At 73.6% G+C, this 115,343-nt stretch carries 83 protein-coding genes, 1 tRNA gene, 1 pseudogene and 1 riboswitch (2 of these 86 cut by a window edge); of the genes and pseudogenes, 20 read left to right on the top strand and 65 right to left on the bottom strand.

The annotated features are described in order from the left end of the window. Together ACTVZO_RS33215 and ACTVZO_RS33210 are read right to left on the bottom strand one after the other, a co-directional pair. On the bottom strand, nt 1-362 hold the 5' portion of the coding sequence (locus ACTVZO_RS33215; protein ID WP_443301838.1) for an endo-1,3-alpha-glucanase family glycosylhydrolase. The gene continues 1,258 nt to the left of window position 1, outside the view; only the first 362 of its 1,620 coding nucleotides appear in the window; its start codon is at nt 360-362; its stop codon lies beyond the left edge, outside the window. Nucleotides 363-550: 188 nt separating this feature from the next. Further along, nucleotides 551-1,594, bottom strand: a complete 1,044-nt coding sequence (locus ACTVZO_RS33210; RefSeq protein ID WP_443301837.1) for a family 2B encapsulin nanocompartment shell protein — start codon at nt 1,592-1,594, stop codon at nt 551-553. A gap of 317 nt (nt 1,595-1,911) precedes the next feature. Between ACTVZO_RS33210 and ACTVZO_RS33205 the strand changes: the two genes are divergently transcribed. The 3 genes from ACTVZO_RS33205 to ACTVZO_RS33195 all read left to right on the top strand — a co-directional run bounded on the left by ACTVZO_RS33205 (nt 1,912) and on the right by ACTVZO_RS33195 (nt 6,191). Then, nucleotides 1,912-3,321, top strand: a complete 1,410-nt coding sequence (locus ACTVZO_RS33205; protein WP_443301836.1) for a family 2B encapsulin nanocompartment shell protein — start codon at nt 1,912-1,914, stop codon at nt 3,319-3,321. 62 nt (nt 3,322-3,383) lie between these two features. After that, a complete protein-coding gene (locus ACTVZO_RS33200) occupies nt 3,384-5,597 on the top strand; it encodes a terpene synthase family protein (protein WP_443301835.1) in 2,214 nt (737 codons plus the stop codon). 141 nt (nt 5,598-5,738) lie between these two features. Beyond that, nucleotides 5,739-6,191 carry a hypothetical protein gene (locus ACTVZO_RS33195; protein ID WP_443301834.1) on the top strand — a complete coding sequence of 151 codons (453 nt, stop codon included), beginning with the start codon at nt 5,739-5,741 and terminating at the stop codon, nt 6,189-6,191. Between the two features lie 92 nt (nt 6,192-6,283). Here the strand turns inward: ACTVZO_RS33195 and ACTVZO_RS33190 are convergent, their stop codons facing one another. The 6 genes from ACTVZO_RS33190 to ACTVZO_RS33165 all read right to left on the bottom strand — a co-directional run bounded on the left by ACTVZO_RS33190 (nt 6,284) and on the right by ACTVZO_RS33165 (nt 12,869). Continuing rightward, nucleotides 6,284-8,503, bottom strand: coding sequence for an NADP-dependent isocitrate dehydrogenase (locus ACTVZO_RS33190; RefSeq protein ID WP_443301833.1), 2,220 nt, complete (start codon nt 8,501-8,503; stop codon nt 6,284-6,286). Nucleotides 8,504-8,706: 203 nt separating this feature from the next. Continuing rightward, nucleotides 8,707-9,060 carry a DUF805 domain-containing protein gene (locus ACTVZO_RS33185; RefSeq protein ID WP_443301832.1) on the bottom strand — a complete coding sequence of 118 codons (354 nt, stop codon included), beginning with the start codon at nt 9,058-9,060 and terminating at the stop codon, nt 8,707-8,709. 324 nt (nt 9,061-9,384) lie between these two features. After that, complete coding sequence (locus ACTVZO_RS33180; protein WP_443301831.1) at nt 9,385-10,236, bottom strand: chitosanase; 852 nt, start codon at nt 10,234-10,236, stop codon at nt 9,385-9,387. A 139-nt stretch (nt 10,237-10,375) separates the two neighbouring features. Beyond that, nucleotides 10,376-11,458, bottom strand: a complete 1,083-nt coding sequence (gene corA, locus ACTVZO_RS33175; protein WP_443301830.1) for a magnesium/cobalt transporter CorA — start codon at nt 11,456-11,458, stop codon at nt 10,376-10,378. A gap of 66 nt (nt 11,459-11,524) precedes the next feature. Continuing rightward, complete coding sequence (locus tag ACTVZO_RS33170; protein WP_443301829.1) at nt 11,525-11,917, bottom strand: TOBE domain-containing protein; 393 nt, start codon at nt 11,915-11,917, stop codon at nt 11,525-11,527. Between the two features lie 10 nt (nt 11,918-11,927). Further along, nucleotides 11,928-12,869: a LysR family transcriptional regulator ArgP gene (locus ACTVZO_RS33165; protein WP_443303348.1), complete on the bottom strand. Its 942-nt coding sequence runs from the start codon at nt 12,867-12,869 to the stop codon at nt 11,928-11,930. A 69-nt stretch (nt 12,870-12,938) separates the two neighbouring features. Between ACTVZO_RS33165 and ACTVZO_RS33160 the strand changes: the two genes are divergently transcribed. Both ACTVZO_RS33160 and ACTVZO_RS33155 read left to right on the top strand, forming a co-directional pair. After that, complete coding sequence (locus tag ACTVZO_RS33160; protein WP_443301828.1) at nt 12,939-13,562, top strand: LysE/ArgO family amino acid transporter; 624 nt, start codon at nt 12,939-12,941, stop codon at nt 13,560-13,562. A gap of 78 nt (nt 13,563-13,640) precedes the next feature. Further along, on the top strand, nt 13,641-14,708 hold the full coding sequence (locus ACTVZO_RS33155; RefSeq protein ID WP_443301827.1) for an NUDIX domain-containing protein: 1,068 nt from the start codon (nt 13,641-13,643) through the stop codon (nt 14,706-14,708). A 55-nt stretch (nt 14,709-14,763) separates the two neighbouring features. On the opposite strand, the gene ACTVZO_RS33150 is transcribed toward ACTVZO_RS33155, so the two are convergent. Continuing rightward, nucleotides 14,764-16,578, bottom strand: coding sequence for an ABC transporter ATP-binding protein (locus tag ACTVZO_RS33150; RefSeq protein ID WP_443301826.1), 1,815 nt, complete (start codon nt 16,576-16,578; stop codon nt 14,764-14,766). A gap of 244 nt (nt 16,579-16,822) precedes the next feature. Next, entirely contained in the window at nt 16,823-18,142 is a 1,320-nt protein-coding gene (locus ACTVZO_RS33145; RefSeq protein ID WP_443301825.1) for a cytochrome P450, read from the bottom strand. A 260-nt stretch (nt 18,143-18,402) separates the two neighbouring features. On the opposite strand from ACTVZO_RS33145, the gene ACTVZO_RS33140 reads away from it, so the two are divergent. Continuing rightward, nucleotides 18,403-20,469 (top strand): phosphocholine-specific phospholipase C, encoded by a 2,067-nt coding sequence (locus ACTVZO_RS33140; RefSeq protein WP_443301824.1) that lies wholly within the window; start codon nt 18,403-18,405, stop codon nt 20,467-20,469. 85 nt (nt 20,470-20,554) lie between these two features. Here the strand turns inward: ACTVZO_RS33140 and ACTVZO_RS33135 are convergent, their stop codons facing one another. Beyond that, nucleotides 20,555-21,595 carry a hypothetical protein gene (locus ACTVZO_RS33135; protein WP_443301823.1) on the bottom strand — a complete coding sequence of 347 codons (1,041 nt, stop codon included), beginning with the start codon at nt 21,593-21,595 and terminating at the stop codon, nt 20,555-20,557. A gap of 283 nt (nt 21,596-21,878) precedes the next feature. Here ACTVZO_RS33135 and ACTVZO_RS33130 point away from each other — a divergent pair, with 283 nt between their 5' ends. Further along, nucleotides 21,879-25,031: an AfsR/SARP family transcriptional regulator gene (locus ACTVZO_RS33130; protein WP_443301822.1), complete on the top strand. Its 3,153-nt coding sequence runs from the start codon at nt 21,879-21,881 to the stop codon at nt 25,029-25,031. 67 nt (nt 25,032-25,098) lie between these two features. On the opposite strand, the gene ACTVZO_RS33125 is transcribed toward ACTVZO_RS33130, so the two are convergent. From ACTVZO_RS33125 to ACTVZO_RS33045, 17 genes are all read right to left on the bottom strand, one after another. Continuing rightward, on the bottom strand, nt 25,099-25,320 hold the full coding sequence (locus tag ACTVZO_RS33125) for a hypothetical protein (protein ID WP_443301821.1): 222 nt from the start codon (nt 25,318-25,320) through the stop codon (nt 25,099-25,101). A gap of 224 nt (nt 25,321-25,544) precedes the next feature. Continuing rightward, complete coding sequence (gene ddaH / locus ACTVZO_RS33120; RefSeq protein WP_443301820.1) at nt 25,545-26,357, bottom strand: dimethylargininase; 813 nt, start codon at nt 26,355-26,357, stop codon at nt 25,545-25,547. Nucleotides 26,358-26,441: 84 nt separating this feature from the next. Next, nucleotides 26,442-27,734, bottom strand: coding sequence for an MFS transporter (locus tag ACTVZO_RS33115; protein WP_443301819.1), 1,293 nt, complete (start codon nt 27,732-27,734; stop codon nt 26,442-26,444). 6 nt (nt 27,735-27,740) lie between these two features. Beyond that, nucleotides 27,741-36,647: an amino acid adenylation domain-containing protein gene (locus ACTVZO_RS33110; protein WP_443301818.1), complete on the bottom strand. Its 8,907-nt coding sequence runs from the start codon at nt 36,645-36,647 to the stop codon at nt 27,741-27,743. Then, the gene (locus ACTVZO_RS33105) at nt 36,596-41,293 is read right to left on the bottom strand and encodes an amino acid adenylation domain-containing protein (protein WP_443301817.1); all 4,698 of its coding nucleotides are present in this window, start codon (nt 41,291-41,293) and stop codon (nt 36,596-36,598) included. Before ACTVZO_RS33105 ends, ACTVZO_RS33110 begins: the two co-directional genes overlap by 52 nt. A 29-nt stretch (nt 41,294-41,322) precedes the next feature. Next, entirely contained in the window at nt 41,323-42,321 is a 999-nt protein-coding gene (locus tag ACTVZO_RS33100) for a TauD/TfdA family dioxygenase (protein ID WP_443303347.1), read from the bottom strand. A gap of 8 nt (nt 42,322-42,329) precedes the next feature. Continuing rightward, nucleotides 42,330-42,542: an MbtH family protein gene (locus ACTVZO_RS33095; protein WP_384226461.1), complete on the bottom strand. Its 213-nt coding sequence runs from the start codon at nt 42,540-42,542 to the stop codon at nt 42,330-42,332. A 159-nt stretch (nt 42,543-42,701) separates the two neighbouring features. Beyond that, on the bottom strand, nt 42,702-43,943 hold the full coding sequence (locus ACTVZO_RS33090) for a cytochrome P450 (protein ID WP_443301816.1): 1,242 nt from the start codon (nt 43,941-43,943) through the stop codon (nt 42,702-42,704). Further along, complete coding sequence (locus ACTVZO_RS33085) at nt 43,943-44,785, bottom strand: thioesterase II family protein (protein ID WP_443301815.1); 843 nt, start codon at nt 44,783-44,785, stop codon at nt 43,943-43,945. Before ACTVZO_RS33085 ends, ACTVZO_RS33090 begins: the two co-directional genes overlap by 1 nt. Beyond that, a complete protein-coding gene (locus ACTVZO_RS33080) occupies nt 44,782-46,605 on the bottom strand; it encodes a non-ribosomal peptide synthetase (protein WP_443301814.1) in 1,824 nt (607 codons plus the stop codon). The genes ACTVZO_RS33085 and ACTVZO_RS33080 overlap by 4 nt, the downstream gene beginning before the upstream one ends. Nucleotides 46,606-47,088: 483 nt before the next feature. Further along, the gene (locus ACTVZO_RS33075) at nt 47,089-51,624 is read right to left on the bottom strand and encodes an amino acid adenylation domain-containing protein (protein ID WP_443301813.1); all 4,536 of its coding nucleotides are present in this window, start codon (nt 51,622-51,624) and stop codon (nt 47,089-47,091) included. Nucleotides 51,625-51,685: 61 nt separating this feature from the next. Beyond that, on the bottom strand, nt 51,686-56,476 hold the full coding sequence (locus ACTVZO_RS33070) for an amino acid adenylation domain-containing protein (RefSeq protein ID WP_443301812.1): 4,791 nt from the start codon (nt 56,474-56,476) through the stop codon (nt 51,686-51,688). 208 nt (nt 56,477-56,684) lie between these two features. Continuing rightward, entirely contained in the window at nt 56,685-57,959 is a 1,275-nt protein-coding gene (locus tag ACTVZO_RS33065) for a glutamate synthase-related protein (RefSeq protein WP_443301811.1), read from the bottom strand. Next, a complete protein-coding gene (locus ACTVZO_RS33060; protein ID WP_443301810.1) occupies nt 57,956-58,957 on the bottom strand; it encodes an asparagine synthetase A in 1,002 nt (333 codons plus the stop codon). The genes ACTVZO_RS33065 and ACTVZO_RS33060 overlap by 4 nt, the downstream gene beginning before the upstream one ends. After that, nucleotides 58,947-60,374 carry a methylaspartate mutase gene (locus ACTVZO_RS33055; protein WP_443301809.1) on the bottom strand — a complete coding sequence of 476 codons (1,428 nt, stop codon included), beginning with the start codon at nt 60,372-60,374 and terminating at the stop codon, nt 58,947-58,949. Before ACTVZO_RS33055 ends, ACTVZO_RS33060 begins: the two co-directional genes overlap by 11 nt. Continuing rightward, complete coding sequence (locus ACTVZO_RS33050; protein WP_443303346.1) at nt 60,371-60,856, bottom strand: cobalamin B12-binding domain-containing protein; 486 nt, start codon at nt 60,854-60,856, stop codon at nt 60,371-60,373. The genes ACTVZO_RS33055 and ACTVZO_RS33050 overlap by 4 nt, the downstream gene beginning before the upstream one ends. 223 nt (nt 60,857-61,079) lie before the next feature. Further along, the gene (locus ACTVZO_RS33045) at nt 61,080-62,336 is read right to left on the bottom strand and encodes a helix-turn-helix domain-containing protein (RefSeq protein WP_443301808.1); all 1,257 of its coding nucleotides are present in this window, start codon (nt 62,334-62,336) and stop codon (nt 61,080-61,082) included. 334 nt (nt 62,337-62,670) lie between these two features. Between ACTVZO_RS33045 and ACTVZO_RS33040 the strand changes: the two genes are divergently transcribed. Beyond that, a complete protein-coding gene (locus ACTVZO_RS33040; RefSeq protein WP_443301807.1) occupies nt 62,671-64,215 on the top strand; it encodes a fused MFS/spermidine synthase in 1,545 nt (514 codons plus the stop codon). Between the two features lie 66 nt (nt 64,216-64,281). On the opposite strand, the gene ACTVZO_RS33035 is transcribed toward ACTVZO_RS33040, so the two are convergent. Continuing rightward, a tRNA-Pro gene (locus ACTVZO_RS33035) sits at nt 64,282-64,355 on the bottom strand. A 147-nt stretch (nt 64,356-64,502) separates the two neighbouring features. Between ACTVZO_RS33035 and ACTVZO_RS33030 the strand changes: the two genes are divergently transcribed. After that, on the top strand, nt 64,503-65,204 hold the full coding sequence (locus ACTVZO_RS33030) for a transketolase (RefSeq protein WP_443301806.1): 702 nt from the start codon (nt 64,503-64,505) through the stop codon (nt 65,202-65,204). Nucleotides 65,205-65,229: 25 nt separating this feature from the next. Further along, the gene (locus tag ACTVZO_RS33025) at nt 65,230-66,144 is read left to right on the top strand and encodes a transketolase family protein (protein ID WP_443301805.1); all 915 of its coding nucleotides are present in this window, start codon (nt 65,230-65,232) and stop codon (nt 66,142-66,144) included. Nucleotides 66,145-66,224: 80 nt separating this feature from the next. On the opposite strand, the gene ACTVZO_RS33020 is transcribed toward ACTVZO_RS33025, so the two are convergent. From ACTVZO_RS33020 to ACTVZO_RS32980, 9 genes are all read right to left on the bottom strand, one after another. Next, entirely contained in the window at nt 66,225-66,608 is a 384-nt protein-coding gene (locus tag ACTVZO_RS33020) for an MmcQ/YjbR family DNA-binding protein (protein WP_443301804.1), read from the bottom strand. Between the two features lie 37 nt (nt 66,609-66,645). Continuing rightward, complete coding sequence (locus ACTVZO_RS33015; protein ID WP_443301803.1) at nt 66,646-67,197, bottom strand: GAF domain-containing protein; 552 nt, start codon at nt 67,195-67,197, stop codon at nt 66,646-66,648. Continuing rightward, a complete protein-coding gene (locus ACTVZO_RS33010; protein WP_443301802.1) occupies nt 67,194-67,823 on the bottom strand; it encodes a GTP-binding protein in 630 nt (209 codons plus the stop codon). The genes ACTVZO_RS33015 and ACTVZO_RS33010 overlap by 4 nt, the downstream gene beginning before the upstream one ends. Next, nucleotides 67,801-68,214, bottom strand: a complete 414-nt coding sequence (locus ACTVZO_RS33005; RefSeq protein WP_443301801.1) for a DUF742 domain-containing protein — start codon at nt 68,212-68,214, stop codon at nt 67,801-67,803. The genes ACTVZO_RS33010 and ACTVZO_RS33005 overlap by 23 nt, the downstream gene beginning before the upstream one ends. After that, nucleotides 68,211-68,645 carry a roadblock/LC7 domain-containing protein gene (locus ACTVZO_RS33000; protein WP_384226463.1) on the bottom strand — a complete coding sequence of 145 codons (435 nt, stop codon included), beginning with the start codon at nt 68,643-68,645 and terminating at the stop codon, nt 68,211-68,213. The genes ACTVZO_RS33005 and ACTVZO_RS33000 overlap by 4 nt, the downstream gene beginning before the upstream one ends. A 35-nt stretch (nt 68,646-68,680) precedes the next feature. Continuing rightward, nucleotides 68,681-70,564: an ATP-binding protein gene (locus tag ACTVZO_RS32995; RefSeq protein WP_443301800.1), complete on the bottom strand. Its 1,884-nt coding sequence runs from the start codon at nt 70,562-70,564 to the stop codon at nt 68,681-68,683. 347 nt (nt 70,565-70,911) lie between these two features. After that, complete coding sequence (locus tag ACTVZO_RS32990; RefSeq protein WP_443301799.1) at nt 70,912-72,120, bottom strand: MBL fold metallo-hydrolase; 1,209 nt, start codon at nt 72,118-72,120, stop codon at nt 70,912-70,914. A gap of 110 nt (nt 72,121-72,230) precedes the next feature. Further along, nucleotides 72,231-73,016, bottom strand: a complete 786-nt coding sequence (locus ACTVZO_RS32985; protein WP_443301798.1) for an SGNH/GDSL hydrolase family protein — start codon at nt 73,014-73,016, stop codon at nt 72,231-72,233. A 163-nt stretch (nt 73,017-73,179) separates the two neighbouring features. Beyond that, entirely contained in the window at nt 73,180-74,139 is a 960-nt protein-coding gene (locus tag ACTVZO_RS32980) for a LysM peptidoglycan-binding domain-containing M23 family metallopeptidase (RefSeq protein WP_443301797.1), read from the bottom strand. Between the two features lie 2 nt (nt 74,140-74,141). Next, nucleotides 74,142-74,317, bottom strand: a riboswitch (cyclic di-AMP (ydaO/yuaA leader). 315 nt (nt 74,318-74,632) lie between these two features. Here ACTVZO_RS32980 and ACTVZO_RS32975 point away from each other — a divergent pair. Beyond that, nucleotides 74,633-75,424: a tyrosine-protein phosphatase gene (locus ACTVZO_RS32975; protein ID WP_443301796.1), complete on the top strand. Its 792-nt coding sequence runs from the start codon at nt 74,633-74,635 to the stop codon at nt 75,422-75,424. 36 nt (nt 75,425-75,460) lie between these two features. On the opposite strand, the gene ACTVZO_RS32970 is transcribed toward ACTVZO_RS32975, so the two are convergent. The 15 genes from ACTVZO_RS32970 to ACTVZO_RS32900 form a co-directional block, all read right to left on the bottom strand. Then, complete coding sequence (locus ACTVZO_RS32970) at nt 75,461-76,882, bottom strand: aspartate aminotransferase family protein (RefSeq protein ID WP_443301795.1); 1,422 nt, start codon at nt 76,880-76,882, stop codon at nt 75,461-75,463. After that, nucleotides 76,879-77,910 (bottom strand): adenosyl-hopene transferase HpnH, encoded by a 1,032-nt coding sequence (gene hpnH, locus ACTVZO_RS32965; RefSeq protein WP_384226452.1) that lies wholly within the window; start codon nt 77,908-77,910, stop codon nt 76,879-76,881. Before hpnH ends, ACTVZO_RS32970 begins: the two co-directional genes overlap by 4 nt. A 5-nt stretch (nt 77,911-77,915) precedes the next feature. Next, the gene (locus tag ACTVZO_RS32960) at nt 77,916-78,578 is read right to left on the bottom strand and encodes a phosphorylase family protein (RefSeq protein ID WP_443301794.1); all 663 of its coding nucleotides are present in this window, start codon (nt 78,576-78,578) and stop codon (nt 77,916-77,918) included. Then, nucleotides 78,578-80,653, bottom strand: coding sequence for a squalene--hopene cyclase (gene shc / locus ACTVZO_RS32955; protein ID WP_443301793.1), 2,076 nt, complete (start codon nt 80,651-80,653; stop codon nt 78,578-78,580). The genes ACTVZO_RS32960 and shc overlap by 1 nt, the downstream gene beginning before the upstream one ends. A gap of 128 nt (nt 80,654-80,781) precedes the next feature. Beyond that, a complete protein-coding gene (locus ACTVZO_RS32950; protein ID WP_443303345.1) occupies nt 80,782-81,882 on the bottom strand; it encodes a polyprenyl synthetase family protein in 1,101 nt (366 codons plus the stop codon). A gap of 59 nt (nt 81,883-81,941) precedes the next feature. Next, nucleotides 81,942-83,321, bottom strand: a complete 1,380-nt coding sequence (gene hpnE, locus ACTVZO_RS32945) for a hydroxysqualene dehydroxylase HpnE (RefSeq protein ID WP_443301792.1) — start codon at nt 83,319-83,321, stop codon at nt 81,942-81,944. Nucleotides 83,322-83,502: 181 nt separating this feature from the next. After that, nucleotides 83,503-84,453 carry a presqualene diphosphate synthase HpnD gene (gene hpnD / locus ACTVZO_RS32940; protein ID WP_443301791.1) on the bottom strand — a complete coding sequence of 317 codons (951 nt, stop codon included), beginning with the start codon at nt 84,451-84,453 and terminating at the stop codon, nt 83,503-83,505. Next, the gene (gene hpnC, locus ACTVZO_RS32935) at nt 84,450-85,379 is read right to left on the bottom strand and encodes a squalene synthase HpnC (RefSeq protein ID WP_443301790.1); all 930 of its coding nucleotides are present in this window, start codon (nt 85,377-85,379) and stop codon (nt 84,450-84,452) included. Before hpnC ends, hpnD begins: the two co-directional genes overlap by 4 nt. A gap of 371 nt (nt 85,380-85,750) precedes the next feature. After that, entirely contained in the window at nt 85,751-86,533 is a 783-nt protein-coding gene (locus ACTVZO_RS32930; RefSeq protein WP_443301789.1) for an ABC transporter ATP-binding protein, read from the bottom strand. After that, nucleotides 86,526-87,455 (bottom strand): ABC transporter permease, encoded by a 930-nt coding sequence (locus ACTVZO_RS32925; RefSeq protein ID WP_443301788.1) that lies wholly within the window; start codon nt 87,453-87,455, stop codon nt 86,526-86,528. Before ACTVZO_RS32925 ends, ACTVZO_RS32930 begins: the two co-directional genes overlap by 8 nt. 94 nt (nt 87,456-87,549) lie before the next feature. After that, complete coding sequence (locus ACTVZO_RS32920) at nt 87,550-88,431, bottom strand: glycosyltransferase family 2 protein (RefSeq protein WP_443303344.1); 882 nt, start codon at nt 88,429-88,431, stop codon at nt 87,550-87,552. An 8-nt stretch (nt 88,432-88,439) separates the two neighbouring features. Further along, nucleotides 88,440-89,219: a CDP-alcohol phosphatidyltransferase family protein gene (locus ACTVZO_RS32915; protein ID WP_384228545.1), complete on the bottom strand. Its 780-nt coding sequence runs from the start codon at nt 89,217-89,219 to the stop codon at nt 88,440-88,442. Continuing rightward, nucleotides 89,197-90,258: an iron-containing alcohol dehydrogenase family protein gene (locus ACTVZO_RS32910; protein WP_443301787.1), complete on the bottom strand. Its 1,062-nt coding sequence runs from the start codon at nt 90,256-90,258 to the stop codon at nt 89,197-89,199. Before ACTVZO_RS32910 ends, ACTVZO_RS32915 begins: the two co-directional genes overlap by 23 nt. After that, the gene (locus ACTVZO_RS32905) at nt 90,246-90,998 is read right to left on the bottom strand and encodes a phosphocholine cytidylyltransferase family protein (protein ID WP_443301786.1); all 753 of its coding nucleotides are present in this window, start codon (nt 90,996-90,998) and stop codon (nt 90,246-90,248) included. The genes ACTVZO_RS32910 and ACTVZO_RS32905 overlap by 13 nt, the downstream gene beginning before the upstream one ends. Continuing rightward, a complete protein-coding gene (locus ACTVZO_RS32900; protein WP_443303343.1) occupies nt 90,995-92,779 on the bottom strand; it encodes a DUF5941 domain-containing protein in 1,785 nt (594 codons plus the stop codon). Before ACTVZO_RS32900 ends, ACTVZO_RS32905 begins: the two co-directional genes overlap by 4 nt. 386 nt (nt 92,780-93,165) lie before the next feature. Here ACTVZO_RS32900 and ACTVZO_RS32895 point away from each other — a divergent pair, with 386 nt between their 5' ends. Both ACTVZO_RS32895 and idi read left to right on the top strand, forming a co-directional pair. Continuing rightward, complete coding sequence (locus ACTVZO_RS32895) at nt 93,166-94,458, top strand: GNAT family N-acetyltransferase (RefSeq protein WP_443301785.1); 1,293 nt, start codon at nt 93,166-93,168, stop codon at nt 94,456-94,458. 142 nt (nt 94,459-94,600) lie between these two features. Beyond that, entirely contained in the window at nt 94,601-95,200 is a 600-nt protein-coding gene (gene idi, locus ACTVZO_RS32890; RefSeq protein WP_443301784.1) for an isopentenyl-diphosphate Delta-isomerase, read from the top strand. A 15-nt stretch (nt 95,201-95,215) separates the two neighbouring features. Here idi and ACTVZO_RS32885 read toward each other — a convergent pair whose 3' ends face one another. Together ACTVZO_RS32885 and ACTVZO_RS32880 are read right to left on the bottom strand one after the other, a co-directional pair. Continuing rightward, entirely contained in the window at nt 95,216-95,722 is a 507-nt protein-coding gene (locus ACTVZO_RS32885; RefSeq protein WP_443301783.1) for an ATP-binding protein, read from the bottom strand. A 130-nt stretch (nt 95,723-95,852) separates the two neighbouring features. Continuing rightward, entirely contained in the window at nt 95,853-96,530 is a 678-nt protein-coding gene (locus ACTVZO_RS32880; protein WP_443301782.1) for an HdeD family acid-resistance protein, read from the bottom strand. 77 nt (nt 96,531-96,607) lie between these two features. Here ACTVZO_RS32880 and ACTVZO_RS32875 point away from each other — a divergent pair, with 77 nt between their 5' ends. Further along, nucleotides 96,608-97,372 (top strand): enoyl-CoA hydratase/isomerase family protein, encoded by a 765-nt coding sequence (locus ACTVZO_RS32875; protein ID WP_443301781.1) that lies wholly within the window; start codon nt 96,608-96,610, stop codon nt 97,370-97,372. Here ACTVZO_RS32875 and ACTVZO_RS32870 read toward each other — a convergent pair. Further along, complete coding sequence (locus tag ACTVZO_RS32870; RefSeq protein WP_443301780.1) at nt 97,359-97,985, bottom strand: DJ-1/PfpI family protein; 627 nt, start codon at nt 97,983-97,985, stop codon at nt 97,359-97,361. The genes ACTVZO_RS32875 and ACTVZO_RS32870 overlap by 14 nt on opposite strands. 79 nt (nt 97,986-98,064) lie before the next feature. Next, nucleotides 98,065-98,169, bottom strand: a pseudogene (locus ACTVZO_RS32865) (GlxA family transcriptional regulator); the annotation flags it as partial. A gap of 159 nt (nt 98,170-98,328) precedes the next feature. Between ACTVZO_RS32865 and ACTVZO_RS32860 the strand changes: the two are divergent. Together ACTVZO_RS32860 and ACTVZO_RS32855 are read left to right on the top strand one after the other, a co-directional pair. Next, nucleotides 98,329-99,966: an ABC-F family ATP-binding cassette domain-containing protein gene (locus tag ACTVZO_RS32860; RefSeq protein WP_443301779.1), complete on the top strand. Its 1,638-nt coding sequence runs from the start codon at nt 98,329-98,331 to the stop codon at nt 99,964-99,966. Nucleotides 99,967-100,285: 319 nt separating this feature from the next. Next, complete coding sequence (locus ACTVZO_RS32855; RefSeq protein WP_443301778.1) at nt 100,286-100,537, top strand: hypothetical protein; 252 nt, start codon at nt 100,286-100,288, stop codon at nt 100,535-100,537. 69 nt (nt 100,538-100,606) lie between these two features. Here ACTVZO_RS32855 and ACTVZO_RS32850 read toward each other — a convergent pair whose 3' ends face one another. From ACTVZO_RS32850 to ACTVZO_RS32830, 5 genes are all read right to left on the bottom strand, one after another. Next, nucleotides 100,607-101,380 carry an SDR family NAD(P)-dependent oxidoreductase gene (locus ACTVZO_RS32850; RefSeq protein WP_443301777.1) on the bottom strand — a complete coding sequence of 258 codons (774 nt, stop codon included), beginning with the start codon at nt 101,378-101,380 and terminating at the stop codon, nt 100,607-100,609. Next, nucleotides 101,377-102,549 (bottom strand): MAB_1171c family putative transporter, encoded by a 1,173-nt coding sequence (locus ACTVZO_RS32845; protein ID WP_443301776.1) that lies wholly within the window; start codon nt 102,547-102,549, stop codon nt 101,377-101,379. The genes ACTVZO_RS32850 and ACTVZO_RS32845 overlap by 4 nt, the downstream gene beginning before the upstream one ends. Next, nucleotides 102,539-103,039, bottom strand: coding sequence for a hypothetical protein (locus tag ACTVZO_RS32840; RefSeq protein WP_443301775.1), 501 nt, complete (start codon nt 103,037-103,039; stop codon nt 102,539-102,541). Before ACTVZO_RS32840 ends, ACTVZO_RS32845 begins: the two co-directional genes overlap by 11 nt. Nucleotides 103,040-103,300: 261 nt before the next feature. Beyond that, nucleotides 103,301-105,766: a Tex family protein gene (locus ACTVZO_RS32835; RefSeq protein WP_443301774.1), complete on the bottom strand. Its 2,466-nt coding sequence runs from the start codon at nt 105,764-105,766 to the stop codon at nt 103,301-103,303. An 84-nt stretch (nt 105,767-105,850) separates the two neighbouring features. Next, entirely contained in the window at nt 105,851-106,714 is an 864-nt protein-coding gene (locus ACTVZO_RS32830; RefSeq protein ID WP_443301773.1) for an SCO6745 family protein, read from the bottom strand. A 262-nt stretch (nt 106,715-106,976) separates the two neighbouring features. Here ACTVZO_RS32830 and ACTVZO_RS32825 point away from each other — a divergent pair, with 262 nt between their 5' ends. Further along, nucleotides 106,977-108,518: a M1 family metallopeptidase gene (locus ACTVZO_RS32825; RefSeq protein WP_443301772.1), complete on the top strand. Its 1,542-nt coding sequence runs from the start codon at nt 106,977-106,979 to the stop codon at nt 108,516-108,518. A gap of 7 nt (nt 108,519-108,525) precedes the next feature. On the opposite strand, the gene ACTVZO_RS32820 is transcribed toward ACTVZO_RS32825, so the two are convergent. Next, nucleotides 108,526-109,413 (bottom strand): oxygenase MpaB family protein, encoded by an 888-nt coding sequence (locus ACTVZO_RS32820; protein WP_443301771.1) that lies wholly within the window; start codon nt 109,411-109,413, stop codon nt 108,526-108,528. A gap of 186 nt (nt 109,414-109,599) precedes the next feature. Here ACTVZO_RS32820 and sph point away from each other — a divergent pair, with 186 nt between their 5' ends. Beyond that, entirely contained in the window at nt 109,600-110,589 is a 990-nt protein-coding gene (gene sph, locus ACTVZO_RS32815) for a sphingomyelin phosphodiesterase (protein WP_443301770.1), read from the top strand. A gap of 64 nt (nt 110,590-110,653) precedes the next feature. On the opposite strand, the gene ACTVZO_RS32810 is transcribed toward sph, so the two are convergent. Both ACTVZO_RS32810 and ACTVZO_RS32805 read right to left on the bottom strand, forming a co-directional pair. Next, nucleotides 110,654-112,303 (bottom strand): bifunctional aspartate transaminase/aspartate 4-decarboxylase, encoded by a 1,650-nt coding sequence (locus tag ACTVZO_RS32810; protein WP_443301769.1) that lies wholly within the window; start codon nt 112,301-112,303, stop codon nt 110,654-110,656. Between the two features lie 134 nt (nt 112,304-112,437). Further along, on the bottom strand, nt 112,438-114,267 hold the full coding sequence (locus ACTVZO_RS32805; protein ID WP_443301768.1) for an AMP-dependent synthetase/ligase: 1,830 nt from the start codon (nt 114,265-114,267) through the stop codon (nt 112,438-112,440). Nucleotides 114,268-114,352: 85 nt separating this feature from the next. Between ACTVZO_RS32805 and ACTVZO_RS32800 the strand changes: the two genes are divergently transcribed. Together ACTVZO_RS32800 and ACTVZO_RS32795 are read left to right on the top strand one after the other, a co-directional pair. Next, nucleotides 114,353-115,147: a MerR family transcriptional regulator gene (locus tag ACTVZO_RS32800; protein WP_443301767.1), complete on the top strand. Its 795-nt coding sequence runs from the start codon at nt 114,353-114,355 to the stop codon at nt 115,145-115,147. 106 nt (nt 115,148-115,253) lie between these two features. Further along, nucleotides 115,254-115,343, top strand: partial view of an FAD binding domain-containing protein gene (locus ACTVZO_RS32795; RefSeq protein WP_443301766.1) — the 5' end (the start) only. The gene runs 738 nt beyond the window's last position; only the first 90 of its 828 coding nucleotides appear in the window; it begins with the start codon at nt 115,254-115,256; its stop codon lies off the right edge, out of view.

Here is a 115,343-nt window from a genome sequence, read left to right as displayed (position 1 = left end):
AGCGGGTACGGGGTGAAGTAGTGGGCGAACACCAGCTTGCGGCCCGCCGCGCCGGAGCGCAGGGCGGCGGGCTGGGGCATGTCGAAGGGCAGGGCGCCGGCGGGGCGGGGAGCCCCGGTGTCGCTCGCACCCCCCAGGTTGCCCTTGGCGGCCGCGCCCTTGGTGGGCGGCGGGCTCTCGGCGGACGGCGCGGTGGCCGGCGCGGGATCTCCGGGCGCGGGGGTGCCGGCCGGGCCGGCGGTCCACGGGGCGCCTATCGCGGGGGCCGAACCGCCTTTCGGCGAGGTCGCGTCGAAGGGGTCCCAGGCTATGCCGGTGGCCGCGCACACCCCGACGAGGAGGAACGCCGAGACCAGCAGCATCAGCGGCCCGCGGCCACGGAACCCCTTCCGGCGCCGGTGCGACACCGGCCGGAACGCCCGTCTCGGCCGCCGTCCTGTCCGCCGGTCCGCTCTCATCCTGGCCCCTCCCGCGCACGGTCCCCCCGGTGGGGGCTGCACAGCAGTAGAGCCCATGACCGGCTCGCGGACAACCGTTCCAGGCCACGGCGCTAGGCACGGGTGGCGGCGATGTCGGCGTTCTCCAGGATGCCGATCGCGTCGGGCACGAGGATCGCCGCCGAGTAGTAGGAGCTGACCAGGTAGGACATGACCGACTTCTGGTCGATGCCCATGCAGCGGACGTTGAGGCCGGGTTCCACCTGCTCGGGGATCGCGGCCGGGCGCAGCCCGACGACGCCTCCGTCGTCCTCTCCGGTGCGCAGGGCCAGGACCGAGCTGGTGTGGCCGCCGACGACGGGGATCTTGCCGCAGGGCAGGACCGGGACGCCCCGCCAGGAGGGCACGTGTTTGCCGTGGACCTCCACGGTGGCCGGGGCGAGGCCGCGCTTGTTGCACTCGCGGAGGAAGGCGGCGATGGTCTTGGGGTGCGCGAGGAAGAACTTCGTGCCGCGGCGCATGCTGAGCAGGTCGTCCATGTCGTCGGGGGTGGGCGGGCCGGACCAGGTGCTGATGCGCTGCCCGTAGTCGGCGTTGTGCAGCAGGCCGAAGTCGCGGTTGTTGAGGAGCTCGGACTCCTGGCGTTCGCGCATCGCCTCCACGGTCAGGCGCAGTTGCTGCTCGAACTGGTTCATCGGGTCGTTGTAGAGGTCGGCGACCCGGGTGTGGATCTGCAGCACGGTCTGGGCGAGGCTCAGTTCGTATTCGCGCGGGTGCAGCTCGTAGTCGACGAAGGTGGCGGGCAGCCGCGCTTCGCCCGCGTGGCCGGAGGCGAGCTCGATGTCGGCCTCGCCGCGCCGGTTGACGGGCCGGCGGCCGTTCTCGACGTACTGCTCCAGGTGCGTGCGCAGGCTCGCCGCGCGGCCGAGCACCTCCTGGAAGGAGCTCCACCGCAGCACCATCACGGTCCCGGCGGTCGCGGCCCGTACGCCGTACCCCCACCGCGGGTCGGTCCGGCCGAGGGCGTCGTCGCCGAGCTGGTCGCCGTCGGCCACCACGCCGAGGAGTTCGGCGCCGACGTGCGCGAAGTCCTGCCCGCTCCAGCGGGCGTCGGTGAGGAGGGTGCGGAGTCGTCCGTTGGGTTCACGCTTGGCCATCAGAAACCGCCCAGCTCGTACACGTGTCCATCCATTCAACGCGGTCGGACATTCAACACGGCGGGGCGGGGACGGATGTACCGGGTGAGGCCGTCCTGCCCCTAACACAGACGTGTGCGCTCGGCGGCCCACGGTCACACCGCGTGGCCGTGGCGTACGGGAGCACGGCAGATCACTCGGAGCGGGACCGTGCGTTCCGCTCACGCCCGCACGCCGCCCCGCACCCGGCCCCGTGCAAGGAGGTGCGCACCCCGCCCGGCCCCGGTCCGGGGCGTCCGCCCCGCTCTCCGGAAGACCGACCGAGAGGAAGGCCCGCCATGTCCGTCGAACCGAGCGCCGAAGTGGGCGCCGAGCACCTGACCGCCGCGGTCCGGCAGAGCCTGAGCACGGAGGCCGCCCGGAACCTGGCCACGACGACCAAGTCCGCGCCGCAGATGCAGGGGATCAGCTCGCGCTGGCTGCTGCGGATCCTGCCGTGGGTGCAGACGGGCGGCGGCAGGTACCGGGTGAACCGGACGGTCAGCTACACCCTCGGCGACGGGCGCATCACCTTCGTGAAGACGGGCTCCGAGCTGCGGGTCATCCCGGCCATGCTGCGCGAGCTCGGCATGCTCCGGTACTTCCCCGACGACCGGGTGGTCAAGGCGATCGCCGACCGGTTCGTCAAGGAGGAGTTCCGCAGGGGCGACGTCATCGTGCGGCGCGGCGAGCCCGTCGACAAGATCTTCCTGGTCGCCCACGGCCGCATCGAGCGGCTGAGCGCCGGCGCGTACGGGGACGAGGCCAGCCTGGGCGTGCTCAGCGACGGCGACCACTTCGGCCATCATCCGCTGCCCGACGCCCGCTGGGAGTTCACCGCCCGCGCCCAGACCGACGTGGTGACGATGACCTTCAACCGCGGGGACTGGGACGCGGCCCTGAACAGCTCCGCCGCGCTGCGCCGGCACGCGGAGGCCTATCTGGAGGCGGAGCGCGTCGGCCGCCGGGGCAGCGACGCCGTGGACCTGTCGGCCGGTCACACCGGGGAGGTGATGCTGCCCGGCACGTACGTCGACTACGACCTCAGCCCGCGCGAGTACGAGCTGAGCGTCGCGCAGACGGTCCTGCGCGTGCACTCCCGGGTCGCCGACCTCTACAACCAGCCGATGAACCAGTCCGAACAGCAACTGCGCCTGACCGTGGAGGCGTTGAAGGAGCGCCAGGAGAGCGAGCTGGTCAACAACGCGGAGTTCGGGCTGCTGCACAACGCCGACTACGAGCAGCGGATCTACGCCCGCACCGGCCCGCCGACCCCCGACGACATGGACGAACTGCTCAGCCGCCGGCGCGGGTCGCAGTACTTCCTGGCCCATCCGCGGGCCATCGCCGCCTTCGGCCGCGAGTGCAGCAGGCGCGGCCTGTACCCGGACAGCGTGGACTTCCGGGGCCAACAGGTCCCGTCCTGGCGCGGGGTGCCGCTGCTGCCCTGCAACAAGATCCCGGTGACGCCGGAGCGGACCAGCTCGATCCTGGTCCTGCGCACCGGCGAGGACAACGACGGGGTCGTCGGGCTGCACCCGGCGGCGCTGCCCGACGAGTACGAGCCGGGCCTGTCCGTCCGCTTCATGAACATCAGCGAGCAGGCGATCATCTCCTACCTGGTGACGGCCTACTACTCGGCGGCGGTCCTCGTGCCCGACGCCGTCGGGGTGCTGGAGAACGTGGAGATCTCCCGCTTCGACGAATGAGCACCGCGCACCGAGCACCCAGTGCCGAGAACCCAGTGCCGAGGAGTGAGGGAGTCCAGGACATGACCGCTCGGCAGCAGGACGTCTCGCGGCAGCCCTTCGAACTGCCGGAGTTCTACCTCCCGCATCCCGCCCGTCTCAACCCCCACCTGGAGGAGGCCCGCACGCACACCCGCGCGTGGGCCGCGGAGCGGGGGATGCTGGAAGGCTCGGGCGTGTGGGGCCCGGCCGACCTGGAGGCGCACGACTACGCGCTGCTGTGCGCCTACACCCACCCCGAGTGCGACGGGCCGATGCTCTCGCTCGTCACCGACTGGTACGTGTGGGTGTTCTTCTTCGACGACTGGTTCCTGGAGCGGTTCAAGCGCTCCGGCGACCGGAGGGCCGGGCGGGACGCCCTGGAGCGGCTGGCGCCGTTCATGCCAGCCGACCCGTGCGCGCCGGTGCCCGAGCCGGCCAGTCCGGTGGAGGCCGGTCTGGCCGACCTGTGGCGGCGTACGGTGCCCGGCCACTCGGCGGACTGGATCGAACGCTTCACGGTCAGCACCCGCGATCTGCTCCACGAGTCGCTGTGGGAGCTCGACAACATCAGCATCGGCCGGGTGTCCAACCCGGTGGAGTACGTCGAACAGCGCCGCAAGGTGGGCGGCGCGCCCTGGTCGGCGGGGATCGTCGAGCACGCGGTGGGCGTGGAGGTGCCCGCGTCCGTCTCCGGGGAGCGGGCGCTGCGCGTGCTGCGCGACTGCTTCGCCGACTCGGTGCACTTCCGCAACGACCTGTTCTCCTACGAGCGGGAGACCGGGAAGGAGGGCGAGCTCAGCAACGGGGTGCTGGTCCTGGAGCGGTTCTTCGGCTGCACCGCGCAGCAGGCCGCCGACCGGCTGAACGACATGATCACCTCGCGCCTCCAGCAGTTCGAGAGCACCTTCTTCACCGAACTGCCGGTGCTGTTCGCGGAGAAGGGCCTGGACCCGGGCGGGATCCTCGCCGTCCTCACCTACGCCCGCGGGCTCCAGGACTGGCAGTCCGGCGGCCACGAGTGGCACATGCGCTCCGGCCGGTACATGAACTCCCGCCCCGGCCCGGCCGGGCTGGGGACCGCCGGGGCCAACGTCAGGGCGCTGCTGGGCCTGACCGGCGGCGCGCGGCGGGTCCGCCGGCACGGCAACGTCCCCCGGCGGGTGGGTCCTTCGGTGATCCCCGAGTTCTTCATGCCGTACCGCAACGTCCTCAATCCGCACCTGGCCGGCGCCCGGGAGCGGCTCGTCGAGTGGAACCGCGCGACGGGGATGCTGGACGAGGGCGTCTGGTGGGAGGACAAGGCCCGCGGGTACGACTTCGCGCTGTGCTCGGCGGGCATCGACCCGGAGGCCTCGGCGGAGGCACTGGACATCAGCGCGGGCTGGCTGAGCTGGGGCACGTACGCGGACGACGTCTATCCGCTGGTCTTCGGCACCGGGCGGCAGCTGGCCGCCGCCCGGGCTCAGACCGAGCGGCTGCGCGCCTGCATGCCGCTGGACCTGTCGGCGCCGCCTCCTCCGGCCAACGCCATGGAGCGGGGGCTGGCGGACCTGTGGCGGCGCACGGCCGCGCCGCTGGGGGCACGCGGCCGGGAGACCTTCAGGGGGGCGATGGACCGGGTGCTCGACAGCTGGCACTGGGAGCTGGAGAACCAGGCCGCCAACCGGGTGCCGGACCCGGTCGACTACCTGGAGATGCGCCGGGTGACCTTCGGTTCGCCGATGACGATCGCGCTGGCGCGCATGGCGCACCTGGACCTCGTCCCGGAGGAGGTGTACGCGAGCTCGGCCATGCGGTCGCTGGAGGCCGCGGCCTTCGACTACTCGGCACTGATGAACGATGTGTTCTCGTACCAGAAGGAGGCACAGTACGAGGGCGAGCTGCACAACTGCCTGATCGTCGTGGAGAACTTCTTCGACTGCGACCCTCCGGCGGCGCTGCGGATCGTGAACGGCCTGATGACCGCGCGGATGAAGCAGTTCCAGCACGTGGTGACGCACGAACTGCCCGTCATGTACGCGGACTACGGGCTGGACGCGGCGGCCCGCGCGGCCCTGGACCGCAGCGCCGTGGAGCTGACGCGGTGGATGGCGGCCATCCACGTCTGGCACGTCGCGACGAAGCGCTACCGGGAGGAGGACCTCGAGCGCCATCGCGCGCACCGCCGGGCCGCGGCGCCGGGCGCGCCCGCCGTGGACCCGCCGGGCCGCGGCCGCCGGCTCCCCCCGGCTCCGCACCGGGCCGCGTGGGCCTGACCTGCGGGGCGAAAGGTACCTCCGCAGGAATACGACGTTCCCCTGGTCTTACGGCGCAAGCGGCGCATAATCGTCGACATGCGGCCTGAAACAACCCTCTGGCCGCACGTGGTCACGCATGCAATGGGGGGCATCGTGCCGATGGGGGATTCCAGGGCGTCCGGCACGCTGCCGGCCACGTCCGTGGAGATGTCGCGGCTGCTGACCGCCGTCCGGCGGGGGCGCGTACTGACCGTGACGGGCGGGTTCCGCGAGCCGCGGAGCCTGCTGGTGCGGGAGATCGCACGGCGGCTCGCGTCCAACTTCTACGACGGGGTGGCCGTCGTCGGTCTGGACCGCGCCTGCGGCGTGCGGGATCTGACGGCCGCCCTGGGCTGCGTGCCGGGCATGCCCTTCCTGCCGTACGGGACGGCCGATGCGGCGTCCTGGCTCGCCGAGCGCGACCTGCTGCTCGTCCTCGACGGCAGCGAGCTGCTCACCCCGGCGGCCGTGGACTGGCTGCGGGACCTGCTCCGCCGCGCGCCGGGTCTGCGGCTGCTGGCCGCCGGCCGCCATCCGCTGGCCTTCGGGGAGGAGCGGGTGCACCGGCTCTGAGCCGGTCCGGCCACCGGCCCCGGACACGGGTCCGCCCCGGCCGGGCGCAGGGGCCGGCCGGGGCGGAGCACGTCACGCGGCGGTCACGGGTGTCAGCCGAGGATGGCCAGCGCCTCGTTCAGGGTCGCGGAGGGGCGCATGATCGCGGCGGCCTTGGCCGCGTCGGGCTGGTAGTAACCGCCGATGTCGGCCGGGGAGCCCTGGACCGCGATCAGCTCGGCGACGATCTTCTGCTCGGACTCGGCCAGCGTCTTGGCCAGCGGGTCGAAGGCGGCCGCGAGCTTCGGGTCGTCGGTCTGACGGGCCAGCTCCTGCGCCCAGTACAGGGCGAGGTAGAAGTGGCTGCCGCGGTTGTCGATGCCGCCCAGCTTGCGGCTCGGCGACTTGTCCTCGTTGAGGAAGCTGCCGGTCGCCCGGTCCAGGGTGTCGGCCAGCACCTGGGCGCGGGCGTTGCCGGTGGTGGTGGCGAGGTGCTCGAAGGAGACGGCCAGCGCGAGGAACTCGCCGAGCGAGTCCCAGCGCAGGTAGTTCTCCTTGACCAGCTGCTGGACGTGCTTCGGGGCGGAGCCGCCGGCGCCCGTCTCGAAGAGGCCGCCGCCGTTCATGAGCGGGACCACCGACAGCATCTTGGCGCTGGTGCCCAGCTCCAGGATCGGGAAGAGGTCGGTCAGGTAGTCGCGCAGCACGTTGCCGGTCACCGAGATGGTGTCCTCGCCGCGGCGGATGCGCTCCAGGGAGAAGGCGGTGGCCTCGACCGGGGAGAGGATCTTGATGGTCAGACCCTCGGTGTCGTGGTCGGCCAGGTACGCGTTGACCTTGGCGATCAGCTGCGCGTCGTGGGCGCGGGTCTCGTCGAGCCAGAAGACGGCCGGGACGCCGGTGGCGCGGGCGCGGGTGACGGCGAGCTTGACCCAGTCCTGGATCGGCGCGTCCTTGGTCTGGCAGGCGCGGAAGATGTCACCGGCGGCGACCTCCTGCTCCAGGACCGTGTTGCCCGAAGCGTCGACCAGGCGGACGGTGCCCGCGGCGGCGATCTCGAAGGTCTTGTCGTGGCTGCCGTACTCTTCGGCCTTCTGCGCCATGAGGCCGACGTTCGGCACCGAGCCCATGGTGGAGGGGTCGAAGGCGCCGTGCGCGCGGCAGTCGTCGACGACGACCTGGTAGACGCCGGCGTAGCTGCTGTCCGGCAGGACCGCGAGGGTGTCGGCCTCGTTGCCGTCCGGGCCCCACATGTGGCCGGAGGTGCGGATCATGGCCGGCATCGAGGCGTCGACGATGACGTCGGACGGCACGTGCAGGTTGGTGATGCCCTTGTCCGAGTCGACCATGGCGAGGGCCGGGCCCTCGGCGATCTCGGCGTCGATCGAGGCCTTGACCGCGTCGCCGTCGGGCAGCGCGCCCAGGCCGTTCAGGATCGCGCCGAGGCCGTCGTTGGGCGACAGGCCGGCGGCGGCGAGGGTCTCGCCGTAGCGGGCGAAGGTCTTCGGGAGGAAGGCGCGGACCACGTGGCCGAAGACGATCGGGTCGGAGACCTTCATCATCGTGGCCTTGAGGTGCACGGAGAACAGGACGCCCTCGGCCTTGGCACGCTCGATCTGGTCGTTCAGGAAGGTGCGCAGCGCGTCGACGTGCAGGACGGACGCGTCCACGACCTCACCGGCCAGGACCGGTACGGACTCGCGCAGCACGGTGGTGGCGCCGTCGGCGTCGACGTGCTCGATGCGCAGGGTGCCGGCCTCGGCGATCACCGCGGACTTCTCGGTGGAGCGGAAGTCGTTCGCGCCCATGGTGGCGACGTTCGTCTTCGAGTCGGCGCTCCAGGCACCCATGCGGTGCGGGTGGGCCTTGGCGTAGTTCTTGACCGAGGCGGGGGCGCGGCGGTCGGAGTTGCCCTCGCGCAGGACCGGGTTGACGGCGCTGCCCTTGACCTTGTCGTAGCGGGCGCGGATCTCGCGCTCCTCGTCGGTCTTCGGGTCGTCCGGGTAGTCCGGGAGGGCGTAGCCCTGGCCCTGGAGCTCGGCGACCGCGGCCTTGAGCTGCGGGATCGAAGCCGAGATGTTGGGAAGCTTGATGATGTTGGCTTCGGGGGTCTTCGCCAGCTCGCCGAGCTCGGCGAGGGCGTCCGCGATCCGCTGGCTCTCCTCGAGGTGCTCGGGGAAGCTGGCGATGATCCGACCGGCCAGGGAGATGTCACGGGTCTCGACATTCACACCGGCCGTCGACGCGTATGCCTGGATCACAGGCAGGAACGAATACGTCGCGAGGGCCGGGGCCTCGTCAGTGTGCGTGTAGATGATGGTCGAGTCAGTCACCGGATGCTCCGCTCCACAGTCTGCGTCTCTCGTCTGCAACATTGCTCGACATCAAGATATCTCGTGATCGGGCCGGTCTGGACAGCCCCCTGCCACGAGCCGAGGGAGACACGAGTCACGTCGGACCCCGGAGACGGCGAAAGCGCCGCCCCCGGCTGTCTCCGGCCGGGGCGGCGCTCAGGCTTTACGGGCGAAAGCCCAGGTCAGGCGTGGTAGCCCTTGGGGTCCGGGCCGTACTCGTTCGGCGTCTGCTGACCCGCGGTGGCCGTCAGGACGAGCAGCCAGATGCCGCCGACGAACGGGACGAGGGTGATGAAGTACCACCAGCCGGACTTGCCGATGTCGTGCAGACGGCGGACGAGGACCGCGATGCTCGGGACGGCGGTGCCGAGCGTGTAGACGAGGGTGAGGATCGGGAGGGTCCCCAGCACGAAGTCGAGGATCACCAGGGCTATGACGATGACCGACTGGATGAGCGAGAACATCCAGTACTCCTGGCGGCGCGCGCGGCCGGAGAAGTCCGCGTACTTCTTCAGGACGTCGGTGTAGTGGTTCACGGGGTCCCCCCAGAGGACGGAAGTGCGGCCCGTCCTGCTGGATCAAGCCGGGGCAGAACTTATGCCCCCCTTACACCGGGGTCAAGCCAGTTATCCGGGGCCCTTATTCGGCCACACGGCACGATATCCGGCACCTGCCGACCGGTGACCGGGGTGCGGAGAGGCGCCGTGTCCGGCGACGTCCGAATCGTCCCCGCCGGGCGCCTGCTCCGCACCACGGAACCCGCGTTGATCGGTGTCCACATCGTTACCGCACGGCGACCGCGCGGGCCAGGCGGGCCGGGCCGGGCACGCCGCCCCGGACGCGCCGGGCCGCGGCTCGCGTCAGCCGATGTGGAAGGAGTCCCCGTACACCTTCCAGTCCAGGGGGGTGTTGAGGCCCAGGTTCCCCTTCTTCAGGAACACCCGCTGCCCGGTGTCGACGCGGCTGGTGTCGCTGTGCGCCTCCTCCTGCTTCATCGCCCAGACGCGGGCGTCGAGGAAGGCGTTCAGCCACGCGGTCTCGCTGCCGCCCTGGGACGGGGGCTTGGCCTTGGACAGCGCGCGCTTTCGGATGTTGCGGAAGCTCGTGGAGTCCGCGCCGTCGCCGTGCATGACGATCGCGTCGTAGTAGATGAACTGGCCGAGGACGCCGACCCGGTCCGACTTGCCCTGGCTGACCGCCGGGTTGAAGTAGACCCGGTCGCGCTCGCGGTCCTGGGCCTTCTTGAACTCCGCGTCCTGGGCCGCCTTCGCCCAGTCCCGGGTGAAGTTCGGGTCGAGGCCGGAGTGGGAGTCGGTGCCGTCGACCCGGCGCAGGGCGGGGAGGTACTTGGCGAGCACGTTGCCCGGCTTGACCTGCGTGTAGTACTCGACGAGGTCGAGCATGTCGCCGGTGCCGGAACAGAAGCCGATGATGCCCGCCGTGTAGCCGCGGCCGTCGCCTATGTCCTCGATGTACTTGTACTGCGCCTTCCAGTCCAGCGAGGAGTTCTCCGCACTGGAGACGATCTTCATGGCGATCTCCTTCTTCGCCGGATCGTCGAGCCCGACGGCCGCGGCCGCCTGCGCCTTCGCCTGCGCCGCGGTGGCGGCGCCGGTGTCGACGGCGGTCGCCTGGGCGGTTACCGGTACGGCGATGAGCACACTGCCGAGCACGGCGCCGATCACCAGGGTCCTGCGGTGGGGGGTGAACACAAGGCCTCCATGGGGGAGTTGAGGCTTCCCGGTTTCGTTAAGAAACTTTACTACCAGACTTCGCGGCATCCCAAAAGGCCCGGGAGTCCCCGTCCCGGGCCTTCAACTCCCTCACAGTCCCCGAGGGTTGAGAACGGGTTCAGAGCCAGCCGTTGCGCCGGAAGCCGCGGTGGATGACGAAGCAGGCGACCGCCATGACCCCGAGGACGAGCGGATAGCCGTACGTCCAGCGCAGCTCGGGCATGTGGTCGAAGTTCATCCCGTAGACCCCGCACACCATGGTCGGCACGGCGACGATGGCCGCCCACGCCGTGATCTTGCGCATGTCCTCGTTCTGCGCGACGGTCACCTGCGCCAGGTGCGCCTGGAGGATGGAATCCAGCAGGTTGTCGTAGGCGCCGATCTGCTCGGTGGCCCGGGTCAGGTGGTCGGCCACGTCCCGGAAGTACGCGCGGAAGTCGGCCGGGATCACCGGTATCGGCTGGGTCGCCAGCTGCTCCAGCGGGCGGCTCAGCGGCGCCACCGCCCGCCGCAGCTCCAGGAGTTCCCGCTTGAGCTGGTAGATCCGGCCCGCGTCGCCGCGCCCGCCCGCCTCGCTGAACACCGCCGTCTCGACGGCGTCTATGTCGCTCTGCACCGCGTCCGTGACGGCCACGTAGTCGTCGACCACGTGGTCGACCATGGCGTGCAGCACGGCCGCCGGCCCCAGGGCCAGCTGCTCGGGGGACGCCTCCAGTTCCTCGCGGACCGGGCCGAGCGTGCCGCGGCCGCCGTGCCGGATGGTGATGACGAAGTCCTCACCCGTGAAGGCCATCAGCTCGCCGGTCTCCACGACCTCGCTGGTCGCGGTCAGTTCCTCGTGCTCGACGTAGCGCACGGTCTTGAACACGGAGAACAGCGTGTCGTCGTACCGCTCCACCTTGGGGCGCTGGTGCGCGTTCACGGCGTCCTCGACGGCGAGCGGGTGCAGGCCGAACAGCCCGGCGAGCCCGGCGAGCTCCGACTCGGCCGGTTCGTGCAGGCCGATCCAGACGAAGCCGCGGCCCGCCTTGCGGACCCGGCGCAGCGCCTCCTCGACCTCGGCGCAGCCCTCCTGGCGCACCCCGTCCTGGTAGACCACGCAGTTGACCACGGCGCTGCCGAGCGGGGAGCGGGACGGGTGGCTGAGGTCGACGGCCCGCCGGTACCCGCGGCGCACGACCCGGCGGAAGGTGCTGAACATGGACAACGACGTGCTCCTCTTTCGGCTGATCAGCGGCCAGTGTGCCATCGCCCCGGGTGACGGGCCTCAGGCCCGGTCGACGAACACGCTGGTCGACTTCACCCGGGCCGTGGCCCGCGCACCCACCTCCAGACCGAGCTCCTCCACGGCCTCCCGCGTGAGCAGCGACACGATGCGGTGCGGTCCGGACTGGATCTCCACCTGCGCCTCGACCGCGCCCAGCCGCACCCCGGTGACGATCCCCGGGAAGGCGTTGCGCACCGAGGTGTACGGGGTCTCGTCGCCGTCGCCGCTCTCCTGGGCGACGGCGACGCAGAACGCGGCCAGGTCCGGCCCGTCGACCATGCGCCGCGTGCCGTCCCGGCGCGTGGGGAACCGGTCCGCGTCCGCCCAGCGCCGCGCCGTGTCGACGCTCACGCCGAGCAGCCGCGCCGCCTGGCCGATCGTGTAGGACTCCATGCCCCGCAGCCTAGGGCGTGGCCGCCGGAGGCTTGCGCAGCGCCTTGCCCGCCGCGTCCGCGACCAACCGCGCGACCAGCGAAAGCGCCGGCGAGTCCAGCTTCCACTGCTGCCAGTACAGGGGTACGTCCATCGGCCGCCGCGGCGCGAGCAGCACCAGCCCGCCCGTGCGCAGCAGCGGCCTCGCCTGCTGCTCCGGGACCATCCCCCACCCCAGCCCCGCGACCACCGCGTCCCGGAACCCCTCCGATGTGGGTACGTGGTGGCGCACCGGCCCGGCGCCCACCGCCTGCGGGTCCGCCCGTACCCCTGACCGCGTTCCCGCCAGCGACCGCACGAAGGCGTCCTGGAGCTCGTCCTTGCGGTCGAAGACGATCGTCGGCGCCCGCCGCAGGTCGCGCTCCAGCTCCCCGGTGAGGTGCCGGGCGGCGAAGTCCGGGGCGGCCACCGGCAGGTACCGCGCCAGCCCCAGCATCCGTACGGTGCACCCGGCCACCGGGTCCGGCGAGGAGGTCACCGCCGCCATCACCTGGCCCTCCCGCAGCAGCGCGGTCGTGTGCGACTCGTCCTCGCGGTGCAGCTCGACGCAGACCGGCGGGTCCTGGGGCACCCGGCTCAGCACCGGCAGGAACCAGGTCGCCAGCGAGTCCGCGTTCACCGCGATCGGCAGCCGCACCGGGCCCATCCCCTCGGCCATCCCCAGCTCGGCCCGGGCGTCCCGCTCGAGCCGGGCCAGCTGCCGGGCGAAGCGGACCACCACCTCCCCCGAGTCCGTCGCGCGCACCGGCTTCGTCCGCATCAGCAGCACCCGCCCGGTCCGCTGCTCCAGGGCCTTGACCCGCTGGCTGACGGCGGACGGGGTCACGTGCAGGGCGGCCGCCGCCGCGTCGAAGGTGCCCTCGTCCACCACGGCCAGCAGTGTCCGTACCTGGTCGAGCGGCAGTTCATCCATCATGGGCGCTAATGGTACGTAAAAATCTTTAGCTGTACTGAAGCGCCGCCGCTGCCTACGGTCGAGGACATGAACCACGGCATCATCACGGCGGCCCTCGCCGGTTTCGGCACCGGACTCTCCCTCATCGTCGCCATCGGCGCGCAGAACGCCTTCGTCCTGCGCCAGGGCGCGCGCCGCCACGCGGTCCTGGCCGTCGTCGCCATCTGCGCGCTGTCGGACGCGCTCCTGATCGCCCTGGGCGTCGCCGGCGTCGGGGCCTTCGTCACCGCCTGGCCCGCCGCCCTGACGGTGGTCGGGCTGGCCGGGGGCACCTTCCTGATCTGCTACGGAGTCCTGGCGGCCCGCCGGGTGCTGCGGCCCGTGCCGGGCGCGGCGCTCAGCACGGAGGGCGCGTCCTCCGGGTCCGCCCGCCGGGCCGTGCTGACCTGCCTGGCCATGACCTGGCTCAACCCGCACGTCTACCTGGACACCGTCCTGCTCCTCGGTTCTCTCGCGGCCGACCGGGGAGACCTGCGCTGGGCCTTCGGCATCGGGGCGGTCCTGGCCAGCCTGACCTGGTTCGGGACCCTGGGCTACGGCGCCCGGCTGCTCAGCGGACTGCTGGCCCGCCCCTCCGCGTGGCGGGTGCTGGACGGCCTGGTCGCGGCGACCATGGTGACCATGGGCGGCATGCTGCTGGCCCGCGCCTGAGCCTGCCGCGCGGACCGGCGGACCGCCCGCCCGGCCGGCCTCGCACCCGGCCGGCCCACCGACGACCGGAGTCCGCCCGTGCCCGACCGCCCCTCCCCCGACACGGTGCGGGCGTACACCGCCGCCCAGCCCTCCCCGCTGGTGGCCGCCACCGGGATCGTGCTGGACACGTCCGGGCGGATCCTCGTCCTGACCACCTCCTGCAAGGAGGACCTGGAACTGCCGGGCGGCACGGTCGAGGGCACCGAGACCCCGGAGGAGGGGCTCGCGCGCGAGCTCAAGGAGGAGCTGGACCTGAGCCTGCCGGTGGGCCGGCTGCTCGCCGTGGACTCCCGCCCGTCCGGCGCGCTCGCCCGCTCCCTCGTCGTACACGTCCACCTCGTCGGCCCGCTGCGCCCGGAGGAGGCCGCCTCCCTCTCCTTCCCGGACGGCGAGATCAGCGCGGCGCGCTGGCTCCGGCCGGACGAGGCCTGTGCGGCCCTGCCCGCCCGGATCGCACCCCGGCTGCGCGCCGCTCTGGCCGCCCTGCACACCGGATCCCTGGCCCACCTGGTCGACGGCGTGCCCCAGCCCGGCTCCCCCGCGGGCCTCGACCCGGCCGACCGCAGCGCCCTGGAGCACGCGGGCGCCCTCGGCGCCGCCGGGCACCGCGCCAGCCGTCCCAAGGCCACGACCTCGGCGAGCGTGCTGTTCACCGACGCCGGCGGCCGGATCCTGCTGGTGCGGCCCGCGTACGGGAACACCCGGTGCTGGCAGCTGCCCGGCGGCGGCATCGACAGCGACCTCGGCGAGACCCCGCGCGGCGCGGCCCGCAGGGAGGTCCGGGAGGAGATCGGCCTCGACCTCGCCCCCGGTCGCCTGCTGGCCGTCGACTGGTCCCACAAACCGGGCCGGCTGGCCCGGGTCCGCTTCCTCTACGACGGGGGCGTCCTCGACGCGCCCGCCCTCGCCCGCGTCCGCGTGGACCCCGCGGAGCTCCTCGCCTGGCGCACGGCCACCCCCGGGGAACTCCGCGACCTGGTCAAACCCTCCCTCCGCCGCCGGATCAAGGCCGCCCTCACCGTCCGCGACACGGGACGGGGCCCGCTGGAACTCCACGCGGGCCGCCGGGTCGAAGGCGACGGCGACGGCGACGGCGAGGGGTAGAGCCGTACGGCGGCTGGGGAGGTACGGCCGCAGCGCCCTACCGCCGCACCGCCGTTCAGTGCCGGTCGGCCCCCGCCGGGGTGTCGTCCAGGAAGCCGCCCGACTGGTGCCGCCAGAGCTTCGCGTAGGCGCCCTCCGAGGCGAGCAGCTCCTGGTGGGAGCCCTGTTCGACGATCCTTCCGCGGTCGAGGACGACGAGCCGGTCCATGGTGGCGACGGTGCTCAGCCGGTGGGCCACCACGAGCGCGGTCCGCCCCTCCATCAGCCGCCACAGCGCGTCCTGGACGAGCACCTCGCTCTCGGAGTCCAGGGCGCTGGTGGCCTCGTCGAGCAGCAGGATCGGCGCGTCGCGCAGGATCGCCCGGGCGAGCGCGACGCGCTGGCGCTGTCCGCCGGACAGTTTCACCCCGCGCTCGCCCACCATGGTGTCGAAGCCGTCCGGGAGCGCGTCGGCGAACTCCGTGACGTGCGCGGCCTCGGCCGCGCGCCGGATCTCCGCGTCGGTGGCGTCGGGCCGGGCGAACGCGATGTTCTCCCGCAGGGTGCGGTGGAACATGGCGGGGTCCTGCGGGACGTAGGCGATCAGGCCGCGCAGGTCGGCCTGGCGCAGCCTGCTGATGTCCTGGCCGCCGATCAGGATCCGGCCGGCGTCGATGTCCGTCATCCGCAGCAGCAGCCGGGTGAGCGTGGTCTTGCCCCCGCCGGACCGGCCGACGAGGCCGATCTTCGTCCCGCCGGGCACGGCCAGGTCGAGGTCCTCGAAGAGCGGCTTCCCGCCCCCGTGGGCGAAGGTGACCCGTTCGAAGCGCACGTCGCAGGCCCGGGCCGGCAGCGGCTTCGGCACGGCGGGGTCGAGCACGGTCGGCGGGTCCAGGAGCAGTTCGGTGAACTGGGCGGCCTCGGTCATCGAGCTTTCCAGGCGCCGGTAGATCTGGTTGAACTCGAACATGATCCGGGTCGCGGCCGCGTAGTAGGTGAAGGCGACGATGACGCCCTCCACCCCGTGCTCCCCCGCGCCGAGCGCGACGGCGAGCAGCAGGCCCAGCACGTTGGTCAGTACGGACATGGGCGCGACGAGCGTGTCGATGCGCAGGTTGCCGTAGTCCCAGGAACGCAGCATGAGCCGCCGCGACTCCGCGACCCGGGAGCGGTGCTCGGCGGCCTCGCGCTCCTCGGCGGCGAAGGCCCGGACGGTGTCCATGTTCATCAGGCTGTCGGCGACGTGGCCGGACACCCGGGCGATCGCCTGTTCGCGCTGGGCCACGAGCACCTGGCGGCGGCGGATCAGGGGGGCGGCGCACAGGCCCGTGAACGTGATCATCGTCAGCAGACCGGCCACGAGGAGCGGGTCGTACTGCCACAGCACCACCGAGGCGAACAGGAGCGGTACGAAGTTGCCCATGACGGAGAAGGTCAGGGTGTCGACGAACTCCTCGAAGCGGGAGGCGAAGCTGAGGACCCGTTTGGTCAGGGAGCCGGCGAAGTTGTCGTGGAAGAAGGCGGCGTCCTTGGCGTAGAGCTCCTCCATGCCGAGGACGTACAGGTGCTCGATGCCGCGGGCGTCGAGGCGGTTCAGGCAGTGGTAGCCGATGCGCCACACGGTCTCCCCGGCGAGCAGGGAGCAGGCGAAGGCCAGGACGTAGGGCAGCATCGCGCCGGTGCCGGTGCCGGTGTCACCCGCGATGCGGCCGACGAGTTTCGCGACGATCAGCGGTGCGATGTAGGTGATGCCGATGTTGCCGAGCGCGGGGAGCAGCATCGCGGGAGCGGCCACTTTCCGCAGCCGGACCAGCTCCCGTCCGTAGTGGCGGAGTGCGAGGAGTACCGGGCCCCGGCCCGGCGAACCTTCGTGTGACTCGGACGATCCCATCCCAACCCTGCTTTGTCGGACCAGAAGGACAAGGTCCGCAGTGTCCCGCGCCCCCGCCCGGGCCGTCCAAGTGTTTTCCGCTAGGGGGTGTCTGACGGGTGTCCGTGGGGAAGGAGCGGCGTCCGGTGCGTGCTCTCGGCGTGCCGGCCGGAAGTCTGCGTACTGGGCGTACTCGGGCTTTCGGCCGGTGCGGCGAGAGTGCGTGCCGGGCGTCGCGACGCCGCGGACATCCGTCAGACACCCCCTAGCCCAGCGTTGCCGGGGCGGGTCCGTCGGGGCGGACCGTGATGCCGTAGGCGGCCCTGGCCGGGACGGACCGGAAGTGCGGGACGTGGGCGGGCAGCAGGTGCTCGAGGAGGACGGTCGACTCCCGGAGCGCGAACTGAAGGCCCAGGCAGGCCCGGGGCCCGACACCGAACGGGTAGTAGCTCCCCGGGTGGGTCGGGCGCCGGCCGGGGGTGGTGAAGCGCTCCGGGTCGAACCGCCCGGGGTCGTCCCAGAGTCCGGGGTCGCGGTGCGTGAGGTAGGGGCAGACCAGTACGTCGGTGCCGGCCTCGATCCGGTGGCCGGCGAGGAGGTCGTCCTCGGACGCACAGCGCGGCAGGATCCAGGCGGACGGGTAGAGGCGCAGCGTTTCGTGGACGAGGGCCTGGAGGGCCTGCCGGCGCTCGGGCGAGCCCTCGCCGCCCGCGGCCAGGGCCCGCTCGCGCGCCTGCGGGTTGCGGTCCAGCAGGAGGTGGAGCCAGGTAAGAGTGGAGGCGGTGGTCTCGTGCCCGGCGACCAGCAGGGTGACGAGCTCGTCGCGGATCAGCCGGTCGGTGTACTCGGGGCGGGTTCCGGCCGCGTCGAGCAGGACGTGCAGCAGGCCCGGCCCGTCCGGTCCGGCGCCCCCGTCGCGGGCGGCGGCGATGGCCAGGCCCGCCACGGCGTCGATCCTGGCCAGGTCGTCGGCGACTGGCCCGTGGGCGGCGGCGCCGTCGGCGGGCAGGCTGGGCAGCGCGGCCACCACGGCGGGCACGGCGGCCAGTTCACGCTCCGTACCGGCGTCGAGGGGGTGGCCGGTCAGGGAGCGCCAGATGGTGTCCAGGGCGAAGCGGCGCATCTCTTCCCCGACGTCGAGGACCTGCCCGTCGCGGGCGTACGAGGCCCAGCGCGCGGCGGTGGTCCGGGCGGCCCCGTCGATCCGCTGCTCGTAGCGGCGCATGCCCGGGCCGGTGAACTGGGACTGGAGCAGCCGCCGTTGCCGCTGCCAGGCCTCGCCCGTCGCGGCCAGGACCCCGTCGCCGATCAGCAGGCGCGCCCGGTGCGAGCGCTTCACGTACCGGCCGGGGTGGAGCGCGAGCACGTGCCGCACCGCCCGGGGGTCGGTGACCAGGACGGTCGGGTCCGGGCCGAGCCGGAACGCGGCGACGCCGCCGAGCCGTTCGCGGGCCCGGGCGAACAGCTCGACGAGTTCCCCTCCCCCGGCCCGCCACTCCCGTACGAGGGCGGGTTCCAGCTCGGGGACCGGGCGGCCCGCCGGGAACGGGCCCGGGAGGGAGCCGGGGCGGGCGGGGGTGGCCACGGGTCTGCTCCTGTCCGACGGCTGCGCACCGCACGGACCGGTGCGGGGCATCACGCACTGTAGGGGAGCGGGCGCGGCGGGCGACAGTCCGGGCGGGCCGGCGGGCCGTCCCGGCCGGACTTTGGCCGAACTCCTCCCCCATCCGACCGCCGTTCGACTGGTGTACCCGGAATGGTCACGTCAGGCTCCCCATCCGGCCCCCCGGGCGCGTTGTCCTGGGGGCGCTCCAACACCCTCAACCCGCAGAGGTCGATCCCGCCATGGCAGAACTGAACCGCCGTCGCTTCCTGCAGCTCGCCGGTGGCGCCACCGCCCTGACCATGCTCAACGAGAGCATCGCGCGCGCCGCCGCCATCCCCGCGCAGGGGACCACCGGCACCATCGCCGACGTCGAGCACGTCGTCGTGCTGATGCAGGAGAACCGGTCCTTCGACCACTACTACGGCGCGCTCCGCGGCGTCCGCGGCTTCGGCGACCCCCGCCCGGTGACCCTGCCGAGCGGCAAGTCCGTATGGCACCAGTCCGACGGCACGAAGGAGACGCTGCCCTTCCGGCCGCCGTCGGACGACCTCGGCATGGAGTTCCTCCAGGGTCTCAACCACGACTGGGCGGGCGGCCAGAGCGCCTTCAACAAGGGCAAGTACGACAACTGGGTGCCCGCCAAGACGCCCACCACCATGGCCTACCTGACGCGGGACGACATCCCGTTCCACTACGCCCTCGCCGACGCCTTCACCATCTGCGACGCGTACCACTGCTCGTTCATCGGCTCCACCGACCCGAACCGCTACTACCTCTGGTCGGGCCACACCGGCAACGACGGCAAGGGCGGCGGCCCGGTCCTCAACAACGCCGAACTCGGCTACGGCTGGACCACCTACCCCGAGCGCCTGGAGGCGGCCGGGATCTCCTGGAAGGTCTACCAGGACATCGGCGACGGCCTGGACGCCGCCGGCCACTGGGGCTGGATCAACGACGCCTACCGCGGCAACTACGGGGACAACTCGCTCCTCTACTTCAACAACTACCGCAACGCTCAGCCCGGCAACCCGCTCCGCGACAAGGCCCGCACCGGCACCGACGCCAAGGCCGGCGAGGGCTACTTCGACCGGCTGCGCGCCGACGTCGCCGCCGGCACCCTCCCCCAGGTCTCCTGGATCGCCGCGCCCGAGGCGTTCAGCGAGCACTCCAACTGGCCGTCGAACTACGGCGCCTGGTACATCTCGCAGGTGCTGGACGCCCTCACCTCCAACCCCGACGTGTGGGCCCGTACCGCGCTGTTCATCACCTACGACGAGAACGACGGCTTCTTCGACCACGTCGTGCCGCCGTACGCCCCGGCCGACGCCAACCAGGGCCTGTCGACCACGCCGACCGCCCTGGACGTCTTCCCCGGCAAGTCGGGCTACGTCGCCGGGCCGTACGGCCTGGGCCCGCGCGTGCCCATGCTCGTGGTCTCCCCGTGGAGCACCGGCGGCTACTCCTGCTCGGAGACCTTCGACCACACCTCCGTCATCCGCTTCATGGAGCAGCGGTTCGGGGTGCACGAGCCCAACATCTCGCCCTGGCGCCGCGCCGTCTGCGGCGACCTCACCGCCGCCTTCGACTTCGGTCGCAAGGACACCGGCGCGGTCGAGCTGCCGGACACCGGGGCCTGGGAGCCGCAGGACCGCGAGCGCCACCCCGACTTCCGGGCGCCCGCCCCGGCCGTCGGCTCCATGCCCCGCCAGGAGAAGGGCCTGCGCCCCACCCGTGCGCTGAAGTACGCCCCGTACGTGGACGGTACGGCGCTGACCGCCGAGGGCAGGTTCCGGCTGGCCTTCAGCGGCGGCCCGGATCTGGGCGCGCAGTTCTACGTCACCTCCGGAAACCGCACCGACGCCCCGTGGACCTACACGACCGAGGCCGGCAAGTCGATCGCGGACACCTGGAACACGCAGTACTCGGCCGGGGTCACCGACCTGACCGTGCACGGCCCCAACGGCTTCCTGCGCGGCTTCCGCAACCCGGGCACCACCCCGGGCCCCGAGGTCACCGCCCGGCACAACGCGGCCACCGGGAACCTGGACCTCACGCTCACCAACGCCGGAGGGTCGACGGCCACGCTCACCGTCACCAACTCCTACGGCGGCGGCCCCAAGCGGCTCACCGTCGCCAAGGGAGCCACCGTCACGCACAGCGTCTCGCTGAAGAACACGCGGCGCTGGTACGACGTGACGGTCACCGCGTCCGGGGCCCCGGACTTCCTGCGCCGCTTCGCCGGCAAGGTCGAAACGGGCGCGGCGGGCCTCTCCGACCCGGCGATCCTCACGGACCAGTCCTCCTGACGCCGGCCTCCGGGGCGGGACGGGCTCCGGCCGGTCCCGCCCCGGAGCCGTGCACCGGCCCCTGCCGCCCCTTTCCCGGGCCGCGTCAGCAGAGGTTGTCCCAGTGGTGGAGGGCCTGGAGGGCGACGGTGCGCGCGGTGGAGGTCGGGGGCGCCGGGGCGAGGAGGTAGTCGGCGACGGGGGTCAGCAGCAGCAGCGGGGTACCGGAGGAGGGGACGAGGAAGCGGGCCTCGTCCCAGGCGTGCCGGATGACGGTACGGCGCAGGAGGGTGCCGTGGCGCGTGGGGAGGCGCCGGGCGGCGGTGGCGGCTTCGGCGCGACGGCGGCGTTCGGGGGCGAGCTCGGGGTCGAGTTCGGCGCGCACGGCGGCGAGGGGCCCGAGCGGGACGTGGCCGGCGGCGTGGTCGAGGAGGGTGGCGGCCTCCGGGGCCAGGCGGTACGCGGCGAGGACGGCGGCGGTCTCGGCGGGCTCGGAGAAGGGCCGGCCGGTGAGGGCCGCGATGTCGAGGAGGGTGACGGGACAGGGGGGCTGGGACGGCCGGCGCAGACAGGACTCGGCGAGGGCGATGAGGCACTCGACGTGCTCGTCGGCGGCCAGGTACGGCCGGACGGGCACGCCCGAGCCGTCGCCGGGCAGCGCGGCGGTGGTGAGGTGGACCCGGTACCAGGGGTCGACCAGGGGGTCCTCGGCGGGCCAGTGGAGCGTGACGGCGGTGTGGTGGGGGCGCTCGCCCAGCAGCGAGACGTCGATGCGCTCCACCGGGTGGTCGGTGACCAGGCGGATGACGGCCTGCCACAGGGCCGCCTCGTCCGGGGCGACGAGGTCGAGGCCGTCCAGCGGCCGGAGCAGGCCGTCCGGGTAGTAGCCGGCGAGCGGCAGGCCGCGGATGGCGCGGACGCCGGTGGAGCGGGCGAGGCCGGCGGCCAGCCGGGCGTACTGGGCGACGCGGTCGCGGGCGCGGCGCAGTTCGGCGCGGGCGGGCTCGCCCATCCGGACGCCGTCGCGGACCAGGGCGGAGAGCACCAGGTGCGGCAGGTCGCGGCCGGCCCGGGCGCGGTGGAGCAGTTCGGCCGGGCCGGCGGCCGGGTCGGCGTCGAGCAGCCGGTACAGCAGTGCGGTGTTCACGGAATCCGCCTCCGAATGTATGGTCAGGCCCGGCGCCACCGGCGGCCGAGGGGGCGGGCGGGCGGTACCGGACCATCTCCGGCGTGCCCGCGGCACGGCGATTCTGTACGGCAGGGTTCAACACCTGATCACCACAGGCTCAACAGGCTCTCGACACCGGGTGCGACGCTGTGGTTAAAAAGGTGACACAAAATTTGACATGGGCGCCGAGCGGGGGCGGGCACCGTGTTCTGGGGGCTGGGGGCAGAACTTGGGCGATCTGCGTTTCTCGTTACTCGGTCTGATGCGGGCTCACCGGGGCGCTGCCGCGCTCAAGATCGGGAGCCCTCAGCAGCAGGCGATGCTGGCCGTGCTCCTGCTCCGGCCGGGGCATTCGGCGAGCGCCACCGATCTGATCGCCGCCTTGTGGGGCGAGGACCCGCCGAGCGCTGCCATGACCACCGTGCGCACGTACGCGTGGCGGTGGCGCAAGGTGCTGGACTCGGGGGGAAGGAACGAAGAGGGGGACGGGACCGGCGCCGGGGCCGAACGGCCCGCGTCGAGCGTGCTGGTGTCGATCGGGGACGGCTACCGGCTGGTCCTGCCCAAGCTCGCCGTGGACGCGGCGGAGGCGGAGGCACTGGGCTCCGAGGCGGAGCGCACCGCGCGGACCGATCCGCTGCGCGCGCGTGACCTGCTCAACCAGGCGCTGGAGCTGTGGCAGGGCGAACCGCTGGCCGGCATCCCGGGGCCGTTCGCGGAGCGGCACCGGCAGCGGCTGGAGGAACTGCGGCTGACCCTGCTGGAGGAGCGGATCGGGCTGGACCTGACGCTCGGCCGCCACTCGCGCTGCATCCCCGAGCTGACCTCGCTCACCACCGAACACCCCCTGCACGAGAGGGCGTACGGACTGCTGATGCGGGCGCTGTACCAGGCCGGGCGGCAGGCGGACGCGCTGGCGGTGTACCGAGGGGTGCGCCAGCTGTTCCTCGCGGAGCTCGGTGTCGCGCCGGGGACGGAGCTGGAGCAGCTGCACCGCAGGATCCTGGAGGGCGACCAGGCACTGGCCGCCCCGGAACCGGGAAGGGAGGCGGACCCGGACCGGGTCGGCGCCGAGGACCGCGCGGACGGCGCCGGTTCCCGGGCGGCCGAACCGGGACGGCAAGAGGAGCGGGACGGGCGGGACGCGCGGGAGACCGCCGAGCGGCCGGCCCCCGCACCGCCGCGGCCCGCCCAGCTGCCGCCGGACGCGGCCGACTTCACCGGACGGACGGCGCCGGTCCGGGTGCTGGACGAGGCGCTCGGCACACCCTCGCCGCAGGGGCTGGTGATCGCCACCGTGGTCGGCATGGGCGGGGTCGGCAAGACGGCGCTCGCCCTGCACGTGGCGCACCGCGTCCGGGAGGCCTACCCGGACGGCCAGCTGTACGTGGACCTGCGCGGCTCCGACCCGGTGCCGGCCGATCCGGAGGCCGTGCTCAGCGGCTTCCTGGTGGCGCTCGGGGTGCCCGGTGACGCGGTGCCGGACGGACTGGACGCCCGCTCGGCGCTGTTCCGGTCCGTCGTCGACGGCCGGCGGCTGCTGCTGGTGCTCGACAACGCCAAGGACGCGGCGCAGATCCGGCCGCTGCTCCCGGGGGCGGTCGGCTGCGCGGTCCTCACCACCGGGCGCACCCGGCCCTCCGGGCTGCCGGCCGCCGTCCAGGTCGACCTGGACGTGTTCCAGCCGTCCGAGGCGCTGGACCTGCTGGGCCGCACCATCGGCACCGCGCGCCTGGACGCGGAACGGGAGGCGGCACTGGAGCTGGTGGTGGCCTGCGGGTACCTGCCGCTCGCGGTCCGGATCGTGGCCGCCCGGCTCGCGGCCCGGCCGGGCTGGACGGTGGAGACGCTCAGCCGCCGGCTCCAGGTGGAACGGCGGCGGATCGACGAGCTGCGGATCGGCGACCTCGCGGTCGCGGCGGCCTTCGAACTGAGCTACCGCCAGCTGACCGCCGACCAGGCCCGGGCGTTCCGGCTGGTCGCCTCGGTGGACGGGCCGGACATCGGGCTGCCGGCGGCCGCCGCGCTGCTCGACCTCGACGAGTACGACGCCGAGGACCTGCTGGAGGCGCTGGTGGACGTGGCGATGGTGGAGTCGCCGTTCCCCGGGCGCTACCGGTACCACGACCTGCTGCGCGCGTTCGCCCGGCGGCGGCCCGCCGAGACGGGGGGCTCGGCCTCCGCGGCCGGCGGTACGGCGGAGAGCATGGAGGCGCTGGCGGCCCGGGACCGGCTGCTGGACCACCTGCTGGCCACGGCCTGCACCGCGTTCCAGCACGCGGTGCCGGGCGATCCGGCGGCGGGCGCACTGGGTCCGGCCCGCTCCCCCGGTGTGGCGCTGGCCGGGTGGGACGCGGCCCGGGAGTGGACGGCGGCGGAGCGTACGGGCGCGGTGGCACTGGCGGCCCAGGTCGCCGCGGGAGCGGGAGCAGGAGCAGGAGCAGGAGCGGCAGCGGCAGCGGGAGCGGGCGGGGACGGCGGGGCGGCCTCGCCGGACGGCGCGCCGGGGACGGCGCTGCGGGCCGCGATCGACCTGCTGATCGCCCTCACCCCGTTCGTGCTCACCCCGCCGAGCCGCCGGCTCGCGGCCACCGCCGACGCGCTGGCCGAGGCGGCGGAGCGGCACGGGGACGTGCGGGCCGCGGGGCGTGCGCACTTCCTGCGCGGGAACGTCGCCCTGGCGGCGACCCGGCTGGACGACGCCGAGGCGGCGGCCCGCCGGGCGGTGGACGCGGCACGGACGGCCGGTGACACGGTGATCCTCCGTCAGGCGCTCAACGACCTCGGTCTGATCTGCCAGTTCCTCAGCCGCTTCGACGAGGCGGTGGACCACTACGACGAGGCGCTGCTGCTGGCCAACGAGCTGGGGCACCGCTCCGGCGCGCTGGTGACGACCGTGAACGCCGCACTGGCACGCGTGCGCAGCGGACGGGCGGACGAGGCGGTGGAGATCTGCCATGCGGCGCTCGCCGAACTGCGGAGCCGGCAGGACGATCCCGGGCGTGCGTACACCCTGTACGTCCTGGGTCTGGCCCTGCACGCGCTGGGGCGTCACGAGGAGGCGGTGACCTGGTTCCGGGAGTGTCTGACGGTGGCCACGCAAGCCGGTCTGCGGGACCGGGCCGCGCACGCGCGCTACCGGATGGCGGACAGTCTGCGCTCGCTCGGCCGGGCCGTCGAGGCGCTCGACCACGCCGGGCTGGCGCTGGCGCTCTGCGAGGAGCTGGGGGCGGAGCGGGACCAGGCTCAGGCTCTGGTCGTGCTGGGCGCCTCGCTCGCGGACCTGGGGCGCGGGGCGGAAGCGGGGGCGCGGTTGCGTCAGGCGTACGAGATCTTCCGCCGCCTGGGGCTTCCGGAGGCCGCCGATGTGGCCCTCCTGCTGGAGGAGCCGGCGCCGGCGCTGGTCGATCCCTGAGGGACGGGGCCGGGGTGCGGTGGCCGCAGGGAAACGGTTCTTCTCACCGTGCGGCTGCCGGTACGGCTCAGGAGCCGGTGCTGTTCCAGTCCTTGTCGTCGGTGGGGGTGGGGCTCGGGGCCGGCACCGTGGCCTGAGTGGTGCCGACGCCCCCGCCCTGCCCGGTGCCGCTGGCGCCGTCGGCCATGGCCGCACCGGCCGCACCGAGAGCGATCAGCGCGCCGAGGGCGAGGCCGGCGGCGGCCAGGCGGATCCGAGCGGCACCGAGGGTGTTCGAACGCTTCGCCATGACTGCTCCCTGAGACGTCTTCCCTGGTGGGAAGGGTTTTTTGGGGGACTTCCCGGAGTGCTCCGGGCTGATGGGATGAGCATGGCAAGGCACGTTCAACAGCCGATCGACGTAGGAGCACCGGCGTCGATCGGCTGCGTTGATCGGGCGTCGAGGGCGGTGTTGAGGACGGTGTTGAGGACGGTGTTGAGGACGGTGTTGGGGGGCGTGGAGGGGGGTGACGGTCAGGCCGCTCCGCGGATCTCCAGGGTGCAGCACTTCACGCTGCCGCCGCCCTTGAACAGTTCGGAGAGGTCCATCCCGACCGGCCGGAAGCCGCGTTCGCGCAGCATGGCCGCGACCCCGGTCGCCGCCTCCGGCAGCACCACGTTCAGGCCGTCGCTCATCGCGTTGAGCCCGAACACCTCCGCGTCCGCCTCCGCCACCAGCAGCGCGTCCGGGAAGAGCCGGCGCAGCACCGCCCGGCTGCCCGCCGAGAACGCGCCCGGATAGTACATGACCTGGTCGGCGTCGAGCACGCTGAGCGCGGTGTCCAGGTGGTAGAAGCGCGGGTCGACGAGGTCCAGGCCGACGACCGGGCGGCCGAGGAACTCCTGCGCCTCCGCGTGCCCGTCGGAGGCGCTGCGGAAGCCCCGCCCGGCGAGCAGGTGGCTGCCCGTCAGCAGCAGGTCGCCCTCGCCCTCGTTGACGTGGAGCGGGTCGTGGGTGGTGAAGCCGTTGGCCCGGAACCACTCCAGGTAGGCGGGGCCCTCGGCGGCGCGCTCGGCGTTGCGGAACCGGGCGCCGAGCACCTTGCCGTCGACGACGGTGGCGCCGTTCGCCGCGTAGACCATGTCGGGCAGGCCGGGCAGCGGGTCGATCAGGTCCACCCGGTGTCCGAGGGCGAGGTACTGCTCGTACAGCCGCTGCCACTGCGCGACCGCGAGGTCCGTGTCGACCGGCTTGGCCGGGTCCATCCAGGGGTTGATCGCGTAGCTGACCTCGAAGTGGGTCGGACGGCACATCAGGAAGCGGCGCGGGCGGGCGGTGCGGGTCATGGGAGGCTCCGGAAGGACTGAAGGACTGAAGGACTGAAGGACTGAAGGGACTGAATGGCTGACGGGCTGACGGGCTGAGGGCGGTCAGGGCGTCGTCGGGCGCTCGGGGAAGTTCCGCAGACCGCGGAGCGGGCTGGCCAGCAGGACCGCGCCGGCCGAGAGCAGCACGCTCGCCATGATCCAGAGGGTGGTACGGGCGCCCAGCACCTCGCCCAGCCAGCCGCCGAGGAGGGCTCCCACCGGGATGGCGCTGAAGTTGACCGTCGAGGCGCTGGCCCGGATCCGGCCGATCATCGCGGGCGGGCAGTACGCCTGGTAGAAGCTGCCGGCGATGACGTTCCCGGCGATCACACCGCAGACCGCGACCGACCAGGCGACCGCGCTCACCGGCAGCGGCAGCCGCTCGCCGGCCATCGGGAGCAGGAGGATGAACGGCGCGCCGACCAGCTCGCAGAGCAGCAGCCCGCGGGCCGTGCCGAACCGGCGGGCGATCCGCCCGGCGAGCGCCGCCCCCGCCAGGCCGCCGACCGAAACCGCCGCGAACACGAGCCCGATGCCGCCGGGCGAGACGCCCACGGTGCGGACCAGGAAGACGGTCTGCACCGCCTGGATGCCGTTGAGCCCGAGGTTGCCGACCGCCGCGAAACTGGCCAGCGTGCGCAGGTACGGGTCGTGTGCCAGGAAGCGGACCCCCTCGCCGATCTCGCGCAGGATCCCGCGCCGTTCGGAGACCGGCGGCGGCTTCTCCTCCACCTTGATCGAGCCGACGCACAGCGCCGCCACCAGATAGGTCACCGCGTCGGCGAGCAGACCGCTGACCGCGCCGAACGCCTGGGAGAGCAGGCCGGCCAGGCCGGGGCCGGCGATCTCCGCGGCCGCGTCGCCGGAGCGCAGTTTGACGTTGGCCTCGAGGAGGTCGGGCTTGGCGACCAGTACCGGCAGGACGGCGCTGTTCGCGGTGGACAGGAACACCTTGACCGCGCCGGCCAGCAGCGCGACGACCACCAGCTGGGCCATGGTCAGCAGGCCCAGCCAGCCGGCCACCGGCACACTGCCGAACAGCAGCAGCAGCAGGAGGTCGCAGACCAGCATCACCTTCAGCCGGGGCCAGCGGTCCACCCAGGCCCCGGCCAGCAGGCCGAGGAACAGCCACGGCACCCAGGCGGAGGCGGTCAGGAGGCCCACCATGAACGGCGAGGCCTCCAGGGTGACGACGGCCACCAGGGCGAGGGCGACGTTGCCCACGGCCGTGCCGAGGCCGCTGGTCGTCTCACCGATCCAGAGCTTGCGGAAGTTGCCCTGCGCCCAGAGGCCCCAGCGGCTCCTGCGCGGCGCGTCCGCCGCGGGGGACGGCGGCTTGACGGAGGCTGTGGTCATGGCGGGTCACACTCCAAGCTTCTCGGCGAGCACGGCGGCGATCCGTGCGACGGGCTCCGGCTGCGTCATGGCGCCGTGCGTGCAGGTGATGCGGTGTTCCTCGACGCGCCCGTCGACGTACGGACGCCAGGCCGCTCCGTACGGCCAGTCGGCGGGCTTGTCGAGGGTGGCGCCGAAGAAGACGGCGTCGCCGCGGTAGCGGTCCGGTACGTGTTCGGCCATCAGCTTGCGGTGCTGCTCGAACACGTCCGGCAGCACGCCGGCGGCCTCGCCCAGGAGTTCGGTGAGGTCGGCCTGGCCGCGTCCGTCGGCCGGGTCGTAGCCGAGCGAGGCGAGCAGTTCGGCGAGGGTGTCGACCGGGTCGTCGGAGGGCGGGGGGCCGTCGGCGGTGTACCGGGCGGGGTCGGCGGGGAGGCCGTCGAGGAGGGCGAGGAGGGCGACTTCCCTTCCCTCCGCCTGGAGGGCGACGGCCATCGCCTGGGCGACCACCCCGCCGAAGGACCAGCCGAGGAGGTGGTAGGGCCCCTCGGGCTGGACCGAGCGGATCTGCCGTACGTAGTCCTCGGCGATCTCGGTGACGGAGGACGGGGAGCCGCCGCGCAGGCCGCGCGCCTGGAGGCCGTGGACCGGCAGGTCCGGGCCGAGGTGGCGCAGCAGCCCGGAGTAGACCCAGCTGATGCCCGCGGCGGGGTGGACGCAGAACAGCGGGGCACGGGTGCCTCCGGCGCGCAGCGGGAGGAGGACGTCCAGGGCGCCGCGGGCCGCTCCGGCGTCGGCGGCGGGTGCACCGGACCGGTCGTCGGGGTCCGGGTCGAGGCGGCGGGCCAGGGCGGCCGGGGTGGGGGCTTCGAAGAGCGCCCGCATGCCGAGGTCGGCGCCGAGCGTGGTGCGGATCCGGCCGAGCAGCTTCATCGCGAGGAGGGAGTGGCCGCCGAGGCCGAAGAAGCCGTCGTCGATGGAGACCGGGTCGGGGAGGCCGAGGACCTCGGCGAAGAGGCCGCAGAGCAGCTCTTCGTGCGGTGTCCGGGGTGTGCGGCCGGTGGGCGAGGAGAGGAAGTCGGGGGCGGGCAGGGCGCGCCGGTCTACCTTGCCGCTGGCGGTCAGCGGCAGTGCGCCGATCGGGACGAGGGCGGCCGGCAGCATGTAGCCGGGCAGCGACCTGGCGGCGAAGGCGCGCAGTTCGGCCCGGTCGAGCGGGCCGTCCGCGACGACATGGGCGACCAGCCGGGGGCCGGAGGAGCCGTCGTCGTGGACCGTCACGGTGGCGGCGTGGACCAGGGGGTGGCGGGTCAGCACGTGCTCGATCTCGCCGGGTTCGATCCGGAAGCCGCGGATCTTGACCTGGTGGTCGGTGCGGCCCAGGTAGTCGAGCTCGCCCTGCCGGGTGCGGCGGACCAGGTCGCCGGTGCGGTACATCCGCTCCCCCGGAGCGAACGGGTCGGCGACGAAGCGCTCGGCGGTCAGGGCCGGGCGGCCCAGGTAGCCGCGGGCCAGGCCCGCGCCGGACAGGTACAGCTCGCCGGGGACGCCCGCCGGGACGGGGCCCAGGTGCTCGTCCAGGACGTAGGCGCGGGTACCGAGGACGGTACGGCCGAGGGCGGGGCGATCGGTGGCGGCGAAGGGCTGGGTGAGCGCGTCGACGGTGCACTCGGTGGGGCCGTAGAGGTTGTGGGCGGTGGTGGCGGGCGCCTCCCGCAGGCGGGTCCACAGCGCCTGGCCGACCGCCTCCCCGCCGAGCAGCACCACGCGGGGCGCGGGCTCCTCCAGCAGGCCCTCGTCGAGGAGCCGCTCGGCGTAGGAGGGGGTGACCTCCAGGACGTCGACGGACTCGGTGCGCAGGTGCCGGACGAGCGCGGCGGCGTCGCGGCGGACCTCGTCGCCGGTCAGGTGCAGTTCATGGCCGGCGACGAGCCAGAGCAGGCCGTCCCAGGAGGCGTCGAAGCAGAGCGAGGCGGTGAGCGCGACCCGCTGCCGGCCGTACAGGCGCTCGGTGGCGCCGATCGGGCCGGTGGCGGAGCGGTGCGAGGCGAGGAGTGCGGCGATGGAACCGTGGCTCACCACCACGCCCTTGGGGCGGCCGGTGGAGCCGGAGGTGTAGATCACGTAGGCGGCGTCGGAGGCGGTGGCGCGCGGCGGCGGGTTGCCGGCGGCGGGCCGGTTCGGGCCGCGGGCGCCGTACGTCTCCTCCGCCGGGTCCGCCGGGTCCGCCGGGTCCGCCGCCAGGACGGGCAGTCCGGCGAGCAGTTCGGGCAGGGGCCAGCCCTCGCCGGTCACGGCCAGTGCGGGCGCGGCGTCGGCCAGCATGGCGGCGGTCCGGTCGGCCGGGTACTCGGCGTCCAGCGGGAGCGAGACGGCACCCGCCTTGAGGACGGCGAGCAGGGCGATCACGCTTTCCGCGGAGCGCGGCAGGGCCAGGGCCACCACCGCGTCCGGGCCTGCGCCCGCGGCCGTGAGCCGGTGGGCGAGGTGGTTGGCACGGGCGTTCAGCTCGGCCCAGCTGAGCCGGGTGTCCCCGGCGACCAGGGCGGTCGCGTCCGGGGTGCGGGCCGCCTGGGCTTCGAAGGCGGCGGGCAGCAGCGGGACGTCCTGCGGCAACGCGTCGCCAAGGCACAGCAGTTCGGCACGTTCGTCGGCGGAGAGGAGGTCGATCCGGCCGATGGGACGGTCGGGCCGGGCCGCGACCGCCGTCAGCAGGCGGCCCAGCCGGACCGCCAGGGACTCGACGGTCTCCCGGTCGAACAGGTCGGTGGCGAAGTCGATCGCGCACTCCAGCCCGGCGGGCGCGCCGTCGGCGTCGAAGGACTCGCCCATGGCGACGGACAGGTCGAACTTGGCCGCGTACCCGCCGACCGGTTCGACGGCGGCCGTCAGTCCGGCCAGGCCGAACGGCGCCTCGGCGGGGCCGCCCGGTGAGCCGGTCCCGCCCCCGCCCTGGAGCAGCAGCATCACCTGGAAGAGCGGGTGGCGGGCCAGCGAGCGGGCCGGGTTGAGCTCCTCGACCAGCCGCTCGAAGGGCACGTCCTGGTGGGCGTGGGCGTCGAGTTGGGTCTCCCGTACGCGATGGAGCAGATCGGTGAAGTCCGGGTCGCCGGAGGTGTCGGTGCGCAGCACCAGCGTGTTGACGAAGAAGCCGACCAGGTCGTCGAGCGCCTCGTCCGAACGGCCCGCGACCACCGAGCCGATCGGCACGTCGGTGCCGGCCCCGAGCCGGGTCAGCAGCGCGGCCAGCCCCGCCTGCAGGGTCATGAACATCGTGACCCGGTGCTCGCGGGACAAGGCGGCCAGCGCCCGGTGCAGTTCGGCGCCGAGCGGGAGGACGACGCGGTCGCCGCGGTGTCCGCTGTCCGCCCGCCGGGGGCGGTCCACGGGGAGCGACAGCTCCTCGGGCAGCCCTGTCAGGGTGTCGCGCCAGTAGGCGAGTTGGCGGGCGGCGAGGCTCTCGGGGTCGTCCTCGTCGCCGAGCAGCTCCCGCTGCCACAGCGCGTAGTCCGCGTACTGGACGGGCAGCGGCTGCCAGTCGGGCGCCGAACCCTCGCAGCGGGCGGCGTAGGCGTCGGTGAGGTCGTGCAGCAGCGGGTCCATGGACCAGCCGTCGCCGGCGATGTGGTGCAGGACGAGGACGAGCAGGTGCTCGTCGGCGGCGAGCGGGAACAGGTGTGCGCGTACGGGGAGCCGGGCGGCGAGGTCGAAGGGGATCGCGGTGCATTCGGTCAGGGCGGCCGCCGGGTCGGCGGGCGGGGTGGTGCGGCGGTCGAAGGAGACCCGGGCCTCGGCGGCCGGGACGATCCGCTGGCGGGGCTCGCCGTCCTGCTCGGTGATCAGCGTGCGCAGGATCTCGTGGCGGGCGACCAGGTCACCGAGGGCGCGTTCGAGTGCGGCCGGGTCGAGCGGACCGGTGAGGCGCAGGGCGAGCGGCAGGTTGTAGAGGGCGCTGGGGCCTTCCATGCGGTCGATCAGCCAGAGCCGCTGCTGGGCGAAGGAGAGCGGCAGCCACCCGGGGCGCTCGCCGGCGCTCAGCGCGAGCCGGGCCCCGGCGCCGTCCAGCCGCTGGGCCAGGCCGGCCACCGTCGGCGCCTCGAAGACGTCGCGGACGTCGATCTCGGCCGCGAACACCGACCGGACCCGGCTGACCAGCCTCATCGCGAGCAGCGAGTGACCGCCGAGGGCGAAGAAGTCATCGTCGACGGAGAGGGGTCCCGGCACACCGAGCACCTCGGCGAGGAGGCCGCAGAGCAGTTCCTCGCGCGCCGTGCGGGCGGCCCGGCCGCCGGCGAAGAGCAGGAAGTCGGGGACGGGGAGGGCGCGCCGGTCGACCTTGCCGCTGCCGGTCAGCGGCAGCGCGTCGAGGGTGACGACCGCCGCCGGGACCATGTGCGCGGGCAGGGTCTGCGCCACGAACCGGCGGAGCTCGACGGAGAGTTCGGGGCTGGGTGCGGTGACCGCGCAGTGGGCGACCAGCCGGCGGTCTCCGTCCGGGCCGTCGTGCGGGGCGACCACGGCCTGGCGGACGGCCGGGTGGCGGGTCAGCTCGTGCTCGATCTCGCCGGGTTCGATCCGGAAGCCGCGGATCTTGACCTGGTGGTCGGTGCGGCCCAGGTAGTCGATCTTGCCGTCGCGGTTGCGCCGTACCAGGTCGCCGGTGCGGTACATCCGCTCCCCCGGCGCGAACGGGTCGGCGACGAAACGCTCGGCGGTCAGGGCCGGGCGGCCCAGGTAGCCGCGGGCCAGACCGGCGCCGGACAGGTACAGCTCGCCCGGGACGCCCGCCGGGACGGGGCCCAGGTGCTCGTCCAGGACGTGGGCGCGGGTGCCGAGGACGGTACGGCCCATGGTGGGGCGCTCCGAGTCGGCGTACGCCTGGAGCAGGGTGTCGACGGTGCACTCGGTGGGGCCGTAGAGGTTGTGCCCGGTGGTGGCGGGCGCCTCGCGCAGGCGGGTCCACAGCGCCTGGCCGACCGCCTCCCCGCCGAGCAGCACCACGCGGGGCGCGGGCTCCTCCAGCAGGCCTTCGGCGATGAGCTGTTCGGCGTAGGTGGGGGTGAACTGGACGGCGTCCACGCCCGCCGTACGGAAGTGCCGTACCAGGGCGGCCGGGTCGCGGCGCAGCTCCTCGCCGATCAGGTGCAGTTCGTGGCCGGCGACCATCCACAGCAGGCTGTTCCAGGAGGCGTCGAAGCAGAGGGAGGCGGTCAGCGCGGCGCGCAGCCGTCCGTGGGCCTTCGCGGGCTCGCCGAAGGTCTCCGCCTGGTGGGCGGCCAGCAGTCCGGCGATGGAACCGTGGCTCACCACCACGCCCTTGGGGCGGCCGGTGGAGCCGGAGGTGTAGATCACGTAGGCGGCGTTCGAGGGGTGGAGGGCGACGGTCGGCGCGTCCGCGGGCCGGTCCGCCCAGGTCCGCTCACCGGCGTCGAGGACGGCGAGGCCCTCCAGCACCTCGGGCAGCGGCCAGCCCGGGTGGGTGAGGACGGCCGCCGGGCGGGCGTCGGCCAGCATGTGGGCGGTGCGCTCCGGCGGGTACTCGGCGTCCAGCGGGAGGAAGGCGGCACCGGCCTTGAGCACGGCGAGCTGGGAGACGACCGTGTCCGCCGAGCGGCGCAGGGCGAGCGCGACCACGTCCTCGGGCCCGATGCCGGCGGCCCGCAGTCCGTGGGCGAGCCGGTTGGCCCGGGCGTCCAGTTCGGCGTAGGTCAGCCGGGTCTCCTCGAAGACCAGGGCGGTGTCGTCGGGTGTGGCCGCCGCCTGGGCCGCGAAGGCGGCCGGGACGAGGGGCGGTTCGGCGGGAAGCGGCCGGTGGCCGCCGAGGAGCGCGGCGCGCTCGCCCTCGGCGAGCAGGTCGGCGCGGCCGATCCGGCCGTCGGGGCGGGCCGTCATCGCCGTCAGCAGCCGGCCGAAGCGGGCGGCGACGGACTCGACCGTCTCCCGGTCGAAGAGGTCGGTGGCGAAGTCGATCGCGCAGTCCAGTCCGGCGGGCTCTCCGTCCGGTCCGAAGAACTCCTCCAGGGTCACGTTGAGGTCGAACTTGGCGACTCCGGTGTCCGCGGGCAGCGCCTCGGCGCGCAGGCCGGCGGGCTCCAGCTCGGCCCCGGCGTTGGACTGGAGGACCATCGCCACCTGGAAGAGCGGGTGGCGGGCCAGCGAGCGGACCGGGTTGAGCTCCTCGACCAGCCGCTCGAAGGGCACGTCCTGGTGGGCGTAGGCGCCGAGACCCGTCTCCCGGACGCGGCCCAGGAGTTCGGCGAAGGTCGGGTCGCCGGAGGTGTCGGTGCGCAGCACCAGTGTGTTGACGAAGAAGCCGACCAGGTCGTCGAGCGCCTCGTCCGAACGGCCCGCGACCACCGAGCCGATCGGCACGTCGGTACCGGCGCCGAGCCGGGTCAGCAGCGCGGCCAGAGCGGCCTGGAAGGTCATGAACAGGGTGACCCGGTGCTCGCGGCTCACCTCGACCAGCGCCCGGTGCAGTGCGGCGTCGATCGGCAGGGCGACCCGGTCGCCGCGGTGGTCGGCGCGGGCGCCGCGCGGCCGGTCGACGGGGAGCGTGAGCTCCTCGGGGAGGCCGGCCAGGGTGTCGCACCAGTAGGCGAGTTGGCGGGCGGCGAGGCTCTCGGGGTCGTCCTCGTCGCCGAGCAGCTCCCGCTGCCACAGCGCGTAGTCCGCGTACTGGACGGGCAGCGGCTGCCAGTCGGGCGCCGAACCCTCGCAGCGGGCGGCGTAGGCGTCGGTGAGGTCGCGCAGCAGCGGGCCCATCGACCAGCCGTCGCCGACGATGTGGTGCAGCGCGACGACCAGCACGTGCTCCTCGGCGGCGACCCGGAGCAGGGTGACCCGCACGGGCGGTTCGGCGGCCAGGTCGAAGGGGCGGCGGGCGGCCCGGTCGACCTCGGCTTCCACCGACTCCGGCGCGCAGTCCAGCTGTTCGACCGGCAGCGCGGCGTCGGCGGGGGCGAGGATCACCTGGTGGGGCTCGCCGTCGTGCTCGGCGATGACGGTACGCAGGATCTCGTGCCGGGCGGTCAGGTCGCCGAGGGCGCGTTCGAGTGCGGCCGGGTCGAGCGGACCGGTGAGGCGCAGGGCGAGCGGCATGTTGTAGAGCGCGCTGGGCCCCTCCATCCGGTCGATCAGCCAGAGCCGCTGCTGGGCGGAGGAGAGCGGCGGCCGATCGGGGCGTTCTCCGGCGCTCAGCGCGAGCCGGGCCCCGGCGCCGCCGTCCAGCCGCCGGGCCAGGCCGGCCACCGTCGGCGCCTCGAAGACGTCCCGGATGCCGAGTTCGGCGCCGAGCACCGCACGGACCCGGCTGAGCAGCCTGGTCGCGAGCAGCGAGTGACCGCCGAGGGCGAAGAAGTCGTCGTCGGCCGAGACCGGTCCCGTCACCCCGAGCACTTCGCCGAACAGACCGCAGAGGATCTCCTCGCGCGCGGTCCGGGCCGCCCGGCCGCCGGTGGCCGCCGCGAAGTCGGGGGCGGGCAGCGCGGACCGGTCGAGCTTGCCGTTGACGTTGAGCGGCAGCGCGTCGAGCAGGACGAAGGCCGCGGGGACCATGTAGTCCGGCAGCGCGGCGGCCGCGTGGGCGCGCAGTGCGGCGGGGTCGAGCGGGGTGTGCGCGACGACGTAGGCGGCCAGCCGGGTGCCGGCCGCGGCGTCCGCGGCGTCCCGGTGCGGCAGCACCGCGGCCTGCAGGACGTCGGGGTGGGCGGCCAGGACGGTCTCGATCTCGCCGGGTTCGATCCGGAAGCCGCGCACCTTGACCTGGTGGTCGGTGCGGCCCAGGTACTCGATGCGGCCGTCGGGGCGGCGCCGGGCGAGGTCGCCGGTGCGGTACATCCGCTCCCCCGGCGCGAACGGGTCGGCGACGAAACGCTCGGCGGTCAGGGCCGGGCGGCCCAGGTAGCCGCGGGCCAGGCCCGCGCCGGACAGGTACAGCTCGCCCGGGACGCCGGGCGGGACGGGCCGCAGCCCGGTGTCCAGGACGTGCGCGCGCAGGTTGGGCAGCGGGCGGCCGATGAGCGGGCGCGGGTCCGCGGAGAGCCGGTGGTGCAACGCGTCGACGGTGCACTCGGTGGGACCGTACATGTTGAGGACGACGGTGTCGGGCGCCGCCGCAAGCGAAGCCCAGAGGGTCTGGCCGAGGGCCTCTCCGCCGACCATCAGGAGGGCGGGCCGGCAGCGGTCGAGCAGGCCCTCCTCGACCAGCCGCTCGGCCTGGCCGGGGGTGACGTCGAGGACGTCTGCGCCGGTGTGCTCGGCGTAGCGCACGATCGCGGCGGCGTCGCGGCGCAGGTCGTCGTCGAGCAGGTGGAGTTCGTGGCCGGCGACCATCCAGAGGAACGCCTCCAGGGCCGTGTCGAAGGACAGCGAGGCCGTCTGGGCGAACCTGAACCGGTGCCCGGGGTGGCCTTGCCGGGCGGCGGGGATGGTCTCGGCGCGGTGGAAGGCGAGCAGGTTGGCGAACCCGCCGTGGCGGACCACGACGCCCTTGGGGCGGCCGGTGGAGCCGGAGGTGTAGATCACGTAGGCGGCGTTCGAGGGGTGGAGGGCGACGGACGGTGCGTCCGCGGGCCGGTCGGCCCAGGTCCGCTCACCGGCGTCCAGGACGGCGAGGCCCTCCAGCACCTCGGGCAGCGGCCAGCCGGCTGCGGTGAGGACGGCCGCCGGGCGGGCGTCGGCCAGCATGTGGGCGATCCGCTCGCGGGGGTAGTCGGCGTCCAGCGGGAGGAAGGCGGCACCGGCCTTGAGCACGGCGAGGACGGCGACGAGGGATTCGGCGGAGCGCGGCAGGGCGAGCGCGACCACGTCCTCCGGGCCGGCGCCGGAGGCGATCAGGCCGTGGGCGAGCCGGTTCGCGCGGGCGTCCAGTTCGGCGTAGGTCAGCCGGGTCTCCCCGAAGACCAGCGCGGTGTCGTCCGGGGTCGCGGCCACTTGCGCGGCGAAGGCCTCCGGGACGAGGACGTCGGCGCCGGGCCGGGCGGTGTCGTGCCATGCGGCGAGCGCGGCCCGGCCGGCCCCGCCCAGGACGTCCAGCTCGGCGACCGGGCGGTGCGGGTCCTCGCGGCGACCTGGGCCAGCAGGCGCGCCAGGGCTGCCGCGAGCCGTTCGGCGGTGGCCCGGTCGAACAGCTCGGTGGCGAACTCCAGGCCGCCTTCGAGACCGGCCGGCCCTCCGCCGGGGTGGTGGCGCTCGGAGAGGTTGAGGGTGAGGTCGAAGGCGGTGGTGGGCAGGCCGAGCGGCTCGTAGGCGGTCCGGGTGCCGGGGAACTCGGGGCCGCCGCCCGCGGTGTTGTCGAAGGCGATCATCACCTGGAAGAGCGGGTGCCGGGCCAGCGTGCGGGCCGGGTTGAGCTCTTCGACCAGCCGCTCGAAGGGCACCTCCTGGTGGGCGTAGGCGGCCAGGTCGGCCTCCCGGACCCGGGCCAGCAGCTCGGCGAAGGTGGGCCGGCCGGCGAGGTCGGTGCGCAGGACCAGGGTGTTGGCGAAGAAGCCGACCAGCTCGTCGAGGGCCGGATCGAGGCGGCCGGCGAGCGGGGTGCCGATGGGCAGGTCGTCGCCGGCGCCGAAGCGGTGCAGCAGGGTGGCGTAGGCGGCCTGGAGCACCATGAAGAGGGTGGCTCCGTGCCCGGCGGCCAGCTCGGCGAGCCGTGCGTGCAGGTCCGCGTCCAGCTCGAGCGGGACGACGTCGCCGCGGTGGCCGGCGACCGCCGGGCGGGGGCGGTCCAGCGGGAGCGGCAGCTCGTCCGGCAGCCCGGCCAGCGCCTCCCTCCAGTGGTCGAGCTGGCGGGAGAGCCGGGACTGCGGGTCGGTGTCCGCGCCGAGCGTCCGGTACTGCCAGAGGGTGTAGTCGGCGTACTGGACCGGCAGCGGCTCCCAGGCGGGCGTCTGACCGCCGAGGCGCGCCGTGTAGGCGTCGGCGAGATCGCGGAAGAGCGGCCGCAGCGACCAACCGTCGCTGGCGATGTGGTGCATCACCAGCAGCAGCACGTGCTCCTCGGGCGACTCGGGGCGCAGATAGGCGTGCAGGGGCACGTCGGCGGCCAGGTCGAAGGTGTGGCCGGCCAGCTCCTGCACGGGGCGGTCGGTGACGGTGAGCAGCGGGGCCGGGGGCGCGGGCAGGATCCGCTGGTACGGGACGCCGTCGTGGTCGCCGAAGACCGTACGGAGCGTCTCGTGGCGGGCGACGACATCGCCGAGGGCGCCTTCGAGTGCGGCCGCGTCCAGCGGTCCCGTGAGCCGCAGGGCCAGGGTGACGTTGTAGGTGGCGGCGGGGCCTTCGGCCTGGCCGAGGAACCACAGCCGGCGCTGGGCGAAGGAAACGGGCAGGCGCTCGGGCCGGGGTTCGGGGCGCAGCCCGGGCCGGGCCGGTTCGGTGGCGAGCTTGGCGGCGAGGTCGGCGACGGTCGGGGCCTGGAAGAGGTCGCCGATGGCGAATTCGGCGCCGAGTTCCGTGCGGGCCCGGCCGACCAGGCGGGTGGCCAGCAGCGAGTGGCCGCCGAGTTCGAAGAAGTCGTCGTCGATGGTGATGTCGTCGATGCCGAGGATCTCGCCGAAGAGCGTGCACAGGGCCTGTTCGCGCTCGTCGCGCGGGGCGCGGCCGGCGGTGTCGGCGCCGAGCTCGGGGGCGGGCAGTGCGCGCCGGTCGACCTTGCCGTTGGCGTTGAGCGGCAGGCCCGGCAGGACGACCACGGTGGAGGGGACCATGTAGGCGGGGAGGGTCTCGGCGGCGAACCGCTTGAGTTCCGCGCCGAGTTCGGGGCCCTCCTCGAGCGTGGAGCCGAGCACCGAGCAGTAGCCGACCAGCCGGGTGTCGCCGGGGCGATCCTCGCGGGGGATCACGATGACCTGGCGGACGGCGGGGTGGCGGGAGAGCACGGCTTCGATCTCGCCGAGCTCGATCCGGAAGCCGCGCAGCTTGACCTGGCCGTCGATCCTGCCGAGGAACTCGACCGCGCCGTCGGCCCGGCGGCGTACGAGGTCTCCGGTGCGGTACATCCGCCCCCCCGGCGCGTACGGGTCGGCGACGAAGCGCTCGGCGGTCAGCGCGGGCCGGTTCCAGTAGCCGCGGGCCAGCCCGGACCCCGCCACGTACAGCTCTCCGGGGACGCCGGGCGGGACGGGCTGCAGCCGGGCGTCGAGGACGTGGGCGCGCATGTTGTCGAGCGGGCCGCCGATCGGCGGCCGGGGCCCGGCGAGGTCGGCGGGGGCGAGGTGGTGGTGGGTGGCGAAGGTGGTGGCTTCGGTGGGCCCGTAGACGTGGGCGAGCAGCAGGTCGGGGCAGTGGTCGAGGACCCGCCGCATGAGGGTGCCGGAGGCGGCCTCGCCGCCGGTGCAGACCGTGCGCAGGGCGCGGAAGGTCTCCGGGGCCTGCTCGGCGACCAGGTCGAACAGGGCCTTGGTGAGGAAGACGGCGGTGACCGCGTGCCGGGTGGTGACGGCGTGCAGGGCGGCGGCGTCGAGGCTGCCGGGCGGGGCGACGACGACCGTGCCGCCGGACAGCAGCGGCGTCCACAGCTCGTAGGTGGCGGCGTCGAAGGCGTGCGGGGAGTGCAGCAGGATCCGCCGGTGCCGGCCGTCTTGCCAGCGGCGGTCGGCGGCGAGGCCGACCACGTCGCGGTGGCGGACGGCGACGCCCTTGGGGGTGCCGGTGGAGCCGGAGGTGAACATCACGTAGGCGAGCCGGTCGGGGTGGACGGGGACGCCGGGGTCGTGCTCCGGCGCGCCCGCCTCGTCTCCGGGCCGGACCACGGTGGCGGTGTGCGGGAAGCCCGGGTCGGGGCGGTCGGTGAGCAGGACGGGGGCGGCGGTGTCGGCGAGGAGTGCGGCCATCCGCTCCGGGGGCAGGCTCGCGTGCATCGGGACGTAGCAGCCGCCGGCCTTGACCACGGCCAGGGTGGCGACGACCAGGTCGACCGAGCGCTCCATCAGCAGGGCGACCGGGGACTCCGGCCCGACGCCGGAGGCGATCAGGTGGTGGGCGAGCCGGTTGGCGCGGGCGTTGAGCTCGGCGTAGCCGACGGCGCCGCCGTCGTGGACGAGGGCGACCGCGTCCGGGGTGCGGGCGGCCTGGGCCTCGAACAGCTCGGGCAGCGAACCGGACGGGAGGGGCGCGGCGGTGGCGTTCCACTCGTCGCGCAGGAGGCCGCGCTCCTCGGGGGCGAGTATGTCGAGGGTGCCGATCGGTGCCCCGGGGTCGGCGGCCGCGGCGGCCAGCAGCCGGCCCAGGCGCTCGAAGAGGGTGGTGACGGTGGCGCGGTCGTAGAGGTCGGCGGCGTACTCGACCGATCCCGTGAGGCCGTCGGGGGCGCCTTCGGGGGTGCGGCGCTCGGTGACCCCGATGTTGAGGTCGAACTTGGCGACGCGCAGGCCGAGCGGCTCGGGCACCGACTCCAGCCCCGGCAGGCCGAGTTCACCCTCCTCGTGGTTCTGCATCACGAGGAGGGTCTGGAACAGCGGGTGGCGGCCGAGGGCGCGGGCCGGGTTGACCTCCTCGACCAGCCGCTCGAACGGCACGTCCTGGTGGGCGAAGGCGTCGAGCTGGGACTCCCGTACCCGGCCGAGGAGTTCGGCGAAGGTCGGATCTCCGGAGGTGTCGGTGCGCAGGACCAGGGTGTTGACGAAGAAGCCGACGAGGTCGTTCAGTGCCTCGTCGGAGCGGCCGGCCACACCGGTGCCCAGCGGGATGTCGGTTCCGGCGCCGAGCCGGGTGAACAGCGCGGCGAGACCGGCCTGCAGGACGGAGAAGAGGGTGGCGCGGTGGCTGTGGGCCAGGCCGGTGAGCGCGGCGTGCAGTTCGGGCCCGTACCCGAAGGGCACGGCGTCGGCGGCTCCGGTCGGGGCGGGCGGGCGCGGGCGGTCCACCGGCAGCTCCAGCTCTTCCGGCAGACCGGCCAGCAGCCCACGCCAGTAGTGGAGCTGACGGCTCAGCAGGCTGTCGGGGTCGGCCTCCTCGCCGAGCACCTCGCGCTGCCACAGCGCGTAGTCGGCGTACTGGACCGGCAGCGGATCCCAGTCGGGGGCACGGCCGCCCTGGCGGGCGGTGTAGGCGGCGGCGAGGTCGCGCAGCAGCGGGCCGAGCGACCAGCCGTCGCCGGCGATGTGGTGGAGCACGAGGAGCAGCACGTGCTCGGTGGAGGATTCGGGGGAGGAACCGGCGGTGGTCCGGCCGGTGGACTCGGTGGAGGACTCGGTGGAGGACTCGGCGGGGGTGAGCGTGAAGACCGTGACCCGGATGGGCAGTTCGGAGCTCAGATCGAAGGCGTGGGCGGCGGCCCGGTCCCGCAGGGCGGGGTAGTCGCCCGGTGCGCAGTCCACCGTGTCGAAGGCGAACTCCGCCTCCGCGGACGGCAGGATCCGCTGCACCGGGACTCCCCCGGAGACCGGGAACACCGTGCGCAGGGCCTCGTGCCGGGCGACCACGTCCGCCGTCGCGACGCGCAGCGCCGCGGTGTCGAGCGAGCCGCGCAGGCGGACCGCGAACGGCAGGTTGTAGAGCGCGGTCGGCCCTTCGATCTGGTCGATCAGCCAGAGACGCTGTTGTGCGTACGAAACCGGGATCACGGTGCTTCCTCTGCTCACGTCACGGCGCGGATGGTGTTCGGGGTGCCTCAGGCGGGGACTGCGGTGGTGGGGTGCACCGTGGGCCGGCAGTCCGGGAGGTCGACGGGGCGGCCCATCGCGACGGCGATCTTCCGGTCGCCGCCGAACGGGTCGCGGCCGTGCGCGCACAGCACGTTGTCGACCAGCATCACGTCGCCCGCCTGCCAGGTCTCGCGGACGGTGGCGGCGTCGTAGGCCGCGTTGAGGGCGTCCACGTCCTCCCGGGAGAGCGGTTCGCCGTCGCCGAAGCCGGTGTTGAACGGCAGCCCGTCCGGGCCGAACTCGTCGACCATGGCCTCCCGGATGTCCGGGTCGAGCGACCACTCGTTCCAGAAGGCCAGGTGGTTGAACCAGACCTCCTCCCCGGTCTGCGGGTGGTGGATGGTGGCCGAACGCAGCTGGCTCGTCCGCAGGTTGCCGTCGGGCAGCCACTCCCAGGAGATGCCGTTCTCCCGGCAGTACCGCTCGACGTCGGCGCGCTCCTCGGTGCCGAAGGCGGTGCGCCAGCCGAGCGAGATGTAGTCCGAGTAGCTGCGGGTGAGCGTCCAGCCGGAGGACCGGCCGCGCTCCGCCAGATGGTCGGGGATCGCGGCGAGCACCTTGCGGACGTCGGCGGTCGGCGTGGCGCCGCCCGTCGCGGGGGCGGTCAGGCAGGCGAAGAGCAGCCGGCCGGGAAAGGTCAGGGTGTAGCTGTTCTCGTTGTGCATGCGGATCGACTGGGCGGGCGGCAGGTCGGTGGAGGAGAAGACGCCGTTGCCGAAGTCGCTGCGCGGGGTGGCCTTCTCCCGGTACGGGGTGGGCTCGGGGATCAGTACGTCGCGGACGGCTGCGACGTCCGCGCTCTGCGCCACCGGCAGCCCGCGCAGGAAGATCGTGCCGTGCTCGTGCAGGGCCGCGGTCAGTGCGGCCTCGTTCTCCCGCAGCCACGCGCAGGCCTCGGCGAGGTCCTCGGTCGCCGGCACCCGGGCGAGCGCCGGGCGGCCGGGGTTCAGCTCCCAGGTCGGCATGGCGGCGCTCACCGCTGGTCGAGGGTGGCGAGCAGGCTCGCCGGGCGGATGTCGGTCCAGTTGGCCTCGATCCAGTCGAGGCACTCCTGGCGGGTGGCCTCGCCGTGGGCGGTGGTCCAGCCGGCCGGAACGTCGATCCACACCGGCCAGAGCGAGTGCTGGTTCTCGTCGTTGATCAGGACCAGGTAGCCGGAGTTGTCGTCCTCGAACGGGTTGCTCATGGTGGTCTCCGCAGGGTGAGAGGTGTTCTGGGGTGTGATTCGAAGGTATGGGCGCCGGGCGGGCGCGAGCGGCACAAGCTCCGGCAGGTGAGCGGCAGTTGCGGCGGCCTGGGGAGGCGGTCCGCTGCCCTCCGGCCGCCGCTCCGGGGGGCGGTCCGGTCAGCGCGGGGTGAGGCGCACCGGGAAGTGGTCCAGGCCGAAGTTGATGATCGAGCGGTTGTGGGTGACGGGCCCGGTCGGCTCGATGCGGGCCGCCTTCTCCAGCGCGGCCGAATACAGCGCGCTCAGCTCCGCCTTGGCCAGCGGCGCCCCGATGCAGTAGTGGGCGCCCAGGCCGAGCGCGAGGTGCTTGTTGGGCGAGCGGTCGAGCCGGATCTCCTCCGGCTGGTCGAACGCCTCCGGATCCCGGTCGGCGGACCACACCCAGACCGCGACCCGGTCGCCGCGGCGGATCTGCCGGCCGCCCAGTTCGACGTCCCGGGTGGCGGTGCGCAGGGTGTGGAGGCCCACCGAGGTCCAGCGCAGCAGCTCGTCCACGGCGGAGTCCATGGAGACCTCGCCCCGCTGCAACTTCTGCCACAGGTCGGGCCGTTGGACCAACGTGTGCAGTCCCATCGCCGCCGTGTGGCGGACGGTCTGGACCCCGCCGACCACGATGTTGTCCAGGTTGAGCACCACGTCCTCGATCGGCAGCAGCCGTCCGCCGACCTTGTACGTGGCCATCATGGAGATCAGGTCGTCGCGCGGGTCGGAGCGGCGCAGCATCACCTGGTGCAGCAGGTAGGGGATCAACTGCTGGTGCCCGGCCCGGCGCTCCTCAGGCGTACGGCCGAGGAACGCCACGTCGCAGACCCGGACCACCATGTCGCGGTCCTTCTCGGGCACGTCCAGCAGGTCGCACATGACCGCGAGCGGCAGCGCGGACACCACGTCGACGAGGTCCACCTCGCCCTGCTCGACGGCCCGGTCGAAGAGCTCCCCGGCCCGTTCGGCGATCGAGCGGGCGGCGCCGCGCACCCCGCCCTTGGAAAAGAACGGATTGGCGGGTGCACGCAGGTCGCGGTGGCGCGGCGGGTCGGTGAGGGCCATCATCCGGCCCGAGCCGACCGGCACGTTGCCCTCCCCGGAACCGAGGAGCGAGCCGGACTCCGAGCTGAACACGGCCGCGTTGCGCAGTACGTCCGCCGACTCCTTGTAGGTGAGCACCGACCAGACCGGGCCGTCGTCGGCGGTGCCGGTCAGGTGCACGGGCGCCTCGCGGCGCATTTCGGCGACCAGGGCGGGGGTGTCGGCGCGGGCCCACAGGTCGGGGTCGGTGAGGTCGACGGAGCCGTTGGCCGTCGCGGTCATGGAGGTCATGGCGGTCGCGGCCATGGCGGTCGTTGCGGTGCTGGTCGGCATCAGTGCTCCCTGGGGGTGTGGTGGAAGGGGGCGGATGCGTGACGGTCCGCCAGAAGTGCGGTCAGGAGGTCGACGGGGCCGGGCAGGTCGACGGTGGCGAGGAGGTGCCCGCCGGGGACGACGCGGTGCCCGAAGGTCCCGCGGGTGTGGGCGGCCCAGCCCGTGAGTCCGGTGGTGGCGAGCAGGTCGTCGGCCCCGGCCAGCGCGTGGATCGCCGAACCGATCGGCGCGTGCGGACGGTGCCGGTAGGTGGCGCTGACGGCGAGGTCGGTACGGATGGCCCCGAGGGCCAGCTCGGCCAGGTCCGGCTCGGCCCGGACCACCTCCTCCAGCCCGTTGAGCCGCAGGAGTTCGGCGGCGTCCAGGTCCTTGGACGTGCGCCCGGCCCACTCGGCGGGGCAGGGCGCACCGGCCGCGACCAGCAGCTCGGGCCGGCGGTCGGCGGGCAGGGCGCGGGCGACCTCGTAGGCGAGGAGGGCGCCGAAGCTCTGCCCGTAGAAGGCGAACCGGCCGTCCGCCGCGCCGGCCAGGTGCGGGGTCAGCGCCTCGGCGACGGCGGCCACCAAGGAGTCGAAGTCCGGCGGCATCGGATGCCGGCTGCGTCCGCCCCGGGCCGGCGGGCGCAGCGCCCAGACCTCGGCGGCGGGGGCCAGGGCGCGGGCCAGCGGGGTGTAGGCGGTGGCGTCGCCACCGGCGTGCGGGAAGCAGAACAGCCGTACGGGGCGGTGGGTTTGGGGAACGGGTACGAGGAGCCAGTCGCCCTCGATCCGGGGGCGGGCGGTCCGCGGGGTGCGCGCGGCGGGCCTGGCGGTCGCGGTGGTCGCGGTGGTCGCGGTCGTCATCGGACGGCCTCCCGGCGGGCGGTGAGGGCGGGGCGGACGGCGGCCGGACCGGCCTCGGCGGCGCGCCGGACGGCGGCGGTGAAGCCGGCCAGGTCGGCGGCGTCCAGCAGGTCGCGGAGCTGGAGTTCGACGCTGAGCTTGCGGCGCAGCAGGTGGACGACCCGCAAGGCGGCGAGCGAGTGGCCGCCGAGGGAGAGGAAGTCGTCGGTCGGCTCGACGCCGGGCACACCGAGCACCGTGCGCCAGACCTCGGCGACCTGCTCGTCGACTCCGCCCGCTGCGTCCGGCCCGGCGGCCGCGGCCGCGTCCGGTGAGGCGGCCGGGGCGGGCAGGGCGCGGTGGTCGACCTTCCCGTTCGGGGTGAGCGGCAGGGCGTCCAGTACGGTCACGGTGGACGGCACCAGGTGGGCGGGCAGGGTGCGGCGCAGCTCGGCCAGCAGGTCGGCGGGGCGTACCCCGGCGCCGGTGACGTAGCCGGCCAGCCGGTGCTCCCCGGGCGCCGCCTCGTGGACGGCGACCGCCGCCGCGCTCACCCCGGGCAGTACGCCCAGCGCGTGCTCGACCTCGCCCGGCTCGACCCGGAAGCCGCGCAGCTTGACCTGGCGGTCCGCCCGGCCCACGTACTCCAGCAGGCCCTCGGCCGAGCGGCGGGCCGTGTCCCCGGTGCGGTACATCCGGGCGCCGGGCTCCGGCGCGAACGGGTCCGCGAGGAACCGGCCCGCGGTCAGGCCCGGGTGGCCCGGGTAGCCGTGCGCCAGGCCGGGCCCGGCCAGGTACAGCTCGCCGACCGCGCCGGCGTCCGTGACGGGGGCGAGCCGGCCGTCGAGCAGGTAGGCGCGTACGCCGGGCAGCGGCTCGCCCAGGTGCGGGCCGGGGCCGGTGACGGGGGCGGTGATCGCGTCGACGGTGCACTCGGTGGGCCCGTAGAGGTTGAGCGCGTCGATGCCGGCGTCGGCCAGTTCGCGCCAGGTCCGGGCGGGCACGGGCTCGCCGCCCATGAACAGCCGGGGGACGCGGGCGCCGGCCAGCGGCTCGCGGAGCAGCTGCCAGTGCGAGGGGGTCAGGTCGAGGTCGGTGACGCCGTGTTCGGCGAGCAGCCGTACGAGGAGGGCCGGGTCGGCCCGCCGGGCGTCGTCGATCACCACGAGGGTGTCGCCCCGGCAGATCCGGATCCACTGCTGGACGGAGGCGTCGAAGGAGACGCTGGCGTTCCAGGCGACGACGCCGGGCTCGGGGCGGTAGGCGCCGCTGAGTTCCAGGGCCGCCGCGAGGCCGGCGACGGCCCCGTGCGGGACCTCCACGCCCTTGGGGCGGCCGGTGGAACCGGAGGTGTAGATGACGTAGGCCGAGTCGAGCGGCCGCGCGGCGAACCCGTCCGCCGGACCCCCGGCCTCCGGGGCGTCGGCGTCCGGGCGGAGCACCGCGACCCCGGGCGGTACGGGCGGCGCGGCGTCGGCGCTGACCACGGCGGCGAGGCCGGCGTCGGCGGCCATGAAGGCGATCCGCTCGGCCGGATAGGCCGGGTCGAGCGGCACGTACGCGGCGCCGGCCCGCCAGGCGGCGAGCAGCGCGACGGGCAGATCGGTGGTGCGGGCCAGGTGGATGCCGACCCGGTCACCCCGCCGGACCCCGTGCGCCCGCAGGGCACGGGCCAGGGCGGCGGTACGCCGGTCCAGGCCGGCGAAGTCGAGGCTCCCGTCCACGGCGTGCACCGCGGCCCGCGCGGGATGCGCGGCGACGACGGCCCCCAGTCGGGCCAGCAGGTCACGGGCGGGACCGGGGGCGGGCGTGGCGATGGCCGGCTCGGCGAAGGTGGTCATGCGGGGGTGCTCCTAGGTGGTCGTGGAACGGGATGGATGAATCACGAAGACCGAACCCGGCCCCCGAGCCCACGCGGGGGCAACCGGCACACGGGGCGGGGTGCTCGGCCGGACCGGACCGGGCCGGGCCGGGCGGGGCGGGGCCGGGCCGGGCCGGATCAGGCGGGCCGGGCCGGGCCGGGTCAGGCGGGCCGGAACCAACGGCCCACCCACGTCGTGCCGTACGGGCCAGCCGCACGAACCGGCAGCGCCGTACCGGACCGGCCCCACCGGGCCCGCGATGCGGGGTCCCGCTGTCCAGGACCCGACTGCTCGGATCCGGACCACGGGCCTGGCCGTACGGCCCCGGCAGCCCGGTCGAGCCCAACGGCCCGGGGCGGCCAGCTCGGCCAAGTCGCCGCGGTCGACCCGGTCGGCCGGGGCGGCCCCGGGTGGCGCGTCGGCCGGGTTGGTGGGCGGCCGTCGGGACGGCGTGCCTCGGGGTCAGACCTCGCCGGCGAGTCGTGCCAGCGCCGTCGCGTAGGCGTCGATGAACTCCTGCGCCGTGGCGTCGTCCACCAGCGCGCGCTGGTGGTCCACGGCGAGCAGCACGCGCTGCGACACCGGGTCCTGGATCAGCGAGGCGCCGAACGCGAAACTGTTGGGCTCGTGCCGCAGCGTCGGCTCGCAGCCGATCCGGCCGTCCTCGATCCGGGCCGCGCTGAGCCGGCCCAGCGCGTGGAACCGCAGGTAGCCGAACTGGCTGTCCAGCGCGGTGTCGGCCATCATCCGGGCCAGCCGGGCGAACGGCACCCGGCGGTGCGGCATCATGTCCAGCTCCTCCCGGTGCACGTGCCGCACCAGGGCCGCGAGGTCCCCGTCCGGCTCGGCGACCAGCGGAACCGTGTTGAGGAACAGCCCGTACACCTCGGTCCCGCCGAGCCGTTCCAGCCTGCCGTTCATCGCCAGCCCGGTCGTGACCCGCCGGCGCCCGGTGATCCGGGCAAGGGCGTGCAGGTGGGCGGCGAGCGCGACCGACTTGACCGGGACGGCGAGCGCGTCGGCGACCGCGCGCAGCTGCCCGGGGGCGTCCGGCAGCACCCGCTCCACCGTGCGCGGCAGCTCGTGGACCTCCTCGCTGCCGGGCCAGAGCTGGCCGGTGGCGCCGTCGAGCCGCTGCTGCCAGTACGCCAGGGACTCACGGTCCGCGGCGGCCTCCCGTTCCACGGCGACGAAGTCGCGGAAGGCGGTGCGCGGCGGCGGGGCGGGCGCCGAGGCCGGGTCGGAGACGATCGCGGAATGGCGTTCGAGGATCTCCGTGAGGAGCGAGGTGAAGCTCCAGCCGTCGAGGATGGCGTGGTGCTCGGAGATGGTGAGCTGGAAGGCGTCGTCGGCCAGCCGTTGCACGGTGATCCGGAAGAGCGGCGGTTCGGCGAGGTCGAAGGGCCGGTCCCGGTGGTGTTCGAAGACGGTACGGATCCTGTCGTCCCGCTCCGCCTCCGGAGTACCGCGCAGGTCCGCGAACTCGACGGGCACGGGCAGCGTGCCGTGCACCAGCTGGAGCGGCTCGCCGTAGCCGGAGAGGTCGAGGCCGGTGCGCAGGACGGCGTGCCGGGCCATCGCCTCCCCGACCGAGCGGCGCAGGGCGCTCTCGTCGAGGTCGCCGGTGATCCGGTAGGAGTTGACGTTGTGGTAGCTGTCGGTGCCGCCGGCGACCTCCATGTGGAAGACCATGGAGAGCTGCATCGAGACCATCGGGTAGGCGTCGACGATCCCGGTCGGCAGATCGGCCCGGTCCTCCTCGGAGATCAGCGCGAACGGCCGGTCCGCGGCCGGGTCGGCGCCCACCGGGCGGGCCAGCGGCAGGAGTCCGGCGACGGTGGGCGCGTTGAAGACGTCCCGCAGGCCGACCTGCCAGCCCCGGTCGTGCAGGGCGCCCGCCAGCTGGACGGCGCGGATGGAGTCCCCGCCGAGGTGGAAGAAGTCGTCGTGGACCCCGATCCCGTCGACCCCGAGGACGTCCGTCCAGACGCCGGCGAACAGTTCCTCCTCCGGCGTGCGCGGCTCGACGTGCCGGCCGGCGGCGGGGGTGGGCGCGGCCCGGCCGGGGGCGGGCAGCGCGGCCCGGTCGACCTTGCCGTTGACGGTGAGCGGCAGTGCGTCCAGGACGGTGACGCTGGCCGGGATCATGTACGCGGGCAGGGTGCGGCCGAGGAAGGTCCGCAGGTCCCCCGGCTCGGCCGGGCTGCGCCCGGTGACGTAGGCGGCGAGCCGGTCGTCGTGCACGGTGACCACGCAGGCGTCCACCTCGGGGTGGGCGGCGACGGCGTTCTCGATCTCGCCGAGCTCGATCCGGAAGCCGCGCAGCTTCACCTGGAAGTCCGCCCGGCCGACGTACTCCATCCCGCCGTCCGCCAGCCGTCTGGCGACGTCGCCGGTCCGGTAGAGCCGGGCGCCCGGCGGGCCGTACGGATCGGCGACGAAGCGGCCGGCGGTGAGGCCGGGGCGGCCCCAGTAGCCGTGCGCGAGGCTGCCGCCGCCGATGTACAGCTCACCGGTGGCGCCGGGCGGGCAGGGACGCAGCCAGTCGTCGAGGACGAGTGCGGTGAGGTGCGGCATGGGTTCGCCGACGAGGCTGCGCTCGAAGCCCGCGCCGCCCGCGGCGACGTCGTGGACGGTGACGTGGACGGTGGTCTCGGTGATGCCGTAGAGGTTGCAGAGCCGGGCGGGCGGCAGCGGGTCGAGCTCGTGCCAGCGCTGGACGACACCCGGGTCGAGCGCCTCACCGCCGAGCATGATCCACCGCAGCGCGGGCAGCGCTCTCGGGTGGCGGCGCAGCGCCGGTTCGAGCTGCCGCAGCGCCGAGGGGGTCAGGCAGAGGTGGGTGACCCCCTCCTCTTCGAGGAGGCCGGCGAACTCGTCGGGTGAGCGGCTGGTGAGGTGGGGGACGACGACCAGGCGGGCGCCGTGCAGCAGGGCGCCCCAGAGTTCCCAGACCGTCCAGTCGAAGGCGTAGCTGTGGAACAGGGTCCAGACCGTCTCCGGGCCGAATCCGAAGTGGTCGCGGCCGGAGTCGAGGAGGCGGCTGACGTGCTCGTGGGCCACGGCGACGCCCTTGGGGCGCCCGGTGGAACCGGAGGTGAAGATGAGGTAGGCCAGGTCGCCGGGGCGGCCGACGGCCGGGGGCCGGACGGCCGGGTGCGCGGCGATCTCCTCGGCCCGGGCCGCGAGGTCGAGGGTCTGCCAGGGGCCGTCCGGGGCGCGGTCGGGCCGGTCGGTGAGCACCACGGTGACGGCGGTGTCTCCGAAGACCAGGGCCGCCCGGTCGGCCGGGGCCGCGAGGTCGACCGGCACGTAGGCCGCGCCGGTCTTGAGCACGGCCAGGATCGCGGCCGGCACCGCGGTGGTGCGCTCCAGCAGCAGGCCGACCCGGTCGCCGGGGCGGACCCCCCGGGCGAGCAGGGCGTGGGCCAGCCGGTTCGCACGGCGGTCGAGTTCGGCGTAGTCGAGGGTGCCGTCCCGGCCGCTCACGGCGGGCCGGTCGCCGTACGCGTCGGCGGCCCGCTCGAAGAGGTGGTGCAGGCAGTGGCCCGGGTCGAGCCGGGCGGGCCGGTGCGGCCGCCCGTCGGAGGTGAGCCGGAGCACGGTGGCGTCCGGGTCGGCGAGGGCGGCGTCCAGCAGGCCGGCGTAGTCGGCGGCGAGGCCGCGCACGGTGCCGGCGTCGAAGAGGTCGGTGCTGTACTCGGCTTCGCCGCGCAGCTCTCCCCCGTCGGCGTCCTCGAAGACGGACCAGGTGAGGTCGAACTTGCTGGTGCCGTTGGAGCGGACGGTGCGCTCGGCGGTGGCGGCGCCCAGCGCGAGGGGCGTCCGGTCCTCGGCGTGGGCGCCGAACACCACCTGGACCAGCGGCGGGTGCTGCGGGGTGCGGGCTGCGGCGAGCAGGTCGACCAGCTGGTCGAAGGGAACGTCGAGGTAGCCGAAGGCGTCGAAGGCGACGTCCTGGAGGTCGGCGAGCAGCCCGCGGAAGGTGGCGTCGGGGGCGAGCCGGACGCGCAGCGGCAGCAGGTTGACGAAGTAGCCGAGGAGATCGGCGACTTCGGGCCGGTTGCGGGTGGTGACCGGGGTGCCGACGAGCAGGTCGTCGGCTCCGGTCCAGCGGCCCATCAGCAGGGCGAAGGCGGCGAGCTGGACGGTGTACGGGGTGACGCCCTCCTGCTCGGCGAGCTCACGGACCCGGGCCGCGGCGCCGGGGGTGAGGCCGAACGGCTCGGTGGCCCCGCGTTGGCTGCGCTCGGCGGGCCGCGGCCGGTCACCGGGCAGCTCGAGCAGGGTGGGCGCGCCGTCGAGACTCCGCTTCCAGTGCGCGAGGTGCTCCTCGTACGAGGTGTACTGCTCCTCCTCGGCCCAGTCGGCGTACTGGGTGGTCAGCGCCGGCAGGTCCGGGGCCCGGTGTTCGGCCGACGCCTGGTAGAAGGCGGCGAGTTCGCGCTCGAAGATCTCGGCCGACCAGCCGTCCCAGATGATGTGGTGCACCACGAACAGCAGCGTGGTGCGGTCGTCGGCGAGCCGCAGCGCCTCCGCGCGCAGCAGCGGACCCTCCGTCAGATCGAAGGGTGCGGCTGCCCGTTCGGCGATCAGCTCCTCGGACCGGCCGGCCCGTCCGGGCTCGGGCACTCCGCGCAGATCGTGCACGGCGAGCGGCACGGCGAGCGTGCGGTGCACGTACTGGCGCGGGCCGTCGGGGTACAGGGCGAAGGTGGTGCGCAGCGCCTCGTGCCGGGCGACCACACCGTCGATCGCCCGCTGGAGCAGTGCGAGGTCGAGCGGGCCGCTGACGTCGTACGTCCACGGGGTGGTGTAGGTGGCGGCCCCGGGGTTCCACCGGTCGAGGAACCACAGGCCGCGCTGGAGCCCCGGGACGGGCGCGGTACGGACCAGGCCGGCGGGCGGGTCGGCCGGCGGAGCGGCGGGCAGGTCGGCCGGCGCGGTGGCGGGCAGGTCGGCCGGCGCGGTGGCGGGCAGGTCGGCGGACGGGCTCACGGCCTCGTTCCCTTCGGTCGGTCGGGTGGGCTGGCGGGTGGGCGGGCCGGGTGCGGCGTCATCACGAGGCCAGCCGCTCGGCGATGGCGCCGATCGTCCGGCCGCGGAAGACGGCCTGCGGCGGGACCTTGGCACCGGTCTGCTGGGAGAGCCGCATGGCGACGCGTACGGCGGCCAGCGAATTGCCGCCGATCCGGAAGAAGTCCGCGTCCGGGCCGAGGCCGTCGGCCAGCCCGAGGACGGCCCGCACGGCGTCGGCGACCAGCCGTTGCTCCGGGGTCAGGGCGTCGGCCGGGGCGGCCTCGGCGCGTCCGGCCGGGGCGGGCAGGGCCCGGCGGTCGACCTTGCCGTTGGGGTTGAGCGGGAGCGTGTCCAGCACGTCGAGGGTGGCGGGCACCATGTGCTCGGGCAGCAGCGCGGCCAGGTGGTCGAGCAGCGCGCCCGGGTCGGGCACCGGCGTTCCGGAGGCGGTGGCCACGGTCACGTACGCGGCGAGCCGGCGGTCGCCCGGGGCAGGTTCGTGCACGGCGACGGCGGCCTCCCGCACGGACGGATGGCGGGTGAGGGCGTCCTCGATCTCGCCGGGCTCGACCCGGAAGCCGCGTATCTTCACCTGGTCGTCGATCCGGCCGGTGATCTCCAGTACCCCCTCCGCCGTCCGGTGGCCGAGGTCGCCGGTGCGGTAGAGCCGCCCGCCGGGCGCCCCGAACGGGGAGGCGACGAACCGTTCGGCGGTCAGGCCGGGCCGGCCGACGTATCCGAGGGCGAGCCCGCCGCCGGCCGCGTACAGCTCACCGGTGGCGCCGTCCGCGACGGGGCGCAGCCGCTCGTCGAGTACGTGGACCTCCTTGCCGTGCAGTGCGTGGCCGATCGGGATGGAGGCGCCGGCCGCGTCCTCGGGGGTGGCGCTGTGGCAGGTGGTGAGGCCGAGGCTCTCGACCGGGCCGTAGCCGTTGGCGACGACCAGGCCGGGGTACTGGTCGAGGGCCTTGCCGACATGGGTGACGGAGGCCCGCTCGCCGGCGGTGAAGGCCACCTTGAGGTCGTCGTAGGTGTCCGGGAACTCCTCGAGCAGGAAGTTGAACAGGCTGGCGGAAAGCTGGAGTTGGGTGACTCCGTGGCGGCGGGTGAGTTCGGCGACGGCTTGCGGGTCGGGTCGCTGGCCGGGCTGGAGCACGCACGCCCCGCCGAAGGCCAGCGCGCCGTACAGCTCCAGGGCGAACGCGTCCCAGGAGACCGGGGAGCACTGGAGCCAGACCTCGTCGGGCCCGAAGCGGGCGTAGTCCTGGCCGAGGTAGGTGGTGGTGAGGGCGCGGTGCGGGACGGCGACGCCCTTCGGGCGGCCGGTGGAGCCGGAGGTGAACATCACGGTGGCGAGGTCGGTGCCGGTGACCGGCAGGCCCGGGTCGTGGCCGGGGCGGGCCGCGACGGCCGCCGCCTCGGCGTCCAGGTCGAGGTGGCGGGCGACGGGGAAGGGCGGGCTCGCACGGCGGTGGGTGACCAGCAGGGCGGCGCCGCAGTCGGCGAACGCGCCGGCCAGCCGCTCGACCGGGAAGTCCGGGTCGAGCAGGGTGTAGGCGGCGCCCGCCTTCAGTGCGGCGAGCAGGGCGACCACCAGGTCCGGTCCGCGCTCGGCCAGGACGGCGACGGTGTCGCCGCGGCCCACGCCCAGCCCGCCGAGGTGGTGGGCGAGGCGGTTGGCCCGCTCGTTCAGGGCGCCGTAGTCGAGGCGGTCCTCGCCGGAGACCAGGGCGAGGGCGTGCGGGTCCCGGGCGGCCCGGTCCTCGAACAGGGTGTGCACGGGCGCCTCGACGGCGGCGGCGAGGGTGCCCAGCCAGGCTTCGCACAGCCCGGCCATGGTGGCGGGGTCGAAGAGGTCTGAGTCGTACTCGAAGCGACCGGTGAAGTCGGTGCCGCGGTCGTCGACGGAGATCGACAGGTCGAAGCGGGAGACCGGGTTGGAGTGCAGCTCTCGGGTGACCTCGGTGCCGCCGATGGTCAGCGGGCGGCTGTCCAGCGGGTGCAGTTCCAGCAGCACCTGGCAGAGGGGGTTGCGGTCCTCGGTGCGGTCGTCGGGACGCTCCTCCATGACCGCGCCCGCGATGGCGTCGAACGGCGCCTCCTGGTGGCGGTAGCCGTCGATCGCCACCTCGCGGACGTGCCGGACCAGATCGCGGAAGTCCGCTCCCTCGTCGACCCGGACGCGCAGCGGCAGCAGGTTGACGAAGTATCCGATCAGCGCGTCGAGTTCGGCGCGTCCTCGGACGCTCACCGGGGACCCGATCACCAGGTCGCGCCGGCCGGTCCGCCGGTGCAGGGTGAGCGCGAGGCCGGCGAGCAGCACCATGAACGGCGTCGCGTCCTCGCTGCGGGCCAGTGCCCGGACGGCGTCGGCGACCGGGCGGGGCATCGCGAACCGGTGGAACGCACCCCGGAAGGCCTGGAGTTCGGGGCGTGGCCGGTCGGTGGTGAGCAGGGGCTCGGTGGGCGCGTCGCGCAGGTGCTCGCGCCAGTGGCCGAGTTGCCGCTCGGCGGCGGCGTCCTCGCGCTGCCAGCTGCTGTAGTCGGCGTACTGGACGGCCAGTTCGGGCAGTTCGGCGGGGCGGCCCGCGGCCAGGGCCTCGTACAGGGCGGCCAGTTCGGCTTCCAGGACGGGCAGCGATCCCTCGTCCCAGACGATGTGGTGGCAGAGCAGCAGCAGGGTGGACGTTCCGCCCGTGCGGTAGAGGTGGGCGCGGACCAGCGGGCCGGTCTCCAGGTCGAACGGCTCCAGCGCCGCCTCGGCGAGCAGGCCGTCGAGGGCGTCGGCACTGGTCTCCAGGATGGTGAACGGCAGCTCCACGGAGGGGTGGACGACCTGCCGGGGGCCTTCCTCGCCCAGCTCGAAGGTGGTGCGCAGCGCTTCGTGCCGGTCGACGACCCCGGCCAGGGCCCGGCGCAGCAGCTCCGGGTCGACCGGACCGGCGAAGCGGAACACCCAGGGCACGATGTAGGTCGGCGCGCCCGGGTTCCACTGGTCCAGGAACCACAGCCCGCGCTGGAAGTTCGCGAGCGGCGCCTCGGTGGCGCCGGTCCGGTGCAGCGCCGGGCGCTCGCCGCCGTCCGAGGCGGCGGTGACGGCGGCGGCGAACTCGGCGAGGGTGGGCGCGTCGAAGATGGTGTACGGGGAGATCATGCCGAACACGTCGTAGACCCGTCCGACCACGCGGACGGCGGTGAGCGAGTCCCCGCCCAGGTGGAAGAAGTTGTCGTCGGCGCCGACCTCGGCCACCCCGAGCACGTCCGCCCAGACGGCGGCGATCAGCTGCTCGGCGGGGGTGCGCGGCGCGCGCCGGACGGCGGCGGGTGCGGCGGGCGCGGCCTGGGGATCGGGGAGGGCGGCCCGGTCCACCTTGCCGCCGGCGGTCAGCGGGAAGGCGTCCAGCGGGGTCACGGTCGCCGGGACCATGTGCTCGGGGAGCCGCTCGGCCAGGTAGGCGCGCAGCCCGGCGGTGCCGGGGGCGGTTCCGGTCGCGGGGCCCGTCGCGGTGCCGGGGGCGGTGCCGGGGGCGGTTCCGGTCGTGTACGCGGCGAGCCTGCCCTGGTGGGCCACCACGACCGCTCCGGTGACGTCGGGGTGGCCGGCCAGGACCAGCTCGATCTCGCCGGGCTCGACGCGGAAGCCGCGGATCTTCACCTGGTGGTCCGCGCGGCCGACGAACTCCAGCGGGGCGTCCGTACCGGACCGCCGGACCACGTCACCGGTGCGGTACATGCGGGCGCCGGGCTCCGGTGCGAAGGGATCCGCGAGGAACCGGCCGGCCGTCAGACCCGGGCGGCCGTGGTAGCCGGAGGCCAGCAGCGGCCCGCCGAGGTACAGCTCGCCACTGGCCCCGGGCGCCACCGGCCGCAGCCGGCCGTCCAGCACGTAGGCGCGGCGCGCACCGAGCGGGCGGCCGACCGGGACCGTGTCGCCCTCGCCCGCGGCGGGGCCCTGCGCCGCGTGGACGGTGGCGGTGACGACGGTCTCGGTCGGCCCGTACGCGTTCAGCAGCGGGACGCCGGTGGCGGCGCTCCAGCGGGCCGCGGCGGCCGGGTGGAGCCGGTCGCTGCCGGAGATCATCAGCCGCAGGGTGCGGGGCGGGCGGCCGTCCTCGCGCAGTGCGGCCACCACTTCCTGGAAGTAGCCGGCGGCGAGGTTGGCCACGGTGACCCCCTCGGTGTCCAGCAGCTCCATCAGGGCTGCGGGGGCGAGGAGTTGCTCTTCGGGCACGACGAGGCAGGCGCCGGCCGACAGGGCGGTGAGCACCTGCTCGACGGCCACGTCCACGGTCGGGCGGGCGGAGTGCAGCACCACGTCGTCCGCGCTGAGGCCGAAGCACTCGACGGCGGCGGCCAGATGGCCGGTCAGGGCGGCGAGCGGGACGTGCACCCCCTTGGGGCGGCCGGTGGTGCCGGAGGTGTAGATCAGGTAGCCCGCGGCGCAGTCGCGGCCGCGGCCTCCGGGCTCCGGAGCGCCCGCCCGGCCGAACGGCCGAACGGCCGTGCCGTCGGCCTCGACGAGCTCGCCGCCGGTGTAGGCGAGCGTGGCGCCGGCGTCCTCGCGGATCCAGCGGTTGCGCTCATCGGGCGCCTCCCGGTCCAGCGGGAGGTAGGTGGCGCCGGCGCGGAGGGCGGCGAGCAGGCCGACGACGTGGTCGACCCGGTCGCGGCCGGCGACGGCCACCGTCCGCCCGGGGGCGATCCGGGCGGCGAGGTCACCGCTCGCCCGGTCCAGCTCCCCGTAGGTGACGGTCCGGGCGCCGTGGCGTATGGCCGGGCGTTCCGGGAACCGGCGTGCGACGGATATGAAAGGGAAATCTCGAGATTCCATCATCCAACCCCGATGAATTAGCGACGCTGCGTGTAGTGATCTCGACGATAGGGCGGCGCGACGGGGGCGATCGGCAGAATGCACGGAAGACCGTCGGCAGTTTCAACTGCCGGTTGAGCAGCGGGGTTGCACGAGCAGAACCGAGAAAGCGAGCAGCCCGCCGAGACGCGCGGGCGTCTCGGCGGGCTGCGGAAAAAGGGCTCTCCGGTTATGCGGTGACGGTATTTCCGGGGAAATCACGGGACCATACGTCATCCCGGTCCAGTGCGGTCGGCGCGTATTTTCCGAGCGCACTGACCAGCATGCGGATTTCGAGTGCGAGGCATTCGGCGAACCGGATCAGACCGGCCCGCGGGTCCTCCGCGGTGGCGAGCAGCGCCGCCCGGCCCAGGCCCACCGCGCGGGCGCCGAGCGCGAGGCTCTTCACGGCCCGGCCGCCCTCCCAGATCCGTCCGGAGACCAGCAGACAGGGCGGCGGTCCGGCGACCGCGAGCCGGCGCAGGCACTCCGCCAGCGGCAGTCCGACCTGGCCGGGGAAGACTCCGGGCGCCCAGCCGGTGCCGCCCTCGGCTCCGTCCACGGTGACGGCGTCCGCCCCCGCACCGGCGGCGACCCGGGCGGCCTCGGCGACGTCCCGGCCGGGGTGCAGCTTCACCCAGACCCGGGCTCGCGGGAAGTTGTTGCGCATCAGCCGGATCTGCTGGCGCAGGATCTCCGCCGTGAAGGTGCCGGGCGTACTGGAGCGCAGGACCCGGCCGTCCCCGAAGACCTCGTCGAGCCCGTACCGGTGGCCGAGCCCGGCGGCCGCCTCGGCGTCCAGCACGGTCATTCCGCCGAGACCGGGCTTGGCCCCCTGGCCCACCTTCAACTCGAAGGCCAGCCGCCCGGTTTCGAGCAAGGGCAGTGCGGCCGGGTCGCTGTAGACGAGGTTCCACACCTCGGCGTCGGCGTCCTCGGTGGACTGCTGGACGGCGACCCCGCCCCGCCCGTCCGGCAGTTCCCCGGCGTAGGCCCGCAGGCGGCCGAGCAGCGCCCGGTCCGCCGCCTCGCCGAGCCGGCCGTAGCCGTTCACCGGGACGACGTTCTCGCCGATCACCATGGGGAGGCCCAGCGCGCCCGCCTGCCTGCTGAGCGCCAGGCCGAGATCGCCGCCGGCCGCCCGGGTGGAGCCGAGCGCGGACACGTACACCGGCAGGGAGGAGCCGAACCCGCCGATGTCGGTGTCCAGTTCGACATCGCGGTAGTCCGGCTCCCGGCCGAGGTCGATCAGCCGGGCGAGGCGCTGCGGCATGAAGACCGGCGGGACGATCCGCAGGGCGTCCAGCGGATCCCGCTCGGCGTCCGGGTACCGGTCGCCCCGCTGCTCCGCGCCGAACAGCACCCGGCCGTACTCGCCGGGCGGCGGGAAGGCCGCCGCCGCCCCGGCCCGGGCGCGCCGGCGGACCTCCTCCTCGGGGAAGCCGGGCGCCGAGAGATCGCTCACGGCGACACCACCCCCGCCAGCTTGGGGAAGGCCGCCGCCTGCCAGACCGCGTCCAGTCCGGCGACGTACCGGGTGAGCCGCTCGACACCGATGCCGAATCCGGCGCTGCCGGGCACGCCCTCGCGGACCAGGTCCAGGTACCAGCGGTACTTCTGCGGGTTCTCGCCGGTCTCCCGGATCCGGGTGACGATCTCGGCGTAGTCGTTGGTGCGCTGGCTGCCGCTGCACAGCTCGCCGTAGCCTTCGGCCGCGATCAGGTCGAAGTTCCGCAGCAGGCCGGGCTGTTCGGGATCCTCCCGGTCGTAGAAGCCGCGCGAGCCCTTCGGGTAGTCCGTGACGAAGAACGGCCGGTCGCGCTGGGCGGAGAGCAATGCCTCGCCCTCCCAGTCGAGTTCGGCGTCGGGGCTCTGCGGGTGGCCGAGGCCCTGGAGCTCGGTGACCGCCTCCGCGTGCCGCATCCGGCCGAAGGAGCCCCCCAGCAGCCGGGTGAACGCGCCGATGTCCCGGCCGAGTCCGGCGAATTCCTTGGGCAGCTCGCGGACCGCGCTGTCGACCATGTGCACCACCAGCTCCTCGACCAGCGCGACGGCGTCGTCCCTGGTCGCTCCCGCCACCTCCACGTCGAGCTGGTGGAACTCGGCGAGGTGGCGGTTGGTTCCGGCGGTCTCCAGGGGTTCCAGCCGGACGTTGGGAGCGATGCAGAAGATCTTGTCGAAGGCCAGCAGGGAGGCCTGCTTGTAGAGGATGGCGCTCGTCATCAGCTTGTACCGGTGGCCGTAGAAGTCCACGTCGACCTGCTTGGAGCCGCGCGAGCCGGGGTCGGTGACCGGTCCGATGATCGGCGGGAGCAGCTCGGTGAAACCGCGCTCACGCAGGAACTCGCGCGCGGATGCCATCAGTTGGTGCTGGATCCGGAGCGCGCTCCGCGTGGCCGGGGCGGTCAGGTGGCGGCCGGGGTCCGGGAGGGGCGTGGAGGCCGTGGGCCCGTCAGTGGTCATGCTGGAGTCCCAACTCTCGTCGGTGCGTGGGCGTCGTCGTGCGGGGCGGTACGGAGGTGCGAGGCGTGTCGGGGGCGGCGCCGACGGCGGACTGCGTCTCGGCGCGGGCGTCGTAGGTCCGCTGGACCTGGGAGAGCGCCGAGATCAGCCCGGCCGAGCCCAGGATCGGCGGGCGCGGGCCGTCGTCCGCCAGGCCGGCGATGGGCATCGACCCGATGCTCGACCAGCGCAGCCGGCCGTCGGGCGCGAGGGAGGTGCGGGCCCGGCCGGCGTTGTCGGGGTGCAGGCAGTAGGGGACGTCCAGGTAGCCGGCGGCGAAGGCCCGAACCAGCGCGCGGCCGATGTCGGCGTCCAGCTCCAGCACGGCCCCGATCAGCGCCCGCGCCTCCGCCTCGATGCCGGTGTCCTGGGCTTCGGAGCACTGGAATCCGGTGTACGGGGTGCCGCCCGCGGCGGCCGCGGCCGTCTCCAGCGCCCGTATGTTCTCGCCCACGGTCGGGATCCGGTGTGCCTCGGCGGTGGTCTTGACGATCAGGCGGGCCGCGCCGGCCCGCACCGCCAGCCGGGCCGCGTCCTCCAGCAGCAGCCGGGCCCCGCCGGGCAAGCGCGGGAAGACGCCCATGTAGGCGTAGAGGACGAGGTGGTGGTCGACGTCCGGCAGCATTTCACCGGCCAGCCGCCCGAGTACGGTCAGCGCCTCCTCGTCCTGGCGCGGATCGGCCTGCTGGGCATAGCTGAGCGACAGGGAGCGCAGCCCGTGCTGCCGGAAGAACAGCGCCTCCAGCACACTGACCGCGACCAGCAGGCTCGGCGGGCAGAGCTGCCCCATCAGACAGCCGCCGAACGTCTCCAGGTGCGGCTCCGCGCCGAACTCGGCTGCTGAGACGAGCAGTTCGCAGCTGCGCTGCCAGTTGGCGACCGCCTCGCGCAGCGGGGTCCGGCTGTAGGGCAGGCAGTACGAGACCGGGCCGCCCTCGGTGGCGTCGAGGCCGAGCGCCAGCAGCGCGCGGACGATGTGCTCCGGCATCGCCGATCCGTGCCGGACCTGCACCGGGAAGCGCGCGTCCGCGACGCCCCGCAGCACGGCGCGGGTGGTGTCCGCGGGGTGGGCGGCGATCGGGTAGCCGTTCAGGCCGACCCCTTCGTCGAGGGCGCGCCGGGCGGCCGCGAGGTCGCCGGTGCGGGTGTAGCTGTCGAGCGTGATGGTGCCGACGGTGACGGCGTCCGCGTCACGGGTGGCGATCAGTCCGTCGCGCATCCGCAGCGGATCGGCCATGCCCATCCTGGGCTGGACCACCAGCGCACCGGCCGCCTTGGCACGGGCGACGAAGGCACCGAAGCCGGAGGACGGGACGGCGGCGACGTCGTCCGGGCGTGCGGCGAGGGCATCGCCGGCGGCTCCGCGGGAGGCGGTCACAGCAGCACCCCCGACCCGGCGGGCAGCGCCTCGGGCCCGGCGGGCAGGGCTTCGGGGCGGCCGGCCGGCAGGGCCTTCGGCCCGCCGGGCACCGCCCGGGATCCGGCGGACAGCGAGCCGAGGAAGGAGTGGAAGTCCAGTACGGAGCCGCCCTCTTCGAAGACGCCGTCGAAGCCCGCGGTCAGCAGCTCCTGCTGCCGGGCGGGGCTGCCGGTGCCCGCGATCCCGAGCTTCCCCCCGATCACCGTCGGCGTGCGGCCCAGCTCCGGGCAGGTCCGCAACGCCGAGATCACCCGCAGTCCGTCGTGGAAACCGTGCCCGTTGACACTGCTCAGCACGATCAGGTCCGGCTCGATCCGGCGGCACTCGGCGACCAGCAGCTCGTCCGGCACGCATGCGCCCAGGTTGGTGACCCGGTGACCGAGCTCTTCCAGCAGCAGCTGGAGGAAGACCAGGTTCCAGGTGTGCGAGTCCGAGGCCATGGTCGTCACGACGACGTCCAGACCGGTCGGCTCGGCCTTTCCGTGCTGCTCCACGGCATGCTGCTCCACGGCGCAAACCCTCTGTGTCGGTAGGTGGTGGAGAGACCCCGTACGCGGTGGGCCTCCGTGAACAGAACGCTAGGAAGGATCGGTACGCCCGACCGGCAGCTCACCCGGCAGGAACCGGGCAGTATCGGGCCAAGCCGGGGCCTTCGCACGCGCCTCAGCCGACGGCCGCCAGCTCCGGGTAGGCCCCGGCCCCGCACAGGCGCCGGCACAGGTTCAGCACGGTGAACCGGACGCCGTCGCGGGCCGGGACGCTGCGGATCAGCCCGCTGGCCAGCAGTTCGTGCACCGCCGCCAGGCACTCCTGCGGCGGCCTGCCGCTCAGTTCGACGGCGTCCTCACCCGACCAGTCCCCCGGCCGCGCCGCGAGCCGCTCCAGCAGGTCCCGCTGACCGAGCGTCAGCCGGTCCAGCGCGGCCCCCAGAGCCGCGCCCACGTCCGCCCTGCCGCCGAACCCGGCCGGCGGCGGAGCCAGATGGAACGGCCCGTCCGCCAGCCGCGCCACCAGCTGGCGCGGGGACAGCACCGTGGACCAGCCGGCCACGAGCTCCAGCGCCCCGGGCAGACCGTCCAGTTGACGGCAGAGCGCGGCGACGGAAGGAGCCTCCTCGGGCTCCAGGCGGTAGCCGGGGCGCAGTCGGCGCAGGTGCGAGAGGAGCAGTCGTACGGCGCCCACCTCGGCCAGTGCCACCGGGTCGTGGTCGAGCTCCGGCCCCGGGGTGGGCAGCGGTGCCAGCGGGATCACCTGGCCGCCGGACAGCGGCTGCGGGACCCGGGCGGTGATCAGTACCCGCAGGCCGGGGCAGCGCTGGAACAGTTCGTCCAGCAGCGCCGTGTCCACGCCGGCGTCGGCGCCGTCCAGGACCAGCAGCGTGGGCCGCTCCCCGATCGCCCGGGCGAGGTCCGCCCGGCGTTCGAGCCGGGCGCCCGGCAGCCGTCCGCAGTCGATCCAGCGGACGGACCACCCGGACGCGAGGTAGAGCCGGCGCGCGACCTCCAGGACCAGCCGGGTCTTGCCGACCCCGCCCAGCCCGGCCACCGTGACCAGCCGGTCGCCGTGCACGGCGAGGGCGTCGGTCAGCACCTCGGCCTCCAGCTCCCGGCCGATGATGGCGCCCCGGGCGACCGGCGGCGCCGTCGGCTCGTCCCCCGGCTCCTCGACGAGGGCCTGTCTGCGCGCGGCCGCCTCGAAGTCCGAGCGGTTGCGGCCCTCCAGCCGCAGCGCGTCGGCCAGCAGCCGGACCGTCTCCTGCCGGGGCCGCTGCACCCGTCCGCTCTCCATGTCACGGATCGCCCGGACGCTGAGTGTCGCGTGATCGGCGAGCACCTGCTGGGTCAGCCCCACCCGCTCACGCCGGATCCTCAGCAGCTCTCCGAAGCCCGCCGTCGACCGCAGCAACTGAACACCGTGCATGCCTCGTCCACCTTCCGTGGGTTGGCCAAGTACCGGGGACCGGGGGGCCCGGGCGGCCGTACGGGACGCCGAGGGCGGCTGCGAGCGGTGGTGACCGTCGAGCCGTGTTCCCCTTGGCGCCGATCGTCCACGGCGCGGTTCTACGGCCGATCAACACCCGATCACCACACGTTCACGCCCTCTCCACAACCTCCCGCCGCAACCGGTGTCAGCCGCGTCCGGCAGCAAGCCCGGCAGCGTCCCGCGACGCGAACCGCGGCCCCGGGCGCGCGTCTTGGCCCCTTCGGGCGGGAACGGGGACTTGTCCGATGCCGGCGGTGCCTCGCGTGCGAGGATGTCGCCCGTGACCGGATCGTCCTCCCCGCCCGTCGCCGAGGGCACGCCCCAGGACCAGCGCCTGGGTCCCCGTACGGCCGCCGTGCTCGTGTTCGGATCGTCGGCCGCGGTCCTGGTGGTGGAGATCGTCGCCCTGCGGCTGCTCGCTCCCTACCTCGGCCTCACCCTCGAGACCAGCACGATGGTGATCGGCATCGCGCTGACCGCGATCGCCTTCGGCTCCTGGCTGGGCGGGCGCGTCGCCGACCAGGTCGATCCGCGCCGGCTCATCGGCCCCGCGCTCGGGGTGTCGGGGGCGGTCGTGGCGCTCACCCCCGTCATGCTGCGCACCACGGCGGAGTGGGCACCGGCCGTTCTCCTGCTGACCGCCGCGCTGACCATCCTCGTGCCGGGCGCGCTGCTCTCCGCGGTGACGCCGATCGTGACCAAGCTGCGCCTCACCAGCCTCGCCGAAACCGGAACGGTGGTCGGCCGGCTGTCCGGCGTGGGCACCGTCGGCGCCATCGTCGGCACGGTCCTCACCGGCTTCGTCCTCATCGCACGGTTGCCGGTCAGCGGCATCCTGATCGGCCTCGGCACCCTGCTGGTGGCCGGCTCGGCGCTGGCCGAGTGGCGAACGCGCGGCTGGAGAAGCACTGCCGCCCTCACCCTCGTGGTCCTCGCCGGCGGTCTCGCCACCACGGTCGCGCCCGGCGGCTGCGACGCGGAGACCCGGTACCACTGCGCACGGGTCGTCGCGGACCCCGACCGGGGCAGCGGCCGCACGCTCGTCCTGGACGGCGTGCGCCACTCGTACGTCGACATCGACGACCCGACCCTGCTCACGTTCGAGTACGTGCGCGCCATCGCCTCGGCCGTCGACTCCGCCTTCCCCGAGGGCGAGCCGCTCGACGCCCACCACCTGGGCGGCGGCGGGCTCACCTTCCCCCGCTACCTCGCGGCCACACGGCCCGGGACGCGCAGCCTCGTGTCCGAGATCGACGGCGGGGTCGTGCGCATCGACCGCGACCGGCTGGGGCTGAGCCCGGACGGCGGTATCGACGTACGCGTGGAGGACGGCCGGCTCGGCCTGCGGCGACTGGACGCCGGCAGCCACGACCTCGTCGTCGGCGACGCCTTCGGCGGCGTCAGCGTGCCGTGGCACCTGACCACGGTGGAGGCGATGCGGGAGGTACGGCGGGTGCTCGACGAGGACGGCCTGTACGTCGCCAACCTCATCGACCACGGTGACATGGCCTTCGCCCGGGCCGAAGTCGCCACCATCGACGCGGTGTTCGAGCACATCGCGGTCCTCGGCAAGCCCTCCGACATCGGCCTGGACCCGACGTCCACCCCCGCGGGCGGCAACCTGGTGGTGCTCGCCTCCGACCGGCCCGTCGACCTCCGCGCGACCCAGGCGGCCCTGGACGCCCGGGAGACCGGGTGGAAGATCGCCACCGACGGCGACCTCACCTCCTGGACGGGCACGGCCCGCCCGCTCACCGACGACCACGCACCGGTCGACCAGCTCCTCCAGCCGTACAGCCCGCGGAGCGGCAAATAGCCGGACACACGAAAAGGCCGCCCTCCCACGGATGAGAGAACGGCCTCCGACGTGCGTAAAGCACCGTCGGGACGACAGGATTTGAACCTGCGACCCCTTGACCCCCAGTCAAGTGCGCTACCAAGCTGCGCCACGTCCCGATGCCCGTTGACCTGGGGTTTCCCCTGGATGAACGCGCAGGAGAACAATACCGCACTTCGCGGGGTGGTCGCGCGCACCTTTTCCGTCCGGGATCCGGGCCGGGACCTTCTTGACCTCAACCAGGCTTGAGGTTGCATGATCCACTCATGACGCAGGCAACCGCGGACATGGACTTCCGCTACGAGGATCTGGGCCGGCTGATCGGCCTCATGACCGGGGCCGAGAAGCACGGGCCCGCCGCCACCTCCACGCTCGACGTGCTGTGGGTGCTCTACGACCGGGTGCTGCGGGTGACGCCCGGGACCGCCGGGGATCCCGGGCGGGACCGGTTCCTGCTGTCCAAGGGGCACGGGCCGATGGCGTACTACGCCGTACTCGCCGCGAAGGGGTTCTTCCCCGTCGGCTGGCTGCCCGCCTTCGGGTCGTACGACTCGCCCCTCGGGCACCACCCGGACCGCACCCTGATACCCGGCGTGGAGATCGGCAGCGGGTCGCTCGGGCACGGGCTGCCGCTGGCCGTGGGCAGTGCGCTCGGGCTGCGCGCCCAGGGGCTGGCCGAGCCGGCGGTGTGGGTGCTGATCGGGGACGCCGAGCTGGACGAGGGCAGCAACCACGAGGCGCTCGCGTACGCGGGCTCCGCCGGGCTGGAGAGGCTGCACACCGTGGTGATCGACAACGACTCCGCCACGCACGGCTGGCCCGGTGGGATCGCGGCCCGTTTCGAGGCCGCCGGCTGGTCCGCGGCCACCGTGGACGGACGGGACCACGCCGCGCTGCACGCCGCCTTCACCGCGCCGCACCCCGGACGGCCGCACGTCGTGGTCGCCCGGGTCGAGAAGAAGCAGTAGAAGAAGCAGGGGAGCCGAGATCTACATGGACACCATGCGCGAACGATTCATCTCCGTCACCTCGCGACTGCTCGACGAGGATCCGCGGCTGGCCCTGGTGCTCGCCGAGATCAGCATGGACGGGTTCCTGCCCGCCCAGCAGCGCCACCCGGACCGGGTGGTCAACGTCGGGATCCGGGAGCAGCTGCTGGTCGGCGTGGGCGGCGGGCTGGCCCTCACCGGCTTGCGGCCGGTCCTGCACACCTTCGCCAGCTTCCTCGTGGAGCGGCCGTTCGAGCAGATCAAGCTGGACTTCGGGCACCAGGGCACGGGCGGTGTGCTGGTCAGCGCGAGCGCGAGCTACGACTGGCCGTCCGGCGGGTTCACGCACATGGCGCCGGGCGACGTGGCGCTGATGGACACCCTGGAGGGCTGGACCGTCCACGTCCCCGGGCACCCCGACGAGGCGGAGGCGCTGCTGCGGCATGCCTGCGCCGCCGGGGACGACAAGGTCTACGTCCGGCTCTCGCAGCAGTCGAACGCGGAGCCGCGACCGGTGGAGGGCCTGCGCTTCCAGACCGTACGGGAGGGAGCCGGCGGCGTGGTGCTCGCCGTCGGGCCGCTGCTCGACAACGTGCTCGCGGCGACCGAGGGCCTGGGCCTGACCGTGCTGTACGCCCCCACCGTGCGCCCCTTCGACGACGCGGCGCTGCGCGAGGCCGCCCGGAGCGCCGGTACCGGCGACGTGGTCCTCGTCGAGCCCTACCTCACCGGCACCTCCACGGCCGCCGCGAACGACGCCCTGGCCGACGTGCCCCACCGGGTGCTGGGCCTGGGCGTGGGCCGCGCGGAGCTGCGCCGCTACGGCACGATCGACGAGCACACCGCGGCCCACGGCCTGGATCCGCGGTCCCTGCGCGAACGCGTCACCGCCTTCCTGCACCCGCCCACCCGGCGCTAGGCCGTCGCCTTCGGGGCCACGCCGGAGCCGGGGTCTTCCCGGCCGCCGCGGCGGCACGGTCTGCGTGCCGCCGCGCGGGCTCAGCCCTCGCCGGGCTCGCCGCCCGTACCGCCGGCCGTCAGCTCCGGATGGGCCGCGGCCAGCCGCTTCGGGGCGGCCTGGAGCCAGGAGTCGGTCAGGATCGCGCGCAGTTCCGCCGCGTCCTCCACCGCCTCCAGCCGGACCCGGAGCCAGGCGTAGTTGTCGTCGTGGCCCGCGCGTATGAAGAACTTCTCCGGCTCCGCCGCGATCAGCCCGGCCCGCTCCTCCTTGGGGCACTTGACCCCGATCGAGGTGTCGTCGTCGGCCAGCGCGGCGAAGATCTTCCCGCCCACCCGGAAGGTGGGCATGCCCCAGGCCGGTTTCTCGCTGCTGTCCGGGAGCGACAGCGCGATCGTGCGGACGTCCTGCGCGGTGGTGGCCATGCGACGACCGTAGACCCCGCCACTGACATCCGCCGGACTACGCCGTCCGCCGCCGGTCCTCCCGCGCGTGCAGGAGGTCCACCAGCTCCGCCGCCAGCGACTTCACCGTGGCGAGGCCCTCGGTGCCCCACCTGCGCGGCACCACGTCCACCGCGCACACCGTGCCCAGGACGAACCCCCGCCGGTCCGTCAGCGGGGCGCCCGCGTACGAGCGCACCCCGCTCTCGTCCACCACCGCGTTGCCCGCGAAGCGCGCGAAGTCCCGTACGTCCTCCAGCACCAGCGCCCGGCGCCGCACCACCACGTGCGGACAGTAGCCGTGGTCGCGGGCCAGCACCCGCGCCGGGTAGTCGCTCGCCGGCGCCTCGGCGGCGTGGTGCAGCCCGGCGAAGAACTGCCGTTCCTCGCCGATGAAGTTGACCCCCGCGTAGGGCGCCGCCAGCACGTCGGCGACGCGCCGGGCGAAGGCGTCCAGTTCGGCGTCCACCCGTTCCCCCAGGCCCAGTTCCCGCAGCCGGACGACGCGCGCGGGCGCCTCCCGGTCCACGGGGGTGAGCAGCAGGTGTCCGGTCGATTCGTAGTACGTCATGACGGTTCCCCCGACTCCGAAGACGAAGAGCTGGCTGTGGCCCCCGTGGCCGTGCACAGGAGGTGGCGGACGAGGGCGGCGAGCGTCCCCGTCCCGGAGCTGGTCAAGCGCGCGTCGCACCGTACGACGGGCACCTCGGGACCGAGCCCCACCGCTTCGCGGACCTCCTCGGGCCCGTAGCGGTGACCGCCGTCGAACTCGTTGACGGCGACGATGAAGCCGATGCCGCGCCGCTCGAAGAAGTCCACGGCGGGGAAGCAGTCGGCGAGCCGGCGGGTGTCGGCGAGCACCACCGCCCCGAGCGCGCCGGCGCACAGCTCCTCCCACAGGAACCAGAAGCGGTGCTGCCCGGGCGTGCCGAAGAGGTAGAGCACGTGCCGCCGGTCGAGCGTGATCCGGCCGAAGTCCAGCGCGACGGTCGTCGTGGTCTTGGCCTCGACCCCGTCCAGCGGGTCTTCGGCCGCGCCGATGCCGCTGAGCAGCTCCTCCGTGCTCAGCGGCTCGATCTCGCTCACGGCGCTCACGAAGGTGGTCTTGCCCGCCCCGAAACCGCCCGCGACCAGGATCTTCAACGTCGCGGGCGCGGCCTCGGGGGCGGACGGGTCACAAGCGTTTGTGGAGGCCATCGAGCACCGCCCGGAGCAGGGACTGGTCATCGGCGGCGAACGGTCCGCCGCCCGGGAACCGCGGCGCCTGCGCCATGACGGCCCCGTGGTCCATCAGGTCGGACAGCAGCACCTTCACCACCACCGCGGGCAGCCGCAGCTGCCCGGCGACCTCGGCGACCGTGACCGCCGCGGCGCCCGCGCACAGCCGGAGGGCGAGCGTGTGCTCGGCCCCCAGCGGTACCCGCGGCCGTACTCCGGTCGCCGTCACCAGCGAGAGCAGGTCGAGCGCGACGCCCGGCCGGGTCCGCCCGCCGCTGGCGGTGTACGGGCGCATCACCCGGCCCGCCGAGTCGTCGAGCCAGGGGGTGTCCCGTCCCTTCGGGTACGTGCCCGTCGCGCGGCCCTTCATCGCTCCGCGTCGGCGACGGGCCGCCGCGGCGGGGCCGCCAGGTACGGCCGGACGCTCTTGACCAGCATGGCCATCTCGTAGCCGAGCACCCCGGCGTCGGCCTCGCGGTCGGCGAGGACGGCCAGGCACGTGCCGGAACCGGCGGCCGACACGAAGACGAGCGCGGTGTCGAGTTCGACGACGACCTGGCGGACCTCGGCGCCGTCCGCGAAGCGGGATCCGGCGCTGCGCCCCAGCGAGTACAGCCCGGACGCCAGGGCCGCCATGTGGTCGGCACTGTCCGCGTCCAGGCCGTGCACGCAGGTCACGAGGCCGTCGGCGGTGAGCAGCACGGCGCTGCGCGTGTACGGCACGCGCTGCACCAGGCCGCTGAGCAGCCAGTCGAGATCCGAGAGCCGGCTGCCGGTCTTCGTCGCCACTTCGCCGCCCATGGGGGTGCGCTCCTTGCTGAGGTGAGGGGTCGGGGTCATGCCTGGTTCTCCGACTGCGCGAGGCCGAAGCCCCGTTGGAAGGCGGCCATCAGGCCGGGGTCGTGCACGGGTGGCTCGGGATCCGGGGCCCGCCGCGGAGCGGGCGCCTCCCGCAGCTGCGGCGCGAGGTGCGACTGCGCCCGCCGCCGGGGCAGGGCGGGCCGGTCGCCTGCCGCGGGCCCGGCGGGGGCTTGGGCGGCCGGTACGGGCTCGGTCCACGTCTCGGGCAGGGCCGGGTCGGTCCGTACGCCGGGCGGGGCCGCGGGTGCGGGGACCGGCCCGGCCCATGTCTCGGGCGGGGCCGGTACGGGCCCGGCCCCGGCCGCGGAACGGGCGGCCGCCCCGTCCGGGGCCGAGGCGGCGGGCCCCGGCACGGGCTGGGCCGCCGTCGGTACCGCCGCCCCTCCCCCGGCCCGGGGCGCGGGCACGCCCCCGCCCGTCGGTGACGGCGCCTCGGCCTCCGCCACACCCCCGTCCGCGGGCACCGGCACTTCCGCGTTCACGGACCACGGCCCCGGCGCCGGCCCTGCGGGGTCCGTCGGCCAGGCGGCCGGCACGGGCCCGGCCGGTTCGGTGCGCGGGCGGGCCACCCGTACGGGTTCCAGCGGGGGCGGGAGCGGCGAGGCCCGGCCCGTCCCCCAGGAGGTCGCGCGGGAGCCGCCCGCGTCGGCGGCGCCCGGGGCCTCCGCGCCCAGCAGTTCCTGCGGCAGTACCAGTACGGCGAGCACCCCGCCGTAGATGTTGGACTTGAGCTCGACGGCGATCCCGTGCCGGCGGGCCAGCGCAGAGACGACGAACAGCCCGATCCGCCCGTCCGCGAGCAGGTGCCGGACGCTGATCTGGTCGGGGTCGCCGAGCAGCGCGTTCATCCGGTGCTGCTCCTCGGCCGGCATGCCCAGCCCGCGGTCCTCCACCTCGACCGCGATCCCGGCGGTGACCCGTTCCGCGCGCAGCACGACGTCCGTGTCGGGGGCGGAGAACACGGTGGCGTTCTCGACGAGTTCGGCCAGCAGGTGCACCACGTCGGCGACGGCGTGCCCGCGTACGCTGCCGCCCGCCGGGGGCACGACCTTGACCCGGGTGTACTGCTCCACCTCCGCGACCGAGGAGCGCAGCACCTCGCTGAGGTCGATGGGACGGGTCCACTGGCGCCGGGAGGCGGCCCCGCCGAGCACCGCGAGGTTCTCGGCGTGGCGGCGGATCCGGGTCGCGAGGTGGTCGACGTGGAAGAGCTCCTTGAGCAGGTCCGGATCCTCGACCGTGTCCTCCAGCTCGTCCAGCAGCGAGATCTCGCGGTGGACGAGGGACTGCAGGCGGCGCGCGAGGTTGACGAAGACCTCGACCTTCCGCTCGCTGTCGGACGGGGTGGCCGGCCCGGCGAGCCGTACGAGGGTCGCGTGGGCCTGTTCGCGGGCGCCGCGCAGTTCCTGGGCGAGCAGCCAGAACTCGTCCACCCCCGCGGGATCGGCGCCGGCCGGGGTCCCGGTCGGGCCGCCGCGCACCGGCCGGCCGGGAGCCTCGCCGCGCTCCAGCCGGTCGGCGGCGCCGCGCAGCTCCTGACGGCCGCGCACGCTGGAGCGGCGCAGCGACTCGCACCGGTCCCGTACGGCCTTCGCGGCGCGCTGCGCGCCGAGCAGGGCCGCGGCGAGCGCTCCGGCCACGAGCAGGGCGCAGCCGGTGAGCACCGGCCAGAGCCGGGCGTCCCGGTCCCCGGCCCCGCCGCCGAGCTGGAGGGTGAAGATGACCGCGGCGGCGCCGCTGAGCGCGGCGGCGAGCGTGGGCAGGACGGCGGCGCGGACCAGCTGGGGGCGTATCTGCCGGCCCGGACCGGTGACGGCGTGTCTCGACGGGGCGTGGCGGGCGGCGCGGAGTCCGGACATCGGCGTCCTCGGTACGTGGGGCCCGGCCCCCAGCGTTCCCGGGGCCCGGTGTTGATCACCGGATACCCACGCTAGACCGCACCGTCCCGCCCCGGACGGCCAGTTGGGGAAGTTCGCCGGGGTGCTTCCCGCTCCCGGTGGAGCGCTCGTACAGCCGCCCGAATCCCCCGGGTCGCCTTCCGGCGGGTACGGCGGCGGCCGTGCGCCCCCGCAGGCCCGGGGCGCCGCCCCGGGCCTCCGCCGTACGACCGCCCGCGCCCCGGTCGCGGCCCGCCCGCGCCCCGGCTGCGGCCCGCCGCTCCGGCCGGCGCCCGCCGGCCCCGGCCCGCGGCGGGCGCCGCGGCCCGTCAGGACCCGACGGCCTCGGGCTCCTCGCGGATCACGCCCGTCGCCCGGCCCGCCGTGACCGCGGCGACGGCCACCTCGGGTGCCGCGTGGCCGCCGGCCACGAACGGCCGCCACCACGGCTTCGCGGGGGCGTCCGCCGCGCCCGGTTCGAAGGGCTGCCCCGGGACCGGCAGGGCGATCGCGGCTCCGGCCCCCTCCGCCGCGGCGAGGGTCCCCTCGCCCGGCTCGTCCCACGGGTGAGGGGCCAGGTTGAAGGTGCCCCAGTGGATCGGCAGCATCGTGCCGTGCGGGGCGCCGCCCTGGAGGTCGAGGTGGGCGCGCATGCCCTCCTCGGGCGTCATGTGGATGTCGGGCCAGTATTCGGAGTAGGCGCCGATCTGGATCATCGTCGCGTCGAAGGGCCCGTGCTCTGCGCCGATCTCCGTGAAGCCGGGGAAGTAGCCGGTGTCCCCGCTGTGGTAGATCCGGTGCGCGTCCCCCGCGACCACCCAGGAGGCCCACAGGGTGTGCTGCTGGTTGCGCAGTCCGCGTCCGCAGAAGTGCCGGGCCGGGGTCGCGGTGAGCGACAGCCCGGCGACCTTGGTGCTCTCGTTCCAGTCCAGCTCGCGCAGCCGGTCGGCGGGCACGCCCCAGCGCTCGAGGTGCGCGCCGACGCCGAGCGGCACGGCGAAGACCGTGTCCGTGCCGGCCAGCTCCTTGATCGTCGGCAGGTCGAGGTGGTCGTAGTGGTCGTGCGAGATCACCACGACGTCCACCGGGCCCAGCGAGGCCAGCGGTACGGGTACGGGGTGCAGCCGCTTGGGCCCGGCGAAGGGGAAGGGCGAGCACCGCTCGCCCCACACCGGGTCGAACAGCACGCGTCGCCCGTCGATCTCGGCGAGCACGCTGGAGTGTCCCATCCAGGTGATCCGCAGTCCGCTCGCGGGCGGCTTGGCCAGTTCCGCGAGGGTCGTCGGGTACACGGGGATGGGGGCGCCGGGGGTCCGCCGGATCCGCTGCTCCCGGTGGAAGTAGATCTTGGCGAACTCCGCCATCGACCCCGAGGGCCTGGTCCGGGCCCCGAGCGGGTTCTGGAAGACGCCGTCGGCGAAGTTCGGCGAACGGTGGATGCGCTCCAGCCGGGCGCCGGACGGGTCGGCGCCGAAGGCTTCGGGCCGCAGGGCACGCAACCGCGGACGCAGGGGACGCGGGGGACGGGAGCCGGTCAAGGCGCCTCCTGGGAGAATGGGGTCGGGACGGTCGTCGGTCTACGACCATGCCAACGCACACATACCCCGAAGGATTCCGCTTACGGCCCCCGTCCTCCGTCTGCGGCCCCCTACAGGGGCAGCAGGTCCGGGCGCTTCGCCTCGACGTGGTCCCCGGAGGACTCGCCGCGCAGCCGCCGCCCGATCCAGGGCGCGAGGTGCTCGCGCGCCCACTGGATGTTGTCCCGGGTCACGTCCACCGAGCCGCGCGGCCGCTGCGGCGGCCAGGGCTGGTCCGGGTCGGCCGGCACCTCGAGCCCGAGCACCTGAGCGGCGCGCAGCGCCACCCGAGTGTGCCCCTCGGGCGACAGGTGCAGCCGGTCGGCGTCCCAGGCGCGCCGGTCCTGTACGGACCTCAGCGACCAGAGGTCGAGCACCGGGCACTCGTAGCGGTCGGCGATGGCGCGCACGTGCGCGCTGTACGTCGCCACCTTGCCCCGGAGGTGCTTGAGGACCGGCACCCCCCGGGTGTCGAAGCCGGTGGTGATCATGACCAGGCCGACGGCCCCCGTGAGGTCGGCGACGGCGGCCTCGAACCGCTCCGCCACGTCGTCCGGGTCGGTGCCGGGCCGGATGATGTCGTTGCCGCCCGCGCAGAAGGTCACGAGGTCCGGCGCGAGCTCCTTGGCCCGCGGTACCTGCTCGGCCACGATCTGGTCGAGGAGCCGGCCGCGCACGGCCAGGTTCGCGTACCGGAAGTCGTGTTCGTCGCGCTGGTCGGCCAGGAGCACGGCGAGCCGGTCCGCCCAGCCGAGATAAGAATCCCCGGGTCCCGGGTCCCCCACGCCCTCGGTGAAGCTGTCCCCGATCGCCGCGTACGAGCCGATGGTCTTGAGTGTCGTCTTCGTCGCTGCCACGGAACGACATCCTTCACCCGCGCACACGACCTACGCCAACGTAAGCAGGGGTTGACGGACCGTGATCTATACCACGCGGAGGATAAGGAATAAGTACACATCAGGCCGGGACCCCCCTCGGGTCCCGGCCTGACGCGGGTCCGTGCTCCGACGGCGGCCGCCGTCAGATGGTGACGCCCTTCGAGCGGAGGTAGCTCACCGGGCTGATGTCCGAGCCGTAGGACGGGCCCGTGCGGATCTCGAAGTGGAGGTGCGGGCCGGTCGAGTTGCCGGTGGAGCCGGAGAGGCCGATGCGCTGCCCGGCGGTGACGCTCTGGCCGGCCGAGACGGAGAGCGAGGAGAGGTGGCCGTACTGGGAGTACTTGCCGTCCGCGTGCCTGATGATGACCTCGTTGCCGTACGATCCGGCCCAGCCGGCCGAGACCACGGTGCCCGCACCGACGGCCTTGACGTCGGTGCCGGAGCTCGCGATGAAGTCGACGCCGGTGTGGTAGCCCGAGGACCACATGGCGCCCGAGGCCCGGTACTGGGTGGATATCCCGCCGGGGACCGGGGCCACGAATCCGGCGCCGGGGGCCTTCGCCTCGGTGGACGAGCCGCCGCCCTGCGGCTTCTGCTTGGGCTGCGGGGCGGGGGCGGGGGCCGCCTGCTCACCGGAGGAGCCCTCGTCGGCGGACGGGGCGCCGGTCGAGGACCGCTCGGCGGGAGCCGGAGCCGGAGCCGCTTCGGCCGGGGCCGCCGACTTCGCGCCGAGGGTCAGCTTCAGGCCCGGGTGGATCAGGGAGGGGTCGGTGCCGACGGCCTCGCGGTTGTCGGCGTAGAGCTTCTCCCAGCCACCGGAGAGGTTGCGCTCCGCGGCGATCTTGGAGAGGTAGTCGCCGGGCACGACCGTGTAGACGGCCGGTGCGGACTCGGCGGCGGCGGGCGCGGCCTGGAACGCGACCGGGAGCTGCGGAGCGACGGCGGGGGCCGTGGCCGGAGCGGCGGCGGGAGCCGGGGCGGCGCTGGCGCCGGCCGCACCCATGAGGGGCAGCGCGAGGGCCGCACCACCGGTGCCGGCGACGGCGAGACCGCGGGAAAGGGAACGGGACTTGGGACGGCGGTGCTTACCCTTTGCAGGCATGGCGAATTCCTCTCCGTCGCCTGCGAGGTGAGCTGTCGGGTTCGGACTGGAGATGTCCGGACGTACATGAACGGAACATGTACGACTTCACCCCAAGCCGTTCCGGGGAAAGATCCGGAACAGCGGCTTACCTGGTTCCCCCGCTCCTGCCGCGCGCGTGAATAGTCGGTGGGGTTTCCGGGAGGCGGCAGGATTAGGCGGTCCACCCGGATCGATCGCGAAGGTAATCGAGTCCGCCCGTACGTAACAAGCCATGAATTCCCCTGAAGAATCACCGGGGTGAGGGATCGACGGAATTCCGGTCACCCTCCGTCCATTCCGCACCGTCAACAACCGCCCCGGCCGGGCCATTCGGCTTTCGCGATCAGGCACGCACGGTCACCGTATGATCTGGCTCACGGGGCCGTGCCCGATCTCGCCGCCGGGCATGGCAAGTTGGAGCCAACCAGCTCAATACGGACAAGCTGTCCCATGAAGAAGCGGAGGAGTTCCTTTGACCCAGCAGATACAGGAGCCGGAACTGTCCGGAGTGCGCAATTTCCGCGATGTGGGCGGATTGTCAACTTCTGACGGACAACGAGTGGCGACGGGACGACTGTTCCGAAGCGGACATCTCGCACATGCCACCGAAACCGATGCGGAGTTCCTGGCATCGCTCGGGCTCCACACCATCTTCGACTTCCGCAACGACGCCGACCACGCCCTGGAGGGACCGGACGTCGTCCTCCCCGGGGTGAGGAACGTCAACATCCCGCTCTCGGACCCGGCCGACGGCCGCGAGTTCTGGGCCATGGTCCGCGAGGGCGCCCTCGACCAGCTCCGCTCGGTCCTGGGCGACGGCAAGGCCGCGGCCCGGATGGCGCAGTCGTACCGCACGATCATCCGGCACCGCACGGCCGAGCACAGCCGGGTGGTGCACGCCCTCGCCGAGGACAGTGTCCCCGCCCTGCTGCACTGCGCGGCCGGGAAGGACCGCGCGGGCCTTTCGGTCGCCGTCGTCCTGCTCGCGCTCGGTGTCGAGCGGGACGCGATCATCGCGGACTACCTGGAATCGAACGCCCCGCACCGCCGCTACCGGGTGCGCCGCAGCAGCGAGTCGCAGGAGGCCCGCTCCCCCGAGGTGATGGAGCTCCTCGCCCCGCTCTTCGACGCCCGCGCCGAGTACCTGACGGCGGCCTTCGACACCATCGACGAGCAGTGGGGCGGACGCGAGGGCTACCTGACGGAGGGCCTCGGGCTCACGCCCGAGACCCTCGCCCGGCTGCGGGACCGGCTGCTGGCCTGACGGTCCGGCCGTCCCGCCGCCTGCCGGAGCAGGCCGTCACCGGTTGCCGACGGCCTGCTTCACCAGGGTCCTGCCGAACTCCCACATCAGCCCCGACCCGCCGTGCGCCTCGTCCATGACCTCGCGGAAGGCGCCGACGAACCGGTCGACGTCCCGCTCGTCCACGATCAGCGGCGGGATGAGCTTGATCACTTCCAGGTGGTCTCCGGACACCTGGGTGAGGATCCGGTGCTTCTGCAGCAGCGGCACCACGACCATCTGCGCGAAGAGCCCCTTGCGGGCCGCCTGGAGCATGGCCCACCGGCTGCGCAGCCCCAGCGAGGACGGCCGGCCGAACTCGATGCCGATCATCAGCCCGCGCCCCCGCACCTCGTGCAGCAGCTCGTACTCGTCCACCAGGGCCGCGAGCCGCCCGCGCAGCAGGTCGCCCACGGCCCGGGCGTGCGCGACGACCTCCTCGTCCTCCATGACCGACAGCACCGCCAGTCCGGCCGCCATCGCCTGGGCGTTGGAGCCGAAGCTCGCGGAGTGCACGAGGACCCGGTCCATGGACGAGTAGACCTTCTTGAAGATCCAGTCCTTCCCCAGGGTCGCACCGACCGGCACGTAGCCGCCCGAGAGCGCCTTGGCCACGCACACCAGGTCGGGTTCCACGCCCGGCTCGTACTGGTACGCGTAGAAGTCGCCGGTCCGTCCGAGGCCGGTCTGCACCTCGTCCGCGATCAGCAGCGCCTTGTGGCGGTGCAGCAGTTCCTGCGCGGCGAGCAGGAAGCCGGGCGGAGCGGCGAGGACGCCCTTGCCCTGGATCGGCTCGACGACGAGGGCCGCCACGTCGCCCTTGCGCAGCTCGCGCTCCAGGGCGCCCAGGTCCCCGAGGGCGATCTTCGTATCGGGCAGCAGCGGTGCGAAACCGTCCCGGAAGCCGTCCTCCCCGTTCACCGAGAGCGAGCCCGTGGTGAGCCCGTGGAAGGCGTGGTCGCAGTAGAGGACCCTGGGCCGTCCCGTCGCGTACCGGGCGAACTTCAGGGCCGTCTCCACCGCCTCGGTGCCGCTGTTGCCGAAGAAGACCCGGTCCAGGTGGGGGCTGTACGAGAGCAGCTTCTCGGCCAGCAGCCCGGGCAGCGGCTGGCAGTCGAAGCGGGTGAGGTCGGCGAGCTGGGCGTCCAGGACCTCGTGCAGGGCGCGGCGGACCACCGGGTGGTGCCGGCCCAGGCCCATCACCCCGAACCCGGCCAGCATGTCGAGGTAGTCGTTGCCCTCGGCGTCCCAGAAGTGGGCGCCCTCGGCCCGCTCGTAGACCTTGTCGAAACCGATGGTGTGGAGCATCCGCGGCAGTTGGTGGTTGAGGTGCCGGGCGTGCAGCTCGTACCGCTCGCCGCCGCGCTCGGCCAGCAGGGCGCCGAGGTCGAAGCCCTTGCCCCGGCCGCCCTCCGTCCCCCCTCCCGGTGGGGGCGTCATGCCGACGCGTCCCGGTTCCCGCCGATCGTCTCCCGCGCCGCGCGCAGGGACTCCTTGAGGGAGCCCATGGTGGCGAGGACGGCGGTGGGCTCGTATCCGCAGTGCGCCATGCAGTTCGCGCAGCGCGGGTCCTTTCCGCGGCCGTACTTGCTCCAGTCCGTGTCGTTGATCAGTTCCCGGTACGTCGGGACGTATCCGTCGCTCATCAGGTAGCAGGGGCGCTGCCAGCCGAAGAGCGAGTAATTCGGAATGGCCCAGGCCGTGCAGGGGAAATCGGCCTTTCCTTCCAGGAAGTCCAGGAAGAGCGGCGAGTGGTTGAGCCGCCAGCGCCTGCGGTTGCCGCCCGCGAAGGCCTTCCTGAAGAGTTCGCGGGTCTGTTCGACGCCCAGGAAGTGCTCCTGGTCGGGAGCCTTTTCGTAGGCGTAGGCGGGCGAGATCATCATCTCGTCGACCTGGAGGTCGTCATTGAGGTAGTTGAGCACCTCGATGATCGTCTGCGGGGTGTCCGTGTTGAAGAACGTCGAGTTGGTGGTGACCCGGAAGCCGCGCCTCTTCGCCTCCTTGATGGCCGCGACCGCCTCGTCGAAGACACCTTCCTTGGCCACCGACTCGTCGTGCCGTTCGCGCAGCCCGTCGATGTGCACGGCGAAGGCGAAGTACGGGGACGGGGTGAACTTCTCGATCTTCTTGCGCAGGAGCATCGCGTTGGTGCAGAGGAACACATACTTCCGCTTGGCGACCAGCTGGCGGACGATCTCGTGGATCTGCGGGTGCATCAAGGGCTCGCCGCCCGCGATGGACACCATGGGCGCACCCGACTCCAGCACGGCGCCGACCGCCTGGGCGACCGGCATGCGCTGCTTGAGCACCCCGGCCGGATGCTGGATCTTCCCGCACCCCTCACAGGCCAGGTTGCACGCGTAGAGCGGTTCCAGCTCGACGATCAGCGGGAACTTCTCACGCTTGCGGAGCTTCTGTTCGAGCAGATACGTCCCGACCCTGATGGTCTGGCGCAGCGGCATGGCCATCTGGCTCACCTCCTGGGGAGCAGCAAAGAACGGTGCCAGTCATAAAACGCGGGCAGTACGGCACGCAGTACGCGGAAGGCCGATATTCCACCGCGGACCGTGCCGATGCGGACGAGCTCATGCTCCGGAGCGTCCACGATCACCCGGACGGCCGCAACCGGGCGTCCTCCCCCCGACGGGGGGCAGCCGCCCCGGGTGGCGGCCCACAGGGTGGCCGCGGACTCCATGTCGACCGCGATGGCGCCGGTGGCGCGCAGCTGCGCGCGCTCCTGGCCGCGGACGACGTGGTCGGATCCGGTCAGTGCGCCGGTGTGCACGGTCCGGCCGGGGGCGGCCCGGGCCAGTGCCTCGGCGAGCAGGGCGGTCCCGGTACAGGCGACCACCCCCTGCGGATCCCGGGTCTCCTCGGCGACGACCAGGTCGCCGGGGTGCATGCCGGGCACCAGCCCGGCGCAGAACCCGGTCGCGAGGACGGCCGCCCGGTCCATCCCCGGCCGCTCCAGCGCGCGGCCGACGGACCGTCCGGCCGCGCGCGGGCCCATGCCGGTGCGGAGCAGGGCGTAGTCCCCGCGGCCCGCGCTGCGCAGCGCCGTCTGCTCGATGCGCAGGGCGCAGGCCACCAGCAGCGGACCCGGGTCCGCGGCTCCGTTCCCCCGGGCCGCGGACATCAGGACCCTCCGGCGGCCGCGAACGGTTCCCCGTGCAGGTAGCGGCCGAGCGCGGTGAGCGGGAACACCTGCCGGTACAGGTGGTAGTTGATGGAGAAGTCCCAGGGGAAGCCGGTGCCCGTGAAGTGGGGTTCGTCCCAGGAGCCGTCCTCCCGCTGGGTCGCGACCAGGTGGGCGACTCCCCGCTCGACGGCCCTGCCGTCCCGTTCGCCCGCCGACAGCAGCGCCATCAGCGCCCACGCCGTCTGCGAGGGGGTGGAGGCACCCTTCCCGGCCCAGGACCGGTCCTTGTAGGACCGCTGGTCCTCGCCCCACCCGCCGTCCTCGTTCTGTACGGACTCCAGCCAGCGCACGGCCCGCCGGATCGCGGGATGCCCCGGGGCGATGCCGGCCGCGGTGAGGGCCGGCACCACCGACCCGGTGCCGTAGACGTAGTTGGTGCCCCAGCGGCCGAACCAGCCCCCGTCGGGCTCCTGTTCGGCGAGCAGCCAGGCGACGCCGCGCCGGGTCCGCGCGTCGCCGCCCCTGCCCTCGAAGGCGAGCATCTCCACCACGTGGGCGGTGACGTCGGCCGAGGGCGGGTCGATGACCTCGCCGAAGTCGCAGAAGGGCAGCCGGTTCGGGAAGGGGCTGGTGTTGTCGGCGTCGAAGGCGCCCCACGCGCCGTTCTTCGACTGCATGCCGAGGTTCCAGGACACCCCGCGGGCGATGGCCGCCTCGACCCGGGCCGGGTCCGGGTGCTTGACGCGGCGCAGCGCGAGGACGACCTCGGCGGTGTCGTCGATGTCGGGGTAGGTGTCGTTGTGGAACTCGAACGCCCAGCCGCCGGGGGCGAGCCCGGGCCGGCGCACCGCCCAGTCCCCGGTGCGCGCGATCTCCTCGCCGAGCATCCAGTCCGCGGCCTTGACCAGCGCCGGGTGGTCGGGGCGCAGACCCGCGTCGGCCAGCGCGATCGCGGCGAGGCAGGTGTCCCACACCGGGGACTGGCAGGCCTCGATCATCCGGGCCCCGTCCTCGCGCCACACCGCGAAGCGGTCGAGGGATTCCAGTCCGGCGCGCATCACCGGGTGGCCGAGGTCGTAGCCGAGCAGGTGCAGGGCGATGACCGAGTACACGGCCGGCGGCTGGATGCCGCCCCAGCAGCCGTCGTTCTCCTGGCGTTCGACGATCCAGCGGGCGGCGGCGGACATGGCCGCCTTGCGCAGCCGGCGCGGGGCGAACCGCCGGTAGACGTGCAGGGCCCGGTCCATCCGCTGGAAGGCGCCGTCCCAGCTGGCCAGCGGGGCGAGCCGCCGGGCGGGGTTCGGCACCCGGGCGTCGGCGTGCAGCTCGTCGAGGGCGAAGGGGGCCGGGCGGACCGGGCGCAGCGCGGAGACGACCGTGAGCGGGACGATGGTCTGGCGGGCCCAGCAGCCGAAGTCGTAGATGTTCAGCGGCACCCAGGGCGGCAGGAACACCAGCTCGGGCGGGAGTTCGGGCAGGTGGTCCCAGCTCCACCAGCCGAACAGGGCCAGCCAGATGCGGGTGAAGACCCGGGCCGAGGCGATCCCGCCGTGGGCCCGGATCCAGGCCGACGCGCGGGCCATGTGCGGGGCGTCCGGGGCGTCGCCGGCCAGGCGCAGGGCCACGTAGGCCTCGATGGTGGCGGAGAGTTCGGGCGGTCCGCCGTGGAAGGTGGCCCAGGTTCCGTCGTCCCGCTGCTCGCCGCGGATGAACAGGGCGGCGGCGCGGGTGGTGGCCTCGTCGCGGATCCCGAGGAACTGCCTCAGCAGCAGATCCTCGGCGTCCATGGTCACGTTGGTCTCGAGGTCGCCCTTCCACCACCCCGCCGCGTCCTGCCGCGCCAGCAGGTGCCGGGTGGCCCGCGCGGCGGCCTCGTACACCTCCCGCCGGTCGCCGTCGGGCGGTTCGGGCAGGTCGGCGGTGGCGGTACGGACCCCGCCGCGGCCGCTTTCCGGCGCGGCCGCCCCCCACCGGGCGGCGAAGCCGTCCGGACCCGCACCGTCCGCGGCCCCGGGGGCGGCTTCGCTGCCAGCGCCAGCGCCCTCGGCGCTGCCGTCGGTCGTCGCTGTCATGGCTTCCCCTTCGTGCAGTCTGTCCTCTGCTGTGCTGGGGTCTGCCGTCGGCCGGCGCGCGCCTCCGTCAGTCGGGGGTGGCGTCGCCGGCCGGCGACTCGCGAGTCATATCCGCTTCCGTGCGGCGTTCACCTCTTGCGCACGACGACGAAGTCGGCGAGGGCCACGAGCTGGTCGCGCACCCGCCGGGGCATGTCGACGTCGTCCAGGGCCCTGATGGCCACCGCGTGCTGGCGGCGCGCCTCGTCGGCGGTCCACTGGCGTCCGCCGGCCGCCTCGATGAGCGCCGCGCGGGCCGCGAACTCCTCCTCCGAGAAGTTCTCGAAGTCGTTGCTCTTGGCGTCGGCGGCGAGCAGCTGGGCGAGCTCCTCGGCGGCGGGCCCCTCGGCCGCGAGGGCGGCGACCACCGGCAGGGACTTCTTGCGCTGGCGCAGGTCGCTCCAGGTCTGCTTGCCGGTGGCGTCCGGGTCGCCCCAGATGCCGAGCAGGTCGTCCACGGCCTGGAAGGCGAGGCCCAGGTGGTAGCCGTACTCCTCGAGCTTGTCGGCCGTGCGGTCGTCCGCGCCGCCGAGGACGGCGCCGATGGAGACCGAGCAGGCGAGCAGCGCGCCCGTCTTGTTGCCCTCCATCTCCAGGCACTCCTCGACGCTGACGCGCTCGCGGTGCTCGTAGGAGATGTCCTGGGCCTGGCCGTCGATGAGCTTGCGGCTGGCGGTGGTCAGCCGGCGCGCCGCGCGGCCCGCCTCGGCGGTGCCCAGCTCCAGCAGCACTTCGTTGGCGAGGGCGAAGAGCGCGTCGCCCACCAGGATCGCCAGCGCCGGACCGTGCACCTTCCACACCGTGTCGCGGTGGCGGCGCTGTTCGTCGCCGTCCATCAGGTCGTCGTGGAGCAGCGAGAAGTTGTGCACGAGCTCGACGGCCACGGCGCCCGGGATGCCGACTTCGGCGGCGGCGCCCGCTGCCTCGGCGGAGAGCAGCGCGAGGGCGGGCCGGACGGCCTTGCCGCCGTCGCCGTCCGCGGGGTTGCCCTGGGCGTCGATCCAGCCGAAGTGGTAGGCGGCGACGGTGTCCATGGGCGCGGCGAGCCGGTCCACGGCGGCGCGGAGCGCGGGGGTGGACAGCGTGCGGCCCCGCTCCAGGAGCGCGAGCGTGTCGGCCTTCTCCACTCCCCTGCCGGCTGTGCCCACGCTGGCATCCGTGTTCTCGACAGCCGGATTCCCCGGGTTCACTGGCTCTCCTCTGGTTCCTGTACGTGCTGTGCCGGTGGTGCTGGTGGTGCTGGTGGTCGTCATGCCGCCTCCTGCAGAGGGTGTTCGCGGGGGCGGCCGAGCGCGGAGAGCGCGGCGTGCGCCGCGCTCATTCCGCTCCGGACGGCGCTCTCCATGGTCGCGGGCCAACCGGTGGCAGTCCACGCACCGGCCAGATACAGCCCCGGCGTGTCGGTACGCGCGCCGGGGCGCAGCCGTCCGACGCCGGGTGCGGGAGCGAAGGTGGCCGTCCGCTCCCGGGTGACGAAGAAGTCCCGTACCTTGGCGCCGCGCGCGGCGGGCAGCAACCGCTCCAGCTCGGGCAGGTACTTGGCGCGCAGGACGGACACCGGCTCGTCGATGTCCTCCTGCGCGGCGGACTGGGACACGGCCAGGTACTGGCCGCCGTCGGGGAGCCCGGAGGAGTCGGTGCGGTCGAAGACCCACTGCACCGGGGAGCCGAGCGCCGCGAAGAAGGGCTGCCGAAGGACCTTGCGGTCGTACACGACGTGGACGTTGAGGATCGGCGCGGTGCCGATGTCGAGCAGCTTGTCGGGGTCGGCGAGGGCGCCGGCCGGCAGCAGTCCGTGCGCCTCGCGCTGCGGGACGGCGAGGACGACGGTGCCGGCGTCGAGGGACTCGTCCTCGGTGTCGACCCGCCAAGCCCCTTCGGGGGTACGGGAGACGGCGGTGACCCGGGCGCGCAGGGCGGTGCGCACGCCGGCCGCGTCGAGGGCCTTGCGGGCGAGCGTGTCGTGCAGGTCGCCGAGCGGTACGCGCGCCCAGCCGATGTCGGCGGCGCCGTTCTCGGAGAGCAGGCCGGTCTTGAAGACCATGGCGGCCAGGCCGAGGGAGGAGTTCTCGGCGGTGGCGTTGAGGGTCGCGATGCCGACGAGGTCCCACAGGGCCTCGATGGTCCGGGGGGACTGCCCGTAGCGGCCGAGCCAGGTCGCGAAGTCCAGGCCGTCCAGCGCCGGATCGGCGGGGTCGAGCCGGCGCAGCGCGAGGGCGGCGCGGCCGACGCTCGCGCGTTCGGCCAGGGACAGGTGCGGGTAGCGGCCCAGTGATCCGGCCAGGTGCAGGGGGACGGGCAGGGCGCTGCGGCGCAGCCGGCCCAGGCGCGGTCCCTTGGCGTGGGCGACGTCGAGGACGGGGACGTCCAGCCGGTCCTGGAGCGGCGCCAGGGCGGCGCCGTCGACGCGGTCGAGGAACCACCGGTAGGCGGTGCAGCAGCGCAGGTAGACGTGCTGGCCGTTGTCCACGGTGAGTTCGCCGCGCTTGAACGAGAACGCCAGTCCGCCGAGGCGCGGACGGCCTTCGAGCAGGGTCACCCGGAGCCCGGCGTCGGCGAGTTCGAGGGCGGCCGTGACCCCGGCGAGTCCTCCGCCGACGACGACGGCACGCTGGTCGCTGCCGCTCATGCGCCCTCCCCCGTGCCGTCCCGGCCCGCCGCGAAGCCCGCCGGGACAGACGCCTCCGCGGGCCGGGAGGTTGCCCGGGCCGGCGGCGCGGGCCGGACGGGGGTGCGCCGGGCGCCGGACGCGGCCGGGCGCCGGGCCGCGGCCGGGCGCGGGCCGGCCGGAGGGCGGGTGGTCGGGGGCATCAGGTGCGCCTCCGGGTGCTCTGGCGGGAGATGGTCCGGGCGTCGAGGCCCGAGAGGCCGCGCACGGCGACGTACGCCTTCTCGTGCGGCGGCAGCGAGACGCGGCCGCGCAGGACCGCCTCGGGCTCCCGCTCGATGCGGTCGAGGAGGCGCCGGTAGATGCCGGCCATGGCGGCGACGCAGGCCCCGCTGCGCCGGTCGAGCATCGGGAGCAGCCGGTAGCCCTCGGCGAACAGCGCCCGGGCGCGCCGCACTTCGTGGTGGACGAGTCCGGCGAAGTCGGATCCCTCGGGGGCCCGGTCGTCGTGGAAGCCTTCGGAGCAGCCGAACTTGGCCAGGTCCTCGGCGGGCAGGTAGGTGCGTCCGTTGGCCGCGTCCTCGCGAACGTCCCGCAGGATGTTGGTGAGTTGCAGGGCGAGGCCCAGCGTGTCGGCGTACTCGGCGGCGCGCGCGGAGTCCGGGACTCCGGGGGCGGTGCCGAACACGCCGAGCGAGAGCCGCCCGATGGCCCCGGCCACGCACCGGCAGTAGACCTTGAGGTCGTCCCAGGTCTCGTACGTCTCGCCGCGCACGTCCATCAGGACGCCGTCGATGAGCTCGTCGAGGCCGCCGAGCGGGATCGGGAAGCGGCGCGCGGCGTGCGCGAGGGCGACGGCGACGGGGTCGGTGTCGTCCTCGTCGATCTCCTCGGCGCGGATCCGCCCGAGCAGGGCGCGGGTCTCCTCCAGCCGGACCAGTTTCGCCCCGGGCGCCAGCGTGCCGTCGCCGATGTCGTCGACCCGCCGGGAGAAGGCGTACAGCGCGGACATCGCCTGCCGCTTGTCGGTGGGCAGCAGCCGGATGCCGTACGCGAAGTTGCGCGCCTGCGATCCGGTGACGGCCTCGCAGTAGCCGTATGCCGCCAGGACCGGCGCGGACACGTGTGTGGGGCCCTCCACGGTCGGGCTCACCCCTTTCTCGGCGCAGTGCGCAGGACGGCGGCCACCTCGCGGATCAGGCCGCTCTTGGTGGGCTTGGGCGGGCCGGGCAGTACGTCGAAGCCGGCGGCGGTGACGGCTCTCAGGGCGGCACGCCCCCCTCCCACGAAGCCCGCGAGCAGCAGCCGGAGCCTGCCGTGCACGCTACCCACGAGGGGGGTGCCTTCATTCAGCAGCTCCCGCGCGCGCTCGGTTTCGTATGCGATCAGGGCGCGTACGGACGCGCCGGCGGTCGGGGCCTTGAGGTCGGGCTCGGCGACGTGGAAGCGCCGCATGTCCTCGGCGGGCAGGTAGATCCGGTCCCGGGCGAGGTCCTCGGTGACGTCCTGGAGGTGCTCGGCGATCTGGAGGGCCGTGCAGACGGCGTCGGAGCGGCGGATCCGCTCGGGCGTGGCGGTGCCGGTGAGGGAGAGCACGAGGCGGCCGACGGGGTTGGCGGAGAGCTCGCAGTAGGCGAGGAGGTCCCCGTACGTCTCGTAGCGCGCGACCCGCTGGTCCTGGCGGTTGGCCTCGATGAGTCCGAGGAACGGCTCGGGGGTGAGCCGGTGGGCGCGGACGACGGGCTGGAGGGCCTGCATCAGCGGGTGGCGCGGCGGGCCGTCGGTACCGCCGAAAACGCGCCACAGGTCGGCCTCGAAGGCGTCGAGCATGGCGAGGCGGTCGTCCACCGCGGCCGGACCGAGGCCGAGGAGCACGGCGTCGCGGCCGCCGGGGGCCAGGTCTCCGTCGCCGATGTCGTCGACGAGGCGGGCGTACCCGTAGACGGCCGTCAGGCCGTCCCGCCAGGCGCGGGGCAGGAACGCGGGGGCCACGGGGAAGTTCTCCGCGGCGGCCTTGCCGAGGGTGGCGCGTGCGTGGACGGTGTCGGACAGGGGGCGGGTGCCGTCCCCCGGGGTCACCGCCCGCCGCCCGGGGCGGGGACGGCCGTCGCGCCTGGGGGCCGGAGAATTCCCATAGCCATTGCCGTCACATCTCCCGTTCTACACTGCCGACCCAATACATCCTATTTCGGACACGCCGCCCGGGTTTCCCCGGGGTACGCCAGGCCGTTCACCTGCGGGGAATCGTCCCCTCTTGCCGCGATTCAGGACTGCTTCAGCTTACGCTGTACAACGGCTCGAAGACCTCTGGGGTATTCACCGCGCCACCGAATGTCGCCGCCGAATGTCACCACCCGGCAGCGGCGGCAATTGCCGCGACACGCCGAGGCCCCCGCCGCGCTGAGCGGCGGGGGCCTCGGCGGTCCGGCCGGGGGCGGCGGGGCTGGTGCTCAGCCGTTGGTCGCCTTCTCGTAGGCCGAGACGACCTCGTCCGTGGGCCCGTCCATCAGGAGCTCGCCCTTTTCCAGCCACAGCACCCGGTCACAGGTGTCGCGGATGGACTTGTTGTTGTGGCTCACCAGGAAGACGGTGCCGGCCTTCTCCCGCAGTTCGCGGATGCGGTTCTCGGAACGCACCTGGAAGCTGCGGTCGCCGGTGGCCAGGGCCTCGTCGATCATCAGGACGTCGTGGTCCTTGGCCGCCGCGATGGAAAAGCGCAGGCGCGCCGCCATTCCGGAGGAGTAGGTGCGCATCGGCAGGGAGATGAAATCGCCCTTCTCGTTGATCCCCGAGAAGTCGACGATGCCTTGGTAGCGCTCCTTGATCTGCTCGCGGCTCATGCCCATGGCGAGACCGCCGAGGACGATGTTGCGCTCGCCGGTCAGGTCGTTCATCAGGGCCGCGTTGACGCCCAGGAGCGAGGGCTGGCCGTCGGTGTAGACCTTGCCGGACTCACAGGGCAGCAGCCCCGCGATGGCGCGCAGCAGGGTCGACTTGCCGGAGCCGTTCGAGCCGATGAGACCGATCGCCTCGCCGCGGTACGCGGTGAAGGTGACCCCGCGCACGGCGTGGACCCGGCGCACGCCCGGCGCGTCGCCCTTGCTCCGGCGGATTATCTTGCTGAGCGCCGCGGTGGCGGCGCCCTTGCCGGCGCTGCCGGTGTTGACGCGGTAGACGATGTGGACATCGTCCGCGATCACGGTGGGGACGCGCCCCTGGGTGCGGTCAGCCACGGCCGTAACGCTCCTCAGCCTTCCAGAAGTACACGAACCCGCCGATGCCGATCACCGCGGCCCAGCCGACGGCGAAGAGCCAGACGTGCGGCGGCAGGTTGCTGCTGCCGTAGTCGTCGATCAGCGCGAACCGGATGAGGTCCATGTAGATCGCGACCGGGTTCCACAGCAGGACGTCGCTGATCCACTGCGGCTGGTCCTCGAGGTAGATCCCGAGCGGGAACATGACGCCGGACGCGTACATCCAGGTGCGCATCACGAACGGCATCAGCTGCGCCAGGTCGGGGGTCTTGGAGCCCATCCGCGCGAAGATCATGGCGAGGCCGGTGTTGAACAGGAACTGCAGCGCCAGCGTCGGGATCACCAGCAGCCAGGAGAGGCGCGGGTAGTTGCCGAAGCTGACCGCGATGATGAAGACGACGACCATCGAGTACAGCAGCTGCTGGAGCTGCTGGAGCGAGAAGGACACCGGGAGGGCGGCGCGCGGGAAGTGCAGCGCACGCACCAGACCGAGGTTGCCGGAGATCGCCCGTACGCCCGCCATCACGGAGCTCTGGGTGAAGGTGAAGACGAAGATGCCCATCATCAGGAACGGGACGTAGACGCCCTCGGGCATCTCCCGGCCCGCACCGAGGATCAGGCCGAAGATCAGCCAGTACACGGCCGCGTTCAGCAGGGGGGTCGCCACCTGCCAGACCTGGCCGAGCTTCGCCTGGCTGTACTGCGCGACCAGCCGGGCCCGCGAGAAGGCCATGACGAAGTGGCGCCGGCCCCAGAGCTGCCGCACGTACTCGACCAGACCGGGCCGGGCGCCGCTGACGGAGAGGCCGTACTTCCTGGCGAGCTCCGCGGGGCTCAGCCCCGCGTCTTCGGACGGCGGCCTGCTCGTGGCAAGGGCGCCGTCGTGGGTTGTGTCACTCACAAGTTGAAACTTTCGTCTTCAAGATGCGGCAGGAGGGGCATCAGGCTGGTGGCTCGAGGCCCGTGATCGCGCCATGTTCCCAGACGCGGGCTCGTCAGATGACAGGAGGTCGGCCCAGCCGGGTCAACCGCCAGACCGTACGCCATCTCATGGGGTGGCGCGGACCGCAGGGAGTGGTCCACCCCTCCCTGAATCCGCCGAACCAGGCCTTGAGCGCGGGCACCGAAGGCCTGCGCAGGAGCGTCAGCAGGAGCCAGACGCCCAGGTAGACCGGGACCAGCGGAGCGGGCAGGTTGCGGCGGGCGAGCCACACCCGGTTACGAGCCACCATACGGTGGTAGACGGCGTGCCGGGAGGGGGCCGTGGCCGGGTGCAGCAGCACCATGTCCGCCCGGTAGTCGATCAGCCACCCGGCGTCGAGCGCCCGCCAGGCCAGATCGGTCTCCTCGTGCGCGTAGAAGAACTCCCCCGGCAGCGGCCCGACCTGCTCGAACACCTTCGTGCGGACCGCGTTGGCGCCGCCCAGGAAGGTGGTCACCCGCGAGGAGCGCATCGGGTCCGAGGCGCGCAGCCGCGGCACGTGGCGGCGCTGCGTGATCCCGGTCTCAGGGTCCGCGATCCGGAAGCTGACGATCCCGAGCTCCGGGTCCTCCGCGAAGGCCTGCCGGCACAGCTCGGCGGTGTCGGTGCGCTCCAGCAGGCCGTCGTCGTCCAGGAAGAGCAGCGCGTCGACCTCGCTGCCGCCGGGGCCGAAGGCCTCGATGCCGACGTTGCGTCCGCCGGGGATGCCCAGGTTCTCGGGGAGGTCGACGGTACGGACGCCCGGAGGCAGGTCCGTGAGGCCGGTGACCCGCACGCCCTGGCCCACCACGACCACCTCGACGGGGTCGCCGTCCTGCCGGGCGACCGAGTCGAGCAGCGCCTTGAGCTCGTCGGGGCGGTTGCCCATGGTGATGATCACGGCGCCCAGCCGCATCGGCGTACTCACTTGAGCCTGCTGGAGGCCAGGATCGACACCAGGTGCAGCACGGTCTGGAGCAGCGCGATGGCGGCGAGCACGGCGACGCCGACGCGGGAGTAGAACAGGTCTCCGCGGACCTGGTCCACGACGGCCAGCACCAGGATGAGCAGCGAGGCCTCGATGCCGAGGACGAGCCGGTGGAACTTGAGCGCGGCGGCGGCCCGGCGGGCCAGCGCCATGCCGGAGGAGCGCGGCTCGGCGGCGGCGTCCTTGACCACGGGCTTTCCGGCCTGGTGGCGGGCGACGCCGACCAGGTCGGTCTCGGCCTTGATCAGGATCGCGCCGAGCGCCGCCAGGGTGCCCAGGAAGGCCCACAGCCAGTCGATCCGGCCGCCGCCCCACAGGTCCGCGGCCCGCAGGCCGAAGCCCACGAGCACCGCCGCGTCGCACAGGTACGCGCCGACCCGGTCCAGGTACACGCCGGACAGCGAGAACTGCTTCTTCCAGCGGGCGACCTCGCCGTCGACGCAGTCGAGCAGCAGGTACAGCTGGACCGCGATCACGCCGAGGACGGCGCCCCACACGCCCGGCACCAGCAGGGCCGGGGCGGCGAGCACGCCGGCGAGCGTCATCAGGTAGGTCAGCTGGTTCGGCGTGACCTTGGTGGTGACCAGGTAGCGGGTGATGCGCAGGGAGATCTCGCGCATGTAGAGGCGACCGCCCCAGTGCTCGCCGCTGACCCGGTCCTTCACGCCCGCCGGGTGAACGACGGGCCGGAGTTCAGCTACGGATGGTCTTGGCATAGTCGGCGTAAGCGTCCCTGATCTCGGCGGCGGACAGGTTGAGGTGCTCCAGGACCGTGAAGCGTCCCGGGCGGGTCTGCGGGGCGTACTCGACGGCCGTGACGAACTCGTCGATGCTGAAGCCGATCTCCTCGGGGGTCACCGGCAGGCCGTGCCGGCGCAGTACCTCGACGAAGAGACCGGCCTTCTCGTCGGCCCCGCGCAGGTGCATCGCGAAGGCGGCACCCATGCCGACCTGCTCGCCGTGGAGCGCGGAGCGCCCCGGGTAGAGCAGGTCGAAGGCGTGGCTGATCTCGTGGCAGGCACCCGACGCGGGGCGGGTGTCCCCGCTGATCGACATGGCGATGCCGGTGAGGACGAGCGACTCGGAGAGGACGGTGAGGAACTCGTCGTCCCCGCAGCCGCCGGGGTGGCGCAGAACGGACTCGCCGGCGGTACGGGCCATGGCGGCGGCCAGGCCGTCGACGGGCTCGGCGGTGATCTTGTGCGAGAGCTCCCAGTCGGCGATCGCCGAGATGTTGGAGATCGCGTCGCCGATGCCGGCGCGGATGAACCGCACCGGGGCTTCCTTGATCACGTCGAGGTCGATCACCATGGCGATCGGCGTGGGCACGCCGTAGGAGCCGCGGCCGTTGTCGTTGTCCAGGATGGACACCGGCGAGCAGATGCCGTCGTGCGAGAGGTTGGTGGCGACGGCCACCATGGGCAGCCCGACCCGCGCCGCGGCGTACTTCGCCACGTCGATGATCTTGCCGCCGCCCAGGCCCACGACGGCGTCGTAGCGGCGGCCCTTTATGTCGTCGGCCAGCTTGACCGCGGAGTCGATGGTGCCGTCGACGACGGCGTACCAGTCGGCGTGCGGCAGCACGGGCTCGAGCTTGGCGCGCAGCGCCACGCCCGAACCCCCGCTGATCGCGATCGCCAGCTTGCCGGAGGCGGAGATCCGCTGGTCGGCGAGCAGGCCGGCCAGGTCGTCCATCGCTCCGCTGGCGATGTCGACGACGACGGGCGAGGGGATGAGCCTCGTCAGTACTGGCATGCGATCGTCCGGCCCTTGGCGAGGTCGTCGTGGTTGTCGATCTCGACCCACTTGACGTCGCCGATGGGAGCCACGTCGATGGTGAAACCGTCGTTCACGAGCTGCTGGTAGCCGTCCTCGTAGTAGAGGTCGGGGTCGCGCTCGAAGGTGGTCTTCAGGGCCTCGGCCAGCTGCTCGGCGGCCTCGGCCTCGATGAGGGTGACGCCGATGTACTCGCCCGTCGCGTCGGCCGGGTCCATCAGCTTGGTGATCTTGCGCACCCCCTGGCCGTCGGCGGTGACGACCTTCATCTCCTCGTCGGCGAGGCTCTTGACCGTGTCGAGGGCGAGGATGATCTTCTGGCCGTTGCCGCGGGCGGCGAGCAGCGTCTTCTCGACGGAGACCGGGTGGACGGTGTCGCCGTTGGCAAGGATCACGCCCTGCTTGAGGACGTCACGCGCGCACCACAGGGAGTAGGCGTTGTTCCACTCCTCGGCCTTGTCGTTGTCGATCAGCGTGATCTTGACGCCGTACTTGGCCTCCAGGGCCTCGCGGCGCTCGTAGACGGCCTCCTTGCGGTAGCCGACGACGATGGCGACCTCGGTGAGGCCGACCTCCGCGAAGTTGCCCAGGGTCAGGTCGAGGACCGTGAGGCTCTCCTCCTGGCCCTCGGGGCCGACGGGCACGAGGGCCTTGGGCAGGGTGTCGGTGTAGGGACGCAGACGGCGTCCGGCACCGGCAGCGAGTACAAGGCCGATCATGCTGGTTCTCCTTCGTCATGTACGGCGGGTGCCCCGGAGGAGACCCAGAAGCGGATGCTCTCCACGAGCACCACGAGTGCCACGGCCACGGCCATGGCCGTGAGCGCGACGGGGAAGTCCGATGCGCGCGTCGCGAGGACGGCGGCCAGCACCGTGGTCACCAGGACCCGGCCCTCGTGGCCGCCGATGGTCCGCACCAGCCAGTGCGGGGGCGCGCCGGTGCCGCCGCGAATGCGGTACACCGTGTCGTAGTGATGGTAGGCGACCGCCGCGACCAGGCCGAATGCCGCGGGAAGGGCCCCGGGGACGTCCGCCTTGGCGGCGAGCACCAGGACCGTGACGTATTCGGCGGCCCGGAACAGCGGCGGGATCAGCCAGTCCAGGGCGCCCTTGAGGGGCGCGGCGACGGCCAGCCCGGACGCCATGGCGTAGACCACCGCGACCGCGGTCAGCCGCGGGTCGCCGAACGGCAGCCACAGAGCCGCACCGATCATCAGCAGCGCGCCCAGGGCCGCGACGTACACGGACCCGAAGGACCCGGCGCGGCCGCGCAGCAGCCGGGCCTGGAGCTCGGCGAGCGGGCCGGAGTCGGTGAGGTCGTACAGGGCCCGGGCGGCCCGGTCGGTACGGGTCGCCTTGCGGGTCAGGGAGCGCAGGACCCGCCCGGCGGTGGTGTAGAGCGCACCGAAGGCGCAGCCGGCGAGCAGGGCGTAGAAGACGATCCGGGGGGTGGTGACGGCGGTCAGGACCGCGATCATCGCCCAGCGCTCGCCGATCGGCAGGATGATCATCCGGCGGACCCAGACGGTCCAGCCGACGCCGTCGAGCCGGTCGGAGAGGGCGGCCGTGGGGCTGGTGTTGGCCGTCGCGTCGTGGTTGGCCTCGTTGAAGGAGAAGTCCACGACGTGCCGGCAGGTCATGAGGATCATCGCGCCGAGCGCGAGCGCCCACACGTCGTCGCCGTGGCGGGCCGCGCCGAGGGCGAGGCCCGCGTAGAAGGCGTACTCCTTGGCGCGGTCGAAGGTCGCGTCGAGCCAGGCGCCCATCGTCGAGTACTGGAGCGAGTAGCGGGCGAGCTGCCCGTCGGTGCAGTCCAGGACGAAGGAGAAGAGGAGCAGCACGCCGGCGGCGACGTAGCCCCAGCGCTCGCCGGTGGCGGCGCAGCCGGCCGCGATCAGCGCGGTGACCAGCGAGGCGGTGGTGACCTGGTTCGGGGTCAGGCCGCGGCGCGCGCACCAGCGGGCGATGTGGCGCGAGTACGGGCTGATGAAGAAGGTGGTGAAGAAGCCGTCACGGGACTTCACGGCGGTCCGCAGGCGTACGGCCTCGTCGTCGACGGCGGCGACGGCGGCGACGGCCGCGTCCCGGTCCGCCGCGGTGGCGGGGACGGCGGCGACGAGGGTGCCGAGCTCGGGCCGCTGGACGGCCGTCCCGGAGTCCTCGACCGCGGCGGCGAGCCGGTCGGCGTAGGGGCCCGCGCCGTCGCCGGGGGCGGCGGCGGCCCGGTCGAGCGCCGCGCGGGCGCCGGGCTGGACCGCGAGGGCCCCGGTGACCGCGCAGGCGTCGAAGCGGGGGTCGGTCAGCGCGAGGCGCAGGGTGTGCACGTGCCCGACGAAGGCGCTGTCCACGACGGCCACCCGCTGGTCCGCGGGTACGGCGGCCAGGGCGGCGGCGGCGTCATGGGGACCGGCGGCGGGGCGGACCTCGAAGCCGAGTGAGCGCAGCTCGTCAGCGAGCGGTGATCCGGGGACCGGCAGGCCGGTGAGGATGACGGTCGGCAGACGAACTCACTCCTTGTAACGAAGTCCGGACGGGCTCCGGACGGGCGCCTCATGGGGCGGCGGCACGTCGGCAGAGGCTATCGGATGAATGGAAGCAGGGGTTCACCGCCCGTTTACGCCCTGATAGCCGAATATCCCCGGCCCCCGGGCCGGGGCGTGATCATCATTGACGATCACGCGCGGTACCACAAACGGCGCGGATGTTACGGTGGAAACGCCCCTGATCGTGTCGAGTGGAAAGAGGTGGGTTGATGACCGTCGCAGTGGTCGCGGCCATGCGCAGCGAACTCCGGTGCATCCCCCATTTCCCCCGGGCGACCGGCCGGGCCTGATTCAGACACGCTGAACGGCCCCGTCGGCCGGTGCCCCCGTATCAAGGGTTCACGTTGACCGACAACACCAACAGCTTCGAGCACGCCTTCTTCGCCCTGCACCACGGCCTGCCCCGGCAGGCTCCCGGTTCGGACGCGACCACCCGGCACCTGCTCTCCCTGTGCGGACCGCTGCCCGAGCGGCCGCGCGTCCTCGACCTGGGCTGCGGTCCGGGCCGCAGCGCTCTGCTGCTGGCCGCGGAGGCCGGTGAGCACGGCGCCGAGGTGACCGCCGTCGACCTCCACGCGCCGTTCCTCGAGGAGCTCCGTGCCGCCGCCGCGGCCCGCGGGCTCGGCGACCGGATCCGCACCGTCAGGGCGGACATGGGCGCACTGGGCGAGGCGGCCCCCGAAGGCTTCGCCGACGGATCGTTCGACCTCGTCTGGGCGGAGGGTTCCGCCTATGTCATCGGCTTCGACACCGCGCTCGCGCGGTGGAAGCGGCTGCTCGCACCCGGCGGCACCCTCGTGCTGACCGAGTGCCAGTGGACCGTCGCGGAGCCGTCCGCGGGCGCCCGCGCCTTCTGGGACGGAGCGTCGCCGCTGCGCACCACCGCCGGCAACCTCGCGGCGGCCCAGGCCGCCGGGTTCCGGGTGCTCGGCGTGCACCACCTGCCCGACTCGGACTGGGCCGAGTACTACGGCCCGCTCGCCGAGCGGGTCGCGGCCCGCCCGGGTGGCGCGGATCCGGCGACGGCCGCCGCGCTGGCCGGTGCCCGCGAGGAGATCGCCGTGCGGGAGCGGCACGGGCACGAGTACGGGTACACGGGCTACGTCCTGCGCCCGGTGACCGCCGGGGACGGCGGCGCCTGGCCGGCCCGGCCGGAGACCCCGGCCGACGTGGCCGCCGTACGGGCCGTCAACCTGGCGGCGTTCGAGACCCCGCTGGAGGCGGATCTCGTGGACGCGCTGCGCGCGGACGACGCCTGGGTGCCCGGGCTGTCGTACGTGGCGGAGGGACCGGACGGGTCGGTGGCGGCGCACGCGCTGCTCACCGTGTGCCGGGTGGACGGGGCACGGGCGCTCGCGCTCGCCCCGGTGGCCGCCGATCCGGCGCTCCAGCGCTCGGGCGCGGGCAGTTCGGTCGTACGGGCCGTGCTCGCGGCGGCCAAGGAGCGCGGGGAGCCGCTGGTCCTCGTGCTGGGCCACCCGGAGTACTACCCGCGCTTCGGGTTCGTGCCGGCCTCGCGCTTCGGCATCCGGGCGCCCTTCGAGGTTCCGGACGAGGCGATGATGGCGCTGGTACTGGATGATTCCGTTCCGGTGCCCGCGGGCACGATCGGGTATCCGGCGCCGTTCGGGGTCTGACACCGCCGGTGCGGTCCCCGAAGTGATCTGCCCCCCGTCGCTTATCACGCGACGGGGGGCAGACATGCGCGGATCTCCGAAGTGGGGACAAGCCTCTTTTGTACGGCAGACTGAAGGCCGGAGTCCGAAGCGAAGGATGGGTATGCCGACACCACCAGCCACCGCCGCGAGCAGCGCGACCCAGGGCACCGGTACTCAAGAACCGATCATGCTCGAACTGGTCGACGAGTCCGGCAACACCATCGGCACGGCGGAGAAGCTCTCCGCTCATCAGGCACCCGGGCAGCTGCACCGGGCGTTCTCCGTGTTCCTCTTCGACGAGCAGGGCCGTCTGCTGCTCCAGCAGCGGGCCCTCGGGAAGTACCACTCCCCCGGCGTCTGGTCGAACACCTGTTGCGGCCACCCCTACCCCGGGGAATCTCCGTTCGCGGCCGCGGCCCGGCGGACCCACGAGGAGCTGGGGCTGTCGCCCTCGCTGCTCGCCGAGGCGGGGACGGTCCGCTACAACCACCCGGACCCCGCTTCGGGTCTGGTGGAGCAGGAGTTCAACCACCTTTTCGTGGGACTGGCCCAGTCCGCCCTGCGGCCGGATCCGGAAGAGGTCGGGGGCACCGCCTTCGTCACCGCCGAGGAGCTGGCGAAGCGGCACGCCGAGGTACCGTTCTCGGCCTGGTTCATGACCGTCCTGGACGCGGCGCGGCCGGCGATCCGCGAACTGACCGGCGACGCCGCGGGCTGGTAGCCCGGCCCGCGCGGTTCACCCGATGGGGGTCGCGGGCGCGGCCGGGGCCGTGAGCGGCAGGGCCGCCCAGATGACCTTGCCGCCCGTCGACGTGTGCTCGACGTCGCAGACCCCGCCGGCCTCCAGCGTGATCTCCCGCACCAGCAGCAGGCCCCGGCCGCCGGTCTGGCCGAAATCGGCCTCCAGTGCCTTGGGGCGGTACGGGTGGTTGTCCTCGACGGCCACCCGTACCCACTCGCGGCCGATCGCGACCTCGACGGCGACCTCCGGGGAGAGCAGCGCGGCGTGCCGGACCGAGTTCGTCACGAGCTCGGAGACGATCAGCAGCAGCGAGTACACGAGGTCCTGCCGGCCCGCCACCCCCTGGCGCCCGAGCAGGTCCCGGACCGCGCGGCGCGCCTGCGGAACGGATTCTTCTACGGCGGGAGCGGTGAACCTCCACACTCCCTCGTACGTGAGGGGGTCGGCCGGAGCCTCTGGCTCCGCCTCCCGGGCTGGCGGGACACTCCCGCTGACATCCATCTTCCGTCCCCCGTCTTCACGCTCGATCGTCTCCACACGTCAAGAGTGGGGAACAGCCCGATCCGGGCCGCGCCGCTGACCATAAGTCAGCGCCTATCGGACACTTTCTGACCAATGGCGTATGACAGAGTCAGTTGTTCGACTGTTCCTGATCTTCCGCGGGACGCTTCTCGGCCGCCTCTGCGGCCCCCTCCGCCGCGGCGGGCTCCGCCTGCGGCACGTCGTCGCTGACCAACCCCAGGATGCGCCGGGCTCCCATGCCCACCGCCACCAGGCTCAGGCCGTCGAACAGCAGGGCGAGGGAGAAGAAGGCTCCGATCACGTAGCGGCTGCTGCCGGGCCAGTTGGACAGGATCAGGATGCCCAGCAGCACCCCGAAGGCGCCCTGGACGAGCGAGAGCCCGAAGTTCGCCCCGCGCACCACGAGGGCGCCGGCGAGCCGGAACAGCCCGCCGGTGAGGAAGAGCAGCGCGGCGAACATGGTCAGCGCCTCGGCGCTCGCCTCGGGCCGGCGCAGGATGACGAACCCGGCCGCCAGGTTGACGGCGGCGACGATGACGGCGAGCCAGAAGTAGTTGCTCTTGCGGGCCTGGACCGCTTGCAGCAGCCCCACCACACCGCCGATGAGCAGCAGCCAGCCGAAGAGGAACATCGACGTCAGGGTGGCCACCGACGTGTAGACCAGACCCACCAGGCCGGCCAGCACGAGGATCACCCCCAGCGCGGCGAGCAGCCCGAAACTACGGCTGAGCTGCTTCTTCTCGCGCTGCGGCTCCCGGCCCTTGCCCTCGGTACGGTCTGCGTCCACGAACGTGCCACCTCCTCGCACCCCCCGGACGGACACCCCTGATCATAGGTTTTCCGCCCCGGGATAGCATCCGGCGCATGGACGCAGCCCGGGGCGCAGCCCTCCTCCACACGGTCGCCGACGGGGTCGCCACCGTCGTCATCTCGCACCCCGCCAAACGCAACGCCATGACGGCCGCCATGTGGCGCGCCCTGCCGGAACTGCTGCCGGAACTGGCGGCCGACCCGGCCGTACGGGTGCTCGTTCTGACCGGGGCCGGAGCGACCTTCTGCGCGGGCGCCGACATCTCCTCGCTGACCGGCGACGCGGAGGAGGACCCGCAAGCGCTGTCCGTGGTGGCGGAGGAGGCGCTGGCCGCCTTCCCGAAGCCCACGCTGGCGGCGGTCCGCGGGTTCTGCGTGGGCGGCGGGAGCCAGCTGGCGGCCGCCTGCGACCTGCGGTTCGCCGAGGAGGGGGCCTCGTTCGGGGTCACCCCGGCGAAGCTGGGCATCGTCTACCCGGCCTCCTCGACCAGACGGCTGGCCCGGCTGGTCGGCCCGGCCACCGCCAAGTACCTGCTCTTCTCGGCGGAGTTGATCGACGCGGAGCGGGCGCTGCACACCGGCTTCCTCGACGAGCTGCTGCCCGCGGGCCAACTGGACAAGCGGGTGGCCGAGTTCGCGCGGACCCTGGTCTCGCGGTCGCGGCTGACGCAGGCGGCGGCCAAGGAGTTCGCGGACGGGCGGACGGACCGGGACGCCCACTGGGCGGCGCAGGCCGCCGCGAGCGGCGACACCGCGGAGGGTGTCGCCGCGTTCCTCGAGCGCCGGGCCCCCGTCTTCCGCTGGCCTACCGCGGAGTGACCCCCCGCAGCCGCGCGACGAGCCCGGCCGGAGCCTTGGCCGGGGAACCGGCGTCGTAGGGCGGCTGGGGGTCGTACTCGGTCATCAGCTGGACGGTCTGGGCGAACTCGTCGCCGGCGATCCTGCCGAGCAGGGTGAGGCCCATGTCGATCCCGGCGGAGACGCCCGCCGCGGTGACGTACTTCCCGTCGAACACCACCCGCTCCCCGGTGGGCTCGGCACCGAACCCCGGCAGCTGGTCCAGGTACAGCCAGTGGCCGGCGGCCTTGCGCCCGTCGAGCAGCCCGGCCGCGGCCAGCAGCAGGGAGCCGGTGCAGACGGAGGTCGTCCAGGTGGTGGCCGCGTCGACGTCCCGCAGCCACCGCAGCACGGCGGGGTTCTTCATCTCCAGCTCCGGGTGCGGTCCGCCCGGCACGATGACGATGTCGGGCCGGGTGACCTCGTGGAGCGCCTTGTCGGCGACGAGGGCGAGCGACCCGTTGTCGGTCCGCACGGGGCCGGGACGCTCGGACACGAACACCGTCTCGGAGTCCTGGAGCCGGCCGAGCGTGTCGAAGGGCCCGATGGCGTCGAGAGCGGTGAAGCGGTCGTAGAGCAGTACGGCGATCTGCATGGCTCCTCCGGAGCGCTGGCGCGGTGCCGGTCCCCGGCCGGGGACGGCAGGTCTGTCTGAAGGGCCGGCCGCCGTGCGGTCACGGGCCGAAACGGCGGCGGTACCCGGCGGGGGGGCGGCCCGGGGTCCTGACGAAGGCGCGGCGCAGGGCCTCCGGCGTGCCGTAGCCGTCGGCACGGGACATCCGGGCCAGTCGGTGAGCCTCGGCTCGAAGCAGACGGGCACGTTTCGCGACGACATGGCCCCATGGTGTGACGCTTCACCCCGTGTCCGCAATGACGGGCTTCCCTCCTGTCCGGCCCTCGCCGGTGGCCCCCGCCTGCCCGGATAGGATCGGCGCATCATGACTGCAACCCTCGTCGCCAAGAAGCTCACCGCCGCACACGGTGAGCGCACGCTGTTCGCCGATCTCGACCTCGTCGTCGCGCCCGGTGACGTCATCGGCCTCGTCGGCGTGAACGGCGCCGGGAAGTCCACCCTGCTGCGCCTGCTCGCCGGGCTCGACACCCCGGAGACCGGTGAGCTGCGGCTCTCCCCGCCCACCGCCGCCGTCGGCCACCTCCCGCAGGAGCCGGAGCGCCGGCCCGCCGAGTCGGTCCGGGAGTTCCTGGCGCGGCGCACCGGCGTGGCCGCCGCGCAGGCGGAGCTCGACGGGGCCACGCAGGGCCTGGTGGACGGGACCCCTGGCGCGGACGACGCGTACGCGACGGCGCTGGACCAGTGGCTGAACCTCGGCGGCGCCGACCTCGACGAGCGGGCGGAGGAGGTCGCGGCCGAACTCGGCCTCACCGTGGGCCTGGACCTGCCCATGACGGCGCTGTCCGGCGGCCAGGCGGCCCGCGCGGGCCTCGCCTCGCTGCTCCTCTCCCGTTACGACGTCTTCCTGCTGGACGAGCCCACCAACGACCTCGACCTGGACGGCCTGGAGCGGCTGGAGCGGTTCGTGAAGGGGCTGCGCGCGGGCACGGTGGTCATCAGCCACGACCGCGAGTTCCTGACCCGGACCGTCACCAAGGTCCTCGAACTCGACCTGGCACAGCAGCAGATCAACCTCTACGGCGGCGGCTACGACGCCTACCTGGAGGAGCGGGAGCGGGCCCGCGGCCACGCCCGCGAGGAGTTCGAGGAGTACGCGGGCAAGAAGGCGGCCCTCGAAGGCCGGGCCCAGATGCAGCGCAACTGGATGGACAAGGGCGTGCGCAACGCCCGCCGCAAGGCGAGCGACAACGACAAGATCGGCAAGAACCTGCGCGGCGAGTCCAGCGAGAAGCAGGCCGCCAAGGCCCGCCAGACGCAGCGGGCGATCGAGCGGCTGGAGGTCGTCGACGAGCCGCGCAAGGAGTGGGAGCTGCGCATGGAGATCGCGGCGGCCCCGCGCTCCGGCTCGGTGGTGGCCACCCTGCGCGAAGCGGCCGTCAGGCGGGGCGACTTCGCCTTCGGCCCGGCCAGCCTGCAGATCGACTGGGCCGACCGGGTGGCGATCACCGGGGCCAACGGGGCGGGCAAGTCGACCCTGCTGGCCGTCCTGCTCGGCCGGGTGGCCCCGGACTCCGGCTCCGCCACCCTCGGCTCGGGCGTGCTGATCGGCGAAGTGGACCAGGCCCGCGGCCTGTTCCTCGGCGACGAACCGCTGCTGGAGGCGTTCTGCGCGGCCGTCCCGGACACCGAGCCGGCCGAAGTCCGCACCCTGCTGGCCAAGTTCGGCCTCAAGGCGGCCCACGTGCTGCGCCCGGCGGCCACCCTCTCCCCCGGTGAGCGCACCCGCGCGGCCCTGGCCCTGCTCCAGGGACGCGGGGTCAACCTGCTGGTGCTGGACGAGCCCACCAACCACCTCGACCTGCCGGCGATCGAGCAGCTGGAATCCGCGCTGGAGGAGTACGAGGGCACCCTGCTGCTGGTCACCCACGACCGGCGCATGCTGGACGCCGTTTCGGTGACGCGCCGCCTCCGGGTCGAGGACGGCAAGGTCACCGAGCTCTAGCCGGCGGGCGGCGGGGCCGTGCGGGACCTGGTGTCCCGAGGTGCCGACCGGCTCGTACGCGACTAGCCTTTGTGGGTGAGAGCCGCAACTGCGGAGCACGCCCCCATGGCCGAAGTGCCGCGTCAGCAGGGGTTGCACCTCTGACGCGCGCCTGCTTCGGAACTCGCGTGGGAGCCCGGGCCACCCCTACCCGGAGCTGTGTTCCCGCACCTCCAGCGGCCCTGTATCCGATCCGCGCTGCGCATTCTGGTTCTGCGGCCGCGGTTCCGCTCCCTCGTACCCCTCGCAGGTCGAGCGGACGGAAGGAAAGGGAAGTTCCATGCATGCACAGAGAGCGAAGCGCCTCTTCGTGGTCTCCGCCGCCGGTCTTCTGATGGCTGGTGGAGCCGCGTTCGGTACGGCGGGCACCGCCTCGGCGGCAACCCCCACGCAGTCCGTCAGTCACGTCACCGGCGGTGGCTGGGACCACGACGATGACGACTACGGCGGCCACGGCGGCTGGCGTCACGGCGGCTGGGACCACGACAACAACGGTTACGGAGGATACGGCCACGGCCGGGGCGGATGCTGATCCGTCGCCTTCACAGCACACCGTTGCGCGGACCGGTCACCGGGCCGCGCATCGGTCTGCCCCGGCGGCTCAGCCCTCCGCCGGGGCGCGCCGCTCGCGGGCCATCCTGCGCGCCACGAAGGCGCGCGGGAGGTGGCGGGCGGCCAGGGCGAACGCCCGGTAGCGGCGGCCCGTGATGCTGAGGGGCCGGCGCAGCGCGAGATCGCGCAGCGCCCGGTCGGCCACGGCCCGCGGCTCCAGCCAGACCGCCTCGCGCAGGGAGCTGACGTCCATCCCGGCGCGCTCCTGGAACTCGGTGCGGGTGAAGCCCGGGACCACCGCCAGGACGCGCACGCCGTACGGCTCCATGTCCACCCGCAGCGACTCGCTGAACGCGGTGAGCCAGGCCTTGGCCGCTCCGTAGGTGCCGGTCGGCAGCAGTCCGGCCACCGAGGAGACGTTGACCACCGCGCCCCTGCGCCGCTCGCGCAGCCCCGGCAGTACGGCGTGGGTGAGCCGCAGCGGGACCTTCACCAGCAGGTCCAGCATCCGCTCCTCGTCCTCGACCGGGCTGTACGGGAAGGGCGCGGGCAGTCCGAAGCCCGCGTTGTTGACCAGGATGTCCACGGGCCGGGCCCGGGAGGCGAGGCGTTCGGCGACCGCCGCGCAGTCCCCCGGGTCCAGCAGGTCGGCGGGCAGCACCTCGGCCGCCGTGCCGAACTCCCGGCCGAGCTCGCGCGCCACGGCCTCCAGCCGCTCCTTGTCCCGCGCCACGAGGACCAGGTCGGCGCCCTTGGCCGCGAAGGCCCGGGCGAAGGCGGCGCCCAGTCCGGCGCTGGCCCCGGTGATCAGTACGGTGGTCACGAAGGCTGCACTTCCCGGGTGTACTCGTGGGCGACGTCGACGAGGAACCGGGCTTCCCCGGCCAGGTCCCCGCCCTCGGCAGAGGTCTGGATGGCGGCGGGCAGCTCCAGCGCGGCCGCCTCGCCCGGCTGCCCGGGGGCTCCGGCGAGCTTCGCCCGCCGCGCCTCCTGGAGTACGCAGGCCAGTGCCGCGGCGGTGCGCCGCTGCTCGGGGACCCCGCGTCCGGCGACGCGGCCCCGGGCGTCCTCCAGGGCGCCCGGGGCGACGTACTCGCCCAGGATCAGGATCGCGTCGCGCGTCTCGATCACCTTGCGGTACACGAGCAGGTTGCGCGGGACCGGCGGCCACAGCAGCTCGACCATCCGCCCGGCCCGCGGCTTGTTCAGGGCCACGTGCGGGACGGCCTGGACCAGGTCGCGCCACAGCGGCCAGAGCCGCCAGGCGGTGGCGATGTCGGAGGCGGTGCGGCGGAAGGTGAACAGGGTCGGTACGAGGATCGCGGCGGCCCGCAGCAGCCCGTGCACGTTCATCAGCAGCGGCAGGGCGGGCATCGCCCAGGTGCTGCCGAACAGGGCCTTGAGCAGGTACGCGAACCAGAACAGCCCGGCGAGCGCGGTCCCGAGACCGAAGAGCCGCAGCCCTGCGGCCAGCCCGCGGCTCTGCGTGCGGCGGCTGTAGCGCCAGCACAGCGCCACGCAGACGGTGTTGGCGACCACGTGCGCGGAGATCAGCACCAGCCAGTAGGCGAGGGAGGGCACCGGGTCGCCGGCCGGCGGCATGGCGTGCGTGCCGTGCGCGGGCGCCGCGCCGTCCAGTGCGACCAGCGCCGCGAGCCACCCGGCCGTCGCGGTCCCGGAGACGAGCCGGAGCCGGCGGCCGCCCGCGGCGGCGGCCACGAAGTAGAGGACGGCGCCGGCCGAGAACACGCCGATGAGGTTGCGGACGAGGCCGATGGAGTGCGCGTAGCCGGCGCCGCGGTCCATCGCGAACGCGACGACGTCGGGGAGGTTCAGGGTCATCGCCGCGGCGGCGGTGGCCACGGCCAGCCACAGGCCGCGCTGCTGCGGGGAGCGCAGGGCACCCGGGGCACGGAGCAGGACCGCGAGCCACAGGCACACCACGCTGGGAACGGCGAGCCAGTTCCCGAAGGCGGTCAGGTCAGCTGCCATCGTTCCCCCGCTCGTAGCCCATGGCGGACTCGAGCCGCGCCAGGGTGCCCCGCGCGCGGGCCGCCGACGGCGGGCCGGCGTTCGCCGTGCGGATGCGGATCATGCTGGCGAGCATCTCCGCCTCCTGCTCCTGGCGCGTGGTGTAGTTGGTGCGCCCGAGCACGACCGGGGCGTGCCCGTCGGCCTCCTCGCCCTCCAGCGAGTGGTGGCCGAAGAGGATGTGGCCGAGCTCGTGGAGCACGATGTGCTCCCGGTGCAGCGGGGTGGTCTGCGCCTCGTAGAAGACGTAGTCGACGCTGGCCGTGCCCACCCACAGTCCGCACACGCCCGATTCCGCGGCCTCCTTGGGCAGCGGGTGCAGTTCGATGGGGCGGCCGCGCTGCTCGGCCATGCGGCTGCACAGCGCGTCGAGGGAGAACGGATGGGTCAGATCCAGTTGGCCGAGAATGTTCTCGCACCTTTTGCGCAGGCTGAGTTGCCGGTGGGGCATGTGATCCCTCTTCGGACCCTTTCTCGGGCAGCGTCGGTAGGCGTGTGCTGGCATGGGCATGGTGTCCTGTGCCTTCGAAGGCGGCCTCGGGGAATGCGTCCTGAGGGGAAAGGCAGAAGCCCGTCCGCCGAGGTGACGAACGGGCGTTCCACCATGCCTACAGATCTTGTACGGGAGTTGGCAAGACAGGCCCCCGGGCGGGGAACCTATTCGGCCATCGCACGGAAGATCTTCACGCGCCGGGTGGCTGCAACTCTCCGGCTACCGCTTGCGGCGCTCCTCGGGGCCGGTGAGGCCGGCGCGGCGCAGTGCGTCGGCCATCGCGCTGTTGGCGGGCGCGGGAGACGAAGCGGAAGCACCGCCGCCCTGCCGCTGACCGGGACCGCGCCGGCCCTGGCCGCCGCCCTGCTCGCCGCCCTGGCCGCCGCCCTGGCGCTGGCCCTGCCCCTGACCGCGCTGCCCCTGGCCCTGGCCGCCCCCGCCGCGCTGCTGCGGCGGCCGGCCGCCGCCCCGCCGCTCCTGGCCCGGGGCGCCCGCGCCGCGCTCCGCGCCGGCCTCGTCCTCCAGCCGGAGCGTCAGCGAGATGCGCTTGCGCGGGATGTCCACGTCCATGACCTTCACGCGGACGATGTCGCCCGGCTTGACCACGTCCCGTGGGTCCTTGACGAAGGTCTTCGACAGCGCGGAGACGTGCGCCAGCCCGTCCTGGTGCACACCGATGTCGATGAAGGCGCCGAAGGCGGCCACGTTGGTGACCACGCCCTCCAGGATCATCCCGGGGGCCAGGTCGCCGATCTTCTCCACGCCCTCCTTGAAGGTCGCGGTCTTGAAGGCCGGGCGCGGGTCGCGGCCGGGCTTCTCGAGCTCGCGCAGGATGTCGGTGACCGTGGGCAGACCGAAGGCCTCGGTGACGAACGACTCCGGGCGCAGGGAGCGCAGCACGCCGGGGTTGCCGATCAGCGCCGCCACCTCGCCGCCGGCCGTCTTGCCCATCGCCCGGACCACCGGGTACGCCTCGGGGTGCACCGCGGAGCCGTCCAGCGGGTCGTCCCCGCCGCGGATCCGCAGGAAGCCCGCGCACTGCTCGTACGCCTTCGGGCCCAGCCGGGCCACGTCCTTGAGGCCCTTGCGGCTGCGGAAGGGGCCGTTGGCGTCGCGGTGGGCGACGATGTTCTCGGCGAGTCCGCCGCTGATGCCCGACACGCGCGAGAGCAGCGGCGCGGAGGCGGTGTTGACGTCCACGCCGACGCCGTTCACACAGTCCTCGACCACCGCGTCGAGCGAGCGGGAGAGCTTCACCTCGGACAGGTCGTGCTGGTACTGGCCGACGCCGATCGACTTCGGGTCGATCTTGACCAGCTCGGCGAGCGGGTCCTGGAGGCGGCGGGCGATGGAGACCGCGCCGCGCAGCGACACGTCCATGCCGGGGAGTTCCTGCGAGGCGAAGGCCGAGGCGGAGTACACGGAGGCGCCGGCCTCCGAGACCATCACCTTGGTCAGCTTCAGCTCGGGGTGCCGGGTGATCAGATCACCGGCGAGCTTGTCGGTCTCGCGGGAGGCCGTGCCGTTGCCGATGGCGACCAGCTCGACCGCGTGCTGTTCGGCGAGCCGGGCGAGCTTGGCGAGGGACTCGTCCCACTTGTTGGCGGGCACGTGCGGGTAGATCACGTCGGTGGCGACGACCTTGCCGGTGGCGTCCACGACTGCGACCTTCACACCGGTGCGGAAGCCCGGGTCCAGGCCGAGCGTCGCCCGCGTGCCGGCGGGGGCGGCGAGCAGCAGGTCGCGCAGGTTGGACGCGAAGACCCGTACGGCCTCGTCCTCGGCGGCCTGCCGCAGCCGCGTCCGCAGGTCGATGCCGAGGTGCACCTGGATCTTCGTGCGCCAGGCCCAGCGGACCGTGTCGGCCAGCCACTTGTCGCCGGGGCGGTCACGGTCCGCGATGCCGAAGCGGCGGGCGACCATGCCCTCGTACGTGGACGGGCCGGGGGTCTCGCTCGGCGGCTCCGGCTCCAGCGTGAGGTCGAGGACGTCCTCCTTCTCGCCGCGCAGCATCGCGAGGACGCGGTGCGAGGGGAGCGCGGTGAAGGGCTCGGCGAACTCGAAGTAGTCGGCGAACTTGGCGCCCGCCTCCTCCTTGCCCTCGCGGACCTTCGCGGCGAGCCGGCCCCGGCCCCACATGCGCTCGCGCAGTTCGCCGATCAGGTCGGCGTCCTCGGCGAACCGCTCGGTGAGGATGGCGCGGGCGCCCTCCAGGGCCGCGGCCGGGTCGGCGACGCCCTTGTCGGCGTCGACGAACGCGGCGGCCGCGGCGGCCGGGTCCGCGGAGGGGTCGGCGAGCAGGCCCTCGGCGAGGGGCTCCAGACCGGCCTCGCGGGCGATCTGCGCCTTGGTGCGCCGCTTGGGCTTGAAGGGCAGGTAGATGTCCTCGAGCCGGGCCTTGGTGTCGGCCGCGTTGATCCGGGCCTCCAGCTCGGCGTCGAGCTTGCCCTGCTCCCGTACGGAGTCCAGGATCGCGGCGCGCCGGTCCTCCAGCTCGCGCAGATAGCGCAGCCGCTCCTCGAGGGTGCGCAGCTGCGCGTCGTCGAGCATCTCGGTCGCTTCCTTGCGGTAGCGAGCGATGAACGGCACGGTGGAGCCGCCGTCGAGCAGCTCGACGGCGGCCTTGACCTGCCGCTCCCGTACGCCGAGCTCCTCGGCGATCCTGCCTTCGATGGACGTCGTCACGATCGGGTCCCGCCTGCCTTCGTTTGCACTGGAAGGCTGCCAATTGTGTCAGGTGGCGGTGACGGACGGCGGGAACCCTGCCCGTCAGCCCCGGCCCATGAGGTCCGCGGGGAAGGCTCCGGCGGTCACGGCCTTGACCACGAGGGCGCCGCCGAGCTCGGTGAGACGGGCCAGGCCGTCCGCGCCGAGGTGCTCGTACGGGGCGGCGTCGAGGCGGTCGGTGTCGGCCTCCAGGCGTTCGCGGACGGCCCCGCCCTCCTCGGTGAGGTCGCCGGCGGCGTCGAGGATCCCGCGCCCGCGCAGCCGGTCGGCCGCGGCGTCGAGGTCGTCCTGGGTCCAGCCGCGCTGGACCTTGAGCCACTTCGGGTTCATGCCCTTGCCGGTGGCGGTGTGGCTGATGAGCGCCTCCACCGGGTCGAGGCCGGCGAGGAGCAGCGCGGCGAGGTGGCCGTCGCCGCGGTGCTCGCGCAGCAGGGTGGTGGCGTGCCACAGCCGCAGGTGCGGCTCCTGCGGTACGGGGAGGTCGGCGTGGGCGGCGTAGAGGGGGCGGGCGTGCCGGGTGCAGGCCTCGGTGGCGCGCATCGCCAGGTCGGCGGCCTCGGCCACCTCGGGCGACTCGACGGTCTCGTCGCCGAGGAGCCGGCGCAGGGTGCCGTCGGCGGCCCGCAGCCGGGCGGCGAGGGCCTGCTCGGGGGTGATGGCGTCCCAGACGGCGGGCACGTGCCGGGCGACGAGGTCGTGGCGGTAGTTGTAGAAGGCCGCGGTGACCGCTCCGGCCCCGACGGCGCCCATCGCGGCGGAGCGGTGGGCGAGGTTGACGGCGACGCGGTCGGATATCCCGAGGCCCGCGAACTCCTTGGTGATCTCCGGCGAGAAGTAGACGGTGGCGTGCAGCGGGTTGATCGCGGCGTGCCAGCAGCGCCGGGCGGCGAGGGGAGGAAGGGTCATGGACGGCAGGTTACCGACTGTTCGGTATGCCCGGAAGGGCGGTCCCGCCCTGCCGTCCGGCCGCCCGCTTCGCGCCCGCCTCGCGCCCGCCTCCGTGCCCGTCTCCCCGCCCGGCCGTTTCCGGCCTTTCCTCGGCTGTGACGGCCGAATGGCAGTCGTGTGACAGCAGGGGCCATGGACATGGCGTGGGGCATCAAGGGTGAATACGGTCGAGCGACAAGCGCTTGAACCGATCTGTCTCCTCTACCACTTGGAGCCCTTCGTGCACCGCAAAGTCATCGCCCCGAGCGTGCTCGCCGCTTCCCTGCTGCTGGTGATCCCGGCCTCGGCGGCGAGTTCCGGTCCGGGCGCCCCGGGTATCGGCGATCCCTACTACCCGGCCAGCGGCAACGGCGGATACGACGTGTCCCACTACGACCTGCGCCTGCAGTACCAGCCGAAGACGGACCTGCTCGAAGGCACGGCCACCCTGCTCGCCACCGCCAAGCAGGACCTGTCCCGCTTCAACCTCGACTTCGGCCTCCAGGTCAGCGAGGTCCGGGTGAACGGGGCCAAGGCGAAGTTCGCCACCTCCGGCAGCCACGAGCTGGAGGTCACCCCGGCGAAGCCGCTGGCGCGCAACACGCCGCTGACCGTCGTCGTCAAGTACGCCGGGAAGCCCTCCGAGCTGAAGGTGGACGGCTGGACGGCCTGGCAGCGCACGCCCGACGGCGGTGTGGCCGCGCAGGAGCCCGACTCGGCGGTCTGGTGGTTCCCGAGCAACGACCACCCGCTCGACAAGGCCACCTTCGACGTCTCGGTCAACGTCCCGGACGGCACCCAGGCGATCAGCAACGGCGTGCTCCAGTCGCAGAGCTCGCGGCTGGGCTGGACCCGGTACAACTGGCGGTCCAACAAGCCGCAGGCCACCTACCTGGCCACGCTCGCGGTCGGCAAGTTCGACATCACCACCGACAAGACGGCGAGCGGCCTGCCCGTCCTCAACGCCTACAGCAAGGACCTCGGCGACAACGCGGGTGCGGCGCGGGCCAGCGTGGAGCGGACCGCCGAGGTCGCCGAATGGCTGGAGGGGGTCTTCGGGCCGTACCCCTTCAACGCGCTGGGCGGGTACGTGCCGAACGTGACCGCCGGCTTCGCGCTGGAGACCCAGACGCGTCCGTTCTACGGGCCGCGGCAGTTCCAGAACGGCGCCAACGTCTCGGTGGTCGTGCACGAGCTGGCCCACCAGTGGTACGGCGACAGCGTGTCCGTCGAGGGCTGGAAGGACATCTGGATCAACGAGGGCTTCGCCCGCTACAGCCAGTGGCTGTGGTCGGAGAAGGAGGGCGAGGGCACCGCGCAGGAGCTGGCCGACTGGGCCTACTCCGTCCGCCCGGCCGAGGACCCGTTCTGGCAGGTCAAGCCGGGTGACCCGGGCCCGGAGAACCAGTTCCACGGGGCCGTCTACGACCGTGGGGCCATCGCCCTGCAGGCGCTGCGCAACGAGATCGGCGACGAGAAGTTCTTCGAGATCCTGAAGGGCTGGCCGACCGAGCGGGCCTACGGCAATGCCAGGGTCGGCGACTTCGTCCGCTACGCGGAGAAGGTCTCGCGCAAGCCGCTGGCCCAGCTCTTCGAGACCTGGCTGTACACGCCGGGCAAGCCCGAGGCCTCGGCCCTGGGCCCGGCAGCCGCCGGCCCCGCGGCCCGGTCCTTCTCGGCCGCTCCGGCCCAGCGGAAGACCGAACCGAAGTCCTGGAAGAAGATCGCGGAGACGAACACGATCCACCGGCACGAGGAGCACCCCGGGCACGGCGGGCACTGAGCGTCCGTCAGCGGGCGGCGGCGTGCCATCGGGCGCGCGCCGCCCGCGCGACGGGCAGGTACCGCAGCCGCTCCGGCAGTACCGGTACGAGCAGCCGTACGGCCCGGCTGAACCACCGGAGCCTGCGCTCCTGGGCCGGGGTCCACTCCAGCCCGACGGCCGCCCGCGCCTCGGGCGGCATGTAGCCGGCGGTGACGAAGGCGCGGAAGCGCAGGAAGACCGCCCGCAGCGCCGGCCAGGTGAGCCTCAGCAGCAGCCGGACGACGGGTCCGCCCGCCTCGGGGCGGGGCAGCGGGACGTCGGTGGCGACCAGCTCGCGGGCCACGTCGGTGGGCTCGATCTCCTCGGCCAGCATCCGGCCCCAGTACACCCAGTACTCCTCGATGGTCTGGGGCATGTCCCGGTCGTGGAGGCCGAGGATCCGGCCGACCTGGAGCCACTCGCGGTAGAGCTGCCGCTCCTGGGGCGGGGTGAAGCGGCGCAGCAGGTAGCGGCCGGCGTAGAGGTAGACGGGGAACCCGGTCGCGTGCACCCAGGCGTAGCAGGCCGGGTCGAGCGAGTGGTAGCGCCGGCCCCGGGTGTCGATGCCCTGGATCTCCTTGTGCAGGCGGCGCACCCGGCGGCCCTCCTCGGCCGCCTCCTCCCCGCCGTACACCCACAGCTGGACCGAGCGCAGCGAGCGCTCGCCGCGCCCCCAGGGGTCGGTGCGGAAGACGGAGTACTGGTCGACTCCGGCCGCGATGGCGGGGTGGGCGACCTGCAGGGTGAAGGCGGCGGGCAGCATGAGCAGGGCCCGGACGTCACCGGCGATGGTCCACAGCACGCCGCCGGGCGGGGGCGGCTCGGGGTCGGCCCTGCGAACGGCGCCCGCGGCCGGGTGTTCCGTCGTGGTCATGCGCGTGCCCCCAGGTGTCGAACTCGCCGTACGTCCAGTATGGCCTGCGGCTCCGTTCCCGCCCGCGCCCCCACCTTGTCGTGGCCTGGACAGAAAGTCGCTGCACGGGTGTTACCCAGAGGTAACCGTGGCTGCTTGGATGGCGAAGCCGATCCGATCTTCCCCGCAGGAACGATGGAGTCCCCCATGCCGCAGACCTCCACCCGCCGCCACCGGGCCGCCGCCGCTGCCGTCGCGGCGGTCGCCGCGGGCGCCCTGGCCGCCACCACCGCGCCCGCCGCCACGGCCGCGGAGTCCGCCGCCGCCCCGCGGCTCAGCGTCCTCTCGTACAACGTGTTCCTGATGAGCAAGAACCTGTACCCGAACTGGGGCCAGGACCACCGGGCCGCGGAGATCCCCAAGACCGCCTTCTACCAGGGCCACGACGTGGTCGTGCTCCAGGAGGCCTTCGACAACGCCGCCTCCGACGCGCTGAAGGCCAACTCGGCCGCCCAGTACCCGCACCAGACCCCGGTCGTCGGCCGCAGCAAGTCCGGCTGGGACGCCACCGGCGGCGCCTACTCCTCCACCACCCCGGAGGACGGCGGCGTCACGATCCTGAGCAAGTGGCCGATCGTCCGCAAGGAGCAGGTCGTCTACAAGGACGCCTGCGGCGCCGACTGGTGGTCCAACAAGGGATTCGCCTACGTGGTGCTGAACGTGAACGGCGCCCGGGTCCACGTGGTCGGCACGCACGCGCAGTCCACCGACCCGGGGTGCGGCGCCGGCGAGGCGGCGGAGATGCGCGCCCGCCAGTTCCGCACCATCGACGCCTTCCTCGACGGCAAGAGCATCCCGGCGAACGAGCAGGTCATCGTGGCCGGCGACATGAACGTCGACTCCCGCACCCCGGAGCTCGCCACCATGCTGGCCAACGCCGACCTGGCCGGCTCGGACACGCGCACGGGCCACCCGTACTCCTTCGACACCGCGCTGAACTCGATAGCGAACTACCGCTACCCGAGCGACCCGCGCGAGGACCTGGACTACGTGCTGTACCGCAAGGGCAACGCCCGCCCGGCGGGCTGGGAGAACAACGTGGTGAAGGAGCAGTCGGCGCCCTGGACGGTCTCCAGCTGGGGCACCTCCTACACCTACACCAACCTGTCCGACCACTACCCGGTGATCGGCCGCTAGCGCCCGGACGGCCGTGCGGCCCGGCCGGGCCGGGCCGCACGCGCACCGGGGCCGTACGCGGGCGTCACGCCTTCGAGCGCTCCCACTCGCTCGCGTAGTCCTGGAAGATCTCGCGCAGGTGGTGGCCGATCTTCAGGTAGTCCAGGTCGTCGAGGTTGGCCAGCGAGACGCGCACCGACCACTCGGGGCCGTCGAAGCCGCCGCCGCCCAGCAGCACCACCGAGGTGTGCTCGGCGAGCCGGAACAGCGGGTCGACCGGCTCGTAGTTCTTCTCCAGGAACTCGGCGAAGTCCGTGCCGTGCACCCGCTCCGCCTCGGCCAGCAGGTCGAGTTCGATGTAGTAGGCGGCCCGCTTGTCGTCCTCGGAGATCTTCATCTGGGCGCCCTCCAGCAGGAGGTCGAGGCGCCGGTGGACGATCTCGCGGATGCGCTCCTTGTACGCCTGCCCCTCCTCCAGCATGTCGAAGAGCGAGAACAGGCTCATCATCACCTGCTGGGGCAGGGAGAGTCCGGCGGTGTGGTTGAGGGCAACCGAGCGGGAGTCGGCGACCATGCGGTCGATGAAGCGGATCCTCTCCGGTTCCAGGCTGAGCGTGCCGTACCGCCTGGCGAGCCGGTCCTTCTGTTCCCGCGGGAACTCCGCGATCATCTCGTCGATGACGTTGTCGTCGTGCAGCCCGATGACGCCGAGCCGCCAGCCGGTGCAGCCGTAGTGCTTGGAGTACGAGTACACGAGCAGGGTGTTGCGGGGCAGTTCGGCCGCGAGCGAGCGGAAGCCGGGCACGAAGGTGCCGTACACGTCGTCGGTGACGATCAGCAGGTTCGGGTTCGGACCGGCGACGATGTCCTTGATCTGGCCCGCGACCCGGTCGCTGAGCGCCAGCGAGGGCGGGTTGCTCGGGTTCACCAGGCAGACCAGCTTCACGGACGGGTCGGCGAGCTTGGCCACCTCCTCCTCCGGATAGCGCCACTGCCGTACGCCGGTCTCGGCGAACAGGCTGGCGGAGACGTTGACCACCTCGAACTCGAAGGTGTCGAGCTCCGGGATCTCGATGTACGGGGTGAACACCGGGGTCATCAGGGCGATCCTGTCGCCCTTGTGCAGGATCCCGTTCTTCACGAGAGAGTCGAAGACGTAGCACATGGCGGCGGTGCCGCCCTCGGTCGCGAAGAGCGAGAGGCTGCCGGCGGGCGGCCGCTTGTCGAACAGTTCGTCGCCGACGTAGCCGCGGACCACCTGCTCCGCGTGGACCAGCATCCGGTCCGGCACCGGGTAGTTGTCGCCGGTGATCGCGTCGGTGAGCTCGTGGACGTACGCGTCCTTGTCGAAGCCGAAGCGTTCGACGGCGTGCGCCACGCAGCGTTCGAGGAGTTCGACGCCCGGCATCTCCGGGTGTCGGCGCACCCACGAGTCGAAGCGGGCCCCGATGCCCCTCCTCTCGGGCATGCCGCCGAGGTTGTCGGCGGTCCACACCCGCCGGGACTCGTCGAGCGCGAAGTGGCCGAGCGCGTAGAAGGACTCGCGCGGGCCGGTGGCGATCCAGTTCGGGTTGCCCCGGCCCGCGTTGAGCATGGCCCGGGCGGTGGTCTCCTTCTGCCCGGGCCGGTCGGCCTGGGCCGCGGTCGCCAGCTGGATGAACTTGTCCTTCAGCTCGAAGGGGCTGAGCCGGGCGAAGGACTGGATCTCCTCGCGGCTGAAACTGGTCTCGGGCACGGCGCGGCTTCCTTTGCGTGGGCGGGAGGCATTGCACCCGGCCTTCGCCACAGGCTGGGGGCGAAGGGGACGTCGGCATTCCCCCACCCTGGTCCGGTGGGCGGGCGGGCGCCCACCGGACGGGGCCGTAAGGGTTAGGGCACCTGGTACAGGGCGTCGATCAGGGAGCCGTACTTCTCCCGGACCACCCGCCGGCGGAGCTTGAGCGAGGGGGTGAGCTCGCCCGACTCGGGTCCCCACTCCTCGGTCAGCACCCGGTACCGCTTGATCTGCTCGGTCCGGTTGAGCCGTGCGTTGGCCGCCTCCACGGCGCGGGCGATCTCCGCGCGTACGGCGGGGTCCTCGGCGAGCGCGGCGAGGGAGGCGGCCTCGATGCCCCGGGCCGCCGCCCAGGCGGGAGCCAGCTCCGGGTCCAGGACCAGCAGGGCGACCAGGTAGGACCGGCCGTCGCCGTGCACCAGGGCCTGGCCGATCAGCGGGTGCTCCTTGACGGTGTTCTCCACCAGGGCCGGGGAGACGTTCTTGCCGTTGGAGGTGATGATCAGTTCCTTCTTGCGGTCGGTCAGCCAGAGGAACCCGTCCTCGTCGAGCCGCCCGATGTCCCCGGTCGGGAACCAGCCCTCGCCGTCGGCCGCCGTCTCCACCGTGCCGTCGGGCCGCAGGTAGCCGCCGAAGACGGTCGCGCCGCGGGTCAGGATCTCCCCGTCCTCGGCGAGCCGCAGTTCGAGCCCTTCGATGGCGCGGCCCACCGAGCCGAGCCGGAAACCGTCCGGGCTGTTGACCGTGCACACGCCGGAGGTCTCGGTGAGGCCCCAGGCGTCCATGATGGTGATCCCCCAGCCCGCCCAGAAGCGGACCACGTCGATCGGCATCGGGGCGGTGGCGCTGGCCGTCCAGACCAGCCGGTCCAGGCCGGCCAGGCCCAGCAGCGGGTCGAGCACCCGCTCCTTCGCCGTGGCGTACGAGGCTTCGAGCGCGGCCGGCACCTCCTCCCCGCGCTCCCGGTGGCCGGCGCGGGCCCGGGCCAGGTCGTTCGCGGCCTCGATGGCGCCGCGCTGCTCCTCGGGAAGCGTGCCGAGGACCGCCTTGACGCCGGCGGCGAGCTTCTCCCACACCCGGGGCACGCCGAAGAACTGCACCGGGCGCAGTTCGCGGACCGCCCCGGCCACCGCGGTCGGGTCGGCGCACAGCCGCACGTGCGCGGCGCGCAGGAGCGGCAGGTAGATGCCGAGGACCCGCTCCGCGATGTGTGCGAAGGGCAGGTAGCAGATGTGCTCGGCGTGCTCGGGCAGGTCCACGTTCCGGTCGAGGCGGACCGCCTGGAGCATGAGGTTGCGGTGGGTGAGGCGGACACCCTTGGGGTCGCCCGTGGTGCCGGAGGTGTAGACGACGGTCAGCGGGTCCTCGGGGCCGGTCTCCTGCCAGGCCTTCTCGAAGGCCTCGGCCCGGTGCAGCCGGGCCCCGCTCGCGTACAGGGAGCCGTAGGTGCGGTGCGGGCCGGCCTCCGCGGCCTCGGCCACGACGAGCCGTTCCAGGGGCACCGAGGCGTCGGCGAGCAGCGGCTCCCACCGGCCGAGCTCGCAGGCGCCCTCGAGGACGGCGACCCGGGCCCGGCTGTGGCGGGCGATGTGGGCGATCTGCTCGGGCGCGGAGGTCCCGTACACGGTGACGGGGACGGCGCCGAGGTGGACGAGGGCGAGGTCGCTGAGCCAGTGCTCGGGGCGGTTGCCCATCATCATCAGCACGTGCTCGCCGCGCTCGACTCCGAGGGCGGCGTATCCGGAGGCGAGGACGGCGACCTGACGGCGCACCTCGCTCCAGGTGAGGGTCGTCCACGGGGCCGCTTCGGGGCCGGCGCGCCACGAGAGGGCGGGCAGGTCGCCGTACTCGGCGGCGTTGCGGGCCAGCAGGGCGGGGAGGGTGAGCTCCTCGGGTCGTCCGGGCAGTCGCAGGTTCGTGGTCATGGGCAGCTCCTGGCCGTTTCACATCGTTGGTGCGACAGCAATACTGTTGAACCCAAGCTGTGGAGCAGAGAGCGAGGCGCAGACGATGGCCGACCAGGCACCCGAGCCGATGCTCACCGTGGACGAGCTGGCGGCCCGGGCGGGCGTCACCGTCCGCACCGTACGGTTCTACAGCACGCGCGGGATTTTGCCCCCTCCCGTGATCGGCCCTCGTCGTGTGGGCCACTACGGGCCGGAGCACCTTTCGCGGCTGGCGCTGATCGAGGAGTTGCAGCACCAGGGCATGACGCTGTCCGCCATCGAGCGCTATCTGGACGCGCTGCCCGACGATCTGAGCGCGCACGACCTGGCGATCCACCGGGCACTGGTGGCCAGCTGGGCACCGGACTCGGCCCAGGAGGTCTCGCGGGCCGAGCTGGAGAAGCGGGCGGGACGGGGCCTGTCGGACACCGATGTGCGGCGGCTGACGGCGATGAACGTGCTCGCGGCCTCGGGGGACGGCTTCCGGGTGGACGTGGGGCTGCTGAGGCTGGGGGTGGCCCTGCTCGACGTACCGATCGCACACGAGACGATCCTGGCCGCGCGCACGGTGCTGATGGAGCACACGAGGTCGGCGGCGCACGAGCTGACGGCGCTGTTCCGGGACGAGGTGTGGGGGCCGTTCACGCGGGACGAGAGCGATCCGGAGCGGGTGGAGTCGATGAAGGCGCTGTCGGCTCACATGCAGCCGATGGTGGTGCAGGCGCTGGTGACGGCCTTCCAGCGGTCGCTCAGGGAGGAACTGCGGGCGGCCTTCGTCTCGGGCGAGACGCCCGGCGGGGCGCCCGGCGAGACGCCCGGCGAGACGCCCGGCGGGGCGCCCGGCGCCGCCGTGTCCTGACCGAGCGGCGGCGCCCCGCTCTGGGTACGCTGGAAAGGATTCTCCGCGCCGGGCCGGTCCTCCCCCGAGCCGTTCACGAATGCCCTCGTGAGGGAGATCGATTCCCATGGACCTCAACACCATCACCGAAGTCGTGCGGCGGCCGGCCGGCCGGCCCGGGGCGGACTGGCGCGAGGGCGACGCCTGGCTCGCGGGC

Source organism: Streptomyces sp. IBSNAI002 (assembly GCF_052244475.1).
GTDB lineage: Bacteria > Actinomycetota > Actinomycetes > Streptomycetales > Streptomycetaceae > Streptomyces.
The sequence above is the reverse complement of the archived record's forward strand: the minus strand, read 5'-3'. Positions and strand labels throughout refer to the sequence as shown.

What these genes read in the sequence shown, in the direction of transcription:
- ACTVZO_RS33130 (WP_443301822.1), top strand. Translation starts at nt 21,879, where the DNA reads ATGCGGGCTCACCGGGGCGCTGCCGCGCTCAAGATCGGGAGCCCTCAG.
- ACTVZO_RS33045 (WP_443301808.1), bottom strand. Translation starts at nt 62,336, where the DNA reads ATGCACGGTGTTCAGTTGCTGCGGTCGACGGCGGGCTTCGGAGAGCTG.
- hpnH (WP_384226452.1), bottom strand. Translation starts at nt 77,910, where the DNA reads ATGGCCATGCCGCTGCGCCAGACCATCAGGGTCGGGACGTATCTGCTC.
- ACTVZO_RS33015 (WP_443301803.1), bottom strand. Translation starts at nt 67,197, where the DNA reads ATGACGTACTACGAATCGACCGGACACCTGCTGCTCACCCCCGTGGAC.
- ACTVZO_RS32805 (WP_443301768.1), bottom strand. Translation starts at nt 114,267, where the DNA reads ATGACCACGAACCTGCGACTGCCCGGACGACCCGAGGAGCTCACCCTC.
- ACTVZO_RS32875 (WP_443301781.1), top strand. Translation starts at nt 96,608, where the DNA reads ATGGACGCAGCCCGGGGCGCAGCCCTCCTCCACACGGTCGCCGACGGG.
- idi (WP_443301784.1), top strand. Translation starts at nt 94,601, where the DNA reads ATGCCGACACCACCAGCCACCGCCGCGAGCAGCGCGACCCAGGGCACC.
- ACTVZO_RS32960 (WP_443301794.1), bottom strand. Translation starts at nt 78,578, where the DNA reads ATGTCCGCGGCCCGGGGGAACGGAGCCGCGGACCCGGGTCCGCTGCTG.
- ACTVZO_RS33150 (WP_443301826.1), bottom strand. Translation starts at nt 16,578, where the DNA reads ATGGGATCGTCCGAGTCACACGAAGGTTCGCCGGGCCGGGGCCCGGTA.
- ACTVZO_RS33025 (WP_443301805.1), top strand. Translation starts at nt 65,230, where the DNA reads ATGGACACCATGCGCGAACGATTCATCTCCGTCACCTCGCGACTGCTC.
- ACTVZO_RS33100 (WP_443303347.1), bottom strand. Translation starts at nt 42,321, where the DNA reads ATGCCGACCTGGGAGCTGAACCCCGGCCGCCCGGCGCTCGCCCGGGTG.
- ACTVZO_RS32800 (WP_443301767.1), top strand. Translation starts at nt 114,353, where the DNA reads ATGGCCGACCAGGCACCCGAGCCGATGCTCACCGTGGACGAGCTGGCG.
- ACTVZO_RS33090 (WP_443301816.1), bottom strand. Translation starts at nt 43,943, where the DNA reads ATGCCGACCAGCACCGCAACGACCGCCATGGCCGCGACCGCCATGACC.
- ACTVZO_RS33205 (WP_443301836.1), top strand. Translation starts at nt 1,912, where the DNA reads ATGTCCGTCGAACCGAGCGCCGAAGTGGGCGCCGAGCACCTGACCGCC.
- ACTVZO_RS33010 (WP_443301802.1), bottom strand. Translation starts at nt 67,823, where the DNA reads ATGGCCTCCACAAACGCTTGTGACCCGTCCGCCCCCGAGGCCGCGCCC.
- ACTVZO_RS33080 (WP_443301814.1), bottom strand. Translation starts at nt 46,605, where the DNA reads ATGACCACCTTCGCCGAGCCGGCCATCGCCACGCCCGCCCCCGGTCCC.
- ACTVZO_RS33165 (WP_443303348.1), bottom strand. Translation starts at nt 12,869, where the DNA reads ATGGATGAACTGCCGCTCGACCAGGTACGGACACTGCTGGCCGTGGTG.
- ACTVZO_RS33115 (WP_443301819.1), bottom strand. Translation starts at nt 27,734, where the DNA reads ATGACCACAGCCTCCGTCAAGCCGCCGTCCCCCGCGGCGGACGCGCCG.
- ACTVZO_RS33050 (WP_443303346.1), bottom strand. Translation starts at nt 60,856, where the DNA reads ATGGCCTCGGACTCGCACACCTGGAACCTGGTCTTCCTCCAGCTGCTG.
- ACTVZO_RS33200 (WP_443301835.1), top strand. Translation starts at nt 3,384, where the DNA reads ATGACCGCTCGGCAGCAGGACGTCTCGCGGCAGCCCTTCGAACTGCCG.
- ACTVZO_RS33140 (WP_443301824.1), top strand. Translation starts at nt 18,403, where the DNA reads ATGGCAGAACTGAACCGCCGTCGCTTCCTGCAGCTCGCCGGTGGCGCC.
- ACTVZO_RS32840 (WP_443301775.1), bottom strand. Translation starts at nt 103,039, where the DNA reads ATGCCCCACCGGCAACTCAGCCTGCGCAAAAGGTGCGAGAACATTCTC.
- shc (WP_443301793.1), bottom strand. Translation starts at nt 80,653, where the DNA reads ATGACAGCGACGACCGACGGCAGCGCCGAGGGCGCTGGCGCTGGCAGC.
- corA (WP_443301830.1), bottom strand. Translation starts at nt 11,458, where the DNA reads ATGTTCAGCACCTTCCGCCGGGTCGTGCGCCGCGGGTACCGGCGGGCC.
- sph (WP_443301770.1), top strand. Translation starts at nt 109,600, where the DNA reads ATGCCGCAGACCTCCACCCGCCGCCACCGGGCCGCCGCCGCTGCCGTC.
- ACTVZO_RS32980 (WP_443301797.1), bottom strand. Translation starts at nt 74,139, where the DNA reads ATGCCTGCAAAGGGTAAGCACCGCCGTCCCAAGTCCCGTTCCCTTTCC.
- ACTVZO_RS33070 (WP_443301812.1), bottom strand. Translation starts at nt 56,476, where the DNA reads ATGGAATCTCGAGATTTCCCTTTCATATCCGTCGCACGCCGGTTCCCG.
- ACTVZO_RS33085 (WP_443301815.1), bottom strand. Translation starts at nt 44,785, where the DNA reads ATGACGACCGCGACCACCGCGACCACCGCGACCGCCAGGCCCGCCGCG.
- ACTVZO_RS33195 (WP_443301834.1), top strand. Translation starts at nt 5,739, where the DNA reads ATGGGGGATTCCAGGGCGTCCGGCACGCTGCCGGCCACGTCCGTGGAG.
- ACTVZO_RS33210 (WP_443301837.1), bottom strand. Translation starts at nt 1,594, where the DNA reads ATGGCCAAGCGTGAACCCAACGGACGACTCCGCACCCTCCTCACCGAC.
- ACTVZO_RS33030 (WP_443301806.1), top strand. Translation starts at nt 64,503, where the DNA reads ATGACGCAGGCAACCGCGGACATGGACTTCCGCTACGAGGATCTGGGC.
- ACTVZO_RS33005 (WP_443301801.1), bottom strand. Translation starts at nt 68,214, where the DNA reads ATGAAGGGCCGCGCGACGGGCACGTACCCGAAGGGACGGGACACCCCC.
- ACTVZO_RS32910 (WP_443301787.1), bottom strand. Translation starts at nt 90,258, where the DNA reads ATGCCAGTACTGACGAGGCTCATCCCCTCGCCCGTCGTCGTCGACATC.
- ACTVZO_RS32870 (WP_443301780.1), bottom strand. Translation starts at nt 97,985, where the DNA reads ATGCAGATCGCCGTACTGCTCTACGACCGCTTCACCGCTCTCGACGCC.
- ACTVZO_RS33125 (WP_443301821.1), bottom strand. Translation starts at nt 25,320, where the DNA reads ATGGCGAAGCGTTCGAACACCCTCGGTGCCGCTCGGATCCGCCTGGCC.
- ACTVZO_RS33020 (WP_443301804.1), bottom strand. Translation starts at nt 66,608, where the DNA reads ATGGCCACCACCGCGCAGGACGTCCGCACGATCGCGCTGTCGCTCCCG.
- ACTVZO_RS33170 (WP_443301829.1), bottom strand. Translation starts at nt 11,917, where the DNA reads ATGGAGTCCTACACGATCGGCCAGGCGGCGCGGCTGCTCGGCGTGAGC.
- ACTVZO_RS33040 (WP_443301807.1), top strand. Translation starts at nt 62,671, where the DNA reads ATGTCGCCCGTGACCGGATCGTCCTCCCCGCCCGTCGCCGAGGGCACG.
- ACTVZO_RS33000 (WP_384226463.1), bottom strand. Translation starts at nt 68,645, where the DNA reads ATGGGCGGCGAAGTGGCGACGAAGACCGGCAGCCGGCTCTCGGATCTC.
- hpnE (WP_443301792.1), bottom strand. Translation starts at nt 83,321, where the DNA reads ATGAGCGGCAGCGACCAGCGTGCCGTCGTCGTCGGCGGAGGACTCGCC.
- ACTVZO_RS32845 (WP_443301776.1), bottom strand. Translation starts at nt 102,549, where the DNA reads ATGGCAGCTGACCTGACCGCCTTCGGGAACTGGCTCGCCGTTCCCAGC.
- ACTVZO_RS32995 (WP_443301800.1), bottom strand. Translation starts at nt 70,564, where the DNA reads ATGTCCGGACTCCGCGCCGCCCGCCACGCCCCGTCGAGACACGCCGTC.
- ACTVZO_RS32830 (WP_443301773.1), bottom strand. Translation starts at nt 106,714, where the DNA reads ATGACCCTTCCTCCCCTCGCCGCCCGGCGCTGCTGGCACGCCGCGATC.
- ACTVZO_RS33095 (WP_384226461.1), bottom strand. Translation starts at nt 42,542, where the DNA reads ATGAGCAACCCGTTCGAGGACGACAACTCCGGCTACCTGGTCCTGATC.
- ACTVZO_RS32860 (WP_443301779.1), top strand. Translation starts at nt 98,329, where the DNA reads ATGACTGCAACCCTCGTCGCCAAGAAGCTCACCGCCGCACACGGTGAG.
- ACTVZO_RS32970 (WP_443301795.1), bottom strand. Translation starts at nt 76,882, where the DNA reads ATGACGCCCCCACCGGGAGGGGGGACGGAGGGCGGCCGGGGCAAGGGC.
- ACTVZO_RS33160 (WP_443301828.1), top strand. Translation starts at nt 12,939, where the DNA reads ATGAACCACGGCATCATCACGGCGGCCCTCGCCGGTTTCGGCACCGGA.
- ACTVZO_RS32885 (WP_443301783.1), bottom strand. Translation starts at nt 95,722, where the DNA reads ATGGATGTCAGCGGGAGTGTCCCGCCAGCCCGGGAGGCGGAGCCAGAG.
- ACTVZO_RS32905 (WP_443301786.1), bottom strand. Translation starts at nt 90,998, where the DNA reads ATGATCGGCCTTGTACTCGCTGCCGGTGCCGGACGCCGTCTGCGTCCC.
- ddaH (WP_443301820.1), bottom strand. Translation starts at nt 26,357, where the DNA reads ATGACCCGCACCGCCCGCCCGCGCCGCTTCCTGATGTGCCGTCCGACC.
- ACTVZO_RS32920 (WP_443303344.1), bottom strand. Translation starts at nt 88,431, where the DNA reads ATGCGGCTGGGCGCCGTGATCATCACCATGGGCAACCGCCCCGACGAG.
- ACTVZO_RS32855 (WP_443301778.1), top strand. Translation starts at nt 100,286, where the DNA reads ATGCATGCACAGAGAGCGAAGCGCCTCTTCGTGGTCTCCGCCGCCGGT.
- ACTVZO_RS32820 (WP_443301771.1), bottom strand. Translation starts at nt 109,413, where the DNA reads ATGACCACGACGGAACACCCGGCCGCGGGCGCCGTTCGCAGGGCCGAC.
- ACTVZO_RS32915 (WP_384228545.1), bottom strand. Translation starts at nt 89,219, where the DNA reads ATGCCAAGACCATCCGTAGCTGAACTCCGGCCCGTCGTTCACCCGGCG.
- ACTVZO_RS33060 (WP_443301810.1), bottom strand. Translation starts at nt 58,957, where the DNA reads ATGACCACTGACGGGCCCACGGCCTCCACGCCCCTCCCGGACCCCGGC.